The sequence below is a fragment of the Pseudomonas sp. SDO5215_S409 genome (assembly GCF_054071325.1).
Map to the genome: position 1 here is coordinate 1 of NZ_JBSVWN010000024.1, position 82,684 is coordinate 82,684.

The following is an 82,684-nucleotide window of genomic DNA, read 5'->3' on the forward strand; positions in this document are numbered from 1 at the left end:
CTATAAAAAGGCGACAGTCGAGCGGCCTGATATCCCGAATACCTTGAACCGAGAGTTCGATGTCGACGCGCCCAACCAGGTCTGGTGTGGCGACATCACCTACATCTGGGCGCAAGGAAAATGGCACTACCTAGCGGTTGTGTTGGATCTTTACGCTCGCCGAGTGGTGGGCTGGGCGTTATCCGAAAAGCCGGATGCAGACTTGGTGGTCAGAGCCTTGGACGTGGCTTACGAGCAACGTGACAAGCCTCAAGGGCTGCTGTTTCACTCGGATCAGGGATCCGCCCAATATGGCAGCCGCAATTTTCGGCAACGGCTGTGGCGTTACCGCATGCGCCAGAGCATGAGTCGCCGAGGAAACTGCTGGGATAATGCGCCGATGGAACGGGTATTTCGCAGCTTGAAAACAGAGTGGATACCGACCACGGGGTACATGACCGGCCAACAAGCTCAGAGAGACATCAGCCAGTACCTGATGCATCACTACAACTGGATTCGACCTCATCAATTTAACGATGGGTTGGCTCCGGCAAAAACCGAAGAAAACCTTAAAACCGTGTCCGGGATCAGTTGACCACTACACTACCTATCTTTAAAGGTCGGCGCACGCTTACCCACAAACGCCTCCATCCCCTCTTTCTGGTCTTCGGTAGCAAAGGCCGCATGAAACACACGGCGTTCGAAGCGCACGCCTTCGGACAGGCTCACTTCAAAGGCGCGGTTCACGCTTTCCTTGACCATCATGCTGATGGGCACGGATTTGCTGGCGATCAGGGTGGCAACTTTCAGGGCTTCTTCCAGCAGTTCTTCGGCGGGTACGATGCGGGCGACGATGCCGCAGCGCTCGGCTTCTACTGCGTCGATAAAGCGCCCGGTCAGGCACATTTCCATGGCTTTGGCCTTGCCCACCGCGCGGGTCAGGCGTTGGGTGCCGCCCATGCCCGGCAGTACGCCGAGGTTGATTTCCGGCTGGCCGAACTTGGCCTTGTCGCCGGCCAGGATAAAGTCGCACATCAGCGCCAGCTCACAGCCGCCGCCCAGGGCAAAGCCGTTGACGGCGGCGATGATCGGCTTGCGGCGGTTGGCCACGCGGTCGCTGTCGCTGAAGAGGTCGTCCAGGTAGATCTGGGGGTAGGTCAGCTCGGCCATTTCCTTGATGTCGGCACCGGCGGCAAAGGCTTTTTGCGAGCCGGTCAGTACGATGCAGCCGATCTTCGGGTTGGCTTCCAGCGCGTCCAGGGCGTGGTTCAGTTCGCTGACCAACTGGGCGTTGAGCGCGTTCAGCGCGTGCGGGCGGTTGAGGGTGATCAGCCCGACCCGGTCTTGAACGTCCAGCAAAATGGATTCGTAACTCATCGATTGGCTCCTTCAGAGGTTGCGTGAGATGACCATGCGTTGAATATCGCTGGTGCCTTCGTAAATCTGGCAGACCCGCACATCGCGATAGATCCGCTCCAGGGGAAAGTCGTTCAGGTAACCGTAACCGCCGAGGGTTTGCAAGGCGGACGAACAGACCTTTTCGGCCATTTCCGAGGCAAACAGCTTGGCCATGGACGCTTGCACCAGCGCAGGCTTGCCGCTGTCACGCAGGGCGGCGGCGTAATGCACCATTTGCCGGGCGACGGCAATTTGGGTGGCCATGTCGGCCAGGCGAAAGGCCACGGCCTGGTGTTCGATCAGCGGCTTGCCAAAGCTTTGCCGTTCGCGGGCGTAGTCGCGGGCCGCTTCAAAGGCAGCGCGGGCCATGCCCACTGCCTGCGCGGCAATGCCCACGCGGCCGCCTTCCAGGTTGGCCAGAGCGATCTTGTAGCCTTCGCCCTCTTCGCCCAACCGGTTGGCCACCGGCACTTTGACGTCGTCAAACAGGATCTGGCAGGTGTCCGAAGCATGTTGGCCGAGCTTGTCCTCGACCCGCGCCACGCTGTAGCCCGCCGAGTCGGTGGGTACGACGAACGCACTGATGCCGCGCTTGCCCGCGGTCGGGTCAGTCACCGCAAACACAATCACCACCCCGGCGTTCTGGCCGGAGGTGATGAACTGTTTGCAGCCGTTGAGCACGTAATGGTCGCCTTCGCGCCGGGCGCGGGTTTTCAGGCTGCTGGCATCGGAGCCCGCCTGGGGCTCGGTCAGGGCAAAGGCGCCCAGCATGGCGCCGCTGGCCAGGGGCTTGAGGAACTGCTCTTTTTGCGCCTCGGTGCCGAAGTTGAGGATCGGCACGCAGCCCACCGAGTTGTGCACGCTCATGATGGTGGAGCAGGCGCCATCACCGGCGGCGACTTCTTCCAGGGTCATGGCATAGGCCAGGTAACCGGTGTCGCAGCCCCCCCACTGTTCCGGCACCAGCATGCCGAAAAAGCCCAGCTCGGCCATCTCGCCGATGGCCTCCTTGGGGAACCGGTGCTCGCGATCCCAGTCGGCGGCAAACGGCTTGAGGCGCTCCTGGGCGAATTGCCGGGCGGCCTCGGCGATTTGCAGTTGTTCGTCATTGGGCAGCATGGTCAGTCCTTAATAGAGGCATTCAACGGCCATGGCCGTGGCTTCACCGCCGCCAATGCAAATGGCGGCGACACCGCGCTTGAGGCCGTTCTGGCGCAGCGCCGAGAGCAGCGTCACCAGAATCCGCGCGCCGGATGCGCCAATCGGGTGCCCCAGGGCGCAGGCGCCGCCATGGATGTTGACCTTGGTGTGCGGGATTTCCAGCTTGCTCATGGTCACCAGGCTGACCACCGCAAAGGCCTCGTTGATCTCAAACAAGTCGACGTCATCCAGCGTCCAGCCGGTCTTGCTCATCAGTGTGCGAATGGCGCCGACCGGGGCAATCGGGAACAGGCTGGGCTCATCGGCAAAGGCTGCGTGGCCGTGAATCACCGCCAGCGGCTTGAGCCCGCGCGCGTGCGCCTGCGACTGGCGCATCAACAGTAGCGCGGCGGCGCCGTCGGAGATCGAGCTGGCGTTGGCCGCCGTCACGGTGCCGCCGTCCCGGAAGGCCGGTTTGAGGCCGGCGATTTTGTCCAGCCGAGCCTTGGGCGGCTGTTCGTCATGAGCGATGGTTTTCTGCTCTTTGCCCACGGTGACCTGCACAGGCACGATCTCGGCGGCAAAGCTGCCGTCGCTGATCGCTTGCTGCGCACGGGTCAGCGAGGCGATGGCGAACGCGTCCTGGGCTTCGCGGCTAAAGCCGTTGTGCTCGGCGCAGTCCTCGGCAAAGGTGCCCATCAGGCGGCCTTTGTCGTAGGCGTCTTCGAGGCCGTCGAGGAACATATGGTCCAGCACCCGGCCATGGCCCATGCGGTAGCCGCCGCGGGCACGGTCCAGCAGGTACGGGGCGTTGGACATGCTTTCCATGCCGCCTGCGATCACCACGTCCACACTGCCTGCGCGCAGCGCGTCATGGGCGAGAATGGCCGCTTCCATGCCCGAGCCGCACATTTTATTGAGCGTGGTGCAGCGCGTGGCCTTGTCCAGCCCGGCGCCGAGGGCCGCCTGGCGCGCAGGGGCCTGGCCGAGCCCGGCGGGCAGCACACAGCCGAACAGCACTTGGTCGACGGCGTCGGGGGCGATACCGGCCCGCTCCACAGCCGCACGGATGGCCGCTGCGCCCAGTTGCGGCGCAGTCAGGCTTTTCAGGTCGCCCTGGAAGCCGCCCATGGCCGTGCGCACAGCACTGACGATAACAATTGGGTCGTTCATCACACGTTCCTTATTTGGCCGCCATGCGCAAGGCGCCGTCGAGCCGGATCACCTCGCCATTGAGCATGCTGTTTTCAATGATGTGCCGCGCCAGCGCGGCGTATTCGGACGGCTTGCCCAAGCGCGGCGGGAATGGCACGCCAGCGGCCAGGGAGTCGCGCACTTCGGGGGTCATGCCGGCCATCATCGGGGTTTCAAAAATGCCCGGCGCGATGGTCATCACGCGGATGCCGTAGCGCGCCAGTTCGCGGGCGGCGGGCAGGGTCAAGCTGGCGATGGCGCCTTTGGATGCGGCATAGGCCGCCTGGCCGATCTGACCGTCGAACGCCGCCACCGAGGCGGTGTTGATGATCACGCCGCGCTCGCCCTCGGCATCCGGCTCGCCTTCGGCCATCACGGCAGAGGCCAGGCGCAGCAGGTTGAAGCTGCCGATCAGGTTGACGTTGATCACCTGGGCAAAGCTGCCCAGGCCATGCGGGCCCTGCTTGCCCAGGATGCGTTCGCCACGCACCACGCCTGCGCAGTTGACCAGCCCGTGCAACGCACCAAACGCGCTGACGGTCGCCTGCACGGCCGCTTCGGCGGCGGCTTCCTGGCTGATGTCGGCCACCACGCTGCGCGCCCGCTCACCCAAACGCTGCGCCTGGGCGGCCACGGCGTCGGCGTTCAAATCCACCAGCATCACCTTGGCGCCTGCGGCCACCAGCATCTGCGCGGTGGCCGCGCCGAGGCCCGAGGCGCCGCCGCTGACCATAAATACCTTGTTTTCGATCTGCATCACGGTTTCCTTGAAAAGGGGATCACGCCGTGGCCGCCTGGGCCTTGGCGATTTCCTGATTACGCAAAATAAAACGTTGCAGCTTGCCGCTGGGGGTCTTGGGCAAGTCGCTGACAAATTCGATTTCTCGCGGGTAAGCGTGGGCCGCCAGGCGCTTGCGCACGTGCTGGCGCAGTTCTTCGGCCAGCGCGGGGTCGGCGCGGTACTGCTCGCTGAGCACCACAAAGGCCTTCACCAACTCGGTGCGCTCGGGGCAGGGTTTGCCGACCACCGCCGCTTCGATCACCGCCGGGTGTTCGATCAAGGCGCTTTCCACATCGAACGGGCCCACGCGGTAGCCAGAGGTGGTGATCACATCATCACTGCGCCCCACAAAGCTGATGCTGCCGTCGGGGTTCAATTCCACCGTGTCACCGCTCAGGTAATACGGGCCCACGAAGGCCTTGGTCTTGACGCCTTCGTAACCTGCGAACCAGCACATCGGCGATTGTTCGCGGTCGATGGCCAGGATGCCGGGCTGGCCAGCGGGCAGTTCCTGGTGCTGGTCGTCGAGCACCACGAGGCGGTGGCCCGGCGAGGCAAAGCCGGCCGAGCCGATGTGCACCGGGTGGTCCAGCCCGTGGTGGTTGCAGAGCACCATGCCCAGTTCGGTCTGGCCGTAGTGATCGTGGATCGTCACGCCCAGGTGCTCGGCAAACCAGCGGATCACCTCGGGGTTCAACGGTTCGCCCGCGCTGCTGACGACGCGTAACCGGCCCTTGATCGAGCGGGCGAACTGCTCGCCCCCGGCGATCAACAGGCGATAGGCGGTGGGTGACCCGGTGAGGTTGGTGATGCCGTATTTATTGATGACCCGGCAGGTGCTTTCGAGGGTGAACGGGCCGTCGTAGAACGTGATCGGGTGGCCCATGGACAACGGGCCGGTCACGCCGAAATAAATGCCGTAGGCCCAGCCCGGGTCGGCGACGTTCCAGAACGCGTCTACGGGGCGCAGGTCCACGGCATCGCGGGTGTAGCTCTGGAAGGCAACGATGGCCTTGAGCGGCACCGGCAAGGCTTTGGACGGGCCGGTGGTGCCCGAGGTGAACATCAGCAAAAAGGGCTCTTCGCCGCTCAACAGCACCGGTTCACAGGCATTGGACTGGTTGGGCAGCTCGGCCCAGAAGCTGAAGTCGCCGCGCACAATGCCTTCGCCCTTGGCCCCGGCCACGGTGACGATGGTCGGGCAGCCGTCCACTTCACTCAGCTTGGGGCGGTTGACGGCGTCAGTCACCACCAGGGCTGCGCCCGAGCTATTAAGACGGTGTTCGATGGCCTTGGGGCCAAACGCGGTGAAGAGCGGTTGATACACCGCCCCGATGCGCCAGGTGGCGAATGCCACCACCAGCAATTCGGCCGTGCGTGGCAGCAGGCCAGCGACCTTGTCTCCCCGTTTCACGCCCTGGCTGAGCAAAAAATTGGCGAAGCGTGCGGCCTGGTCCTGCAGGTCAACGAACGTCGACGTAGCGCTGCGCCCGTCCTTGCCCTCCCAGAACAGTGCAATACGCCCGGGCAACGCGTGCCGGTCGCAACATTCCACGCAGGCGTTAAGCCCTTGCAGGGTGCCCGCCAGGGCGGCGTCGACGGTGTGTTGGTAGTTGAACCGGGTGGTGGCAGCCAGGTAATCACGCATCGCTTCAAATCCTTGTGTGTTTTTATTGTTCAGGACGGCTAGGCAGACCCGGGAAATAGTCGCGCCAGAGCGCTCACCGGACAATGGTCAAAGCCTTCAACCTGCGTGACTGGTTTGGCCAATGCAGGTCTGGCCCCACGGCGGGTGGCCCAAGGCGCCCTTCGCAGCCGAGGGCAGCGCTGCTGGCCTGCACCCGGTTTGACACCCGCCCTGCGCTGACCGAAGCTGGCGGCTTTGTCATAGCTGCAAAGCTTTTGGACGCCCGCATGTCAAAGTCACGCCGTTACGCCCTCATCGGCCTGTGCGCCCTGCTGTTTGTTGTGTTGATCGCCTGGTATTTCACCCGCACGCCGCAGGTCAGCGTGCCGCCCGCGATCGCCCATGGTTATGCCAAGGCCTTGCAGCAAGCGCGCAACGGCGAGCCCGGCGCGGCGCGGGTGTTGTATCAACAGCTGGCACGCCCGGACCTGTCCGACATTCGCCGCGCCGCCCTGCACGCCGAACTGCCCAACTACCCAAGCCCCCAGGCGCTGAAACTGGCCGACAAAGACCTGACCGACCCGGAGCCGCTGGTGCGTGAGGCGGCGATTCACAGCGTGGTGGGCCTGGTGCCCAGCGGCCAACGCGTGTTGCTGCTGGGCCCGCTGCTCGACGACCCCGAGCAGCGCGTGCGTTTTGCCGCGGCCAATGCCTTGCTGGGCTTGTCTCCCGACACGCAGGGCCTGTATTTCGGCCCTTTGCAGCAAGTGCTGGATGAATACGTGAAGCTGCTCAAAAGCCAGCCCGAAACACCCCAGGGCTGGATTCAACTGGCGCGCCTGTACATCCACAGCGCGTTGCTGGCGCAGGCGCAAAACGCGCTGGAACAGGCCATGCGCCTGGAGCCGGACAACCTGCAGGCGGTGGTCGCGCAGATCGAATTACTCGACAAACAGGGCAAGGTTGATGAGTCCCGCCAGCTGCTTGCCAAACAATTGCAGGCTCACCCCGAGTCGGCCTACCTGCAACACGCCCTGGGCCTGTGGTTGCTGCACCATGGCGAGCGCCCGTTTGCGCTGCTGAGCCTGTCCAAGGCCGTGGAGCTGGACGCGAACAATCAGGATTACCGCTACGACCTGGCCACCACCCTGCACGCCCAGCAAGAACTGGACGCGGCGCAGCGCCAACTGGAAGAAATCGTCCAGCGCAACCCGGCCAACCGCAAGGCCCGGGTGCTGCTGGTGAACTACTGGAAGGAAACCGGCCAGTTGCAGAACGTGCAGGTGTTGCTGGCGCAGTTGGAGCAGCAAAACCCGGACGACCCGGCCTTGCAGCAGGGCCTGTAAACCTCCAATTAGTTGTAATCACACAAAGTGTGGAACCGCTACACGGCGCAATGGTCAAGTAAACAAAGGCGCCCCGCCAAGGGGTGCGCTCCCACATTTACGTGACCGAGGACACTTCTTGTCTACGTCTACAGCGCTACTCACATCAAAAGCGGCTACCGGCATCGAGGGGCTGGATAACATCCTGGCCGGCGGCCTCTCGCGCAGTCATTTGTTCCTGCTCGAGGGCGAGCCGGGCACCGGTAAAACCACGGTGGCCCTGCAGTTTTTGCAGGCCGGTGCCAAGGTGGGCGAACGCTCGCTCTACATCACTTTGTCCGAAACCGAACGTGAGTTACGCCAGGGCGCCAAATCCCATGGCTGGGACCTGGGCGACAGCATTGATATTTTTGAGCTGACCCCGCCCGAAAGCGTGCTCGACGCCCAACAACAGCAAAGCCTCTTGTACTCCTCCGACCTTGAGCTGGGCGAAGCCACCCGGCAGATTTTCGAGGCGGTGGAGCGCTTCAAGCCTACGCGCGTGGTGATCGACAGCCTCTCGGAAATCCGCTTGCTGGCGCAAAGCTCGCTGCGTTACCGCCGCCAGATCCTGGCGATCAAGCACTACTTCGTGCGGTACGAAGCCACCGTGCTGTTGCTGGATGACCTGACCACCGAATCCCTGGACAAAACCGTGCACAGCGTGGCCCACGGGGTGATTCGCCTGGAAGAACTGACACCCACCTACGGCGCCGAACGTCGCCGCGTGCGGGTAGTGAAATACCGTGGCCAGAAATACCGCGGCGGTTTCCACGACTTCACCATCATGCAAGACGGCGTGCACGTGTTCCCGCGCCTGGTGGCGGCCGAGCATCGCGGCGGTTTTGACCGGGTCACGTTGGCCAGTGGCATCCAGGGCCTCGACGCGCTGTTGGGCGGCGGCATCGAGAACGGTTCCAGCACGCTGATTCTGGGGCCTGCGGGCACGGGCAAATCGTTGATCTCGCTGATATTCGCGGTAGCGGCAGTGAACCGTGGCGAAAAAGCCGCGCTGTTTATCTTCGATGAAGAACTGGGGCTGTTATTTGAACGCATGAAAAAGCTGGGTATCGACCTGCGGGCACTGCAGGCCACCGGTAACCTGCTGATCGAACAACTGGACGCGGCCGAGCTGTCACCGGGCGAGTTTTCCCATCGGGTGCGCCGCTGCGTCGATGAGGGCGGGATCCAGACCGTGATCATCGACAGCCTCAACGGCTATCAGGCCGCCATGCCCGAAGAAAACTCGCTGATCCTGCACATGCACGAACTGCTGCTGTATCTCAACCGCCAGGGCGCCGCCACGTTCATGACCGTGGCGCAACACGGGCTGGTGGGCGACATGCAGGCGCCGGTGGACATTACCTACCTGGCCGACACGGTGATCCTGCTGCGGTATTTCGAAGCCATCGGCAAGGTTCGCCGGGCCATTTCGATCATCAAGAAACGCACGGGCAGCCATGAATCGACTATTCGTGAATACCGCATCGACGGGCGCGGCATGACCATCGGCGAACCGCTGGACGCGTTCCAGGGCGTGCTGCGGGGCATCCCCACTTACGTGGGGGCCGATGCGCCGTTGATGCAGGAACGAACGCCGTGATCGGTAAGCCTGACAGTGCTGAGCGCGCGATCATCCTTGCACCGGTGGGCCGCGATGGCGCCCTGGCATTGATGCTGCTCAACGAAGCGGGCTACGCCGGTGTGATCGTGACCGACCTGCCCACGCTGTGCCAAACGCTGGAACAAGGCGCCGGTCTGCTGATCGTGGCCGCCGAAGCCTTGCGCGGTGCAGACCTTGCGCCGCTGATGAGCTACCTGCACCAGCAACCGGCCTGGTCGGACATGCCTATCGTGCTGCTCACCCATCACGGCGGCAGCGAGCAGAACGGCTCGTCGCACCTCAGCGGCTTGCTGGGCAACGTCACGTTTCTGGAGCGCCCGTTCCACCCGGTCACGTTGATCAGCCAGGTCAGCACGTCCCTGAGGGGCCGAAGGCGCCAATACGATGCGCGGGACCGCCTGATCGACCTGAGCCAGAGCGAATTGCGCCTGCAACGCACACTCGAAACCCTGGAGCAGAAAGTCGAAGAGCGTACCGCCCAACTGCGCCATAACGAAGATGCATTACGCCAGTCGCAAAAAATGGAAGCCGTGGGGCAGTTGACCGGCGGCATCGCCCATGACTTCAACAACATGCTCACCGGCATCATCGGCAGCCTGGAGCTGATGCGCAGGCGCCTGGCACGCGGGCGCCTGGAAGACATCGAAGACTTGATCGACCTGGGCGTCACGTCCGCCAACCGGGCCGCCGGGCTGACACACCGGCTGCTAGCGTTTTCGCGACGCCAGTCGCTGGACGCCAAGCCCGTCAGCATCAACGCCCTGGCGACCGCGATGCGCGAGCTGCTCCAGCGCAGCCTCAACGAGAGCATCGACCTGGACATGCGCCTGGCCGAATCGTTGTGGACCGCCGAAGTCGACCCCAATCAGCTGGAAAGCGCCCTGCTCAACCTGGTACTCAATGCCCGCGACGCCATGCCCAACGGCGGGCGCCTGGTGGTGGAAACCGCCAACCGTACGCTGGACAGCGTGTTCAACGCCGCCTACGGTGCCCTCAGCCCCGGCGACTACGTGGAATTGAGCATCAGCGACAACGGCTGCGGCATTCCGGACAGTGTGATTAGCCGGGTGTTCGACCCCTTCTTCACCACCAAGCCGATTGGCCAGGGCACCGGCCTTGGCCTGTCGATGATTTATGGCTTCGCTCGCCAGTCCAAGGGCCACGTGACGATTCACAGCGAAGTGAACAAAGGCACCACGGTCAGCCTGTTTCTGCCGCGTTTTCTGGGCGAAGCGAAGACCGAAGAGGCGGTGAACCCCGCCCTGCTGCCGGTTGCCCTGGCGGGTGAAACCGTGCTGATCGTCGAGGACGACCCCGCCGTGCGCCTGCTGGTCAGCGCGGTGCTGGGAGAACTGGGCTACGGGTTTGTCGAGGCCAGCGACGCCAATGCCGCCGTGCCGATCATCGAGTCCGACCAGCGCATCGACCTGTTGATCAGTGACGTGGGCCTGCCTGGCATGAATGGTCGGCAACTGGCGGAAATCGGCCGGCAGATCCGCCCCGGCCTCAAAGTGCTGTTTATCACCGGCTACGCCGAACACGCCGCCTCGCGCGCAGGTTTCCTGGACCCCGGGATGCAAATGATCGCCAAACCGTTCACCTTTGACCTGCTCACCGCCACGGTGCGGGAGATGATCAGGAGCTAGCGGCTTGGGCTTGCCTATTCGGTCGTCGCTTTACCGTCAGGCCAGCAGGCGCTGGATATGCTCCTGCAGCGTATCCAGATCGAAAGGCTTGGCCAGGATCGGGGCATTGCGGGTGATGGGGCTGTCGCAGTCGAGAATCTCCTGCGGGTAGCCACTGATGAAAATCACCTTGAGTTCCGGGCGCAACTTGACCGCAGGTTCAGCGATTTGCACGCCGGAAATGCCACCGGGCAAACGGTAGTCGGTCACCATCAGGTCCAGGTGCGGCTTGGTCGCCAGGATTTCGAACGCCTGCTCGCCATCCACGGCCTTGAGCACTCGGTAGCCCAAGCCGGCCAGGTATTCCCCCAGCACGAACATAATCGATTCGTCATCTTCGACGATCAGTACAACATCTTGTGCATCTTCACTCATGGGAAGCCTTCGTCCGCTCAATTGCTGCTGATACGACCATGGGGTCACGCAGAGGTTGCGTCAATTTGACCTTTGATTTCACACCGGTTGCCCCAGTGGCAGGCACACCCGGAACAGCGCGCCCTCACCGATCCGGCTTTCTACTTCAATGGTGCCGCCATGGGCGGCCACGATCTGTTCGGAAATAAACAGCCCCAGGCCCAGACCTGCCACCACGTGGTTGGCCGACACGCGCTCGAACTGCTGGAAAATGCGGCGCTGGTTGTCCTCGCTGATGCCAATGCCGTGGTCACGCACCTCAATCCGCGCCTCGGCGTGCTGGGTGTACACCCGCACCTCGATCGGGCTTTTGGCGCCGTACCGCAAGGCGTTGGTCAGCAAGTTCGACACCACCTGTTCAATGCGAAACTCGTCCCACAAGCCTTCCACCGGCCCGTCGGCCAGCAAGCGCACCGAAGAGTCGGCCGCCGCGACCTGCGGGGCGAAATTCTCCAGCAAGTTACGCACCAATTGCGTCAAATCAAAGCGTGCCGGGCGAATCGAGAGTTTGCCGGTGCGAATGCGCGACACATCCAGCATGTCTTCGATCAGGCGGATCAAGCTCTGGATCTGGCGCTCGTCACGCTCGACCATGGCGTGCATCTTGTCCAGGGTGAACGCTGCCGCGTTGTCACGGGCCAGGTGCATCTTGCGCAGCTGGGTTTCCAGGATCAGCCCGTTGAGCGGCGTGCGCACTTCGTGGGCGACGATCGACATGAAGTCATCGCGCATCCGCACCGCCTGCTCCAGCTCGCCTTGCGTCGCCTGCAAGCGCGTCAGCAGCAACTCCTGCTCGCGGCGGCTGCGCTCCAGCGCCTCCAACTGCTGCTTGAGCGCCTTGCTCTGGCGATACAGGTCGACGAACACATTGACCTTGCTTTTGACCGCCTGGATATCCAGCGGCTTGTGCAAAAAGTCCACGGCGCCGCTTTCATAGCCCTTGAACGCGTAATTGAGCTCACGCCCGGCGGCGCTGACAAACACGATCGGGATGTTCTTGGTTTTTTCGGTGCCACGCATCAGTTCGGCCAGCTCAAAGCCGTTCATGCCGGGCATCTGCACATCGAGGATCGCCAGGGCGAACTCGTGCTCCAGCAGCAGCGACAGGGCCTCGTCGGCACTCAGCGCCTTGAATACCTGGCGGTCGTCACGTTTGATCAGCGCCTCAAGGGCCAGCAGGTTTTCCGGCAAATCGTCGACGATCAGCAGTTTGGCCTGGATAGAACTCAACATGGGGTAGATTCCAGCGAAGCCAGCAACGCAGCAATGCGGCTCAGGGTAAGGATATGGTCGGGGGTGTGCAGCGCCAGGGCCGCGCGGGGCATGATTGCCACGCGGGCCTCTTGCGGGTCCTGGACCACGGTAGTGCCGCCACACGCTTTGACGTGGGCAAGGCCGGTGGCGCCATCCTGATTGGCGCCGGTCAACAGTATTGCCAAAAGCGCCGGGCCGTAGGTGTCGGACGCGGATTCAAACAGGTAATCGATAGACGGCCTGGAATGGTGCACGCGGTCTTCCTGGCTCAACGACAGGCTGCGGTCATGCTCCACCGACAGGTGATAACCGGGCCCGGCGAAATACAAGGTGCCGGGCGCGATGACGGCCTTGTCCTGCGCCTCAAGCACCGGGATCGCCACCCGCCGGCCAAACACTTCGGCCAATTGGCTGCGGCGCTCGTCGGGCAGGTGCAACACGGTAATGATCGGCACTGCGAACCCTGCCGGAATCTGGCTGAACACACTCAGCAACGCCTCGACGCCGCCCGCGGACGCGCCGACGACAATCGCCTCGATTCCCGGGGTGGATACCGGGCCGGCCGCCGTTTCGCTCATGATTTTCGGTAGATCCGCTCTTGCTTGACCAACGGCTCGAACTGTTTGCTGTAGCCGGAAAAATCCAGGGTTTCCTTGCTGCCCAGCACCAGAAAACCGCGATGGCAGAGCGAGTCATGGAACAGTCCAAAGGCCCGATCTTGCAATTTTTTATTGAAATAAATCAATACGTTACGACACGAAATTAATTGAGTTTCAGAGAATACACTGTCGGTCGCCAGGCTGTGATCGGCAAAGGTCACATTCTCGCGCAGGGTCTTGTCGAAAATCGCGTAATCGTAAGCCGCCGTGTAGTAGTCGGCGAATGAACGCTGCCCACCGGCCTGCTGGTAGTTCTGGGTGTAGGCGCGGATGTTTTCCAGGGAAAAGATGCCTTGCTTGGCTTTTTCAAGCGACGCCGGGTTGATGTCGGTGGCGTAGATGATCGTGCGCTCCAGCAACCCTTCCTCACGCAGCAGGATGGCCATGGAGTACACCTCCTCGCCCGTGCTGCAACCGGCGATCCACACCTTGATCGACGGGTAGGTCTTGAGCAGCGGCACCACTTCCTGGCGGATCGCCAGAAAGTGCGAGGGGTCGCGAAACATCTCGCTGACCGGAATCGTCAGAAACTGCAGCAACTGCATGAACGCCGACGGGTCATGCAGCACGCGCTCCTGCAAGGCCGAGATGGTCGGGCACTCGAACTGGCGCAACGCGTGCGCCACCCGGCGCTTGACCGACGCGCCGGAGTAATCGCGAAAGTCATAGCTGTATTTGAGGTAAATCGCCTCAATCAACAGGCGCAACTCGATGTCCGCGCCTTTTTCCAAATAACTGCTTTCCAATTAAATCCTTTCCATCTTGGGTAACCACACACGTATCAACGAAAACAGCCGGTCCAGGTCGATGGGCTTGGCCAGGTAGTCGTTGGAACCTGCCGCGAGGCAGCGCTCCTGATCGTCCTTCATGGCCTTGGCCGTCACCGCAATGATTGGCAGCTTGCGCCAGCGCGGGTCCTGGCGGATCAGCGCGGTGGCTTCGTAGCCGTCCATCTCCGGCATCATCACGTCCATCAACACCAGGTCGATGTCGTCCACTTCGTTGAGCCTCTCGATCGCTTCACAGCCGTTACGACCAATGACCACGATCGCGCCTTTGTGTTCAAGGGCACTGGTGAGGGCAAAGATGTTGCGCACATCGTCGTCCACTAGCAGCACCTTGCGCCCCTCGAAGACCTTGTCGCGGCTGCGGGCGGTCTTGAGCATCTTCTGGCGTTCATGGGACAACTGCGCTTCGACTTTGTGCAGAAACAATGTCACTTCATCCAGCAGACGCTCGGGAGAACGCGCGCCCTTGATGATGATCGAGCGCGAATACTTGCGCAGCTCCGCTTCTTCATCGCGCGTGAGGTTGCGCCCGGTGTAGACAATGACCGGCGGGAACGAACAGATGTCCTCGGTGGACATGCGCTTGAGCAACTCGTTGCCAAGCATGTCCGGCAGCTTGAGGTCGATGATCATGCAGTCATAAATGTTGTCGCGCAGCAGGTCGAGGGCCTGCTGGGCGAAGCCAACGGCGGTGATTTCGATGTCATCGTCGCCGATCAGGCGGGCAATGCTGTCGCGTTGCAGGTCATCGTCCTCCACCAGCAGCACACGCTTGACCTTTTGCGTGAGCTTGGCTTCCAGGCGCGCGAAGACGTCCTTGAGTTCTTCGCGGGTGGTCGGTTTTACCGCATAACCGATGGCGCCCATGTGCATGGCGGCTTCGACCCGGTCTTCGACCGAGATCACGTGCACCGGAATGTGCCGGGTCTGGGCATGTTCCTTGAGGCGTTGCAGCACGGTCAGCCCGGAGTGGTCCGGCAGGCGCATGTCCAGCAGGATGGCGTCGGGCACGAACTGCTCGGCCAGGTTGTAGCCCTCGTCGGCGCCGTGGGCCACGAGGCAGTGGTAACCCAGCTCGTGGGCCAGGTCGAAGAGGATCCGTGCAAAGTTCGGCTCGTCCTCCACCACCAGGATGCAACGGCCGGTGAACGGCGCCTTGTCGCGGTCGTCGATAAAGCGCGGGATCAGTTCTTCATGGGCAATCGGCAGCGGCGATACCCTGACCGACGCCGGGGCCGCTGGCGGCGCCACCACGCGTGGCAACTCGATGAGTTCAGCGTCCTGGTCACGCTCCACGTACTGCTCGGGCAGGGTCAGGGTAAACACACTGCCCTGACCCGGCTGGCTTGTAACGGTGATATACCCACCCAGCAGGGCCGCCAGGTCCCGGGAGATCGACAACCCCAGCCCGGTGCCGCCGTAACGGCGGTTGGTGGTGCCGTCGGCCTGGCGGAAGGCTTCAAAAATGCTCTCTTGCTGGTCACGCGCAATCCCGATGCCCGAATCACGCACGATAAACGCAACGCCCTGCCCCGACGCCTGGGACACCGAGAGGCTGACCTGGCCACGCTCGGTGAACTTGATGGCGTTGGACAGCAGGTTTTTCAGGATTTGTTCCAGGCGCTGGCGGTCGGTGAACAACGACAGCGGCGCGCCGGCCTGCACGTCGACGCTAAAGCCCAGCTGGCGGTCGGCCGCCAGCGGCTCGAACATGCCGCGCAAGCCGTCCACCAGCCGCGCAATGCTGGTGGTTTCCGGACGCACTTCCAGCTTGCCGGCCTCGACCTTGGCGATGTCGAGGATGTCGTTGATCAGGTTCAGCAGGTCGTTACCGGCCGAATAGATCGACTCGGCAAACTTGACCTGCTCGCCGGTGAGGTTGTCTTCGGCGTTTTCGGCCAGCAGTTTGGCGAGGATCAACGAGCTGTTGAGCGGCGTGCGCAGCTCGTGGGACATGTTGGCGAGGAATTCGGATTTGTACTTGCTGGAGCGCTGCAGCTCGTCGGCACGGTCTTCCAGTTCGACCTGGATACGGTTGAGCTCGACGTTTTTACGGTCCATGGCGTCGCGCTGGTCGGCCAGTTGCTCGTTGGTCTGCTCAAGCTCGGCCTGCTGGGTTTCCAGGTGGGCCTGGGACTCCTTGAGGATGCGCGACTGTTCTTCCAACTCTTCGTTGGCGGTCTTGAGCTCTTCTTGCTGCACTTGCAACTCTTCGTTGAGCTGCTGGGTTTCGGCGAGCACTTCCTGTAAACGCTGGCGATAACGCGCCGCTTCGATAGAGGTGCCGATGTTGCCGGCGATCAGTTCCAGCAAGTCGGTGTCACGTTCCTCCAGCGGGCGCAGGAAACCCAGCTCGACCACGCCATTGACCCGGTCGTCGTCGCTGGTGGGCATCACCAGCACGCTACGGGTCACCCCCTCGCCCAGGCCGGAGCTGACCTTGAAGTAGTCCACCGGCACGTCGTCCAGGCGAATCAGGCCATCGCGCTGCACGGCTTGGCCGATAATGCCTTCGTCGGCGTAGATCGACTGCTCTTGCTGCTCCTGCTCGCGGGAAAAGCCATAGGTGGCCACCCGCTTGAGGTTGCCGTGGTCCTCGCGGATGTACAGCGCGCCCACGGCCGCGCCCATGTAGCGGGCAAAAAATTGCAGGGTGTTGCGGCCCAACAGGTTCAGCGTGGGTTGGCCAAGGACCTGCTCGGCCAGTTCGGTCTGGCCGCTGCGCAGCCAGGCTTGCTGGGCCAGGCGCTGGGCGATCTTCTGTTGTGACGCGAGGTTTGCGTTATAACTTGTTGAAAGTGTTATTAAATTCTTTCTTCCGATGTACGCCAAAAAGCCGCTGAGCCCGAGCACGAACGCCAGGTACAGGGTGACGCTGATGACGGTGGTGCGGGTGACGTCGTTATTGCGGGTGATGCGAAACTGCTGCTCCATGTCCACGGCGTCATCGTATTCGCGGCGGATCTCATCCGTCAGGCGCTTGCCCCGCCCCGCTTTTACCGCCGCACGGTAATCACCGCTCTGGCGCTGCAGGTCCACCATGGACTGGGCGTAGTTGTTCCATTCCTGTTGCAGCGATTCCAGGCGTTTGAGGCGGTCCACCTGCTCGGGGTTGTCGGCCACCAGCGCTTGCAAATTGCGCAAGTCACCAATGATGCGCGGCTTGGCCACCTCGTAAGGATCCAGGAAGTGCTCGTCGCCGGTGATCAGGAAGCCGCGCAAGCCGGTTTCCAGGTCCACGGTCAGCTTTGAGGTTTCATTGAGGTTGTTGATCACCCGGTCGGTGTGCTCCACCCACTGGATCACCGACAGCAGGTAGGTGATCAGGCACACGAAAAACACCGCGCTGAGCACACCTACACCCAACGGTAGCGCCACGTTACGGCTCAACAGGTTACGAAAGCTCTTTTCATCGACGGACGATGCGGGAGTCATGGGCATGCCTTGGCCAAATACGGAAAGCGGGGAGTTTGCCGCAAAGTCCGGCGTGTGGGCTATTTTTCTGCCGCACGGGGGCACAAACGGTCTACAGCGCCGAACGAAAAAGCACCCGACGCGCGAGGGCGTTTACACGCAGACATAGACTTTGTTTCTTACACAGCAGGGCCGCAACGCGCGGAACGCAGGAGGAGATACCCCTCACACAATGGAGCGCCTGGGAACAGGGAACCTCCCAACAACGGCGCGTATCTCTCCAAAATAGGTACCCACTTATGTTGAATCTCGTTTCGCAACAAGCCCCTGCTCCGCTGCTGGCAGGGCCGGTCACCCCGCGCCCCGTTGCATCGCCCGTCAAATCCGCACCAATGGTGCAACCCGCCCAGCCGGTAAACATACCGCCCACGTCAGGCTTTACCCTCACCGAGGCCCTGGCCCACAAGCAAAACCTCAAGACGCTGGGGCACAGGCTTGGCGAAATCGCTGCACGCCTGGGGGTCGACGCCAACCCGCAAACCGCGCAAGCCGCGATGGCGTCGACCCCGATGAGCCTGCACCCCGACTCGCCCTACCTTGGCAAAACCTCGGCCAGCACCACCGTCGAGGCGTTTATAAAAGGCCTGGGCCTGCCGCTGCCCAGCAACCATTTCCAACTCGACGGCCTGGCGGGTGCGATGACCGGCAACGCGCTGGAGCATCCGCTGGGCAACCTGGGCGGCGCGCTGTCCTGGCCATTGCCGCTGAGCCCGGACGAGCAGCGCCAGTTGCGCCTGATCACCATGAGCCACGCCCACCCACTGGGCGACAACCCGCTGGTGATGCAGCAAAAAGGCGTGCTGGAGTTCCTGAGCTATCAGTTGCAACTGCCCGCCGAAACGCTGGCCGACCCGGTCAAAACGCTGGAAGCGCTGGTGAGCACCCCGGCCGCCCAGTCAATGGGCAAGGCCCTGCAAGAACGCATGGGCGGCATTGCCACGCCCAGCAGCATCACCGACTACTTGCTGGCCGCGATCACGTTGCAGATGGACCCGGAGTCCATGACTACGCCTGAGCGCAACACCGTCGCCGGTTTTGACTTGGCCAGCCGGGCCCACTGGGGCCAACCCGCGTCTGGGGTGCTGGAGCGCTTGAGCGAACACTTGACCACCCAGAACAAGACCAGCCCCGTGATGGCCAAAGCCTCTGCTCACCTGTTGCTGGCGGGCCGGGCTCCGGAGTTTCTGGTCAAGGACATCCCCGCCAATGTCACCTACGGCAGCCCCGCCTGGGTCAGCCTGACGATTGCGGCGCGTACCCTCGAAGCACAGTCGCCGGGCAAAGTGCCGAACATGACCTTTGCCCAGGTCATGCTTGAGGCCAAGAGCGCCAGTGCGGCCAACCCGGCCCTCACCCAACACATACAGACCCACGCGGTACTGGACTGGGGGGTGGCCAACGGTGTGATTGAACCTAAACACCCCACTCGCTACACCGCCGACGAGCTGGCGACGCTGCAAACCACCTTCAACGCGCGTCAGCAGCAGATGATCAGCGCGTCGCGGGCCTACGCCACCGACCTGCCCACCCGCAAGGAACTTGCCCTGGCCGAGCTGAAACAGCGCTTTGGCGATTTGGGCGAGCTGTTTGAAGAAAAACTGATCTGGACCACCAGCGAGAAACGCGGCAAAAGCACCGACGCCGAAACCCGTCTCACGGGCTCTCACTCGATGCTGGACCTTGCCATGATGGACTTGCCCAACCCGGGCATGTTTCGGGCCACGGACAGCCGTATCCCCCTCGCAGACTTGAACGCCAACCCCAGGTTTGGCGTCACGCAGGCGTTCGATCAGCAATGGGGCAAGGCCATCGAAGACAAAAAGGCAGCGGTCAGCACCACCATCAAGCATTTGATCGCCCAACTGCCGCTGCAGGATCGCCAGCACTTCGAGTACGGCAAAATCAGCTTTTTCCAACAGGGCTCCCACACCCTGGGGATGGGGTTTACCGATAAGACCCCGCGCCCCACAGGCCAGGCGCTGCTGGTCAGCATCGAGCGGGACGGCGTCACGACCGCCTATGAAATCAACCTGAGCAAGAGTTCGATTGAACGCATCCAGACGTCTGAGGCGCGCGAGCAAACATCGCGTGAGGCCAACCGGGTGTCCACCACCCAGGCGTTCAACCCGCCCGGCATCGACGCGCACCTGCGCATGGAAAAGCGGCCGCCCAGCGACGCACCGCCCGACAGTTTCGGCTCAGCGCGCACCCAGGGCATCGCCGACACCTTCGTCCAGCATCTGGACCTGGACAACCCCACGATCAAGGAGCAAGCCCGCGGGCGCACCACGCTGGACGAACAGACAGGCCGGGCCAAAGGGGTGGAAGAGTTTTTGTTCAACCTGATCCCGTTTCGTTCGGCGATCGTCAACTTTCAGCGGGGTAACTATGGCGACGGCGCTGCGGACCTGGCGATGGACATCTTCGGGTTTCTGACCGCCGGCGCAGGCACGGCGGTCAAACTCGGCAAGGTGGGTCGTTCGGCCCTTTCGGTGAGCAGTAAAGCGCTGCTGGCCACCAAAATCATTGGTACGGCCACCGTCAGTGCCTTCAACCCTCTGGGCGGCCTGGGCGACCTGTCGGTGGGGGGCGTGCGGCTGATTGGCGGTGGCATCGACTTTCTGGCCAGCAAAGGCCTGGAGGCGGTCAACAGACTGCGCGGCGCCAGCGGCAGTTACGACCTGCTCAAGGCCGTGAGCCACCGCCATGAGGTTGCCGCCACCGGCACCTTCAAGGTCGCGGGCCGCGACATCGACACCGGCGCCGTGCTCAAGGACGGCCAGTGGTATGCGTTCTCGCCCGACACGGGGCAACCCTACGGCTCGGCGCTGAAGGACTTCACCCCGACCGTCGCGGCGGCAGGCGGTGAAATCAAGGCCGTGACCCAAGCCAATACCACTGAATGGCTGTTGAGCTGGTTTGCGACGCCGCCCAATCCCAATTTTCGCAAGGACTTTGAAACCGCCCGCCTCAGGGCGTTAAAGACCGATGCCGCAGGCTTCGACCTGGGTTACAGCGCTGCGCACCCGCCGCAGATACCGGGTTACTCCTCGGCGCTCAGTGCAGAGGACATTCAGAAACTGGCCCTGCAATCCAACCGCACTGCCACGGAGCTGGGCACGCTGGTCAGGCGCATCGAGTTTCTGGAAGAGTTGCCCAACACCTTCTATACACGGGTCGAAAACGTCAAGGCGCTCGATCTCAAGGGTTTTGAAAGCGGCTACGCGAGCGCCAACGCAGAGCTGATCGAGGGTTTTGGGCCGTCGATGAACACCACCGAACTTCAGGAACTGGCCTTGGTGCGAGGGCGCACCGCGCAGGAAGTCGGCGCGTTGTACCGGCAGATCGAAAAGCGCGCGATTGGGCACAACCTGTCGATCTCCAAAAAATTCAGTGATGACATCAAGGCCGCCGGGGGCACGGTGACGCCCATGCCCCAGGGTTTTTACCTGAGCCAGGTAAGCCCCATCTCCGGCGGGCAATGTGCCGCGTTGGCCAACACGATGGCTTACGCCGTTCAGGAGGGACGAGAAGCCACGCTGATTGAAAACTTCTTCACCGCAATGGCCTATCCCGACCATATCAACACGCAGAATTTCCGTAATAAGCTGCAGGGCTTCCAGTCCAGGCTCAGGCACGACTTTTTTGCAGGCGAACGGGCCCGGCGGCTGACCGCCACGGACATCATTGCCGAGCTGGCGAACGCCACCGCCTCCAAAAGCCTGCTGATCGGCAACGCCAAACATGGCATCAGCGCCGGGGTGACGGTGAACGGGGACACCAAACACTGGTTCTACTATGACCCGAACCTGGGGCTGGCCAAGTTCAGCAGCGAAGCGGCCATGCGTGAAGGCCTGACCCGGGCACTGAGCACGGGCTCGACCAGCCACCTGTTCCGGCCCGACCCCACCGACCTGACCTACGGCGTCGCCGACTTTAACGAGCTCCGCCTGCTGGCGGTGGTGGGCAGCATTCAGGACGCCGTCAGCCTGTTCAGGGCGCCGATTGTGATCCCAAGGCCTGCGTTGCAAAAGGTTTGACGCCATTGCCCGGCGCCGCGGGTCTGCGGCACCGGGCAATTCACAGGCCGCGCTGCGGGACATTCACCCCAGGTATCGGCACAATGCCACCTTGTTCGGGAACTTGCCGGGATGGCCATGACTCATTAGAGGATGGTCTTTGGACTGATAAATACCGGCACGTCCACCTCTAGGAATCGTCACTATGCCTGCTCCCACCCCTACCATCCTGGTCGTCGAAGACGACGCCATCGTGCGAATGCTCATCGTCGATGTGCTCGAGGAGCTGGAATTCCAGGTACTTGAAGCGGCGGACGCTGCCCAGGCCCTGGTTTTTATCGGCACTGCGGACACGCCCATCGACCTGATGATGACCGACGTCGGCCTGCCCGACATGGACGGCAAGCAACTGGCCGCCAAGGTCCGTGAGCTGCGCCCTGCCCTGCCTATTCTGTTTGCCAGCGGCTATGCGGAAAACATCGATGTGCCGCCAGGCATGCAGGTGATTGGCAAGCCGTTTTCCATCGATCAATTGCGCGACAAAGTGAGGTCCATGCTGCCTGTCGTCTAAGCGCCCCCCGCGCAGGCTTGCGGGCTGACCTCAATTCACAGAATTTACCGGGATTTACGTGACCTCAAGCCCAGAAAGCTGGAAACTCCTCGCTCTCATCCCGTCGTCAGTCAAAAGAGCTTAGGAAGGACGCAGCAACATGATCAGAAAACCGACACGCCTGCTGTTGGCGAGCCTCTCGATCTTCATGAGTTCTGGCGCCTGGGCCGACTTCACGGCCACGCCCGTCCAAGCCCGGGCCATCGCCAAGGAAGCCTACCTGTACGGCTTCCCGGTGGTGGAGATGTACAAGACCCTCTACAACCAGGCCATCGACAAGAACGGGCCGTCGTTCAAGGCCTCGTTGAACCATATCGGCAGCACCGCCCAGTCGTTCACCCCCAAAGACACCTCGATCTCCAACCCGGACACGCCCTTCTCGTTCGCCTGGCTGGACCTGCGGGCGGAACCGGTGGTGCTCACCCTGCCAAAAATCGACGACGACCGTTACGTCGGGGTGCAACTGGTCGACCTCTATACCCAGAACTTCGGCTACCTGGGCACCCGCAGCACCGGCAACAACGGCGGGCACTACATGATCGCAGGGCCGGGCTGGAAGGGTCAGCAGCCGACCAACATCGACCGCCTGGTGTACAGCGAGAGCAACATCGCCCTGGCGCTGTACCGCACGCAGCTGTTCGATGAAAAGGATCTGGGCAACGTCAAGAAGATCCAGAGCGGCTACAAGATCCAGCCCCTGAGCAGCTATGTCAACCAGCCCAAGCCGACCAAGCCGCCGAAAATCGCCTGGCCCAAGCCCATGCCCAACATGAGCGACAGCCCGCACTTGTTCCGCTACCTGAACTTCATGCTGGCCTACGCCGCGCCCCAGGACAGTGAAAAAGACCTGCTCGCGCGCTTCGCCACCATTGGCATCGAAGCGGGCAAGCCGTTTGACTTCAAGGCCCTGACCCCGGAGCAACGCAAGGCCCTGGAAGATGGGATCGCCGACGGCAAAGCCGAGTTCGCGACCTTCAAAAAGGACAAGCTGGACACCCGCCAAGTGTCCAGCGGCGACCTGTACGGCAGCCGCGACCGCCTGAAAAACAACTACCTGTACCGCTACGCCGGGGCCAGTGAACACCTCTTTGGCAACTCCGCCGACGAGACGGTCTACCTGACGTACACCCTGGACAGCGAAGGCAAACCGGCCAATGGCGCTCGGCACAGTTACCTGGTGCACTTCGCCAAGGACCAACTGCCGCCGACCGATGCGTTCTGGTCGCTGACCATGTACAACGCCAAGACCCACCTGCTGGTGCCGAGCCTGAAGAAGCGTTACCTGATCAACTCGCGGATGCTCGCCTCGCTCAAGCGCGACCCCGACGGCGGCATAACCCTGGCGCTGCAACACCACGAGCCGCCAAAGGCCGAGCAAAGCAACTGGCTGCCCGCCCCGCCCGGCCCGTTCTATGCGGTGCTGCGCATTTACCTGCCCAAGCCTGAAGTGGGCAACGGCGAGTGGAAACTGCCGCCCCTGACCCCCATCAAGTAAATCCCGCCTGCGCTCGGCAACCCCGTTAACGGGGTTGCCGAAAGTGCCATTCAATAGCCATTATTCAGACGACTTTCATTCGCCAAACAGGTAATGTGCGCCGGCCGCCCGTGTCGCGGCATCGTTGCCCAGGGAGCCCTACCGCGAATGAGTTGCTGGAATGTCCTCGGCCTGTCTGCGGATGCCGATAGCCGTACGATCAAACGTCAATACGCCCGCCTGCTGAAAAACACCCGCCCGGACGACGACCCCGAGGGGTTCCAGCGCCTTCGCGAAGCCTATGAACAGGCGCTGAACCAAAGCCTGCAAGCGCAGGAAATGCCCGCTCACCCTGTGCAGGCCCCCTTGGCGGCGGAGCCTGCGCCCATGCCCGCGCCTGCGGACACCCTGGAGCAACGCTACTCGATCGCACTGGCCGCGGGCACCGGCCTGGCGTTTGAAATAGCCCTGTTGCACCGCTGTGTCGAACAGGAGGACCTGCCGGTGGAGGACCGTCGATGGGCATTCCAGACCTTCAACTGGCTCACCGCCTGGCAGCGCCTGGAGCTGCCCGAAACGCTGATGCACGCCCTGCTCATGCAGTGCCAGACCCAATTGCAGGCCCCGTTGCGTTCAGCCCTGGAGCACGGCGATGACGAGGCGTTCCTGGCCGCCTACGCCGCACGGCACCAACAGCCCTGGCTGAGCAACCAGGCCCATGCCCAGTGGTTCAATAACGTGCTGGCCAAGCTCGTTACCAATGCCCATCGCTGGTCGCCGGCCATTTTCGATGCGGTGTGTGCAGGCCAGGGCTGGCACGGCGGCCACGGTCATACCTGCCCGCCCGATGAATGGGAGCAGATGCTCAAGCGCCAGCAAGCGCCGATGTTTCTCGCCCAGCAACGCCAGTTGGCGAGCGAGCCTGGCGCCACCGCGCAACAACGCGCCGCCCACTTGCTGTTCGCCCCCATGACGCTGCCCCAGCGGCGCGCCTATGCACAGCGCTTGAGCGCAGACGACTGGGTGGCTTGCCGGCTCTTGAGCAAAGAGATCTACACCCACCACACCGAGGTGGCCGAAGCAATGCCCGGTGGCACCGTGTATTTCTGGCAGGGTTGGGACACTGCGATAAACGCCTGGCCACTGCTGGTGGCCACCCTGGTGAGTGGCCTGGCGGGCGCCGTGATACAAGCCGATACCCTGGCGGGCAATCTGGTCCCGACGGTGGGCATGGGCCTGTTGTGGGCGCTGGGCTTTTTGATAGCAGGCAGAGTGGCCTTGCACGTCTGGAGGCCGCTGGCGCATCAATACCGTGTGCTCGATGAGCGTTTGAGCGCGCACCTGCCTCGGCAACTGAGCCCGACGCCTTTGCCCTTGCTGGTGCTGCATGACCTGATACCGGGCGGGGTAATGGCGGCCGCGCTGGGTTATCAATACGGGCCCGCGGCCAGTTTCACCCTGGCCGGTGTCCTTGCGGCGATCGGCCTGTTCAAACGCTGGGTGCCCAAAAAACCCAAGGCCTGGAAAGCACCGGCGCCTAATGCGGGCCTCGCGGCCATCTTCGTTGGCGTTGCTGCGTGCTCGCTCCTGTATGTGGGCCTAAACAGCGTCGACAGCCACTACCACGTCAATCGCAACCAAGGCTTGCAGCCATGGACCGAGCGCTTGTGCAGCCGCCTGCCACAGTCCGCCGAGGCCTGCCAGGCGCCCGCCACGCAGGCTCAATGGTATGCAAAGGAGGCCAAGCGATGAGTCCCAAATGGCTGTTGCCCATCGGGCTGGTCCTCGCCCTGGGGTTAATGGGCCTGGCAGGTGCCGCCAAACCCATCGACCAGCTGCAGTTGTGGTGGGACAAGCGCGACGGCCCCGAAACGGCCAGTGCCAACGCCCTGGCGCCCCTCATCAACTGCATGAACCGGGTCGACCGGGACTGGCGCCTGTTTTATTTCGGGTACACCCACGGGCAATGGTTCAGGCCGTCGCTGTTTGATGAACAGACCGACGAATCCCTCAAGGCCATGAGCAATGCACTGAAGGAGTTCGGTGACCGCGACGAATATGCCGGCCGCGAATTGCACGGTGATATTTGCACGCAACGCATCACCGACCGGCTGGCGCAACTGTCGCCCGGCAGCCCGTTGATCGACGCGGGCAGGCAGTACGTGAAAGCCCTGCAGGCCGTCACACCGCTGGTCGACAGCTTTGACTTCTACCAACGGATGGGCTCGAAGAACTTTAAGCCGCCCCGCACGGAAGACGCCCAGGCGTTGGCGGTCAGCGGCGCGGACTACATGCAGGCCTCCACCGACCTGCATCAGCGCCTGATGCTTGAAGACATACGCTTGCGCCCTGCCCAACTGGCGCGCTTGCAGATCCGCTTTGGTCAGGACCGGTATTGGCATTTGCTCAATTACATGATTGCCGCACGCACCGCCGTCGATGAAATCGAACAGGGTGTACGCCGCGCCGACCTGACCCCGAGCACCCTTGCCCCGCTGATCGAGGCCGTGCAAAGCGCCGCCCAAAACGGCAAGGCGTATGTAAACACGCACCCTGCCAGCGCCGCCGACGCGTTTGCCAGCCACCTCTGGCAAACCCTCGTCCCGCCCGCCGACGCCTACCTCGAGGCCCTGCAAACCCTGCAACAACACTGGGATAAACACGCAGCACCGCAACAACTGAGTGACGACTATTACCTCGTCACCCGCCGCTACGACATCCTGCTCAGCTATTACAACAAACTGGCCCGCAGTACGTACTGAGGGTCAGTGCTGCAACTTCACATACGACTGGTGCAAGTCTGACGCCCAGCCATCAATGACGCTTTTCACGTCATCAGGCTTCATCACCTGCGCATCGTTGGCCAGGGGCTTGCCCGTGCCCTTGCGCACCACCTGGGCGACGATCCGGCCAGTGGCACCGTCGATGAACTGCGCCTCGGTGGCCAGGGTGGTTTCCTGGTCTCGGATGCCCGCGCCCGTACTGACCGCCGCTGCGACCAGGGCCACCGGAATGTATTCATAGGGCTTGAGGCTTTGCGTGTGGCTGCTGACCGCCGTGATCGCCGCCCGCACCACAATCACCCCTGGGCCCGGCCCGTCAGACAGCGGCAGCGACTTGACCAGCTCGCGCTTGAGCGCCTCGTTGTAATAACGGTTGATGCCATTGAGGGTACTTTGGGGGATCTTGCCGGTGGCCTGCGGCTTGGGGAAAAACTGCGTCGGCTCGATATACACCGAGGTATAGCGCCGCACTTCAAGGTCGGGGCTCACCCAGCGCATCACATCGGCCCCGGAAGGTGACTTGGCGGGAGCCAATTTGCTGTAGTCCGCAAGAAAACCCGAGTATTCATCCGGCGGGGTCAAGGTGCTGGCACACCCCAATAGTGCCAGTGAGGCGATGCACAGCGTGCCGATCATTAATCCTGGTTTCATGGTGGCGCTCCTTGGCGGCTGTCCGGCGACAGCGGAACGGTAGGTATAGCCAATTTTGCGCAAGCCCGTGCGCCCGACGGCAACTGCACCGGTCATTTGTTGGCCAACTGCATAGGACGCACGCGCCGCCATTGGCTAAGGTAGGCGTTTGCCACATCCCTTCAGGAGCACCGCATGCGCACCATCGGCCTTATCGGCGGCATGAGCTGGGAGTCCAGCGCCGAGTACTACCGCCTCATCAACCAACAGGTACGCGACCGCCTCGGGCCGCTGCGCTCGGCGCAGTTGTTGATGTACAGCGTGGACTTCGGCCCGGTGGAACAAGCCCAGCACGCCGGGCGCTGGGACGACGCGGCACGGATCCTGGAAGACGCCGCCCGCCGTCTGCATGCCGGCGGCGCCGAGTGCATTGTGCTGTGCACCAACACCATGCATTTGGTGGCGCCGCGCATTGAAGCGGCGGTGCCGGTGCCGTTCCTGCACATTGGCGATGCCGCCGCCACCGCCGCCGTGGCGGCCGGCACCCTGACCGTCGGCCTGCTGGGCACCGCGTTTACCATGGAGCAGGACTTTCTCAAGGCTCGCCTGGCCAGCCATGGCCTGACCGTGCTGGTGCCCGAGGCCGACGAGCGCCAGGCAGTGCACCGGATCATTTATGACGAGTTGTGCGTGGGGGTGATCAACGACGCGTCACGCACGGTCTACCAGCGAGCGATCGCATCCCTCGCTGCACGCGGCGCCCAGGCGATTATCCTGGGCTGCACGGAAATCAGCCTGCTGGTCAAACCGCCGCACAGCGTGTTGCCGCTACTGGACACCACCGCGCTGCATGCACAGGCGGCGGTGGCCTTTGCGCTGGGGAGTTGATCAGCGCTGACGCAGGCGCGCCATGCTCAAGGTGTCGACGAAAACGCCGTCACGCACGGCGTAATCACGCAGCCGCCCCTCGACCTCAAACCCAAACGTGCGGTACAGGCCTTGGGCGGCTTCGTTGTCGGCATACACCGTCAACTCCACCCGGTGCAGGTTCATCCAGTTGTCGGCCACCTCCAGCGCGGCCGCCAACAACTGACGCCCCACACCTTTGCCCTGCCACCCCGTCGCCACAGCCATCCCGAGGCTGCCGACATGGCTTTGACGCACCCGCAGATATTGCTCCAAGCCGATATTGCCGATCACTTCACCGGCGTGCACCGCCACCAGTTGCAAGCGGCGCTCGTCGTTGGTCACCAGGCGCTTGCGCCACATTTCAACGGCCTGAAATGGCATTTGCAGCACCTGGCGGCACACGGCCGGGTCGTTGTAGAGCGCGGTGATGCCGTCCAGGTGGGCTTCGGTGAAGCGTTGGATAACGATTTGAGGGTCCGGAGTGTGCACGCGATCATCCTTGTTTATGCAGGGGGCAATGTCACCGCCAGAAAGGCACTTTCCGAAACAATGCCCTGCGGGTTGAAAGCCACGAGTCTAACTTGATACTCCTTGCCAGGTGTCAAGCCACCGAACTGATACCTCACCGGCAGTGGGCTGGTTTCATTGAGGACCACTTGAGCCCTCTCCATATCTTGATGGGCAATCTCCCATCCTGAAGCGCTCGACGTCCGGCTCCACAACACACGCAACCAGTCCGGGCCCAGGGTTTCGAGGCTCAAGTCTGTGGGTGGCCGAGGACGAAGCCCCCGATGAGTCACGACTTTCAGTTGAACCGGCTCTGAAGCCCCCGCCGTATTGGTCGCGGCGATATTGACGGTGTAGAGCAGGTTTGACGCAGGGCTGGGGAAGACCAGCAGGTATTCCAGCGCCTGTGTCTCGACGGTCTGCACATCTTCCGGGTTTTGGTCGTGGTAATAGCTGACCTGATAAACAAGGTTGCTGCCCCGCGCCGCTGGCCACTTGAACAGCACGTCGTGCACGAACTCGCCTTGGGCTGGCGGGTAATACACGTCCACATAGGGCACTTTGCCGGGCATCTGCGGAATCACCGGCGTGTCATCTTTGAGCGGAACCGCCGTGGTCCCGCCCTCGCGCCCGCCCCCCGACACCCTGAAGGTATACCGCACGCCGGTCGTCAGGCCCCCGACGGCCACTTCGACACCCTCCACCGTGTAGGTCACCGGATCGCCAAACGGAAACTCCCACCAGGTGAAACTGTAAGTAACCGAAGGGTCACCATCCCAGGCAAGCGTCAGGGCGGTGGGGGTATTTTTGATCACACGCACGTTTAAATTGGCATTGCGGGCATCGTTCATGAAGTGAACTCCCAAAACCGGCTGATGAGTCTCCGTTCACGGAGGGGCAGGCTTATTGAGTCGCCACGACGAACATCTGTCTACTGTCACAATTCACAGGTCGGGCGGTACTTCTGACCGGTGGTCTTCGACTGGTTAGGGTTTGGCCACGCGCCACACCCTGGCAATGTCCCTCGCCCGCTCGCGCAACAAGCGCGGGGCGTCTTGGCAGGCTTGCTCAAGGGTCATGGGGCCACTGGTCAAGGCAAACGCCGCGTCCACGCCGTGGGCGTACATCTGCTCGTAGCCGTCGCCCAAGGTGCCCGCGATGACGATCACCGGCACGCCCTGGCGACTGGCGATGCGCGCCACGCCGAACGGGGTTTTGCCGCGCAGGGTCTGGGCGTCGAAGCGGCCCTCCCCGGTGATGACCAGGTCGGCGCTGCGTACGGCGTGTTCCAGGCCCACCAGTTCGGCCACCACCTCTACGCCCGCTCGAAATTGCGCACCCAGAAAGGCTTTGGCGGCAAACCCCAAGCCACCGGCGGCGCCGCTGCCGGGTTCGTCACGCACATCCAGGGGCAAGACCTTGGTGCAGTGGTCGGCAAAGTGGCTAAGGGCGGCGTCCAGCTGTTCGACCTGCGCGGGCGTCGCGCCTTTTTGCGGGCCGAAGATGGCCGAGGCGCCGTGGGGGCCGCACAGTGGGTTGTTGACGTCGGCGGCGATGTCAAAGCGCACGTGGGCCAGGCGCGGGTCCAGTTGCTCAAGGCTGATGCGCGCCAGGTTCGCCAGGGCCAGCCCACCCGGGGGCAGGTGCGCGCCGGCCGCGTCGAACAACTGTGCGCCCAGGGCCTGCATCGCCCCGGCGCCTGCGTCGTTGGTGGCGCTGCCGCCAATCGCCAGGATGATGCGTTGCGCGCCAGCATCCAGCGCCGCGCGGATCAGTTCGCCGGTGCCGAAGGTGGTGCTGGTGCACGCATCTCGCTGGCCGGTGGGCACCAACTGCAAGCCGCTGGCCTCGGCCATTTCGATAATCGCGGTGTGGCTGTGCGCCAGCCAGCCCCAATGGGCCTCGACGGTGCCGCCCAGCGGGCCCTGCACGACGTGGCTGCGCAGCTCGCCATTGCACGCGGCCAGCACCGATTCCACAGTCCCTTCGCCCCCATCCGCCATCGGGCATTTGACCAACTCTGCCTCGGGCCACACCGTGGCCAGCCCTTCGGCGATGGCCTGGGCCACGTCTTCGGCACTCAGGCTGTCTTTGAATGAATCGGGGGCGATGATGATTTTCATGGGTTTTCTCCGTTTTTTATGACACCCATGCTGCCAGTTGACCGCGACGATGACGCCGGTCGCCTGCACAAGTACGTCGCCGGTTTATTGTTCATTACGACAAAGTCTGCGGCAGCAGCTGCACACCCAGATACAGCGACAGCATGCCATCGAGGGTCAGGGGGTCGACACCGCTCAATTCGGCGATGCGCTCCATGCGATAACGCAGGCTGTTGCGGTGGATCCCCAGTGCGTCGGCGCAGGGTTGGCTCTGGCCGTCGTGCTCGCACCAACTGCGCAGCGTGGCCAACAAATGGCCGTTGCTGTCTTTGGCCAACACCTGCCGCAAGGGGTTGAGCAACTCATCAAGGGCATCGTCGTTACGGTGGCGCCACAGCATCACCGGCAGGCGGTAACGGTTGAGAATCAACAGGCGCGTGTCGGGCAATATGTCCCGCCCGTAGGCCAGCAAATCCCCCACACGCCGGTAACTGCGACGCAGCCCTGCCAGCCCGTCAGCCTGCCCGCCCACGGCCATGCGCAGCACGCTCCAGCCCAGGCTGTCGAGTTTTTCCAACAGGCGCGGGTGATCGACCGCCAACGAGGTGGGCCGGCACCACAACAAGGAATACTGCGCGGAGCTGACACACCAGCTGTCCGGGTAGCGCGAACTCAGCCAGGTGCTCAACGCCTCGGCCGACTGGCCCGGGCCCAGCTCGAATAAATAAGGGGTGCGCGCCAATTGCGGCCTGAGTCCCAATTGCTGGGCTTCGTCCACCAGGCGCGGGGACTCGCCGGTTTCGGCCAGCAGCAAGGCCAGCAGATCATCGCAACGCTGGCGCCGCCAATGCTGTTCGGCCTGTTGGTGGCGCTGGCTGACGAGCATTTCTGCGGTCATGCGCACCAGTTGCGCGTAGGTACGCAACTGCTCCGGCTCGCCGGTGATGCCCAGCACGCCAATCAGCCGATGGTCATGTAACAGGGGTAGATTGATGCCCGGCTGCACACCTTTGAGGTGCTTGGCGGTCTGGCTGTCGATTTCCACCACCCGTCCGTTGGCGAGCACCAACTGCGCGCCTTCATGCCGCGTATTGATACGCTCCGGCTCGCCACTGCCCAGAATCAGGCCCTGGCTGTCCATGACGTTGACGTTATACGGCAGGATGGCCATGGTGCGGTTGACGATATCCTGCGCCAAGTCATGATCCAGCTCGAACATAGGGACATATTCCTGCAAAAGCGTGGGTTGTTCAGCAGCACAGCGCAAAACACGCTTCACTGTGCGCCAGCACAAAGACACTGACGTTGGGGTAACCGAGACTAACGGCGACTCACGTTACCCCTGCATCGCGAAAAATCATAATAAAGAGAGACTGCCATGTCACAGCGCCCCGCCACCTTCCAGGCCAACGATGACGATAAAAATGCCGTATACAAGCGCATCACCCTGCGCCTGATTCCCTTCATTTTCATTTGCTACCTGTTCAACTACCTCGACCGCGTGAACGTCGGTTTTGCCAAGTTGCAGATGCTCGATGCCCTCAAGTTCAGCGAAACCGTGTACGGCCTCGGCGCCGGGATCTTTTTCATCGGCTACGTGCTGTGCGGCGTCCCCAGCAACCTGGCGCTGACCAAATTCGGTCCACGGCGCTGGATTGCGCTGATGATGATTGTGTGGGGCACCTTGTCCACCTGCCTGCTGTTTGTGAGCACGCCCACGCATTTCTATACCCTGCGCCTGTTCACCGGCGCCGCTGAAGCGGGCTTTTTCCCGGGCGTGGTGCTGTACCTCTCGCAGTGGTTCCCGACGTTCCGTCGCGGGCGGATCATGGCGCTGTTCATGTCGGCGATCCCGGTGTCGGGCCTGCTGGGCAGCCCGTTCTCCGGCTGGATCCTCAACCACTTCGCCGCAGGCCAAGGCGGCCTTGCGGGTTGGCAGTGGATGTTTTTGCTGCAAGGTATTCCGACGGTGATTCTCGGGGTGCTGGCCTACTTTCTGCTCAGCGACAGCTTTGCCAATGCCCGCTGGCTTACCCCCCACGAACGCGCCGTGCTGGAAGCCGACCAGGCCACCGACCTCGCCAACAAGCCCAAGACTACCAGCGATTCCTTGCTGGAAGTTTTCAAAAACCCAGCCATTTGGGCGTTCGGCCTGATTTATTTCTGCATCCAGAGCGGCGTGTACGCGATCAACTTCTGGTTGCCGTCCATCATCAAGAACCTGGGGTTCAGCGATAACCTGGTGATCGGCTGGCTCAGCGCCATTCCCTACCTGCTGGCCGCCGTGTTCATGTTGCTGGTGGGCCGCTCTGCCGACTTGCGCAAGGAGCGCCGTTGGCATTTGGTGGTGCCCATGCTGATGGGCGCGGCCGGCCTGGTGATTGCCGTCAATTTTGCCACCACCCCGGCCATCGCCATCCTCGGCCTGACCCTGGCCACGATGGGCGCCCTCACCGGCTTGCCGATGTTCTGGCCAGTGCCCACCGCATTGCTCAGCGCGGGCGCGGCGGCGGGCGGCCTGGCGTTGATCAATTCCATGGGCCAGATGGCGGGGTTTCTGAGCCCTTACATCGTCGGTTTCGTGAAGGACGCCACCGGCTCAACCGACATCGCGCTGTACCTGCTGGCCGCCGTGATTGTGGCCGGTAGCCTGCTGGCCTTGCGGATGACCCGCACGCTGCGGGTCTGACCGTACTCGACCACCGGCCCTATTGTTCAGTAGACGATGGGCCGGTTTTGCAGTGGGCGTCCCGCCTCCACGTCCAACTGCCAGGGCTGCTTTTCTTTCGGGGCTTGCGGCGGCTTTCCTTCGGGCTGGTTCAGGGTGGCGAGGATCGAGTCAATGATCGCGTTGGTTCCTGGAAACGGTGTGAGCGGGTTGACGCTGGACATAGGCAGAACTCCTGACGTGAAGCCTGCCCGAAGTGGGCAGGCGACCGTTGCGTGGTCCGGGGCGCCGATTCAGTTCCTCACAACGGCACGCCGCCCTCACCCTGCGCGTCTCGAAAAGCCCTGGGCGATTGGCCCACGACCCGCTTGAAGGCATGGCTGAATGAGCTTTCGGACGCATAACCGAGCGCGTCGGCCAACTGGCCCACCGATTGGCGCGCCCCCCGTAGCGCTTGCATGGCCAGCAGCATGCGCCACTGCGTCAGGTACGCAATGGGCGCAACACCTGCCACCGCGCGGAAATACGCCGCAAAACCGGCCCGGGACATGGCCGACGCCTTCGCCAGCGCTTGCAGGCCCCAATCACGCCGGGGTTCGCTGTGCATCAGGCGCAGCGCCGGGGCCAGTCGCGGGTCGGCCACTGCCCTTAGCCAACTGGCCGACACCGGGGTGTGGGAGGCGAAATACGCACGCAAAATATGAATGAACATCAGGTGCGCCAGCTGCGCCGAGGCGGTTTTGGCGCCCGGCGAGGTGCCCTCGCATTCGCGCAACAGCTCGCTGAGCAGCCATTTGAGCGATTGTGCCTGCGCCGACTTGCCGTCGACGTGAATCAGCGGCGGCAACGTATCGAGCAGCAGCCGCCCATGGTCGGCGTTGAGGTCGACCTTACCGCCAATCATGAAAAAATCATCGCCGGTGCCATGCTCGACCATCAGGCCGGTGCGCTGCGCCAGCAACGTGTCCAAGGGCACCGGCTGCACGCCGGGAGCACTTGCCAGCACGTGGGAGCGTGGCGTGCACAACAGGAAAACATCGCCCTCTTCGACGCGGACCGGCGCGGCGGCACCTTGCATCTGTAACCAGCAACGGCCGCGCTGCACGCCCCAGAACTTGATCTGCGGCGAAGCGGGAAACGCAACAGCCCACTCGCCCCCGGTGGTCAGCCCGCCGGACACCACGCAACGGGCACTCAGTAGTTCCAGGTAATCGGAAAAAGCATCCACAGTTCTAGACTCTCGCGCATATAAGACAGATTCATGTGCATTCTTCGTCCAATCATCGCCGATTAAGCTGCAACCTCCAACCTTGTGAGGATGTGCACATGACTCAACGCAACTGGCTGATCACGGGCGTCAATTCAGGCTTTGGCCGCGAAATGACCGAGCAACTGCTGAGCCGGGGGGACCGCGTGGCTGGCACCACGCGGGACCTGGCCGCGCTGGATGACCTTAAGGCCCGGTACGGCGGCAGCCTGTGGTTGGCGACCCTGGACGTCAGCGACGGCCCGGCGATCCAGTCGGTGGTGCGCAGCGCCTTCGCGGCACTGGGCCGTGTCGATGTGGTGGTCAGCAACGCCGGTTATGGCCTGTTCGGCGCCGCCGAGGAGGTGACAGACGAACAGGTCGCCCATCAGTTAAAGACCAACCTGGCAGGCTCCATTCATCTGGTCCGGGCCGCACTGCCGTTGCTGCGGGCACAAGGCGGCGGGCGGATCCTGCAGCTTTCCAGCATGGGCGGCCAGGCCGTGTTTCCCGGCGGCTCGCTGTACCACGCAACCAAATGGGGCATCGAAGGGTTCATCGACTCAGTGAACCTGGAGGTCGGGGTGTTCGGTATCGCCTGCACGCTGGTCGAACCCGGTGCTGCGCGCACGCAATTTCGGTACGCCAGCTCAAGGCTGGGCCCGAGAAATGCCGCCTACGACCAGTCGCCCGCCAGCCATGCCAGACGGATGATCGAAGATGGCACCCGCCTGCCGTTGGGCGACCCGGCAAAAATGGTCAAGTTGATGATCGACAGCGTCAACCAAAACCCCGCGCCAAAACGACTGGTGCTGGGCAGTGACGCCTTTACGGTGATGCACAAGCAACTCCAGGAGCGCCTGGCGGAACTGGAAACGCAGAAGGCGCTCGCGTTTTCGACTGATTGCAAAGAGCAGCTGTAAAAACCTTGTGACGCCTTGAGGCCGGCAATGGCCATTCAAGCTTGTTCCGGGAGGCTGCTCTCTGGTATTGGATGGTCACTGTCACCCCCTCCAAGGAGTTCACCATGATTTACCGCACACTGGGCCAGTCCGGGCTGAAGGTCAGCGCACTGACCCTGGGCAGCATGATGTTTGGCGAACAGACCCACACCGAAGACGCCCTGCGCATCATCGACAAGGCGTGGGACCAGGGCATCAATTTCATCGACACCGCCGACGTTTATACCGGCGGGCGCTCGGAAGAAATCGTCGGTGAGGCCATCGCCCGTCACCGGCCGGACTGGATCCTGGCCTCCAAGGTTGGCATCGGCCCGGCGGACGGCCTGCCGAACCGCAACGGGCTGAGCCGCAAGCGCGTGTTCAATGCGCTGGAAGACAGCCTGCGTCGCCTCGACACCGACTACCTGGACATCTATTACCTGCACCGCGAAGACCTGGACACCCCGCTGCAAGTGACGGTGTCAGCCATCGGCGACCTGATCCGCCAGGGCAAGATCCGGTATTGGGGCCTGTCCAACTACCGCGGCTGGCGGATCGCCGAGGTGGTGCGCCTCGCCGATCAACTGGGCGTGGACCGCCCGGTGATCAGCCAGCCGCTGTACAACATCGTCAACCGCCAGGCCGAGGCGGAACAAATCACCGCCGCCGCCGCGTACGGCCTGGGCGTGGTGCCGTACAGCCCGCTGGCACGCGGGGTGCTCAGCGGCAAATACGCCCCCAACGTCACCCCCGAAGCTGGCAGCCGCGCCGGGCGCCAGGACAAGCGCATCCTGGAAACCGAATGGCGGATGGAGTCGTTGCACATTGCCCAGCAGATCCAGCAATACACCCAAGGGCGCGGGGTGGGGATCGTGGAGTTCGCGATTGCCTGGGTCCTGAACAACGCGGCGGTGAGTTCAGCGATTGTGGGCCCGCGCACCGAGGCGCAATGGGATGCGTACACCGGTGCGTTGGCCGTGCAGATCACCGCCGAGGACGAGGCGTTCATCGACTCGCTGGTCACCCCGGGGCACGCGTCCACACCCGGCTTCAACGACGTGAGTCACTTTGTGTCCGGGCGGGCTGCGCGGGGTTGAATCGCGCCTGACAGCCAACAGTGAGTGGTGTGCCCGACGCTCACTGGCAGGGCCATGGTCAGTCCAGGGGAACATCCAGGCTGACCTTGACCCGGTCCATCACCACGATGCTGCGAAACCATTTGATATTGCGGTTCTCATAGAACAGCTTGCGCGCCAGGGTTTCGTAGGCCTTCATGGTTTCCACCACGATCACCAGCATGAAATCCGCATCGCCGGTGACGTAGTAGCACTGCTGCACCTGGGGTATCGACATCTGCGCCTTGAGCGCGTCCAGGTCTTCGATGTGCGTTCGCTCGGCGTGCACCTCCACCAGAATCGTGATGGGTTTGCCCACCGCGTCCCGATTGACCACCGCCGTATTGGCCGTGATCGCCCCGCTCTGCTCCATGCGCTTGATGCGCCGCTGCACGGCGGCGGTCGACAGGTTGACCTGCTCGCCGATCACCCGTAAGGCGGTGGTGTTGTCGTGCTGCAAGCGCTTGAGAATCGCAAGGTCGAAATCATCAAGCAGCGGCTGGGGGCTGACGGGCATGCAAAGGGTCCTGGGCGGTGAGAAAATTTCCCATAAGATGCCGTAAAACAGAGCAAACGTCTCACCTCAAAAGCAATATATTCCCACCGTGAAATCCCCCTCTTCCCCCTGAATCGGTTTACGCGAGGACAGCGTGTCTAAAGGTGTTGCTTTATCGGTATCGGCCTCGGTGTTGTTTGCCGTGATGTATTACTTCACTTCGTTGCTCACGCCGTTGAGCGGCCTGGAGATTTTTGGCTGGCGCATGCTGCTGACGGTGCCGTGCATGACCGTGTTCATGGTGCTCAGCGGTGAATGGCGGCGGGTGTGGGAGTTGGCGCGGCGTCTTTGGGCCCGGCCCCGGCTGATGGGCGGCGTGCTGGCCTCGTCGGCCTTGCTGGGGGTGCAGTTGTGGCTGTTCATGTGGGCGCCGCTCAACGGGCGCAGCCTGGACGTGTCGATCGGTTATTTCCTGCTGCCGCTGACCATGGTGCTGACCGGGCGCCTGGTGTACGGCGAACGGCTGTCGCGGCTGCAACAAATCGCGGTATTTTTTGCCGCCATCGGCGTGTTGAACGAGCTGATCCAGGTGGGTGGCTTTTCTTGGGCCACCCTGGTGGTGATCATCGGCTACCCGATCTACTTTGTGCTGCGCAAACGCCTGGGCACCGATCACTTGGGCGGGCTGTGGCTGGACATGGCGCTCATGCTGCCGGTGGCCTGGTGGTTTGTGCAAAGCGGTGAACAAGGCTTTGCCGTGCTCGACGCCCACCAGAAACTCTATGCGCTGATTCCGCTGCTGGGCCTGATCAGTGCCTCGGCGCTGGTGGCCTATATCATTGCCAGTCGCCTGCTGGCGTTCAGCTTCTTCGGCCTGCTCAGTTATGTGGAGCCGGTATTGTTGCTGGGCGTGGCGTTATTGCTGGGCGAAAGCATCAAGGCGGGGCAATGGCTGACCTACATTCCCATCTGGCTGGCGGTGATGGTGCTGGTGTTCGAGGGGTTCAAGCACCTGGTGCGGCACCGCAAGGCGTGAGGTCGTGGGGTGTCCATACCCCGGCGGGCCCGTTTAGCCCGCGGTGTCGTCCTGAGGCGGCACTACCCGCTCGAGCACCCCGGCCACGCCCCCCAGCGCCTCGCGGGCCATGCCGTAGTTCGGGATGACGCTTTGCAACTCGTCGCCAATCACTTGCAGCGCGGTGTCCATGGTTTTTTGATCGATACCAAAGAGATCGCCGATCCGGTTGCCCTGATTCAACGCCAGCAAGGTGCCGGTCAGCGGGTTCTTGGCGATGGCTTCGATGGACATCGCGATGTCAGCTGGAATGCCCAAGGCCTCCAGCGCCTCTGCCAAGCCGTGACCCGGGTTACGCAACTGGTCGAGAAACGCCTCGTAAAGCCCGCGAAGGTTGTTGGCGCCCACGTTATCGAGGGCGGCACTGGCCACCGTTGCACGGTATTCACTCATCGACATCAAGATGAGCGGGGCCTGATTGTTCAACCCGTTTTTTACGAAATAGAAGCCATCCTTGCTGCCGCCGTGCAGGTTGCCGTGGGCGTCGTATTTGTACAGCACCGCTTTGCCGTCCGCCCGGGTGCCGATGTAGGTTGCGTTGCCGTCGGGCTCGATCTTGTGCAGGCGTGTGTTGCTCAAGCCGTTCACGTGAACCGGCGGCACCGTGACGTCTTTGTGCAGCCGGGTAAAAATATCGTCCCGCTCATAGCCATAAGGACCGACCACTGCGTTGGTATCATCGTCGGCGAACCGCGCCAGCGTGGCGTTGACACGCGCCACCTGCGTGGGCGCTGCCGGATAGGAAAAATGCTCGGCAAAGTTGGCCCGCTGCTCTGGGTCCGCGGCCACCGCTTTAAGCCAGGCGGTCAGGTCTGCCTCGGTGTCGAACTCGAAAAACGTGCCCCCCTCTGCACCCGCCATGTACAGCAGGATATTCGGCCCCGCCTCAGTCGCGGGCACGCGCTTGACCATCACGATATCCGTCGACTGGGCGCCATCCACCGCAAAGGTCGACACCTGCGTGCCGGGTGCTCCCCGTTTGAACGGGTGCACAGCGGCCTCGGCCAGCACCCGCCCGCTGCGGCTGAGCGTGGTGTCCAGGTAAGCGTGTTGAGCGCTGTCCAGGTAGGTCTTGCGCGCCTCGCCCGTGGTACGCCATTCGTTGATCAGCGCGGTCGGAAGCACCCGGGGCGGCGGTTCGTTGGCCACCGTCGGAGCGCGGGTAGCAAAGGGGTTGGAAGCAATACTGGTCATAGGAACCTCTCATCGAAACACGCGGCATCGTTACCGCAAGGGGCGAGATGCTTCCCGCCGTCCTGTCGGCTGTGTGGGCGACAGGTTTCGATGTGTTCCGGACACACTGATTGCCAGGTATGAAAAAGCCCAGCAAAGGCACACCTTTACCGGGCTTGGTGGGTGGCGCAGGAATCAGTCGGCGGTCAGCACGCCCCGGCGCAACTGGTCACGCTCGATGGACTCAAACAGCGCCTTGAAGTTGCCTTCGCCAAAACCGTCATCGCCCTTGCGCTGGATGAACTCGAAAAATACCGGCCCCATCAGGGTTTCCGAGAAAATCTGCAGCAACAGGCGCTTGTCACCGGCTACCGACGAGCCGTCCAGCAAGATGCCACGGGCTTGCAGTTGGTCCACGGGCTCACCGTGGCCAGGCAGGCGGCCCTCGAGCATTTCGTAGTAAGTGTCGGGGGGCGCGGTCATGAAGCGCATGCCGATCTTCTTCAACGCATCCCAGGTCTTGACCAGGTCGTCCGTGAGAAACGCCACATGCTGGATGCCCTCGCCGTTGAACTGCATCAAAAACTCTTCGATCTGCCCGGCGCCCTTGGACGACTCTTCGTTCAAGGGGATGCGAATCATGCCGTCCGGAGCACTCATGGCCTTGGACGTCAGGCCGGTGTATTCGCCCTTGATATCGAAGTAGCGCGCTTCGCGGAAATTAAACAGTTTTTCGTAGAAGTTGGCCCAGTACACCATGCGCCCGCGGTACACGTTGTGGGTCAGGTGATCGATGACCTTAAGGCCTGCGCCCGGCGGGTTGCGGTCTACGCCGTCGATGAAGACGAAGTCGATGTCGTAGATCGAGCTGCCTTCACCGAACCGGTCGATCAGGTACAACGGCGCGCCGCCAATGCCCTTGATGGCTGGCAGGTTCAGCTCCATCGGGCCGGTTTCGATGTGAATCGGCTGCGCACCGAGTTCCAGCGCCCGCTTGTAGGCCTGCTGCGAGTCCTTGACCCGGAACGCCATGCCACACACCGACGGGCCGTGCTCGGTCGCAAAGTAGGAGGCGATGCTGTGGGGTTCGTTGTTGAGGATCAGGTTGATCCCGCCCTGGCGATACAGGTGCACGTTTTTCGAACGGTGGGTGGCCACCTTGGTAAAGCCCATGATCTCGAAGATGGGTTCCAGGGTGCCGGGCACAGGGGACGCGAATTCGATGAATTCAAAGCCCATCAGGCCCATCGGGTTTTCGTATAAATCTGCCATGGTCGGCGCCTCATCATGCTTGTCGTAAATAAAAGGTTATTGGCGGGCAAGGATGGAAGCGGCAGGCGGCGCACAGGAAATACCCCGCACGCTGCGGGCGAGGAAGTCACCGTAAAGGAGTTGGAACCCGAGTTGCTTCATGGCTGGTTCAGTCTCTTTCGCGCGAGGCTTGCGTGAGCGCAGGCGTTTATTCTTTTATGCGTAAATCGATTCTACACAGCGTAACGGCATTTGTCCGTACTCCTATCAAATCCCTCTGACCGGGTCGGTGCAAGGGGTTTGTTGGCTAAGGCCCTACAACGGTGGCGTGTTGGCGGGTCAGGCCATCGTCATCAAGGGTGGTGAACCTAAGCGGCCCGGTGCCGGTGCCCGGCAGCCCCGGCATAAACACCGTGGCCGTGGACTGCGGCGTGATCATCGGCGGGCGATCGCTGTGGTATTCGCTGCCCGACACCGTCAGCGCCACACGGGACAAGGTCACGTGGTAGGCCGTGGGGTTGCGCACCTGCAGCCCGTCACCTGTCAGTCGCCACACCAGCGCGCCGGGTGCGTCATCGGCGCGGCCAGGCAAACCGGCCGGTCGCAGGAACACTTTGATGCGGGTGCGAAAGGCAAATTGCAGGTGACCCGCCGCCGCATCGCCGTTCGCTGTCGGCCGGATGGCCAGCACGTTGAGCCAATAGACCGATTCGCCCTCAACCGCGCCGCCCGCGGTTGGCGTACCGTGGTAGCGCACCCGCAACGCCCTGCCCTTGCCCGCTTCCAGGCGCAGGATCGGCGGCGTGACAGTGAACGGCACCTCACTGTGTTCCGGCGACACCTGCGGGTCACCCCGGTCGAGCCATACCTGGACCAGCCGTGCGTCCGGCGCTTCGCTGGTCAGGTTGACTGTCACTTCGCGCACGCTCGCCGGGTAAATCACACGGGTCCGGTCGATCACCACCTCGGCCTGGGCGACCCCGGCACACATCAGCAACACCGCCCACCCGCCGGGCCTCACCGGTAGCTCATGGTGAAGGTGGCCAGGCCGTTGGCCGTGCCGGGCTGGATCAGCGGCTCGGTCTGGATGTAGCGCGCAGTCAAGGGGATTTGCACCGGGCCGTTATCGGTGCTCGCGGCCAGCCATTGGTTGGGGTTGCCGATGGCTGCCGAGTCCGGCCCGTAGCGAATCAGCGTGTTGCCGTGCAGCAGTTGCACGGCCACGCCTCGCGCACTGGAAGCCGCCGTGAGCGACAGGCGGTCGGTGCGGTTGGCCGGGTTGACCTGGTCGGTGAGCGTGACCCATACCTCCACACGGGCGCCGGTGCCGCCCGCACAGTCGAGTTCGAGCGTGCGCGTGGCGGCGCCTGCCACACTGCCGACCCCCTTGAAGTCCTTGGCCGCGACAGCCCCCAGGTTCAGCGGGATAGACGGCGTGGTCACCGAGCACGTCGGCGGGCGCGGCGGGCCCACCAGGGTGTTGCCCAGTTGCACGAACTGAAAACCCGCCGAAGGGGCATTGAGCGAAAACACCCCCACGGTGCGCGAAGGCATCACACCGCCCAGCACACGCCCGGTGGCAAAAAAGAACAGCCGCCCCCGGTAGCCCCATGACGGGATGCCCGGGTACACAGGGCCGCGCAAGGTGGTGGTGCCGGTGGTGACGGCGCTGAACGCACCGCCATCACGGTCCTGGGCCATCATGCCGAACCCCACGCCCATCACACCCGTGCGGTAAACCGGCATGCTCACGCCTTGGTAAAACACCGATTGGCCGGAAAAATCAGTGTCAGCGGGCATTTTCATGTAGGACCAGTACTCAACAAATGTCGGGTTATAGGTACACACCAACGCGTTCGGGATCTCAAAGGCGTAGCCATTGGGGTCGCCCAGTACCTGGCCTACGCTCGGGTTGGCGGGAATGTTGAGTGGCGCCGGGTTGAGCACCACCGTTGCGGCCGCCTTGCAATCGGCTGTCGCGTTCGCATCGCAGGCCGTCAATACACACACCGCGGCCAACCCGCCGAGCAGGATCCGCTTGAACACTGTGGGGCTCTTCATTGGGCACTCACCTCATCATTGGCGATGCATTGGCCCGCCAGCAGGTCGGCGTCCCGTTGACGCAGGCCGGGCGGCTGCGGCGGTAACCGATAGAAAATGTTGCAACTGCCAGTGGCGGCCTCGCTCCACTTGACGGTCAGCACGCCCCGCTCGGCAATGCCGCGCACAAAGGCTTTGCTGGCCTGGCCGACCACGCCCACTTCGCGCCCCTGCTCATCGAACACCTGCGCCGCGAACGGCAAGGGCTGGCCGTTGCGCCGCGTCGCCTTGACCACCACCGCGCGCCCGCTGGAGGTGGCAAACGTCACCTGCGACACCGCGCCCAGCGTCGGCACCACGCTATGACTGGCGTCCAGCAACTCCACATCCATCGACATGCCTTGCGGGTCGATGCTCACCGCGTTGCGCTGATAGGCGCGCAAAGACGGCACCACGGCGTAGCCATCGGCGTCGATGCGCGCCAGGCCGCCGACCAGCGCGCCCTGCGCGTCAGGGGCCTGCACCAGCGCCGACGCTTCGCCCAGGCTCTGGGAAAAGGTCAGGCCGCCACGGTGAGCAAGCAGCGCCCCGTCGGCACTCATCGACACCTGCGCGCTGTTTAGGCCTTGGCCGTAACCGGCGCGCAGGTTGGCCGCGTGGCCACGGTAGCCGCCGTAGGCATTAAAGCTGGACGCATCGGTGCCGCGACTGCCGTAGAAACCATAATTGCCCTGGTTGTCGTCACCGAGCAAACCGGTGATGCCCAGCTGTTGCTGGCTGGCGTTGCGCTCGCCGCTATCACGTGACACGGCGCTGGTCAGGCTGGGCGAACGGATGCCGCTGCCCAAAGGCATCGACAAGGTCAGCACCAGGCGGTTGTCCAGGCGCCCCTGTTGCGCCGCCTGCCCAAAAAACACCGCGTCGCTGCGCTCAGCGTGACTGGATGGCCGCGCGTCGTGGGTTCTTGAGCGTTGCGCCGACAGGTTCCAACTGAGCTGTTTCCACGTTGAGCCGTAGCTGACCGTGAATGAGGTCTGACGGCCCTGCCGGCGCCCCCAATAGGCGATGGAACTGGCGTAGAGGCTCAGGGTGCCTTTGGGTACTTTCTGGCTGACGGACAGGTCCAGACGACTTTTCTGGCGGGCGTAGCGCCCTATGTCATCGCCGCGACGGCCCAGTTCCCGCACGTTCAGCGCGTCATACAGGCTTAAATAGCCCTCAGTGGAAAACCGGTACGCCGCCAACACAAAATGGGTGCCCGCGGTCGGCAGGTTTTTGTTGTACGCCAGCCCCCAACTGCGCCCGCCCAGCATGCCCTGGCCGGGCACCCGGGTGCGCGAGCCCGTGCTGTCGAGGGCAAAGGCGCCGAAGACGGTGCTCATGGCCAGGCCCGTTTTGGCCTGGGCATAGCCCTCGGTCAAGGTGCCGCCGCCATACAGGGTCAACTGATCGGCAAGGCCGTGTTGAAAGGTGCCCTGCACCAGCGCCGGGCTGTCACCGCTGAGGCCGAGTTGGCGCACGCGCCCCAGTGTGGCGCTGTATTTCGTCGCCTGGTAGCGCAACAACTGCGGGGCGACCGAGTACGGCACCACGAAGTCGGTGCGCCGCCCACCTACTTCGGTGACGCTGACCTGCAGATCGCCGCCGTAGCCGGTGGGGTACAGGTCATCAATCACAAAAGGGCCCGGCGCCACGGTTGTTTCGTAGAGGGTGTAGCCGTTCTGGCGCACCGTGACCGTGGCGTTGCTGTCGGCGATACCCCGCACCTGCGGCGCGTAGCCTTGCCTGGATGGCGCGAGCATGCGGTCGTCGGTGGCCAGGGTGAGGCCGCGTATACGCACGCCCTCCAGGATCTGCCCGGTACTGAAGCTGTCGCCCAGGGTCAACAGTGACTGCCAGGACGGCAAGCCGCGTTGCAAGTACGTGGCGGTGTGCTGATAGCGCTGCACGCCGCCGCGCGAGTCCCAGTTTTGCGCCCCCTGATGCCGCAGGCGCCAGTGGCCCAGGTTGACGCCTCCGTTGAGGCCCAAATAGCCTCGGTCGGCTTCGTCGCCGCGCACGGCCGTCGAGGCGCTGAAGGTGTAATTGAGCAGGCCGGCATCGATGCCCGGGTCCCAATCGACCGGATCGACGAAACCACGGGCTGAACGCTTGAGGTAGGCCTGCGGGATGCTGAGCGACAGCACCAACGCGCCCGCGTCGAAATGGCGCGTGGCCAGGGGGACCCATTGGGCAACGTCGCGGCAGGCGGTGTCGCCAGGCTCGGCCGGTGTGTCCAGCGCAACGCCCAGTTGCTCGAGCAGGGCTCGGGTGACGCAGGGCTCGGCGCCCGCCTCATTGCCAACGCTGACAAAGCGGATGTCCCGGCGACCCATGGGCTGGTCGTTGAGCAGCACGTCCACACGGTAGTTTCCGGGCGCCATCAGGTTGCGGGTGTCGAAGCGCGAGACATCGGCAGCGGTGCCGGGGCCCTGGGTGAAGGCGTCAAGATCAAAGGTTGAGGCGCCGACGTCGATACAAATCAGCACGGCCCCCGACAGACCGACCATTCCCTGCGCGCGCAGCGGCATGTCAGAACGTCAGCGGCGCACGCTGAGGTGCCGAAAACGCGCCGAAGTCATTGATGTACTTAAAGTGCACCCCGGCATCGGAAGGCACCTTGCCCACCGCGCGACGGATGGCCAGCTTGAGGTGACCCCCGGGGGCGACCATGCCCTCCTCGGCGGGCACCCGGGCGGCATCGGCCTGTGAACCGAGGGCCAGGGCCACTTCGTTGAAGGTCACATGGAAGGCCGACGGGTTATGCACCTCCAGCACTGAGGTGCCCGTGTCGCGGCGCAAGGTCCAGCGCAACAGGGCGGGCGCCTCGTCCGGCGTGCCCGGCAAGTCGGGCGGGCGGAAAAACACCTTGGTGCGGATACGAAAGGCAAATTGCAGGTAATTGAACGGCTCCCCCTGCGGGACCAGCGTCTCGACCCGGGGCGGCACTTCAAGCACGTTCAGCCAGAACACCGACTCCCTGTCCGCTGGCAGGGGTTCCCGGGTGTAGACCACGCGCATCGCCTGGCTTTTACCCGGGTCCAGGCGAAACACCGGGGGCGAGAGGCTAAAGGGCACATCGCTCGATGACGGGTTGGCCGCACGCTCGCCCCGGTCAATCCAGGCCTGCACCAAACGCGGGGCCAGGCGGTCGTCGTTGGTCAGGCGCACGGTGATCTCACGTTTGTGTTGCGGGTAGACCTGGCGCGTGCCGTCGATAACCACCCCCGCCTCGGCGAGCGACGACAGCCCACAGAGCATCAGCATCGTGACCGGCAGGCAGCGCGACAGCGCCTTGTGAGTCATCACCTCATCCTTCAGGGCCAGGGCCTTGATCAAGGGAACGTCACGGAATACAGCACGCTGGTGCTCACCGGCCCCGCAGTGGCGACGCCCGTGGCGATGTAGTGCGCAGAAAACGGCAGGGTCGCCGTGCCGCCGGTGACGGTCGCGGAGCTGGAATTGACGCCAGCGCGCAGGTCGATGCGCTGATGGGTGACGCCGTCGGCGATCTCCACCTCCACATTTTCAGCCGGGGCTGGCGTGGCCGGGGCCCGGTTGACCAAATTCCCGGTGGCCGGGTTGATGGCCGGGCTGTTGCTCTCGTACAGCACCGCCACTACGGTGCCATCCGGACAGGTGCCGGCCGCGCCGCCCACGTGGATAAAAAACGGCGTGGAGCCCGCGGTCTGGCCTGCCGACTTGAGGGCGCTGGCCTGGACCGTGGCGAGCAACACCGGGAAATTGGCGTCTGCGCCAGGCCCGGGGCCCGGGCCCGTGCCGCCACTGATGCTGCACGTGGTGCCGTTGATGGCGCCCGTTACGGTAATTTCGCCGTCTGCAGCGCGCGCGGCGGGCACGATCATCAACAGCATGGCCAAGGCCGATATGGGTCGCTTCACTTGCAACACTCCTGGATGACGGCGCAAGGCATACGTGGCTGACTTGCGCGCAAATGGACGGGATAAATCATATAAAAGCGTGGATTTTCGTACTACTGACCGTTCGGCCAGGTACGTCACGCCCCGCCCACGCGCGCAGGCGAGCACAGATGCTCGCGGCCATCTATCATGGCCACTATCCGCACTCTTTTTTGATCGGCCTTGCAGTGTTGCCCGCATTTGAGAGCCCAATGATCTTCCCAGTGACAGGCCGCAAAAATGCCCCTGACCGTCAACGGCCCGCGCAAGCGCACAACCCGCTTTATGATCACCGCCCTCAGCGGAGCACTCCCGGTGCTGCTGGGCGTGGTGATTCTGCATTGGCAGGCAGAACGCACCCTGCAACAAAGTTCGGCCCACACCGCCCGGGAGGCCGTGCGCCAATTTGATTTCATGCTCGACAACGCCGCCTCTGCCGCTCAAACGCTGCTGCCACTGGCGGGCCAGAACTGCGACAGCGGCGCGCAACTGGCGCTGCGCGAGCAAGTCACACGCCGTCCGTTTGTGCGGGCCACCACACTGTCCTGGCAAAAGACGATCTATTGCAGTTCATTGTTTGGCGGCAACTATGTCTCGCCCGTCAACCCCGACGACTATGTCGAGGGGCAACTGTGGCTGATGAACGGCAACCCGGTGACGCCAGACACGGCGCTGCTGGTGTACCGGCTGACCGACGGCGACAAAGCCGCCTTTGCGTCTATCGACGGCTTTCACCTGGCCAACGTGCTGAGCCTGATCAGCAACTATGCGCAGTTGAACTTGCAGGTCGGGCCCCATTGGCTGTCAGCGGACGGCAAGGTGCACACGTCGACACCGCCGCTGTTTGCCGTGGCCCATCAGCACCTGGCGTCTGAGCGTTACGTTTATAGCGTCAACGTGGGCATGCCCCAAGGTGAGATCTGGCGTTACATGGAGGCGCGTTATCCCGCCGTGTTTGCCTTGGTGATTTTTTTTGGCGTGCTGGCCGCCCTGCTCGCCCACGGGCTGCAAAAACGCATCACCGCGCCCACCCAAGAACTGCGACGGGCGTTGGAAGCCAACGAGTTCGTCGCATATTTTCAGCCAGTGGTGCGCGGTGACTCCCGGCAATGGGCGGGCTGCGAAGTGTTGATGCGCTGGCAGCACCCCAAGGACGGCCTGGTACGCCCCGACCTGTTTATCCCGCTGGCAGAGCATTCGGGGCTGATCGTGCCCATGACCCGCGCGCTGATGCGCCAGACCGCTGCAACGCTGGCCCCGCACGCCGGGCGCCTGACCCCGGGGTTTCATATCGGCATCAACATCACCGCCCGTCACTGCCAGGACCTTGACCTGGTGCAGGACTGCCGTGAATTCCTGGCGGCGTTCGCACCCGGCCAGGTCACGCTGGTGCTGGAGCTGACCGAACGCGAACTGATCGTTCCCACGGACATCACCCATCAATTATTTCAGGCGTTGCATGAACTGGGGGTGATGATTGCCATTGATGATTTCGGAACCGGCCACTCCAGCCTGGGTTATTTGCGTAACTTCAATGTCGATTACTTGAAGATTGATCAAAGCTTTGTCGCCATGATCGGTGTAGATGCATTATCGCGGCATATACTCGACAGCATCATTGAACTGTCGGGCAAGCTGGATCTTGGCATCGTCGCCGAGGGCGTCGAAACAATCGAACAATGCGACTACCTCGCCGCCCAGGGCGTGGATTTTTTACAAGGTTACCTGTTTGGCAAGCCGGTCCCGAGTGAGGCGTTCATTAACTCGCTGAACAGCCACTGAATAGCCACCTCGCCTCTTCATGAAAGAGTGTTATTTCGTTGAAAGAGATGATTTACTCTCGGCAGCTTAACTACTACAATTTTTCCTGCCTGTGCGTAACGGGCAGGTAGGTCACTTTCACCGGGTCACCTTAAAGCCCTTGGCTTATTGCTTTATTTGCAGTAGTTCTCAGCCAACTACACTATCGGAGTACATATTTTGTCCAAACTCGCCGAATTTCGCGCAGCAGAAAAAGCCCTTCAAGAGCAGCTCGCCCAGCTGGAATCCCTGAAGAAAGACGCAGGCCTGAAAAAAGAAATCGAATTCGAAGAAAAGCTCAAGTCGTTGATGGACACCTACGGTAAAAACCTGCGTGAAATCATCCTGATCCTTGACCCAAGCAAAAGCATCTCCGCCGCACCGGCCGCAGCTGCACCTAAAACACGCCGCGCACGCGTGATCAAGGTGTATCAGAACCCGCACACCGGCGAGCTGATCGAAACCAAAGGCGGCAACCACCGCGGCCTGAAAGCCTGGAAAGAACAGCACGGCGCTGCCACTGTAGATTCCTGGTTGCGTGACCAGTAAGACGCACTAATAAAGAGCCCTGCATTTGCAGGGCTTTTTAGTTAAGTTCGAAGACCTGGCGCGGCCTTCAAAGTTTTAAGCTGTTTCGTACTGCGCTCACTTCATCCTTGCTCGCCTCATACGCTTCGGCTTGCCCTGCGTACGAAAATACATAGGCTTTTTCGCTGTCCACTACCCCTACCAATGTTTGTGACAGTACATGTCGACCGTTTTCGGTGATCACACAGGTAGTTTCCAGTGCGTCAAGACCGCTCAATGTTGTCGGGTGCATTTTGTTGCACACACTTTGATAACCGCCCTGGGCGAAATCTTTCTGGATAGACTTGCGCATTTCCAGCAATACGCCTTGCAGGTTTACCTTATGGCCCGCCTCGACCGGAGTACCGGTGAGCTCCATGACCATCAGGGTATTGCCATTTTCATCATTCTTTATTGCCCGCTGACGGGAAACCGCCGATGACTTGGCCGGCGCGTCGGTATCGGACGTTACTTCCTCTACCTGCCAGCCGCTGGGCCAATGAATTTCCGGGTCGGCCGCCCATACAGCGACACTGCCCAGTACCAGGCCCAGGCCCAGGCCCAGGCCAATCAACAGCGGTGCGTGAAATCGGTTCATTGCAAAAAAACACTCGAGGTCTAAGCGACAAAGTTTGAGCCAAGCGTGCGAAGCCTCGCAAGGGCAGCGTGGTGTTTTTCATTTGGCGCTGCCGCCAGGCCTTGCGTATCATGGCCCGGCTGCTGGGATGCTTGTCAGCCGCACGCCAGGGACCGCTCAAATTGTAGAGCAGCGTTTGCCCCATTTTTTTCTGGAGGGCCCATGAGCCTGCACGAACTGAACACTTTCCCGGGCGTGACTGCCCAACCCGACACCGCCACCTCGAACTTCGTGTTCAACCACACCATGCTTCGCGTCAAGGACGCCACCCAGTCCCTGGACTTTTACACCCGCGTCCTCGGCTTTTCCCTGGTTGAAAAGCGCGATTTCCCGGAAGCAGAGTTCAGCCTGTACTTCCTGGCCCTCGTGGACAAGGCGCAGATCCCGGCCGATGCCGCCGCGCGCAACGAGTGGATGAAGTCGATTCCCGGCGTACTGGAACTGACCCACAACCACGGCACCGAAAACGACCCGGACTTTGCCTACCACAACGGCAACACCGACCCGCGTGGTTTTGGCCATATCTGCATCTCGGTGCCGGATGTGGTGGCCGCGTGCGAGCGCTTTGAAGCGCTGGGTTGCGACTTCCAGAAGCGCCTGAGCGACGGTCGCATGAAAAGCCTGGCCTTTATCAAGGACCCGGATGGGTACTGGGTCGAAATCATCCAGCCCACCGCGCTGTAAGCAAAAAACCCCATGATCGCTCATGGGGTTTTCAGTTTCAGGCCTTGGCGTTATGCCGGCGCCGACGTGCGGATCAGGTGATCAAAAGCACTCAGCGACGCCTTGGCGCCCTCGCCCACCGCAATCACGATCTGCTTGTACGGCACGGTGGTCACGTCACCGGCGGCGAAGATGCCTGGCAATGACGTCTCGCCACGCGCATCCACAATGATCTCGCCACGCGGTGACAGCTCGATGGTGCCCTTGAGCCAGTCGGTGTTGGGCAACAGGCCGATCTGCACAAAGATCCCTTCCAGGTCGATCGTCTTGAACTCGCCGCTGTCGCGGTCTTTGTAGGCAAGACCGGTGACTTTCTGGCCATCCCCTTTGACTTCACTGGTCAGCGCGCTGGTGATCACGTCAACGTTGGGCAAGCTGTAGAGCTTGCGCTGCAACACAGCGTCGGCGCGCAGTTTGCTGTCGAACTCCAGCAAGGTCACGTGGCTGACGATACCGGCCAGGTCGATCGCCGCTTCAACGCCGGAGTTACCGCCGCCGATCACCGCCACGCGCTTGCCCTTGAACAGCGGGCCATCGCAGTGCGGGCAGAAGCACACGCCCTTGGCCTTGTACTCTTTCTCGCCCGGCACGCCCATTTCGCGCCAGCGGGCGCCGGTGGCCAGGATCAGCGTCTTGGACTTGAGGCTGGCACCGCTTTCAAAGCGGATTTCGTGCAGGTCGCCGGCATTTTTCGCCGGGATCAGGCTACTGGCGCGCTGCAGGTTCATGATGTCCACGTCGTATTGCTTGACGTGCTCTTCCAGCGCCGCGGCGAGTTTTGGCCCTTCGGTTTCCTGCACCGAGATGAAGTTCTCGATGGCCATGGTATCCAGCACCTGGCCGCCAAAACGCTCGGCAGCCACACCGGTACGGATGCCTTTACGGGCGGCGTAGATCGCGGCCGATGCACCGGCCGGGCCACCGCCCACCACCAGCACGTCAAAGGCGTCTTTGGCGCTGATTTTCTCGGCGGCCTTTTCGCTGCCGCCGGTGTCGATCTTGGCGAGGATTTCTTCAAGGCCCATGCGGCCCTGACCGAAGTTCACACCGTTCAGGTAAAGGCTGGGCACCGCCATGATCTGGCGTTCATCGACTTCAGCCTGGAACAGCGCACCGTCAATCGCCACGTGGCGGATGTTGGGGTTCAGCACAGCCATCAGGTTCAGCGCCTGGACCACGTCCGGGCAGTTCTGGCATGACAGCGAAAAATAAGTCTCGAAGTTGAACTCGCCCTTGAGGGCGCGGATTTGTTCGATTACTTCGACACTGGCCTTCGAAGGGTGGCCGCCGACTTGCAGCAGGGCCAGCACCAGCGAAGTGAATTCGTGCCCCATGGGGATACCGGCAAAACGCAGGCTGATATCGGCACCCGGGCGGTTGATGGAGAACGATGGCTTGCGTGCATCGTCACCGTCGGTCTTGAGGGTAATCAGCGTGGTCAGGCTGACGACGTCCTGCAACAAGGCCAGCATTTCCTGGGATTTCGCGCCGTCGTCAAGGGAGGCGACGATCTCGATCGGCTGGGTGACCCGTTCCAGGTATGACTTCAACTGAGCTTTAAGATTGGCGTCCAACATACGGGCGATTTCCTGTTCATTCATTTTTTACAGTCGAAAAAAAACGCCCGAGCGAATCTCGCCCGGGCGTCTTTATGGGCGGTGCAGCTTACTTAAGTGCGGTAACCCGCCCTTGATACGTCACAGACTTAGATCTTGCCGACCAGGTCCAGGGACGGTGCCAGAGTGGCCTCGCCTTCCTGCCACTTGGCTGGGCACACTTCGCCTGGGTGAGCAGCAACGTACTGAGCAGCCTTGATTTTGCGCAGCAGCTCGGAAGCGTCACGGCCTACGCCGCCATCGTTCAGTTCAACGATTTTGATCTGGCCTTCAGGGTTGATCACGAAGGTGCCACGGTCTGCCAGGCCAGCTTCTTCGATCAGCACGTCGAAGTTGCGGGAGATGGTCAGGGTTGGGTCACCGATCATGGTGTACTGGATTTTGCCGATGGCTGGCGAGGTGTTGTGCCAGGCAGCGTGAGCAAAGTGGGTGTCGGTGGAAACGCTGTAGATCTCGACGCCCAGCTTCTGGAACGCGTCGTAGTTGTCAGCCAGGTCTTCCAGTTCAGTCGGGCAAACAAAGGTGAAGTCGGCTGGGTAGAAGAACACCACGGACCATTTGCCTTTCAGGTCAGCGTCCGACACGTCTACGAAGTTGCCGTTTTTGTAAGCGGTGGCTTTGAACGGTTTTACTTGGCTGTTGATGATAGGCATCGTTGACTCTCCGTCAGGGTTAAGAAGTTGATGAGGTGAATCCTACCCACTCTTTCGGCTGATGGCTCATTGGCAAACCTGATGCTGATGATTGGTTTTCGCTATTAGGGAACTGTATTAATAGAAGAAAACTTCATTTACTCGAGGCTCGCACGGGTCATGCCGAGAAAGGGCGTCGCTTCAACATAGCGCATGGCCGATTTCATGTCCTTCCAGCCGACGTAACTCATCAACGATTTCAAGTCCCAGCCACTGCTGTGCGCCCAGGTCGCAAAGCCTCGGCGCAACGAATGACTGGTGTAATGCTCGGCGGGCAACCCGGCACGCGCCAGGGCCTGGCGCAGCAGCGGGATCACGCTATTGGGGTGCAACCCGGCTTCGCTGAGGTGGCCCCAGCGGTCAACCCCGCGAAACACCGGGCCGCGCACCAAACCCGAGGCGCTCAGCCATTCGCTGTAAGCCTGCACCGGGCACAGCCGCAACAAGGCAGGCGTCTGATAGGTGTGCCCGAGGTTTTCGCGATCACCCTTGCTGCGCGGCAAATACAGGCTGATCCCCGCCCCCGCCACCGCTTGCACATGCTCGATCGCCACACGGCACAACTCATCGCTGCGAAAGCCACGCCAGAAACCCAGCAGTATCAGCGCGGCATCGCGCTTGGCACGCAGCCATCCGGCCCTATCGTCAGCCGCCCGCGCCTGCGCACCTTCGCGTTCCAGGTATTCGATCACCTGCTCCAGGTGCTGCAACTGCAAGGGCTCGGCCTGTTTCTCGCGGGCCGGGTGCAGCGCACGGATGCCCTTGAGCACTTTGCGCACCACAGGCGCCTTGGTCGGGTCGGGAAAGCCCTGGCTGGTATGCCACTGCGCCAACGCTGACAGCCGCAACTTCAACGTATTGACCGCAAGCACCCCCGCGTGTGCCACCAGATAACGCGCAACGCTGTCGCTGGTGGCGGGCAAAAAGCCGCCCCAGCTCACTTCAAAGTGCTCGATCGCCGCCCGGTAACTGCGCCGGGTGTTATCGCGGGTGGCGGCGTTGAGGTAACGATCCAACTCGCTCATGGCCGCTCCTGATGTACTGCCATTGGGCTAAAACCGCTTGAAAAGGCTGATGACACGGGATAATACGCCAATATCCCACCTGTTAAATATCAAATTTCAATCAAATAATATAAGTGATATAGTACGTATATACATACTACGTACCACAGTACTAAATCGACGGAGACACCATGGCGCGCGGCGGCATTAATAAAGCGGTAGTTCAAACGGCACGCCTGGCGATCCTCGCTCGCGGCGAAAACCCCAGCATCGACGCCGTACGCATTGAAATGGGCAATACCGGCTCGAAAACCACGATTCATCGTTATTTGAAGGAGTTGGACGAGAGCGAAAGCCGGCAGGCCATTACCCAAGCGCCGATAGACGACGAGCTTGCCGAACTGGTCGGCAAGCTTGCGCAACGCCTGAAAGACAAGGCCCAGGAGCCGATTGACCTGGCACGGGCGCAGTTCGAGCAGCAAGAAGCCGCCCTGCTCGCCCAGGTGCAAGCCCTGGAAACGGCCCAGCAGCAACTCAAGCAACAATTGGATATCCAGGCCGCCGCCCTGGCCGAAGAAAGCGCCGCCCTGCAAACGGCCAGCACCAGCCTGCAAACCGAGCAGACCCGCAACGCCGGCCTGAGCCAGGCGTGCAGTGATTACGAATTGCGCATCAAAGATAAGGACGAGCAGATTCGCTCACTGGAAGAGAAACACGTGCACGCGCGCGATGCACTGGAGCACTACCGCAACGCAGTCAAGGAACAGCGCGAGCAGGAACACCGGCGCCACGAAGGCCAAGTGCAGCAAGTGCAGGCAGAACTACGTCAGGCGCAACAGAGCGCAATGGTGCGCCAGGACGAAATCACCCAGTTGCATCGCGACAACGAGCGACTGCTGATTGAACACCGCGTCACGGCAAAAGAGCTTGGCGCCTTGCAGGAACAACTGCGCAAGGAACAACAGCAACGCGATCAACTGGCCCAGCACACCGCCCTGATCGACAGCGAGCGCACCCTGCTTCAGGAACGCTTGCGCGTCGCAGCGCTGGAGAGCCAGGCCCACCAGCAGGCCCTGGCCGAACACCAGCAGACCAACAAAACCCTTGAACTAGAGCTGGTCAAGGCGCAGGCCCATATCGACGCGCTGCACCTGGCGACCGCCGTTGCAGCGGCGCCAGAGGCAACAACTAAAGGCTGATCAGCGCGTCGGCGTACGCATCGTGACGAATTCTTCCGCCGCCGTAGGGTGCACGCCGATGGTTTCGTCGAAATGGCGCTTAGTGGCGCCCGCCTTGAGCGCAATCGCCAAGCCCTGGACGATCTCACCGGCATCCGGGCCTACCATGTGCGCGCCCAGGACCTTGTCGGTGTCGGCGTCGACCACCAGTTTCATCAGCGTGCGTTCCTGGCACTCGGTCAGGGTCAGCTTCATCGGCCGGAAGCGGCTTTCAAACACCTGCACATTATGGCCGTCGGCCTTGGCTTGCTCTTCGGTCAGGCCCACGGTGCCGATATTCGGCTGACTGAACACCGCCGTCGGGATCATGGCGTAGTCCACCGGGCGGTACTGCTCAGGCTTGAACAACCGGCGGGCAACAGCCATGCCTTCGGCCAATGCCACCGGGGTCAGTTGCACACGCCCAATCACATCGCCAATCGCCAGAATCGACGACTCGGCAGTTTGGTACAGCTCGTCCACCTCGACGAAGCCGCGCGCGCCCAGCTTGACGCCGGTGTTTTCCAGCCCCAGGTTATCGAGCATCGGGCGACGGCCCGTGGCGTAGAACACACAATCGGTTTCCAGCACGCGACCGTCTTTCAAGGTGGCCTTGAGGCTCCCATCGGCCTGTTTGTCGATGCGCTCGATGTCGGCATTGAACTGCAGGTCCAGGCCGCGCTTGGTCAGCTCTTCCTGCAAGTGCGTACGCACCGCACCATCAAAGCCGCGCAGGAACAAGTCGCCGCGATACAGCAAGGTGGTCTGGGCGCCCAGGCCCTGGAAAATCCCGGCGAATTCGACCGCGATATACCCCCCGCCTACCACCAGCACGCGCTTGGGCAATGCCTTGAGGAAGAACGCTTCATTGGAACCAATGGCGTGCTCATGCCCGGGAATGTCCGGGATCTGCGGCCAGCCGCCCGTGGCGATCAAAATGTGCTTGGCCGTGAAGCGCTCGCCGTTGATTTCGACCTGATGCGGGTCGACCAGCCGGGCGTGCCCTTCATGCAGCGTGACGCCGCTGTTGACCAGCAGGTTGCGGTAAATGCCGTTGAGGCGATTGATTTCGCGGTCTTTGTTGGCGATCAACGTCGCCCAGTCAAAGTTCGCCTCGTCCAGGGACCAGCCAAAGCCGCTGGCCTGCTCAAACTCTTCGGCAAAGTGCGAACCGTAGACCAGCAGTTTTTTCGGCACGCACCCAACGTTAACGCACGTACCGCCCAGGTAACGGCTTTCAGCAACCGCCACCTTGGCCCCAAAGCCAGCAGCAAACCGCGCCGCCCGAACACCGCCGGAACCGGCGCCAATCACATACAAATCAAAGTCGTAGGCCATTTCACTCTCCTCAGCAGGACAACAGCATACCCGCTTACATAAGGCCGAAAAACGAGAAAGCCACCCGAAGGTGGCTTTCTTTTACGCAGCAGGCAAACGTGGATCAGTAAGCCTTGCCCGTCTTGTAGAAGTGCTCGTAGCAGAAGTTGGTGGCTTCGATGTAGCCTTCGGCGCCGCCGCAGTCAAAGCGCTGGCCTTTGAACTTGTAGGCAATCACGCAACCGTCTTTGGCTTGCTTGAGCAGTGCGTCGGTGATCTGGATCTCGCCGCCCTTGCCTGGCTCGGTTTCTTCGATCAGCTTGAAGATGTCCGGGGTCAGGATGTAGCGACCGATGATCGCCAGGTTCGACGGCGCATCTTCTGGCGCTGGCTTTTCAACCATGTCGCGCACGCGGATCAGGCCATCGCCGATCTCGTCGCCGGCGATCACGCCGTACTTGTTGGTTTCCTGCGGGTCCACTTCCTGGACCGCAACGATGGTGCAACGGTACTTTTTGTACAGATTGACCATTTGGGTCAGCACGCCGTCGCCGTCCAGGTTCACGCACAGGTCGTCCGCCAGTACCACGGCGAACGCTTCGTCACCGATCAGCGGGCGGCCGGTCAGAATGGCGTGGCCCAGGCCCTTCATTTGGGTCTGGCGGGTGTAGGAGAACGAGCACTCGTCCAGCAGCTTGCGGATACCGACCAGGTATTTTTCCTTGTCGGTGCCCTTGATCTGGTTTTCCAGCTCGTAGCTGATGTCGAAGTGGTCTTCCAGCGCGCGCTTGCCGCGGCCGGTCACGATAGAGATTTCGTTCAGGCCGGCGGCCAGTGCTTCTTCGACGCCGTACTGAATCAGTGGCTTGTTCACCACTGGCAGCATCTCTTTGGGCATGGCCTTAGTCGCTGGCAGGAAGCGAGTACCGTAACCGGCTGCAGGGAACAAGCATTTCTTGATCATATAAGTCCTTACAAAGGGCTGTGCGTGCGAAATTCGGCGCAGTCTAATCAGGCCGCAGTCACCTTACAATGGGTCCTGCTGGCGTTGCGATGTCAACATAGAGAAAAAATCTCGGCGATAGTTCCGCCCGCCTTGAGACAACAGGCTGGACGGCGTTAATAATTGTCCGCAATTGCCTGCTGTTTAAAGGGTTGCGACCTTTTTATCACGCTTTTCCGAGCCTGGCACTGACCGGCAACAACGTGCGCTACCGGCAGGCGTTTGGCGCTATCATTGCGCCCTTGAACCTGATCACGAGACAGATAAATGTCGGACGCAAAAAAAGTAAACGGTTACCTGATCGAAAAGCACGACGGCCAATGGTGGATGGTAGGCTTTGAAAACGAACGCGTCGCCGGCCCGTTTGCCAAGGAAAGCGACGCCGTAGACGTGGCCAACGTGTTTGAAGACCTGGCGCCTCGCGCCAGCCAAAAGACCAAACGCTGAACCAGCGTTCCCCTCCCGACTGCGCGGCGTCCCGAACATGAACAAAATCATGGCATTGATTGCGGTACTGGCGCTGGGCGGTTGCACCACGGCGTCGGACACCGTCTTGAACAACGGTGAGCAAGGCTTGACCATCGACTGCTCGGGCGAGGCCAACACCTGGGCCAGTTGCTATGAAAAGGCCGACGCCTCCTGTGCAGGCACCGGCTACCGCATCGTTGGCACCCAGGGCACACCGTCACTGAATGAAAGCGACAAAACCCTGGGCAAAGACGTGGGCAACTTCAAGGAGCGCAGCGTGGTGGTGGTCTGCAAATAGTGAAACCTGCAAAAAAACCGACGCTGCCCGGGCAGGTCGGTTTTTTTGATCGGAGTCAAACGTGCAGCGCCGGGGGGCCCCGAACTTAGCCGGAAATACACGCCTCTGCGGCGCCCTTCACGTCGCCCGGACGGATCGGCACATTGGACATGCTCTCGTAGAGCTTGATACTGCTACCGCTGGAGCGATCCTCGATTTCGAAAATCGCCGACGGGTCCGCCGAGAATTTCTGCGGAACGATCACTTGGATACCGCCCTTGTGCGGCTCGATTTGCGAAGGCCTGCGGGTTGTAGACAGTTTCTGGACCACACAGGCCGCGTATTCCTGCGGTTTTTTCCCGGAGATGACCGCCAGCGTCGGCGGGGTCTGCTTGATGTCCGCCACCGACGCACACCCACCCAACGCCAAGGCCAGAACCCATATACTCCACTTCATACAAAACCTCCGATAAAAATCCTACGACAGCAGGGAAAGTATTTTTCTCCCAAGCCCATTGGATTTATCCCTCATAACTCGCTAAATAACTGGTTTAAATTGTCGAAGACGTCAACGACGGCCCGATAATAAACGTGCTGGGGCTGATAAACTCCATCTTAACCTACGTATCGTTCTGATTTTTCAGAAAAAGCTATTCTGGAGACACCCCATGAAATTCATCCACCAGCGCGAACACCTCAACGAGGGCGACATTGTTGTCATCGAGTGCTCGCAGACCTGCAACATTCGCCTGATGAGCGACGCCAACTTTCGCAGCTTCAAGAACGGCGGCCGCCACACCTACCATGGCGGCGCGTTCGACAAGTTCCCCGCCAAAATCACCGCGCCCAGCACCGGTTTCTGGAACATCACCCTGGACACCGTCAGCCGCCGCGCCATCAGTGTGACGCGCAAACCGACCTTGTCCCACAAGATCCGTATCGTTCGTCGTACCCACTCCAAACTGAGCTGACAGGAATGCCCGTGACCTCCACTACCAAATACGTGATCAAGTACAAGCTCAACGGCGAGCGCCGCTTCGAATTTGCCCAACTGCAGACCGGCAGCCTTGAAGAAGCCCGGCAAGCCCTGGCAAAAATGCACGACTCCAGCGATGAAATCACCGACATCAACGTCAGCAAGGCCCTGTAACCCCATGCAAGGCCCCACGTCGGACCTGTTTGCCGAAGAGGCGTTGCAGCAGCCGTCGGGGCGCGAACAGATAGGCCAGCAATCCTGCGTGCTCAGGGGTTATGCATTGCCTTGGGTCGAGCGCCTGCTAACAGACCTGCGCCAAGTGCTGGCCCGCTCACCCTTTCGGCAGATGGTCACCCCGGGCGGCCATACCATGTCGGCCGCCCTGAGCAGTTGCGGCGACCTGGGCTGGACCACCGACCCAACGGGTTATCGCTACAGCCCCATTGATCCGCGCAGCGGCCAGCCCTGGCCACACATGCCACCTACCCTGCGCGAACTGGCGGCACTGGCCGCCAAAGAAGCCGGATTCGACGCATTTGCACCCGACGCCTGCCTGATCAACCGCTACGTGCCAGGCGCCAAAATGTCCTTGCACCAGGACAAAAACGAGCGCGACCTGAGGGCGCCGGTGGTGTCCGTTTCCCTTGGCCTGCCCGCGATATTCCTGTTTGGCGGCCATCAGCGCAGCGACCGGCCGCAGAAAATCTCGCTGTTCCACGGCGACGTCGTGGTGTGGGGCGGCGTTGACCGCCTGCGGTTTCATGGCGTGATGCCGATCAAAGAAGGCGTTCACGTACAGATGGGACCACAGCGAATCAACCTGACCTTTCGCACGGCCGGCTGAATTTGACCGCAAGCATCGGGGTGTGGCGAGCGAGCAACGCGCTTAAACTGGCCTGCCTCTGCCAAGAGTAAAACCGCCATGACTGCACCCCACCCCACCGAACAGGACCCCCGCTGGGCCGCCATCGTCGCCCGCGACGCCAGCGCCGCGCCAGGCTTTGTGTATGGCGTCAAAACCACCGGTGTCTACTGCAAGCCCGGCAGCAGCGCGCGTTTGCCGCGCCCGGAAAACGTCGAGTTCTTCGACACCCCGCAACAAGCCGAGGCCGCGGGCTACCGCCCCAACAAACGCGCTTCGGCAGACCCAACCCAAGTGGCCGCCCGCCATGCGCAACAGGTGGCCGCCGCCTGCCGGCAGATCGAACACGCCGACACGCCGCCCACTCTTGAAGCGCTGGCCACCGTCGCAGGCTTGAGCCCGTTTCATTTTCATCGTGTGTTCAAATCGGTGACCGGCCTGACACCCAAGGGCTACGCCAGCGCCCATCGCTCACGCAAAGTGCGCGATCGCCTGCAAGAACAGCACTCGGTGACCGACGCCCTCTACGACGCAGGCTTTAACTCCAACAGCCGGTTTTATGCGTCCGCCCCGCAACTGCTCGGCATGACCCCCAGCGATTACAAGGCGGGCGGGCGCAACAACGACATCCACTTTGCCGTCGGCGAATGCTCACTGGGCGCCATCCTGGTGGCGCAGAGCAACCGTGGCGTGTGCGCCATTTTGCTGGGGGACGACCCGGACACGCTGGTGCGCGACCTGCAAGACCAATTTCCCCGCGCCAACCTGCTGGGCGCCGATGCGCGCTTTGAACAACTGATCGCCCAGGTCGTGGGGCTGATCGAAGCACCGGCATTGGGCCTGGACCTGCCACTGGACCTGCGCGGCACCGCGTTTCAGCAGCGGGTCTGGCAAGCCCTGCGCGACATTCCAGTGGGCAGCACCGCCAGCTATGCCGAGATCGCCCAGCGTATCGGCGCGCCGAGTGCGTTTCGTGCCGTGGCCCAGGCGTGTGGCGCCAACCGCCTGGCCGTGGCAATTCCCTGCCACCGGGTGGTGCGCAGCGACGGCAACCTTTCGGGCTACCGCTGGGGCGTAGAGCGCAAGCGCCGGTTGCTTGCGCGCGAAGTACCGCCTGAACCCTAGTGAGGCTTCGCGCCTTAACGCATCATTTTGCGTTTACGAAACTCGGCGACCTTATGCCGGTTGCCACACAGCGCCATGCTGCACCAGCGGCGCTTATGCGCCTTGGTTCGGTCGTAGAACCACAGCACGCAGTCTGGATGCTCGCACGTACGGATCAGGCTGAAATCCCCGTCTACCAACAGGCGGGCGGCCGCTTCGGCGATGGGTGACAGAAACTGCTCCGGCGTCTGCTGCTTGCGCTGTCGCTCCACGCGCAACTCGCCGGGCGCACTCCAGTGCAGGTGCGGGTGGCTCACCGCCTTGCGCAAAAACCCATTCAACACAGCCGGATCACCTTGCAACCCGGCCTTGCGCCGCTCCAGCAAGCCACGAATCACTTCCCGCAACGCGCGCGCGGTATCGAGCAAGGCCCCCGCCTCAAACCTGGGCAACGCGCCCTCCTCGCACCACCCCAGGCGCACCAGCCAGCGCCCGACGTCGGCGTCGTCCTGCCAGAACTCGACAGGCGCTCCTTCGACATTGGCGCGCGTATTGAGCATGTCCAGCACGGGGTCATCAGCCAGGACATAGGGCTCAAGGGGCTGCGAAGTAACGTCGGTCATGGCAAGTCCTCTCTAGATTCGCGCCATAGTAACCGCTTAAATTGAATTTGGACAGTTACAAAATACAGTTATGTAACCCAACAAAATAATTTGACAGGTTACATTTACAGGCGCAGCCTGCTCGCCAAGTAACCCGAAACAACCAATTAACCAGTTACCAAAAGGACCTTTTTCATGACACTTTCGACCCCCGTTGTCCGCTACCAACATGTCGATGCCGATGGCGTACGCGTGTTCTACCGTGAAGCCGGCGACCCCTCGGCCCCGGTGATGTTGCTGCTGCACGGCTTCCCCAGCTCTTCCCACATGTACCGCGACCTGATCCCGTTGCTCGCCACCCGCTACCGCGTCATCGCACCGGACCTGCCGGGGTTTGGCTTTACTGAAGTACCGGCCGAACGCAACTACCTCTACACCTTCGACAACCTGGCAATTACCGTCGGCCACTTTGTCGACGCGCTGAAACTCGACCGCTACGCGCTCTACGTGTTCGACTACGGTGCACCGGTCGGCCTGCGCCTGGCGGTGGCGCACCCGGAACGGGTCAGCGCACTGGTGTCGCAAAACGGCAACGCCTACCTCGAAGGCCTGGGCGATGCATGGGCGCCCATCCGTGCCTACTGGGCCGAGCCGAGCCAGGCCAACCGTGAAGTCATCCGCAACGCGGTCATCAGCCTGGAAGGCACCCGCTATCAGTACTTGCATGGTGTCAAACAGCCCGACTTGATCGCCCCTGAGTCCTACATGCTTGACGTCCTGCTGATGCAGCGCCCGGGCAACGACGAAATCCAACTCGACCTGTTTCTGGACTACCGCAACAACCTGACCCTGTACCCCGCGTTCCAGGCGTTTTTCAAGGCGCGCCAGGTGCCGACGCTGGTGATCTGGGGCGAGCACGACCCGTTCTTTATTCCGCCAGGGGCCCACGCCTATAAAAACCACAACCCCAACGCCGTGGTAGAGCTTTTGGACACCGGCCACTTCGCCCTGGAAACCCACGCCGCGCACATCGCGCAGCGCATTCACGAGGTGCTCGGCGACACCACCGCTTAAAACGACCCACGATGCAGGGGCATTGTCCAGTGAATAAAACAGACTGGCCGGGTGCCAGATGCCCCTGTTAAAACAACGGTGAGCCCTTCCATCGCTGGAGAAGCGAACCATGAGCACCTGGCCAGACACCCGAATACTTGACCTGCTGGAGATCGAGCTGCCGATCATCCAGGGCCCCTTGGCCAACGCCACAAGCCCGGCGATGGTCATCGCCGTCTGTGAGGCCGGTGGCATGGGCTCGCTGCCCGCCGCCGCGCTGAGCCTGGCGCAATTGCGCGAGGCACTGACCCTCATTCGCCAGGGCACGCGCCGCCCGTTCAACGTCAATTTCTTCTGCCATCAACCGCCCGTGCCGGATGCCGAGCGCGAGCGGGCCTGGAAAAACCTGCTGGAGCCCTACTACCGCGAACTGGGCGCCGATTTCGAGGCGCCCACGCCGGTGTCCAGCCGTGCGCCGTTCGACAATGCGGCCTGTGAAGTCGTGGAAGAGTTCCGCCCGCCGGTGGTCAGCTTTCACTTTGGCCTGCCGGAAAAGTCTTTGCTGGACCGGGTCAAAGCCACCGGGGCCAAGGTGATGTCGTCGGCCACCACCGTGGAGGAAGCGGTGTGGCTTGAACAGCACGGCTGCGATGCGATCATCGCCATGGGCGCTGAGGCCGGTGGCCATCGCGGGATGTTTCTGAGTGACGACCTGAACACCCAGATCGGCCTTTTCGCCCTGCTGCCCCAAGTGGTCGATGCCGTCAGCGTGCCCGTGATCGCCGCCGGCGGGATCGCGGATGCACGCGGGATCGTTGCCGCCCTGGCACTGGGCGCCTCGGCCGTGCAATTGGGCACGGCCTACCTGTTCACCCCCGAAGCCACCGTGTCGAAATCCCATCATGCGGCGTTGCGCCAGGCGCAGGCCAGCGAAACGGCGCTGACCAACCTGTTTACCGGCCGCCCGGCACGCGGGATTGTTAACCGTGTGATGCGCGAACTCGGCGCCATCCACCCCGTTGCGCCCGCGTTTCCGTTGTCGGGCGGCGCGTTGATACCGCTCAAGGCCAAAGACGAGGCCGGGTTCAGCAACCTGTGGTCAGGCCAGGCGCTGCGCCTGTGTCAGGAGCTGTCCAGCGGCGAACTCACCCGCACCCTCGCCCGCCAGGCCCTGGAAAAACTTCACCGGCACTGACTCGCAAGCGCTCCGGGCAACTTTGCACTGTACCGGCAGTGGCCAACCGCTATATATTCCCGTACATAGCGGTAGACCCCTCTGCCTATAACAAGCCGTACAGTCGCTAAACCCCGGAGCTCTTCTCATGATGATTCGCGCCTCACGCCTGGCCCCTTTCGCCCTCCTCGGTGCACTGGCTTTTACCTCGGCCCATGCCGATGAAGTCCAGGTGGCCGTCGCGGCCAACTTCACCGCACCGATCCAGGCGATTGCCGCCGATTTCGAAAAAGACACCGGCCACAAGCTGGTCGCGTCCTACGGCGCCACCGGCCAGTTCTACACCCAGATCAAGAACGGGGCGCCCTTTGAAGTGTTCCTGAGTGCCGACGACACCACGCCGAAAAAACTCGACGACGAAGGCGCCACCGTCAAAGGCTCGCGCTTCACCTACGCCGTCGGCACCCTGGCGCTGTGGTCGGCCAAAGACGGCTATGTGGACGCCAAAGGCGACGTGCTGAAGAAAAACGCCTTCAAACACTTGTCCATCGCCGACCCCAAAACCGCGCCTTACGGCCTGGCCGCCACCCAAGTGCTGGCCAAAGAAGGCCTGAGCGAACAGGTGCAAGACAAGCTGGTCACCGGCCAGAACATCACCCAGGCGTTCCAGTTCGTGTCCACCGGCAACGCCGAACTGGGCTTCGTGGCCCTGTCGCAGATCTACAAGGACGGCAAAGTCACCAGCGGTTCCGCCTGGATCGTGCCCGCCGCACTGCACGACCCGATCAAGCAGGACGCCGTGATCCTCAACAAAGGCAAAGACAACGCCGCCGCCAAGGCACTGGTGGAATACCTCAAGGGCCCCAAGGCCGCCGCCGTGATCAAATCCTACGGCTACACGCTGTAAATGCCGCTGTCGAGTGCCGATTTTTCGGCGATCTGGCTGACCCTCAAACTGGCGTCACTGACCACCGCCCTGCTGTTGGTCATCGGCACTCCGATCGCTTTGTGGCTGTCGCGCACCCGTTCGTGGTGGCGCGGCCCCATCGGCGCAGTGGTCGCACTGCCGCTGGTGCTGCCCCCGACGGTCATTGGTTTTTACTTGCTGCTGGCCATGGGCCCTAACGGTGCCGTTGGCCAGTTCACCCAATGGCTGGGCCTGGGCACCCTCACCTTCAGCTTTGCCGGGCTGGTGATCGGTTCGGTGATCTATTCCCTGCCGTTTGTGGTGCAGCCGCTGCAAAACGCCTTCACCGCCATCGGCACCCGCCCGCTGGAAGTGGCCGCGACATTGCGCGCCAACCCGTGGGACACGTTTTTCTGCGTAATCCTGCCCCTGGCCCGCCCGGGGTTTATCACCGCATCGATCCTGGGTTTTGCCCATACGGTCGGGGAGTTCGGCGTGGTGCTGATGATCGGCGGCAATATTCCCGACAAGACCCGGGTGGTGTCGGTGCAGATCTACGACCATGTCGAAGCCATGGAGTACGCCCAGGCCCATTGGTTGGCCGGGGCGATGGTGGTGTTTTCTTTTCTGGTGCTGCTGGCGCTGTACTCCAGCCGTAAATCCAGCGCGAGCTGGGGTTGATGCCGATGATCGAAGTTCGCCTGCAACTGAGCTACCCGGGGTTTGCCCTGGACGTTGACCTGCAATTGCCCGGCCGTGGCGTGACAGCCCTGTACGGGCACTCCGGTTCCGGCAAGACCACCTGCCTGCGCTGTATCGCGGGCCTTGAGCGGGCCGCACACGCGTGGGTGAAAATCAACGACGACGTGTGGCAGGACAGCCGTCGGCAGCTGTTCGTACCGCCTCACAAACGCGCGTTGGGCTATGTGTTCCAGGAAGCCAGCCTGTTCCCCCATTTGTCGGTACTGGCCAACCTGGAGTTCGGCCTCAAACGCATCCCGCGGGCGCAGCGCCGGGTCGATATGGCCCACGCCACCGAGTTGCTGGGCATCCGCCATTTGCTGGAGCGCCATCCGCAGCACTTGTCCGGCGGCGAGCGCCAGCGCATCGGCATCGCCCGCGCCTTGCTCACCAGCCCGCGCCTGCTGCTGATGGATGAGCCCCTGGCTGCGCTCGACAGCAAACGCAAAAGCGAGATCCTGCCGTACCTGGAGCGCCTGCACGACGAACTGGACATCCCGGTGCTCTACGTCAGCCACGCACAGGATGAAGTGGCGCGGCTGGCCGATCACATTGTGTTGCTCAGCGACGGCAAGGCCTTGGCCAGCGGCCCGGTGGAAGAAACACTGGCACGGCTGGACCTGCCGCTGGCGCTGGGCGATGACGCAGGCGTGGTCATCAATGGCACGGTGACGGACTACAACGAGCCCTACCAGCTGCTTACGCTGCAGTTGCCCGACAGCCCACTGGAAATGCGCGTGGCCCATGCGCCGCTCGCTGTCGGCAAACACCTGCGGATCAAAGTGCAGGCGCGGGACGTCAGTTTGAGCCTGCACGCCGGGGAACAGAGCAGCATCCTCAACCGCGTGCCGGTGACGGTCACCCAGCAAATCCCCGCCGACAACAGCGCCCATGTGCTGGTGCGCCTGGACGCGGGTGGTACAGCGCTGCTGGCGCGCATCACCCGCTATTCATGCGATCAGTTGCAGCTGCACACCGGCCAAGCGCTGTGGGCGCAAATCAAGGCGGTGGCGGTGCTGGCGTAAATCTATTGGCACGACCGCGACGCCCTGCGGTCAACCTCACATACCTGCCAAGGACCTCTCGCCATGCCCGATCCCGCACTGCTCGCCGACCTGCCCCACGATCTGCATTACGTTGACGACACCCAACCGGGTATCCGCCGAAAAAAACAGCGGGGCGCGTTCCAGTATTTCGACGCGCTGGGCGCACGCATTACCGACGCCGCCGAGGTAAAACGCATCAACGCCCTGGCCGTGCCACCGGCCTACACCGACGTGTGGATCTGCGCCGACCCGCAAGGCCATTTGCAGGCCACGGGGCGTGATGCGCGGGGGCGCAAGCAATATCGCTACCACCCGCGCTGGCGTGAGGTGCGCGACAGCGACAAGTATTCCCGGCTGCACGCGTTTGGCAGCGCACTGCCCAAGTTGCGCCAACAGTTGGAGGCACAGGTGGCGGCGCCTGGGTTCAATCGCGAAAAGGTGTTGGCCACCGTGGTGCTGTTGCTCGATGCCACGCTGATTCGTGTCGGCAATGCCCAGTATGCACGGGACAACCGCTCCTACGGCCTGACCACGTTGCGCACCCGCCATGTGGACGTCAAAGGCAGCGAGATTCTGTTCCAGTTTCGCGGCAAAAGCGGCATAGAACACCAGATCACCGTGAAGGACCGGCGGCTGGCAACCGTGATCAAACGCTGCCTGGAATTACCGGGGCAGAACCTCTTCCAGTACCTGGACGAAAACGGCGAGCGCCACACCGTGAGCTCCACCGACGTCAACGCTTACCTGCACACCCTTACCGGCGCCGACTTTACCGCCAAGGACTACCGCACTTGGGCAGGCAGCGCTCTGGCCCTGGCCGTGCTGCGCGAGCTGGCGTGGCAACCGGAGTCCGACGCCAAAAAGCATGTGGTGGAGATGGTCAAACAGGTCGCCAAACAACTGGGCAACACCCCGGCCGTGTGCCGCAAGTGCTACATCCACCCCGCGGTGCTGGAGCATTACAGCCTGGGCGAATTGGCCAAGCTACCCAAACCCCGGGTGCGCAAGGGGCTTAGAGCCGAAGAGGTCGGGTTGGCGATGCTGCTGGAGCGGCTGTCTGAAGCCTTGTAAGGAGAGGCCTGCCCGATGTAGCAGCCTCGACGTCCGTGTGCTGGTAAAGAGCTATGACATCGGGCAGGCAGGCCAATGGTAAGGCAATGCCCCCGAGGCTGTCCGCAGGGCATTTCTGAAAAATTCTAACGTAACGCCTTACAGACACGTCGCCAGGGCAGCCAGTCGGCGCTTGGCCGGGTAGTTGTCTTGGGCGGCGTAGTACTTGAGCGTGGAGCCCGCACCGGCGTTGATCACATCCACAAAATAGTCGCCCGCGGTGGTGTAGACCGTGAAGCCACCCGCTGGAGCAGGCTCCATGAAACCACCAGCGTCCACGCCAAACACCTTCTCGTCCTGCCAGCCGAACTGCACGCACTGGGCAACCAGCAACGCAGCCTTGTCCGAGTCCAGGGTTTTGTAGGGCGTGCCGGCACGCGCCTCTTTCATTTTGGAACCTGCACAACCGGCCAGCGAGGCCAGTATCAATGCGCCAATGAGCACTTTTTGCATGCCGTCGCTTCCTTGAAAAAGACGCGACTTTATCACTCCCGGCCGCCCTCGCCGACTGCCTTTTAGGTGGCTACATGAACTTTGTTTCACAGTGATGTCAGGCAGTGGCGCTTATAGTGGCAACGCTCATTTTTTTGAAGTCTCCCTTCGGCCCGCCCTCCCGCGGGCTTTTTTTCGCCTGCGCCTCAGAACCACCAACGGAACAGGTAGAACAGCGCCATGCTCGACAGCACGGTGATCAGCACGCTGCGGGTCCAGAACATCAACGCCACCGCACACACGCCCGCCAGCAGGTGCGGGTTGCTCGGGCTCAGGTTCAGCCTGTGGTCGGCCAGAAAAATGATCGGCCCGCAAATGGCGGTCAACATGCCCGGCACGGCAAACCCGAGGAACTCGCGCGCGCCCCGGCTCAACTTGACCGGCAAGCGTGGCTCCAGAAACAGGTAACGGTTGAAAAACACGATCAGGCCCATCGCAACAATCATCACAAACATCATGACTGCCCCACTCCCAACCGCTTGCAGGCAAACCCTGCGCTCATCCCCAGCACACCGGACACCACCACCGCCGACTCCCAGTGCAAGTAGCTGAGCCACACCGAACACAACAACGCCACGGCCACGCACACCACCGTGGGCACATCGCGCACCACGGGGGTGATCAAGGCAATAAAGGTGGCGGCGATGGAAAACTCCAGGCCCAGTTGATCCAGCCCCGGAATGCTCTTGCCGAGCACGATGCCGGCCAGGGTGAACACGTTCCAGGCGATATAAAACGTCAGGCCCACGCCCAGCGCGTACCAGCGGTTGAAGGTCTGGCGGTCAAAGTGGTTGACCAGGGCGAAGAATTCGTCGGTGAGCAAAAAGCCCAGGCTCATGCGCCAGCGCGATTGCAGCGGCGACAACGTAGGGCGCAGGTGCATGCCGTAGAGCAAGTGCTGGGAGGTCAGCAGTAACGTGGTCAACAAAATGGAGAGCAGGCTGGCACCGCTCTTGACCATGCCAATGGCAACCAACTGCGCCGCACCGGCAAATACGATGGCCGACAGCCCCTGCGCTTGCAGCGGGGTGAACTGCGCATCGATGGCGGTCGAGCCCGCGAGCAGGCCCCAGGGCGCACACGCGAGTGACAGCGGAATAATCGCGATCGCGCCACGGGCGAAGGCGTTCAGGGGCAAGGCATCAGGCATACACGACAGGCTCGGCGACAGGAGGCCGACCAGCATGCCTGCGCCGTCAGGCGTTGTCTTGAATGATCGTGCTCAGGCCAGCTTTACCGACACCCGCTCCACCGCATCACGGGCCTCGCGCAGTTCGTGGGCGTCCTGATTGAGGCGGTGGATGGTGTTGAGCAAACGCTGACGCAGCACTTCATCGCCGAGTTTTTCGACGGCGCGCATCAAGTCGAACGCGGCGGTTTCGTTGTTTTGGGCGACGGAATCCAGGGTCTTGCGCAGGTTGCGAGTGGCACGGGTCACGCGGGCGTCTTCCTTCATTACCAATGGGCAGGCACTTTAGGACATGAGTGTTTCACTTTAATTTCAACCACTTGTCAAAGATTGACGAGGTATTGATATGAATCAATGCTGCGCGACGGCGAACTTTGCGTTTACCCGTTGATCCATGCTCTGGACAATACCCCGCCCTTGATGATGACCCCGACGGGTCAGTGACCGTTAATGCCGCCTCGGAGACCCTGTGCATGCTTGTCGCCATTGCCATCTTTGTGTTCACCATCACCCTGGTCATCTGGCAACCCAAGGGCCTCGGCGTTGGCTGGAGCGCCAGCCTCGGGGCCCTGCTGGCGCTGGCGTGCGGCGTTATCAGCCTGGCTGACATTCCGGTGGTGTGGCACATCATCTGGAATGCCACGGCCACCTTTGTCGCCCTGATCATCATCAGCCTGTTGCTCGACGAAGCCGGTTTTTTTGCCTGGACCGCCCTGCACGTGGCGCGCTGGGGCCAGGGCCGCGGCCGTCGACTGTTTGCCTATATGGTGCTGCTGGGCGCCCTGGTGTCTGCGCTGTTTGCCAACGATGGCGCGGCATTGATCCTCACGCCCATCGTCATGTCGATGTTGCTGGCGCTGCGTTTTTCCACGGCGGCCACCCTGGCCTTTGTGATGGGCGCGGGGTTTATCGCCGACACCGCCAGCTTGCCGCTGGTGGTCTCGAACCTGGTAAACATCGTGTCGGCGGACTATTTCAAGATCGGCTTCAACGCCTACGCCGCCGTGATGGTGCCGGTCAACCTGGTCAGCGTGGCGGCCACGTTGGCCATCCTGCTGTGGTTTTTTCGCCGTGACATCCCGGCGACCTACAACCCGTCCGACCTCGACCCACCCGCCAGCGCCATCCATGACCGTGCGACCTTTCGTGCCGGTTGGTGGGTGCTGGGTATCTTGCTGGTCGGCTGTTTCGCCCTTGAACCGCTGGGCATTCCCATCAGCGCCATCTCCGGCGTCTGCGCGGTATTGCTACTGGCCATCGCTGCCAGGGGCCACCGGATTTCCACGCGCAAGGTCTTGAAGGAAGCGCCCTGGCAGATCGTGATTTTCTCCCTGGGCATGTACCTGGTGGTATACGGCCTGCGCAATGCCGGGCTGACCGGCTACCTGGCGACCTGGCTCGACACCTTCGCAGGCTATGGCGTGTGGGGCGCGGCGCTGGGCACCGGGGTGTTGACCGCCCTGCTGTCGTCGGCCATGAACAACCTGCCGACCGTGCTCGTCGGCGCGCTGTCCATCGAAGCCAGCCACGCCGTGGGCGTGGTCAAGGACGCAATGATCTACGCCAACGTGATCGGCAGCGACCTGGGCCCCAAAATCACCCCCATCGGCAGCCTGGCCACCCTGCTCTGGCTGCACATTCTGGCGCGCAAGGGCATCACGATCACGTGGGGCTACTACTTTCGCGTGGGCATCGTACTGACCCTGCCGGTGTTGTTGATCACCCTGGCGGCGCTGGCGTTGCGCTTGAGTGTCTGACCCCAGGCACGCCTAAATGGCGGCACTCCTTACGCCGGGCGTTGGCCGTGCCGTTTCTTCCATGTCGTCGCGCCCCAGGCACACCTGGTCCTGGTGCACGGCGGCATAGACCCCGCCACGGGCGTGACGCCCTTCGTACCAGTCGGCCGTCACGTTGAGCTCGCGCAAGGCCGACCGCAGCGGAAAGTCCACGTCGTCGCAGGCTTCCGAACCACACACCACGGCAACTTTGCAATGCTGGAGGTCCTGCTCGCGGATCCCCAACCCCTGCGCCGCCGTCTTTAACATCTGCAGCATGGACGTCGCGGTGTGCGCCTTGGCCTCGCGCGGCGACTCAAAAAGGTGGGCCAGGTAATTGGCAGAGCCTGTGAAGATGGCCACCGCCCGACACGTGATCAGTTCGGAGGTGACCAACGGCACGTGCTTGGGGCTCACACACGCCATGTTTTCCGTGACGATACTGCCCACTTCAGTGCCTGAAAGGCGCGGCAGCACCCGGATGTCCGCCATCCCGCCGGGCGTGTTGTGGGGTGTTGCCTCGGCCGCTGGCGAGTGAGCGTGAGTACGATGAAGGCCCTGGATATTCATAGTGTGTTCCGCAAGTTTAAACCTGGCGCGTATTGCACTGCATCGCCGACCTTATTCCAAGTGATTTTTACAACCTGCTTAATTGATCCTGACCTTTTATCTGAACACACTCTGAACAATCACTTATTCAAGTTATTAATCGTTGACATCCGACAGTGGCCTGAGTAGATTGCCCGGGCCTGCCACGCGGGCCTTTTTTAAACCTCACAAAAGAAGCCAATGGACACAGTATCTAGTCGCTGTCCGGATCTCGCGAATGCGGTGAATCGGGCGCCAAACCCAGAACATGACGGGACTCGCCTTTCGGGCCGGGTAAGCTGCGCTAGAGCTTGATGCTCCACCGTAACTGCCTCGCCGGTCGCGTGTCCGGTCCCGAGGTGTGTTATGACCTTCCAACTCCTTGTTTTACCTGATATCCGTGCGCTGGCTGCGGCCCTGCGCGCCATGCTGTGCCGCACGCCCGTGGGCTTTTCGCCTACCCGCGCGGCCTTGACCTGCCCTTCCCCTCGTGTGCGCCCTACCCCCCGGGCCCACTGGCGTATCTGCCCCAGCACCGGCCAACGCGTGCAGCACTGGGTTCACGCCGACCCTCAAGACCCCCAGAGACGGAGTGCCTGGCGCCTGCTTGCCCAAGCCAGCCTGGCCCTGAGCGTCTACGTGGATACTCGCGCCGCCTGAGGCGGCCGCAGCCCCTGTTTCGTTCACCCTTAGTTATTGCACAACTGGAGTTCTCTATGGACGAAGCCAGTAGTAGCCCGCTGCGCGCCTATTAACTAACGCGCACTTCGCGGGCCCCTAGAAAGTTACCGACACCTTATTTAAACCGATCGCGAAGTGAGCGACTCGGCATGCTGTCGCTCGCCTGTCATCAGGTAAGTAACGGGTATGTTTTGTCGAAAAATTGGCGACAGGAGTACACACCATGAGCGCCGTAAAAAATCCGCAAGTGCATCACAAAACCGGCACCGACAGCGACACCAAACTGTCGATGCGTGCCGCCCGCGAAGCCCAGAACGGCCTGTCGGCCACCCTCGCCAACGTGCGCGCCACCAAAGAAGGCCTGACCGAACTGGACGCCAGCGCCCGCCTGCAACGCGAAGGCTATAACGAGGTGGCCCACGACAAGCCGCCTCACGCGCTCGTGCAGTTCTTGCAGGCACTGAACAACCCGTTCATCTACGTGCTGCTGACCCTGGGCGCCATCAGTTTTGTCACCGATTGCTGGCTGCCCCTGCAAGCCGGTGAAGAGGCCGACCCGACCAAAGTCGTCATCATCATGACCATGGTGATGCTCAGCAGCCTGCTGCGGTTCTGGCAGGAACACCGTTCGGCCAAGTCCGCCGAAGCGCTCAAGGCCATGGTGCGCACCACGGCTACCGTGCTGCGCCGTGAACAGGTCGGCTCCAAACCCACCCTGCGCGAGGTGCCGATGCGTGAGCTGGTGGCCGGTGACATCGTGCAACTGTCGGCGGGCGACATGATTCCGGCGGACATCCGCCTGATCGAGTCCCGCGACCTGTTCATCAGCCAGGCCGTACTGACCGGCGAAGCCTTGCCCGTGGAAAAGTACGACACCCTGGGCGACGTCACGCAAAAGTCCGCCCACGCAGCGGTAGCCGACCCGGGCAACCTGCTGGACCTGCCCAACATCTGCTTTATGGGCACCAACGTGGTCAGCGGCCGTGCGCAAGCGGTGGTGGTCGCTACCGGCCCGCGCACCTACTTTGGCTCGCTGGCCAAGGCGATTGTGGGGTCGCGGGTGCAAACCGCCTTTGACCGGGGCGTGAACAGTGTCAGCTGGTTGCTGATCCGCTTCATGCTGGTGATGGTGCCGATCGTGTTCCTGCTCAACGGCTTCTCCAAGGGCGATTGGGGCGATGCGTTTCTGTTCGCCCTGGCCGTTGCCGTAGGCCTGACCCCGGAAATGCTGCCGATGATCGTCAGCGCCAACCTGGCCAAGGGCGCCACCGCCATGGCCAAGCGCAAAGTGGTGGTCAAGCGCCTCAACGCCATCCAGAACTTCGGTTCGATGGACGTGCTGTGCACCGACAAGACCGGCACCCTGACCCAGGACAAGATCATCCTCGAACACCACGTAAATGCGTTTGGCACCCGTGATGACGCGGTGCTGTCCCTGGCCTGGCTCAACAGCCACCACCAGAGCGGCATGAAAAACCTGATGGACCAGGCCGTGGTGCAGTTCTCGCAGCAGAACCCCGCGTTCCAGGTGCCGTTTGCCTATAGCAAGGTGGATGAGCTGCCGTTTGACTTCGTGCGCCGTCGCCTGTCGATTGTGGTCAAGGACAGCCACAACGACCACCTGCTGGTGTGCAAAGGGGCGGTGGAAGAGATGCTGAGCATTTCCACCCACGTGATGGAGGGCGACAAGGCGGTAGAGATCGACGACCGGCGTCGCCTGCAATTGCTGGCCATCGCCAACGACTACAACGAAGACGGTTTCCGGGTACTGGTGGTGGCCACTCGCAACATCCCCGCCGCCCTGGCGCGCAACCAGTACACCCCCGCCGATGAACGCAACCTGGTGATCCGAGGGTTCCTGACCTTTCTGGACCCGCCCAAGGAAACCGCGGGCCCGGCCATTGCCGCACTGCGCGAAATCGGCGTGGCGGTCAAGGTGCTCACCGGCGACAACGCCGTGGTCACCAGCAAGATCTGCCGTCAGGTGGGCCTGGAGCCCGGCGAGCCGCTGCTGGGGGTAGAAATCGAAGCCATGGACGACGCCACCCTCAAGCGGCGCGTCGAGGAGCGCACCGTTTTCGCCAAACTGACGCCGCTGCAAAAATCCCGGGTGCTCAAGACCCTGCAGTCCAACGGCCACACCGTGGGTTTCCTGGGGGACGGCATCAACGACGCCCCGGCCCTGCGCGACGCCGACGTGGGGATCTCGGTGGACAGCGCCACCGACATCGCCAAGGAATCGGCCGACATCATCCTGCTGGAAAAAAGCCTGATGGTGCTGGAAGAAGGCGTGCTCAAAGGCCGCGAAACCTTCGGCAACATCATGAAGTACCTGAACATGACCGCCAGCTCCAACTTCGGCAACGTGTTCTCGGTGCTGGTGGCGAGTGCGTTCATCCCGTTCTTGCCCATGCTGTCGATCCACCTGCTGTTGCAGAACCTGATGTACGACATCTCCCAGCTGGCCTTGCCGTGGGACAAGATGGACAAGGAATACCTGGCCAAACCGCGCAAGTGGGATGCCAAAAACATTGGCCGCTTCATGGTCTGGATCGGGCCCACCTCGTCGATCTTCGACATCACCACCTTTGCCCTGATGTGGTACGTGTTCGCCGCCAACAGCGTAGAAATGCAGACCCTGTTCCAGTCCGGCTGGTTCATCGAGGGCCTGCTCTCGCAAACCCTGGTGGTGCACATGCTGCGCACCCGCAAGGTCCCGTTCTTCCAGAGCACCGCCGCCTGGCCGGTGTTGCTGATGACCTCGATCGTGATCGGGCTGGGGATCTACGTACCGTTCTCGCCGCTGGGCACGCTGGTGGGCCTGCAACCGCTGCCGATGGCGTACTTCCCGTGGCTGGTGGCCACCCTGCTGTCCTACTGCTGCGTGGCACAACTGATGAAGACGATCTACATCCGCCGCTTCAAGCAGTGGTACTGATCAACCGCCCCTGAACACGCTGGCGGCTCACCGGCCGCCAGCAACAGTGAGATGCCCCCATGAACACACTGTTGAATGCTCTGGAAAACGGCCTGCGCGCAACGCTGGTGTCTGGCCTGGCGCACGCGGCCCGGCTGGTGATGAGGCTGGGCGTGCGGCTCTATGCCCGCAACCTGCTCAGCGCCATGGAAATGCGCCTGATGCTGGGGTTTTCCAGCACGCTGCACAGCGCCTCGATCCGACTGCTACGCGCCCCACGGCGGTAATTCGCACTACAAGGAAACCTCTGCATGCGCGTCTTGATCTGTGCAGGTCGTCATTACGCCGATACCAAAAAGTCCCGCCAGGTGCTGGACGCCTATCACCGCCTGCACCCCGTGCAGGTTTTGATCCACGGCGGCAGCCAGTTCCTGGGCAGCGACGTGGAAGACTGGGCCCGGGAAACCGGGGTGGACGTGGTGCGTTACCCGCCCAACTGGCAACGCCACGGCAAGCAGGCCGAGCGCCATCGCAACCGGTTCATGCTGGCTGACAGCCAACCGGACGTGGTGATCGCGCTGCCCGGTGGCGACGACACCTCGGAGCTGGTCAACCAGGCAAAAACCTGCGGCATCCCTGTGCTGACCGTAGAAAACTGAATACCCCCTCATTGGAGCATCACCATGCAAGAAGACCCCAGTTGTCGCCCCACCCGCTTGCCCGACCCTTTTGTGAATCACGGCGCGTCCCTGCCAAATCCCCAGGGGCGCAGCCTTTGGCTGTTGATCGAGGTTGACCATGTACAAAAAACACACCCCGCAGCGTCCTGACGGTTTTGCCAAATACCGCAACCGGCAACACGCCACACCCCGCCCGACCTTTCACCCGCTGCCCCCTGCCAAACTCAGAGCACTGCGCCGCAACGTCTTTTTTGTGGGCATGACCCTGGGCCTCGTGATTGTTATCGGCCTGCTGTCCAAGGCCTACGCGGCCGGCGGCGCCTATGTGGTCGACGATGGCGCCATCAATGACCCGGGCCAGTGCAACGTCGATGCCTGGTACACCGCCAACCGTCACGACGGCTCGACCCACAGCCAAACCCTGTCTCCGGCCTGCACCCCGGCGGGCCTGCCCTGGCTGCAAGCGGGCGTCGCTGTGTCACGGGCCAACGCCGACGGGCACGGCGAAACCCAACTCAGCCCGCAGTTCAAGGCACAGGTGTGGTCACGCGAAGACGCGGGCTTAGCGCTGGCCGCGTCGGTCACGGCCCATTACGCGCTCAATCGCCCCCATGCCTACGACGGCACCGACTGGAACCTGCCGCTCACCTGGCAACCGGCGCAGGCGCTGCGGCTGAGCGTCAACGCGGGCTGGAGCCACGCCTACAACGGCGGCGACCCGCAACAGCGAGCCACGTGGGGCACCGGCCTGGAATACCGCCTCGTCGATACGGTGACGCTGATCGCCGAGCGCTATGGCCAACAAGGCGGCGACCAGGCATGGCAAGCGGGGCCACGGCTGCAGGTGAGCAAGGATGTCGATGTGGACCTGGTGCTGGGACGCAGCCTGATCGGGGCGCGTAGCCAGTGGTTGACCACCGGGGCGACGTTCAGGTTCTAGGACGCGGTCGGCACACGGCGATAGGCCGCCAGCAGCACGCCCATCGCCATCAACAGCCCCCCTGCCCCGCGATTGAACTGCTGCAAGTGCGCGGGCCGCAAACGCGCCAGCAAGCGGGCCCCGCACACGGCGTAAAACAGCATGGTGCCCACGTTCAACACACACAGCACCAGCAACAGGCAGACGTATTGGGGGAATTGGGGTTGGCTGCCGTCGACGAACTGCGGCAAAAAGGCCGACATGAACAGCAGGGCCTTGGGGTTGGAAATTGCCACCAGAAAGCTGCGAGTGAACAGGCTGGCCGAGCGCACACTGCCCGTCTCGGCCTCACCGACCGTCGGCAATGCGGTGAGTGGCGAGCGCAGCATCTGCCAGCCGATCCAGACCAAATAGGCCGAGCCGATCCACTTCAGCGCCTGGAACAAGCCCTCGCTCGCCGCCAGCAACAAGCCCAAGCCACACGCCACGGCCGTGACCAGCAACGCATCGGCAAGCACCGCCCCGGCCATGCCCCAGGACGCGGCCCGCACGCCATGGCGCGAACCGTTCTGCAGCGCGAGCAAGACCGTGGGGCCGGGAACAGCGATGATCGCCGCACTCATCATCACGAACAAAAACAAGGTGGCCAGGGACATGAAAAATACCGTTGGAGCAAAGGATGGCGAATGATCGACCAAATACCTTGCGCCGCCTAGCCCCAAAGGCCATGGCTCCTGCTATGCCATGGCCCGTTGGTCGCTATTTGACCTTGCTGCTCAAGGTATCGACGCTGCGCTTGAGGTCATCCAGGCTGCGTTTCTGATCGTCCAAGCTGCGTTTCTGATCCTCCAGGCTGCGCTTCTGGTTGCTCACATCGCCTTTGAGGCCCGAAAGCTCGCTGGAACTGCTGCTCGAACTGGAGCTGGAGTTGCGCTTGAGGTCTTCCACCTGACTCCTGAGCTTGTCGAGGCTGCTGTTCTGGTCGGCCACGGTACGTTTGAGCCCCGACACGTCGCCCGAGCTGGAACTGCTGCTGGAACTGGTGTTGCGCTTGAGCTCGTCCAGCTCGCTCTTGAGCTTGTCGATCAGGCTTTTTTGATCGGCCAGGGTGCGCTTGAGGTCCGACAACTGGCTGTCGCTGGTGCTGGAGCGCGACCCTGTGTGCTTGCTGAGGTCTTCAAGGGCGCGTGCCTGCTCTTGCATCTTGTTTTTGAGGCTTTGCAATTCGGCGCTGTCACGCTTTTGCGCATCGCGCATTTGCTCCAGCTCACCAATAGTGAACGCGGAGGAATGCAGCTCGTAACGGTTGGCGCCTGCCCAACTGCTGGCGGTGATCCGGTCATTGCTCGAGGCGTCGAAGGTGCCCCATTGCACGGGGTTATCGGCGTGTGCCGTTGAGGCCGTGGCCACCCACAGTAATGAGGCGGCAGCAACGAATGTGAACGAGGGCTTGGCAATGCTGAACATCAACGATTCCTTTCTGATCTGCCAAGATGGCACATCGCTATGACTGCGAATATCAGAACAGGTTCCCGGTGGTCACCACGACGACAAGCGGCTGCGTTTTTCCAGTTGTTTAGACACGATAAACACCGCCGAGGCCAACACCACATAAAACACGGCCGTCAGTGCATAGGTCTTGAAAAACTCGAAATTCCCGCCCGCCAGCTCTTGCATGCGCGCGAACAACTCCGGGTATTGCACCAGAAACGCAATGGAGCTGTCCTTGAGGTTGTAAATAACCTGGTTGGTCAGGGCCGGCACCGACGTGCGCAGCACTTGGGGAAGGATGATGCTGGTGTAGATCTGCACATCGCTGAACCCCTGCGCGGTGGCCGCTTCCAGCTGGCTTTTGTCCAGGCCGTTATAGGCGGTCAACAAATAGGCCGCGTTGTAGGCGCCCACGTTCGCGGTAAAACCAATCACCATGACTTCAAACGGGCTCAGGCGAATGCCCAGGGCCGGTAGGCCGTAGTAAAGGATGTAAATGATGCAGATCAGCGGCGTGCCGATGAAAAACGACTTGTAGGCTTCGATACTTTTAGCCACCCACTTGCGCGGGCTCAAACTTAGGTAAAAGACCGCAACGCCCAGCAAAAAACCGCTGAGCGATGCCGTCAGCGTCAACTTGACCGTGGCCCAGATACCCGACGAGATCAACGGCCATTGTTCGAGAAAGTCCTGGTAAAAACCCAGCCACGCATCACTCATAACGGTTTTTCCCGAAAAACCAGGCGACTTCGGGAATCTCGGCGTGCTGCGCCAGTTCGGCGACCGGGCCTTGGGCCACGATTTTACCCGCGTACATGAACACCACGTTCTGGCTGATCTGGTTGGCAAAAGCGATATCGTGGGTCACACACACCGTGGTGATTTTTCGGGCTTCCAGCTTTTTGATCAATAACGCCACTTCCTGGCTCATCAACGGATCCAGCGCCGAGGTGGGCTCGTCCAAGATGACGATTTCCGGCTTCATCACCAGCGTTCTCGCCAGTGCGACACGTTGCTTCTGCCCGCCAGACAATTGCACCGGGAATTTTTTCGCGTGCGAGGCCATCTCGAAATAGGCCAGCTCTTCCAACGCCAACAACCGCGCTTCTTCGCGGGTTCGACCCTGGAGTTTGATCAGCCCCAGCGTGATGTTATCCAGCACACTCAAGTGTCGGTACAAGGCAAAGTTCTGAAACACGAAGCCGATTTGCCGACGCAACTTGCGCACGTCCACCTGCGGGCTCAACAGGTCTTCACCGTGAAAATGCAGCGTGCCCTGATCGGGCCGCTCCAACAGGTTCATGCAACGAATCAGCGTGGTCTTCCCGCAGCCCGAAGGGCCCATGATCACCCGCGTCTCGCCAGCATTAATGGTCAAGTTGATGCCATTGAGCACCACGTGATTATCGAACGACTTGACCAGGTTACTGATTTGCAACATCGACATTCATCACTCCTGGCTATCACTGATCCGCATAGCGGCGCTTGATGCCCGCCATCACCAGGGAGAACACTTTATAAATGCAAAAATACATGAGGCCGGCGACTAGGTAGATATTGACCCCAAGCATCGTGGACGCGGTGAGCGCTTTGGCTTGCCCCAGTATTTCGGTGAACCCTACGGTGTATGCAAACGGCGTATTTTTGAGGATGGCCGTCAGTTCGTTCATCACACCGGGAATAGAGAACCGCAACATCTGCGGGATTTCGATGTAGCGCACCACTTGAAACGCGCTGAAGCCCATTGACTGGGCGGCCACGATTTCACTGTGCTCGACCGAATCGAGCGCGCCACGGAAGACTTCGGAAAGATACGCGCCTCCAATCACCCCAAGGCTGAGGTTCATGGCAATGATCGGCGAGGGGCGAATGCCAAGGCTTGGCAACCCGAAATACACCAGAAAGAGCAGCACCAGAACCGGGATCGAGCGAACGACAAACACCCCCAGGCTCAAGGCCATACGCACACGCGGGCCCGAGAGCCGCCGTAACACGGCGACCCCCAACCCCAACGCAAAGGCGGTGATGAAGCACGACAACGTGATGAAAACAGTCGCCACGACACCGTGCAACAACAGCCCTATGACATCGAAGAACTCGTGTTCAAACATCAATCATGACTTCAGCCATTTGTCCATGATGGCGGCCAACTTCTGCGGGCCCAACTCTTTCAAGTACGCATCAAAGTCAGCACGGATCGGCGAACCTTGTTGGAACGCGAAACCCAGGTGGTCAACGCCTTTGAACGAGTAGCTGACGTCGATCGGCAACTTCTGGTGGTATTTGTAGTTGGCGTACACCGGCTCTTCGATAAAGGCCAGGTCGAGGTTGCCGTTCTGCAAGTCGGTGATCACTTCGTTGTAAGACGGGTACAACTTGGCATCGGCTACTTTGAAGTAACCTTTTGGCTCCAGGTCTGTTTTGATCAGGTCCGCATAGGCCATGCCGCGTGGGTAGCCAATGCTGTACTTCTTCAACTGCGCCAGGTCGGTCAGGGTCAGTTTCTTGGAACTCAGGCTGACCAGGTTAAAGGAGTTCTCGTAATAAGGGGTCGAGAAGTCCATGACTTTCTTGCGCTTGTCAGTAATCGAGATACCCGAGAACGCCAAGTCCGCTTGTTTGCTGGCGACCGCGCCCAGCATACCGTCCCAGTCGTATTCCTTGGTCTTGAACGTGCAGCCACGGGACTGGCAGTACCCGGTGAAAATCTCCAGGTCGACGCCTTGCAGCTTGCCGCTCTGGTCTTTGAACAACATCGGCGGCGAGTTAGGCGACACCGCGATTTCAAGGGTTTTACCCTTCACCAGGTCGTTGGCGGAGGCGCTGACGGCCACCAGGCTCAACAAGGATGCAAAGATTATTTTTTTGAGATTTTGCATAGCACATGCTCATTTAAAGTGGAGGAATAACACAGTGGTTTTTCAAACCAATACAGGCCTTACGCCATCATTCGCCCACGAAAAAATCTCCCGGGCTGATGGGTGAAAATCCGTTTTCAAATGCACTTTTTTAGAGCGTCGAGAGCGTGAGTGGCATAAAACCCTCATCGGTTCCCAATACGAAAAAAAAGCAGAACCCACTTATCGGATCCAATCCTGGAAACTTAGCCAACAGACTGTTTGGATCCAATACTAACTATCAAACAAGGCTTCAACGCACTACTTGATACGCTTAATGCGATCACACTGGCGCGCTGACGGTAGCTCATCGTTTAAGCACATACAAACGAATTTAACCACGATAGACTTTAGGCATCCTCTTGATTGCTTGAGCGACTTAACCGTCTAAAAACAGAATGTACCGAGAAACTAACCGTGTTGTTACACACACGCCTACAGTCTGTTTTTATAATGCCTGCCTGAACTAACGTGGGGGCGACTGCATAAGCGGCCGAGACTGTAAAGCCTTATAAAGCATCTGACTATAGCGATTGACTTCATCTGGTATGAAGTCCCGCTAAATAATCAACCTGCGCCACAGGCCCGCAGTTGTTCCAGCGCCGCATAGGGCGCAGCGGCCCACTGCGACACCCGCTCCTTGAGCAACCCGCACGCTTCGCGCTGTTTGTCGGCACTGTCGGGTACAAACACCCGCCCCGGTTGCTTGGCGTGCCGGCTGACGGCATCGAACGCCCGCGCCCGCTGCCCGTTGTCCAGGCCAAAAACGTCTGCCAGGTGCCCGTCCATCGCGCCCGGCAACTCGGTGTAATTGACCGGTAAACCGCCGAACGCCTGGCAATGCTCAAGCCCCTGCTGCAACGTGCGGCCCAGCCGCCGGGCAATATAGTCTTCGCGCACGACGCCCTGGCCCGGTGTATCCAGCGAGCTGTCGCCGATCATGCCCGGCACCATGTGCATACCCGCCCGGCGCCAATGGGACACGGCGATTTCCAGCGGGTCGCGGTACAGGAACAGCCAGGGCGTGGTCGGAAAACACGCGTGCAGCAACGGCAATTCACCGATGTTCCAGGCGTCCAGCTTGATCACCAGTTTTTGTTCGTCGCCGCGCCGCAACTGCCCGTAGGCGGCCAGCAGGCCACGCAACGCGGCCTGCCGCTGCGGCGCCTCAAACGCGCCGCGCAACAGGGTATCCAGCGGCGGTGGTTCGCTGACCACAATAACGTCGTCTAACTGCGCCAACATCTGGCAGAGCAACGTCGAGCCACACCGTGACGCGTGGTAGATGAACGCCGTCGGCGCGACCGCCGGCAAGCACCACTCTGTGAGCGCGGCCAGCGGTGTCTGTTGACCGAACGCCTGGTTGAACGGCAGCCGCAGCGCCGCGTCCACCGCGTCACGGAAAAACGGCGGGTCGAGCCTGCGCTCACCAAACCAGCACCAGTCCACCTGCCACGCGCTCGCCTGTTGCCACAGGCGTATCGGCAACCAGCCCTTCAAGCCCACCATTGTTGGCTCCAGCGGGACCGCCCCAGGCGCATGGCCGAGCGCACATCGTCACGCCCGAACAACAACCCCCGTTGCGCCGCCAGCGCCAGCGTGCGGGTGATAAACGCCTCGCTGTCTTCCAGGCCCTGCAAGGCCTGGCACAGCCCAGGCTCGCTGTGAGCAAAAAAGGGGACAGATTTATTTTTTCTGAAAATAAATCTGTCCCCTTTTTTCTCGCATACCCCCCAATCATGCTGCCGGTCGCGGCATCTCCTCCCGCCAGCGAAGACGA

General features: G+C 61.9%; 82 protein-coding genes. 36 read left to right on the forward strand and 46 right to left on the reverse strand.

Translation table 11 applies throughout. From position 1 onward, the window contains the following. The coding region (locus ACW9H9_RS14185; RefSeq protein WP_457343909.1) for an IS3 family transposase at positions 1-574 on the forward strand (574 nt) is incomplete at its 5' end. Between the two features lie 8 nt (positions 575-582). Here ACW9H9_RS14185 and ACW9H9_RS14190 read toward each other — a convergent pair. Genes ACW9H9_RS14190 through ACW9H9_RS14210 form a run of 5 tightly spaced genes read right to left on the reverse strand, consistent with a single transcriptional unit; the run spans position 583 to position 6,140 of the window. Then, the gene (locus ACW9H9_RS14190; protein WP_457343907.1) at positions 583-1,356 is read right to left on the reverse strand and encodes an enoyl-CoA hydratase; all 774 of its coding nucleotides are present in this window, start codon (positions 1,354-1,356) and stop codon (positions 583-585) included. A gap of 12 nt (positions 1,357-1,368) precedes the next feature. Beyond that, positions 1,369-2,496 carry an acyl-CoA dehydrogenase gene (locus ACW9H9_RS14195; RefSeq protein WP_457343906.1) on the reverse strand — a complete coding sequence of 376 codons (1,128 nt, stop codon included), beginning with the start codon at positions 2,494-2,496 and terminating at the stop codon, positions 1,369-1,371. Between the two features lie 9 nt (positions 2,497-2,505). Beyond that, positions 2,506-3,690: an acetyl-CoA C-acyltransferase gene (locus ACW9H9_RS14200; protein WP_457343905.1), complete on the reverse strand. Its 1,185-nt coding sequence runs from the start codon at positions 3,688-3,690 to the stop codon at positions 2,506-2,508. A gap of 10 nt (positions 3,691-3,700) precedes the next feature. Next, complete coding sequence (locus tag ACW9H9_RS14205) at positions 3,701-4,468, reverse strand: SDR family NAD(P)-dependent oxidoreductase (protein WP_457343904.1); 768 nt, start codon at positions 4,466-4,468, stop codon at positions 3,701-3,703. Between the two features lie 22 nt (positions 4,469-4,490). Further along, positions 4,491-6,140 carry an AMP-binding protein gene (locus ACW9H9_RS14210; RefSeq protein ID WP_457343903.1) on the reverse strand — a complete coding sequence of 550 codons (1,650 nt, stop codon included), beginning with the start codon at positions 6,138-6,140 and terminating at the stop codon, positions 4,491-4,493. A gap of 266 nt (positions 6,141-6,406) precedes the next feature. Between ACW9H9_RS14210 and ACW9H9_RS14215 the strand changes: the two genes are divergently transcribed. The 3 genes from ACW9H9_RS14215 to ACW9H9_RS14225 all read left to right on the forward strand — a co-directional run bounded on the left by ACW9H9_RS14215 (position 6,407) and on the right by ACW9H9_RS14225 (position 10,753). Continuing rightward, positions 6,407-7,465 (forward strand): tetratricopeptide repeat protein, encoded by a 1,059-nt coding sequence (locus tag ACW9H9_RS14215; protein WP_457343901.1) that lies wholly within the window; start codon positions 6,407-6,409, stop codon positions 7,463-7,465. A gap of 118 nt (positions 7,466-7,583) precedes the next feature. Next, complete coding sequence (locus ACW9H9_RS14220) at positions 7,584-9,086, forward strand: ATPase domain-containing protein (RefSeq protein WP_457343900.1); 1,503 nt, start codon at positions 7,584-7,586, stop codon at positions 9,084-9,086. A gap of 71 nt (positions 9,087-9,157) precedes the next feature. Next, positions 9,158-10,753, forward strand: a complete 1,596-nt coding sequence (locus tag ACW9H9_RS14225) for an ATP-binding protein (RefSeq protein WP_457343912.1) — start codon at positions 9,158-9,160, stop codon at positions 10,751-10,753. Between the two features lie 36 nt (positions 10,754-10,789). On the opposite strand, the gene ACW9H9_RS14230 is transcribed toward ACW9H9_RS14225, so the two are convergent. From ACW9H9_RS14230 to ACW9H9_RS14250, 5 genes are all read right to left on the reverse strand, one after another. Further along, positions 10,790-11,167, reverse strand: coding sequence for a response regulator (locus ACW9H9_RS14230; RefSeq protein WP_457343899.1), 378 nt, complete (start codon positions 11,165-11,167; stop codon positions 10,790-10,792). 78 nt (positions 11,168-11,245) lie between these two features. Continuing rightward, on the reverse strand, positions 11,246-12,439 hold the full coding sequence (locus tag ACW9H9_RS14235; RefSeq protein ID WP_457343897.1) for a hybrid sensor histidine kinase/response regulator: 1,194 nt from the start codon (positions 12,437-12,439) through the stop codon (positions 11,246-11,248). After that, positions 12,433-13,038 (reverse strand): chemotaxis protein CheB, encoded by a 606-nt coding sequence (locus ACW9H9_RS14240; protein ID WP_457343896.1) that lies wholly within the window; start codon positions 13,036-13,038, stop codon positions 12,433-12,435. The genes ACW9H9_RS14235 and ACW9H9_RS14240 overlap by 7 nt, the downstream gene beginning before the upstream one ends. After that, the gene (locus ACW9H9_RS14245; RefSeq protein ID WP_457343895.1) at positions 13,035-13,865 is read right to left on the reverse strand and encodes a CheR family methyltransferase; all 831 of its coding nucleotides are present in this window, start codon (positions 13,863-13,865) and stop codon (positions 13,035-13,037) included. Before ACW9H9_RS14245 ends, ACW9H9_RS14240 begins: the two co-directional genes overlap by 4 nt. After that, the gene (locus ACW9H9_RS14250) at positions 13,866-17,342 is read right to left on the reverse strand and encodes a response regulator (protein WP_457343894.1); all 3,477 of its coding nucleotides are present in this window, start codon (positions 17,340-17,342) and stop codon (positions 13,866-13,868) included. 278 nt (positions 17,343-17,620) lie between these two features. Between ACW9H9_RS14250 and ACW9H9_RS14255 the strand changes: the two genes are divergently transcribed. From ACW9H9_RS14255 to ACW9H9_RS14275, 5 genes are all read left to right on the forward strand, one after another. Then, complete coding sequence (locus ACW9H9_RS14255; protein ID WP_457343893.1) at positions 17,621-21,421, forward strand: hypothetical protein; 3,801 nt, start codon at positions 17,621-17,623, stop codon at positions 21,419-21,421. Positions 21,422-21,605: 184 nt separating this feature from the next. Then, on the forward strand, positions 21,606-21,971 hold the full coding sequence (locus ACW9H9_RS14260; protein ID WP_457343892.1) for a response regulator: 366 nt from the start codon (positions 21,606-21,608) through the stop codon (positions 21,969-21,971). A gap of 139 nt (positions 21,972-22,110) precedes the next feature. Beyond that, the gene (locus ACW9H9_RS14265; protein WP_457343891.1) at positions 22,111-23,505 is read left to right on the forward strand and encodes a DUF1254 domain-containing protein; all 1,395 of its coding nucleotides are present in this window, start codon (positions 22,111-22,113) and stop codon (positions 23,503-23,505) included. Between the two features lie 147 nt (positions 23,506-23,652). Continuing rightward, positions 23,653-25,236 carry a J domain-containing protein gene (locus ACW9H9_RS14270; RefSeq protein ID WP_457343890.1) on the forward strand — a complete coding sequence of 528 codons (1,584 nt, stop codon included), beginning with the start codon at positions 23,653-23,655 and terminating at the stop codon, positions 25,234-25,236. Next, positions 25,233-26,246, forward strand: a complete 1,014-nt coding sequence (locus tag ACW9H9_RS14275; protein ID WP_457343889.1) for a DUF3829 domain-containing protein — start codon at positions 25,233-25,235, stop codon at positions 26,244-26,246. Before ACW9H9_RS14270 ends, ACW9H9_RS14275 begins: the two co-directional genes overlap by 4 nt. 3 nt (positions 26,247-26,249) lie before the next feature. Here the strand turns inward: ACW9H9_RS14275 and ACW9H9_RS14280 are convergent, their stop codons facing one another. Further along, positions 26,250-26,918, reverse strand: a complete 669-nt coding sequence (locus ACW9H9_RS14280) for a DUF3313 domain-containing protein (RefSeq protein WP_457343888.1) — start codon at positions 26,916-26,918, stop codon at positions 26,250-26,252. A 174-nt stretch (positions 26,919-27,092) separates the two neighbouring features. On the opposite strand from ACW9H9_RS14280, the gene ACW9H9_RS14285 reads away from it, so the two are divergent. Beyond that, the gene (locus tag ACW9H9_RS14285) at positions 27,093-27,785 is read left to right on the forward strand and encodes an aspartate/glutamate racemase family protein (RefSeq protein ID WP_457343887.1); all 693 of its coding nucleotides are present in this window, start codon (positions 27,093-27,095) and stop codon (positions 27,783-27,785) included. On the opposite strand, the gene ACW9H9_RS14290 is transcribed toward ACW9H9_RS14285, so the two are convergent. The 4 genes from ACW9H9_RS14290 to ACW9H9_RS14305 all read right to left on the reverse strand — a co-directional run bounded on the left by ACW9H9_RS14290 (position 27,786) and on the right by ACW9H9_RS14305 (position 31,634). Then, positions 27,786-28,295 (reverse strand): GNAT family N-acetyltransferase, encoded by a 510-nt coding sequence (locus ACW9H9_RS14290; RefSeq protein WP_457343886.1) that lies wholly within the window; start codon positions 28,293-28,295, stop codon positions 27,786-27,788. 14 nt (positions 28,296-28,309) lie between these two features. Then, complete coding sequence (locus ACW9H9_RS14295) at positions 28,310-29,164, reverse strand: fibronectin type III domain-containing protein (protein ID WP_457343885.1); 855 nt, start codon at positions 29,162-29,164, stop codon at positions 28,310-28,312. A 135-nt stretch (positions 29,165-29,299) separates the two neighbouring features. After that, complete coding sequence (locus tag ACW9H9_RS14300; protein WP_457343884.1) at positions 29,300-30,436, reverse strand: glycerate kinase; 1,137 nt, start codon at positions 30,434-30,436, stop codon at positions 29,300-29,302. Positions 30,437-30,530: 94 nt separating this feature from the next. Next, the gene (locus ACW9H9_RS14305; protein WP_457343883.1) at positions 30,531-31,634 is read right to left on the reverse strand and encodes a sugar diacid recognition domain-containing protein; all 1,104 of its coding nucleotides are present in this window, start codon (positions 31,632-31,634) and stop codon (positions 30,531-30,533) included. A 159-nt stretch (positions 31,635-31,793) separates the two neighbouring features. Here ACW9H9_RS14305 and ACW9H9_RS14310 point away from each other — a divergent pair, with 159 nt between their 5' ends. Continuing rightward, positions 31,794-33,104, forward strand: a complete 1,311-nt coding sequence (locus tag ACW9H9_RS14310; RefSeq protein ID WP_457343882.1) for an MFS transporter — start codon at positions 31,794-31,796, stop codon at positions 33,102-33,104. 26 nt (positions 33,105-33,130) lie between these two features. Here the strand turns inward: ACW9H9_RS14310 and ACW9H9_RS14315 are convergent, their stop codons facing one another. Together ACW9H9_RS14315 and ACW9H9_RS14320 are read right to left on the reverse strand one after the other, a co-directional pair. After that, positions 33,131-33,307 carry a hypothetical protein gene (locus ACW9H9_RS14315; RefSeq protein WP_457343881.1) on the reverse strand — a complete coding sequence of 59 codons (177 nt, stop codon included), beginning with the start codon at positions 33,305-33,307 and terminating at the stop codon, positions 33,131-33,133. Positions 33,308-33,384: 77 nt separating this feature from the next. Next, a complete protein-coding gene (locus ACW9H9_RS14320) occupies positions 33,385-34,311 on the reverse strand; it encodes an AraC family transcriptional regulator (protein WP_457343880.1) in 927 nt (308 codons plus the stop codon). Positions 34,312-34,409: 98 nt separating this feature from the next. On the opposite strand from ACW9H9_RS14320, the gene ACW9H9_RS14325 reads away from it, so the two are divergent. Next, positions 34,410-35,252, forward strand: a complete 843-nt coding sequence (locus ACW9H9_RS14325) for an SDR family oxidoreductase (protein ID WP_457343879.1) — start codon at positions 34,410-34,412, stop codon at positions 35,250-35,252. Between the two features lie 104 nt (positions 35,253-35,356). Then, complete coding sequence (locus tag ACW9H9_RS14330) at positions 35,357-36,367, forward strand: aldo/keto reductase (RefSeq protein WP_457343878.1); 1,011 nt, start codon at positions 35,357-35,359, stop codon at positions 36,365-36,367. A gap of 58 nt (positions 36,368-36,425) precedes the next feature. On the opposite strand, the gene ACW9H9_RS14335 is transcribed toward ACW9H9_RS14330, so the two are convergent. Next, a complete protein-coding gene (locus ACW9H9_RS14335) occupies positions 36,426-36,902 on the reverse strand; it encodes an Lrp/AsnC family transcriptional regulator (RefSeq protein ID WP_457343877.1) in 477 nt (158 codons plus the stop codon). A gap of 133 nt (positions 36,903-37,035) precedes the next feature. Here ACW9H9_RS14335 and rarD point away from each other — a divergent pair, with 133 nt between their 5' ends. Continuing rightward, positions 37,036-37,917, forward strand: coding sequence for an EamA family transporter RarD (gene rarD, locus ACW9H9_RS14340; RefSeq protein WP_457343876.1), 882 nt, complete (start codon positions 37,036-37,038; stop codon positions 37,915-37,917). 33 nt (positions 37,918-37,950) lie between these two features. On the opposite strand, the gene ACW9H9_RS14345 is transcribed toward rarD, so the two are convergent. The 7 genes from ACW9H9_RS14345 to ACW9H9_RS14375 all read right to left on the reverse strand — a co-directional run bounded on the left by ACW9H9_RS14345 (position 37,951) and on the right by ACW9H9_RS14375 (position 46,361). Then, a complete protein-coding gene (locus ACW9H9_RS14345; RefSeq protein ID WP_457343875.1) occupies positions 37,951-39,150 on the reverse strand; it encodes a dermonecrotic toxin domain-containing protein in 1,200 nt (399 codons plus the stop codon). A 174-nt stretch (positions 39,151-39,324) separates the two neighbouring features. After that, the gene (gene hppD, locus ACW9H9_RS14350; protein WP_457343874.1) at positions 39,325-40,401 is read right to left on the reverse strand and encodes a 4-hydroxyphenylpyruvate dioxygenase; all 1,077 of its coding nucleotides are present in this window, start codon (positions 40,399-40,401) and stop codon (positions 39,325-39,327) included. 286 nt (positions 40,402-40,687) lie between these two features. Next, the gene (locus tag ACW9H9_RS14355) at positions 40,688-41,371 is read right to left on the reverse strand and encodes a fimbrial biogenesis chaperone (protein ID WP_457343873.1); all 684 of its coding nucleotides are present in this window, start codon (positions 41,369-41,371) and stop codon (positions 40,688-40,690) included. 26 nt (positions 41,372-41,397) lie between these two features. Further along, positions 41,398-42,441, reverse strand: coding sequence for a fimbrial protein (locus ACW9H9_RS14360; RefSeq protein ID WP_457343872.1), 1,044 nt, complete (start codon positions 42,439-42,441; stop codon positions 41,398-41,400). After that, positions 42,438-44,990, reverse strand: coding sequence for a fimbria/pilus outer membrane usher protein (locus ACW9H9_RS14365; protein ID WP_457343871.1), 2,553 nt, complete (start codon positions 44,988-44,990; stop codon positions 42,438-42,440). Before ACW9H9_RS14365 ends, ACW9H9_RS14360 begins: the two co-directional genes overlap by 4 nt. Before the next feature lies 1 nt (position 44,991). After that, positions 44,992-45,765 (reverse strand): fimbrial biogenesis chaperone, encoded by a 774-nt coding sequence (locus tag ACW9H9_RS14370; RefSeq protein ID WP_457343870.1) that lies wholly within the window; start codon positions 45,763-45,765, stop codon positions 44,992-44,994. A 29-nt stretch (positions 45,766-45,794) separates the two neighbouring features. Beyond that, the gene (locus ACW9H9_RS14375; RefSeq protein ID WP_457343869.1) at positions 45,795-46,361 is read right to left on the reverse strand and encodes a fimbrial protein; all 567 of its coding nucleotides are present in this window, start codon (positions 46,359-46,361) and stop codon (positions 45,795-45,797) included. 258 nt (positions 46,362-46,619) lie between these two features. Between ACW9H9_RS14375 and ACW9H9_RS14380 the strand changes: the two genes are divergently transcribed. Continuing rightward, complete coding sequence (locus tag ACW9H9_RS14380; RefSeq protein WP_457343868.1) at positions 46,620-48,161, forward strand: EAL domain-containing protein; 1,542 nt, start codon at positions 46,620-46,622, stop codon at positions 48,159-48,161. Between the two features lie 198 nt (positions 48,162-48,359). Beyond that, on the forward strand, positions 48,360-48,728 hold the full coding sequence (locus ACW9H9_RS14385; protein WP_457343867.1) for a histone-like nucleoid-structuring protein, MvaT/MvaU family: 369 nt from the start codon (positions 48,360-48,362) through the stop codon (positions 48,726-48,728). 67 nt (positions 48,729-48,795) lie between these two features. Here ACW9H9_RS14385 and ACW9H9_RS14390 read toward each other — a convergent pair whose 3' ends face one another. After that, complete coding sequence (locus ACW9H9_RS14390) at positions 48,796-49,344, reverse strand: DUF4946 domain-containing protein (protein ID WP_457343866.1); 549 nt, start codon at positions 49,342-49,344, stop codon at positions 48,796-48,798. 201 nt (positions 49,345-49,545) lie between these two features. Here ACW9H9_RS14390 and gloA point away from each other — a divergent pair, with 201 nt between their 5' ends. Then, positions 49,546-50,067, forward strand: a complete 522-nt coding sequence (gene gloA, locus ACW9H9_RS14395; protein WP_457343865.1) for a lactoylglutathione lyase — start codon at positions 49,546-49,548, stop codon at positions 50,065-50,067. Between the two features lie 50 nt (positions 50,068-50,117). Here gloA and ahpF read toward each other — a convergent pair whose 3' ends face one another. The 3 genes from ahpF to ACW9H9_RS14410 form a co-directional block, all read right to left on the reverse strand. After that, on the reverse strand, positions 50,118-51,683 hold the full coding sequence (ahpF, locus tag ACW9H9_RS14400) for an alkyl hydroperoxide reductase subunit F (protein WP_457343864.1): 1,566 nt from the start codon (positions 51,681-51,683) through the stop codon (positions 50,118-50,120). Positions 51,684-51,811: 128 nt separating this feature from the next. Next, a complete protein-coding gene (gene ahpC / locus ACW9H9_RS14405; RefSeq protein ID WP_457343863.1) occupies positions 51,812-52,375 on the reverse strand; it encodes an alkyl hydroperoxide reductase subunit C in 564 nt (187 codons plus the stop codon). Between the two features lie 137 nt (positions 52,376-52,512). Continuing rightward, positions 52,513-53,439, reverse strand: a complete 927-nt coding sequence (locus tag ACW9H9_RS14410) for a site-specific integrase (RefSeq protein WP_457343862.1) — start codon at positions 53,437-53,439, stop codon at positions 52,513-52,515. Between the two features lie 170 nt (positions 53,440-53,609). Between ACW9H9_RS14410 and ACW9H9_RS14415 the strand changes: the two genes are divergently transcribed. Continuing rightward, positions 53,610-54,617, forward strand: coding sequence for a DNA-binding protein (locus ACW9H9_RS14415; protein ID WP_457343861.1), 1,008 nt, complete (start codon positions 53,610-53,612; stop codon positions 54,615-54,617). On the opposite strand, the gene gorA is transcribed toward ACW9H9_RS14415, so the two are convergent. Together gorA and galU are read right to left on the reverse strand one after the other, a co-directional pair. Beyond that, positions 54,618-55,973, reverse strand: coding sequence for a glutathione-disulfide reductase (gene gorA / locus ACW9H9_RS14420; protein WP_457343860.1), 1,356 nt, complete (start codon positions 55,971-55,973; stop codon positions 54,618-54,620). It abuts the gene before it with no gap. 103 nt (positions 55,974-56,076) lie between these two features. Further along, positions 56,077-56,916 (reverse strand): UTP--glucose-1-phosphate uridylyltransferase GalU, encoded by an 840-nt coding sequence (galU, locus tag ACW9H9_RS14425; protein ID WP_457343859.1) that lies wholly within the window; start codon positions 56,914-56,916, stop codon positions 56,077-56,079. Positions 56,917-57,222: 306 nt separating this feature from the next. Here galU and ACW9H9_RS14430 point away from each other — a divergent pair, with 306 nt between their 5' ends. Together ACW9H9_RS14430 and ACW9H9_RS14435 are read left to right on the forward strand one after the other, a co-directional pair. Further along, on the forward strand, positions 57,223-57,402 hold the full coding sequence (locus tag ACW9H9_RS14430; RefSeq protein WP_457343858.1) for a hypothetical protein: 180 nt from the start codon (positions 57,223-57,225) through the stop codon (positions 57,400-57,402). 37 nt (positions 57,403-57,439) lie between these two features. Further along, complete coding sequence (locus ACW9H9_RS14435; protein ID WP_457343857.1) at positions 57,440-57,721, forward strand: hypothetical protein; 282 nt, start codon at positions 57,440-57,442, stop codon at positions 57,719-57,721. Positions 57,722-57,806: 85 nt separating this feature from the next. On the opposite strand, the gene ACW9H9_RS14440 is transcribed toward ACW9H9_RS14435, so the two are convergent. After that, positions 57,807-58,157, reverse strand: a complete 351-nt coding sequence (locus ACW9H9_RS14440; protein WP_457343856.1) for a hypothetical protein — start codon at positions 58,155-58,157, stop codon at positions 57,807-57,809. Positions 58,158-58,368: 211 nt separating this feature from the next. Here ACW9H9_RS14440 and ACW9H9_RS14445 point away from each other — a divergent pair, with 211 nt between their 5' ends. The 4 genes from ACW9H9_RS14445 (at position 58,369) to ada (ending at position 60,663) form a co-directional block, all read left to right on the forward strand. Continuing rightward, positions 58,369-58,671: a DUF1883 domain-containing protein gene (locus ACW9H9_RS14445; protein WP_457343855.1), complete on the forward strand. Its 303-nt coding sequence runs from the start codon at positions 58,369-58,371 to the stop codon at positions 58,669-58,671. 11 nt (positions 58,672-58,682) lie between these two features. Further along, entirely contained in the window at positions 58,683-58,850 is a 168-nt protein-coding gene (locus ACW9H9_RS14450; protein ID WP_457343913.1) for a hypothetical protein, read from the forward strand. A gap of 4 nt (positions 58,851-58,854) precedes the next feature. Then, entirely contained in the window at positions 58,855-59,520 is a 666-nt protein-coding gene (gene alkB, locus ACW9H9_RS14455) for a DNA oxidative demethylase AlkB (protein WP_457343854.1), read from the forward strand. 78 nt (positions 59,521-59,598) lie between these two features. Continuing rightward, a complete protein-coding gene (ada, locus tag ACW9H9_RS14460) occupies positions 59,599-60,663 on the forward strand; it encodes a bifunctional DNA-binding transcriptional regulator/O6-methylguanine-DNA methyltransferase Ada (RefSeq protein ID WP_457343853.1) in 1,065 nt (354 codons plus the stop codon). Between the two features lie 14 nt (positions 60,664-60,677). On the opposite strand, the gene ACW9H9_RS14465 is transcribed toward ada, so the two are convergent. Continuing rightward, a complete protein-coding gene (locus ACW9H9_RS14465) occupies positions 60,678-61,265 on the reverse strand; it encodes a CGNR zinc finger domain-containing protein (protein ID WP_457343852.1) in 588 nt (195 codons plus the stop codon). 174 nt (positions 61,266-61,439) lie between these two features. Here ACW9H9_RS14465 and ACW9H9_RS14470 point away from each other — a divergent pair, with 174 nt between their 5' ends. From ACW9H9_RS14470 to ACW9H9_RS14495, 6 genes are all read left to right on the forward strand, one after another. Continuing rightward, positions 61,440-62,318, forward strand: coding sequence for an alpha/beta fold hydrolase (locus ACW9H9_RS14470; protein WP_457343851.1), 879 nt, complete (start codon positions 61,440-61,442; stop codon positions 62,316-62,318). 109 nt (positions 62,319-62,427) lie between these two features. Continuing rightward, on the forward strand, positions 62,428-63,492 hold the full coding sequence (locus tag ACW9H9_RS14475; RefSeq protein WP_457343850.1) for an NAD(P)H-dependent flavin oxidoreductase: 1,065 nt from the start codon (positions 62,428-62,430) through the stop codon (positions 63,490-63,492). Between the two features lie 130 nt (positions 63,493-63,622). Continuing rightward, positions 63,623-64,378 carry a molybdate ABC transporter substrate-binding protein gene (gene modA / locus ACW9H9_RS14480; RefSeq protein ID WP_457343911.1) on the forward strand — a complete coding sequence of 252 codons (756 nt, stop codon included), beginning with the start codon at positions 63,623-63,625 and terminating at the stop codon, positions 64,376-64,378. Beyond that, complete coding sequence (gene modB, locus ACW9H9_RS14485; protein ID WP_457343849.1) at positions 64,379-65,059, forward strand: molybdate ABC transporter permease subunit; 681 nt, start codon at positions 64,379-64,381, stop codon at positions 65,057-65,059. Further along, positions 65,059-66,144 carry a molybdenum ABC transporter ATP-binding protein gene (gene modC, locus ACW9H9_RS14490; protein WP_457343848.1) on the forward strand — a complete coding sequence of 362 codons (1,086 nt, stop codon included), beginning with the start codon at positions 65,059-65,061 and terminating at the stop codon, positions 66,142-66,144. The genes modB and modC overlap by 1 nt, the downstream gene beginning before the upstream one ends. Before the next feature lie 63 nt (positions 66,145-66,207). Further along, a complete protein-coding gene (locus tag ACW9H9_RS14495) occupies positions 66,208-67,236 on the forward strand; it encodes a DNA topoisomerase IB (protein ID WP_457343847.1) in 1,029 nt (342 codons plus the stop codon). A gap of 138 nt (positions 67,237-67,374) precedes the next feature. Here the strand turns inward: ACW9H9_RS14495 and ACW9H9_RS14500 are convergent, their stop codons facing one another. From ACW9H9_RS14500 to ACW9H9_RS14515, 4 genes are all read right to left on the reverse strand, one after another. Next, positions 67,375-67,728: a hypothetical protein gene (locus tag ACW9H9_RS14500; protein WP_457343846.1), complete on the reverse strand. Its 354-nt coding sequence runs from the start codon at positions 67,726-67,728 to the stop codon at positions 67,375-67,377. 185 nt (positions 67,729-67,913) lie between these two features. After that, on the reverse strand, positions 67,914-68,225 hold the full coding sequence (locus ACW9H9_RS14505) for an AzlD domain-containing protein (RefSeq protein WP_457343845.1): 312 nt from the start codon (positions 68,223-68,225) through the stop codon (positions 67,914-67,916). Then, the gene (locus ACW9H9_RS14510) at positions 68,222-68,917 is read right to left on the reverse strand and encodes an AzlC family ABC transporter permease (RefSeq protein ID WP_457343910.1); all 696 of its coding nucleotides are present in this window, start codon (positions 68,915-68,917) and stop codon (positions 68,222-68,224) included. The genes ACW9H9_RS14505 and ACW9H9_RS14510 overlap by 4 nt, the downstream gene beginning before the upstream one ends. A 72-nt stretch (positions 68,918-68,989) precedes the next feature. Then, positions 68,990-69,205, reverse strand: coding sequence for a hypothetical protein (locus tag ACW9H9_RS14515; protein ID WP_457343844.1), 216 nt, complete (start codon positions 69,203-69,205; stop codon positions 68,990-68,992). 224 nt (positions 69,206-69,429) lie between these two features. Between ACW9H9_RS14515 and ACW9H9_RS14520 the strand changes: the two genes are divergently transcribed. Continuing rightward, on the forward strand, positions 69,430-70,713 hold the full coding sequence (locus ACW9H9_RS14520; protein WP_457343843.1) for an arsenic transporter: 1,284 nt from the start codon (positions 69,430-69,432) through the stop codon (positions 70,711-70,713). A 12-nt stretch (positions 70,714-70,725) separates the two neighbouring features. Here the strand turns inward: ACW9H9_RS14520 and ACW9H9_RS14525 are convergent, their stop codons facing one another. Then, complete coding sequence (locus ACW9H9_RS14525; RefSeq protein ID WP_457343842.1) at positions 70,726-71,301, reverse strand: hypothetical protein; 576 nt, start codon at positions 71,299-71,301, stop codon at positions 70,726-70,728. Positions 71,302-71,685: 384 nt separating this feature from the next. Between ACW9H9_RS14525 and ACW9H9_RS14530 the strand changes: the two genes are divergently transcribed. The 5 genes from ACW9H9_RS14530 to ACW9H9_RS14550 all read left to right on the forward strand — a co-directional run bounded on the left by ACW9H9_RS14530 (position 71,686) and on the right by ACW9H9_RS14550 (position 76,537). Further along, positions 71,686-71,979, forward strand: a complete 294-nt coding sequence (locus ACW9H9_RS14530) for a hypothetical protein (protein WP_457343841.1) — start codon at positions 71,686-71,688, stop codon at positions 71,977-71,979. A gap of 244 nt (positions 71,980-72,223) precedes the next feature. Further along, entirely contained in the window at positions 72,224-74,938 is a 2,715-nt protein-coding gene (gene mgtA, locus ACW9H9_RS14535) for a magnesium-translocating P-type ATPase (protein WP_457343840.1), read from the forward strand. Positions 74,939-74,997: 59 nt separating this feature from the next. After that, positions 74,998-75,204 (forward strand): hypothetical protein, encoded by a 207-nt coding sequence (locus ACW9H9_RS14540; protein WP_457343839.1) that lies wholly within the window; start codon positions 74,998-75,000, stop codon positions 75,202-75,204. A gap of 24 nt (positions 75,205-75,228) precedes the next feature. Next, positions 75,229-75,576: an SLOG family protein gene (locus tag ACW9H9_RS14545; RefSeq protein WP_457343838.1), complete on the forward strand. Its 348-nt coding sequence runs from the start codon at positions 75,229-75,231 to the stop codon at positions 75,574-75,576. 139 nt (positions 75,577-75,715) lie between these two features. Next, positions 75,716-76,537: a hypothetical protein gene (locus ACW9H9_RS14550; protein ID WP_457343837.1), complete on the forward strand. Its 822-nt coding sequence runs from the start codon at positions 75,716-75,718 to the stop codon at positions 76,535-76,537. On the opposite strand, the gene ACW9H9_RS14555 is transcribed toward ACW9H9_RS14550, so the two are convergent. The 8 genes from ACW9H9_RS14555 to ACW9H9_RS14590 all read right to left on the reverse strand — a co-directional run bounded on the left by ACW9H9_RS14555 (position 76,534) and on the right by ACW9H9_RS14590 (position 82,544). Continuing rightward, positions 76,534-77,172, reverse strand: coding sequence for a LysE family translocator (locus ACW9H9_RS14555; protein ID WP_457343836.1), 639 nt, complete (start codon positions 77,170-77,172; stop codon positions 76,534-76,536). The genes ACW9H9_RS14550 and ACW9H9_RS14555 overlap by 4 nt on opposite strands. 103 nt (positions 77,173-77,275) lie before the next feature. Further along, complete coding sequence (locus ACW9H9_RS14560; RefSeq protein ID WP_457343835.1) at positions 77,276-77,983, reverse strand: hypothetical protein; 708 nt, start codon at positions 77,981-77,983, stop codon at positions 77,276-77,278. A gap of 72 nt (positions 77,984-78,055) precedes the next feature. Continuing rightward, entirely contained in the window at positions 78,056-78,727 is a 672-nt protein-coding gene (locus ACW9H9_RS14565; protein WP_457343834.1) for an amino acid ABC transporter permease, read from the reverse strand. After that, on the reverse strand, positions 78,720-79,454 hold the full coding sequence (locus ACW9H9_RS14570) for an amino acid ABC transporter ATP-binding protein (protein WP_457343833.1): 735 nt from the start codon (positions 79,452-79,454) through the stop codon (positions 78,720-78,722). The genes ACW9H9_RS14565 and ACW9H9_RS14570 overlap by 8 nt, the downstream gene beginning before the upstream one ends. 16 nt (positions 79,455-79,470) lie before the next feature. Beyond that, entirely contained in the window at positions 79,471-80,118 is a 648-nt protein-coding gene (locus ACW9H9_RS14575) for an amino acid ABC transporter permease (RefSeq protein ID WP_457343832.1), read from the reverse strand. A gap of 3 nt (positions 80,119-80,121) precedes the next feature. Continuing rightward, complete coding sequence (locus tag ACW9H9_RS14580; RefSeq protein ID WP_457343831.1) at positions 80,122-80,886, reverse strand: transporter substrate-binding domain-containing protein; 765 nt, start codon at positions 80,884-80,886, stop codon at positions 80,122-80,124. 585 nt (positions 80,887-81,471) lie between these two features. Then, on the reverse strand, positions 81,472-82,413 hold the full coding sequence (locus ACW9H9_RS14585) for a sulfotransferase family protein (protein WP_457343830.1): 942 nt from the start codon (positions 82,411-82,413) through the stop codon (positions 81,472-81,474). Beyond that, the gene (locus ACW9H9_RS14590; RefSeq protein WP_457343829.1) at positions 82,401-82,544 is read right to left on the reverse strand and encodes a hypothetical protein; all 144 of its coding nucleotides are present in this window, start codon (positions 82,542-82,544) and stop codon (positions 82,401-82,403) included. The genes ACW9H9_RS14585 and ACW9H9_RS14590 overlap by 13 nt, the downstream gene beginning before the upstream one ends. Positions 82,545-82,684: the final 140 nt, after the last annotated feature.

Excerpts from the sequence above, each read along its gene's own strand:
- ACW9H9_RS14190 (WP_457343907.1), bottom strand. The coding sequence starts at position 1,356 with ATGAGTTACGAATCCATTTTGCTGGACGTTCAAGACCGGGTCGGGCTG.
- ACW9H9_RS14195 (WP_457343906.1), bottom strand. The coding sequence starts at position 2,496 with ATGCTGCCCAATGACGAACAACTGCAAATCGCCGAGGCCGCCCGGCAA.
- ACW9H9_RS14200 (WP_457343905.1), bottom strand. The coding sequence starts at position 3,690 with ATGAACGACCCAATTGTTATCGTCAGTGCTGTGCGCACGGCCATGGGC.
- ACW9H9_RS14205 (WP_457343904.1), bottom strand. The coding sequence starts at position 4,468 with ATGCAGATCGAAAACAAGGTATTTATGGTCAGCGGCGGCGCCTCGGGC.
- ACW9H9_RS14210 (WP_457343903.1), bottom strand. The coding sequence starts at position 6,140 with ATGCGTGATTACCTGGCTGCCACCACCCGGTTCAACTACCAACACACC.
- ACW9H9_RS14215 (WP_457343901.1), top strand. The coding sequence starts at position 6,407 with ATGTCAAAGTCACGCCGTTACGCCCTCATCGGCCTGTGCGCCCTGCTG.
- ACW9H9_RS14225 (WP_457343912.1), top strand. The coding sequence starts at position 9,158 with ATGCTGCTCAACGAAGCGGGCTACGCCGGTGTGATCGTGACCGACCTG.
- ACW9H9_RS14230 (WP_457343899.1), bottom strand. The coding sequence starts at position 11,167 with ATGAGTGAAGATGCACAAGATGTTGTACTGATCGTCGAAGATGACGAA.
- ACW9H9_RS14235 (WP_457343897.1), bottom strand. The coding sequence starts at position 12,439 with ATGTTGAGTTCTATCCAGGCCAAACTGCTGATCGTCGACGATTTGCCG.
- ACW9H9_RS14240 (WP_457343896.1), bottom strand. The coding sequence starts at position 13,038 with ATGAGCGAAACGGCGGCCGGCCCGGTATCCACCCCGGGAATCGAGGCG.
- ACW9H9_RS14250 (WP_457343894.1), bottom strand. The coding sequence starts at position 17,342 with ATGACTCCCGCATCGTCCGTCGATGAAAAGAGCTTTCGTAACCTGTTG.
- ACW9H9_RS14255 (WP_457343893.1), top strand. The coding sequence starts at position 17,621 with ATGTTGAATCTCGTTTCGCAACAAGCCCCTGCTCCGCTGCTGGCAGGG.
- ACW9H9_RS14260 (WP_457343892.1), top strand. The coding sequence starts at position 21,606 with ATGCCTGCTCCCACCCCTACCATCCTGGTCGTCGAAGACGACGCCATC.
- ACW9H9_RS14265 (WP_457343891.1), top strand. The coding sequence starts at position 22,111 with ATGATCAGAAAACCGACACGCCTGCTGTTGGCGAGCCTCTCGATCTTC.
- ACW9H9_RS14270 (WP_457343890.1), top strand. The coding sequence starts at position 23,653 with ATGAGTTGCTGGAATGTCCTCGGCCTGTCTGCGGATGCCGATAGCCGT.
- ACW9H9_RS14275 (WP_457343889.1), top strand. The coding sequence starts at position 25,233 with ATGAGTCCCAAATGGCTGTTGCCCATCGGGCTGGTCCTCGCCCTGGGG.
- ACW9H9_RS14280 (WP_457343888.1), bottom strand. The coding sequence starts at position 26,918 with ATGAAACCAGGATTAATGATCGGCACGCTGTGCATCGCCTCACTGGCA.
- ACW9H9_RS14285 (WP_457343887.1), top strand. The coding sequence starts at position 27,093 with ATGCGCACCATCGGCCTTATCGGCGGCATGAGCTGGGAGTCCAGCGCC.
- ACW9H9_RS14295 (WP_457343885.1), bottom strand. The coding sequence starts at position 29,164 with ATGAACGATGCCCGCAATGCCAATTTAAACGTGCGTGTGATCAAAAAT.
- ACW9H9_RS14300 (WP_457343884.1), bottom strand. The coding sequence starts at position 30,436 with ATGAAAATCATCATCGCCCCCGATTCATTCAAAGACAGCCTGAGTGCC.
- ACW9H9_RS14305 (WP_457343883.1), bottom strand. The coding sequence starts at position 31,634 with ATGTTCGAGCTGGATCATGACTTGGCGCAGGATATCGTCAACCGCACC.
- ACW9H9_RS14310 (WP_457343882.1), top strand. The coding sequence starts at position 31,794 with ATGTCACAGCGCCCCGCCACCTTCCAGGCCAACGATGACGATAAAAAT.
- ACW9H9_RS14315 (WP_457343881.1), bottom strand. The coding sequence starts at position 33,307 with ATGTCCAGCGTCAACCCGCTCACACCGTTTCCAGGAACCAACGCGATC.
- ACW9H9_RS14325 (WP_457343879.1), top strand. The coding sequence starts at position 34,410 with ATGACTCAACGCAACTGGCTGATCACGGGCGTCAATTCAGGCTTTGGC.
- ACW9H9_RS14330 (WP_457343878.1), top strand. The coding sequence starts at position 35,357 with ATGATTTACCGCACACTGGGCCAGTCCGGGCTGAAGGTCAGCGCACTG.
- ACW9H9_RS14335 (WP_457343877.1), bottom strand. The coding sequence starts at position 36,902 with ATGCCCGTCAGCCCCCAGCCGCTGCTTGATGATTTCGACCTTGCGATT.
- ACW9H9_RS14345 (WP_457343875.1), bottom strand. The coding sequence starts at position 39,150 with ATGACCAGTATTGCTTCCAACCCCTTTGCTACCCGCGCTCCGACGGTG.
- hppD (WP_457343874.1), bottom strand. The coding sequence starts at position 40,401 with ATGGCAGATTTATACGAAAACCCGATGGGCCTGATGGGCTTTGAATTC.
- ACW9H9_RS14355 (WP_457343873.1), bottom strand. The coding sequence starts at position 41,371 with ATGTGTGCCGGGGTCGCCCAGGCCGAGGTGGTGATCGACCGGACCCGT.
- ACW9H9_RS14360 (WP_457343872.1), bottom strand. The coding sequence starts at position 42,441 with ATGAAGAGCCCCACAGTGTTCAAGCGGATCCTGCTCGGCGGGTTGGCC.
- ACW9H9_RS14365 (WP_457343871.1), bottom strand. The coding sequence starts at position 44,990 with ATGCCGCTGCGCGCGCAGGGAATGGTCGGTCTGTCGGGGGCCGTGCTG.
- ACW9H9_RS14370 (WP_457343870.1), bottom strand. The coding sequence starts at position 45,765 with ATGACTCACAAGGCGCTGTCGCGCTGCCTGCCGGTCACGATGCTGATG.
- ACW9H9_RS14380 (WP_457343868.1), top strand. The coding sequence starts at position 46,620 with ATGCCCCTGACCGTCAACGGCCCGCGCAAGCGCACAACCCGCTTTATG.
- ACW9H9_RS14390 (WP_457343866.1), bottom strand. The coding sequence starts at position 49,344 with ATGAACCGATTTCACGCACCGCTGTTGATTGGCCTGGGCCTGGGCCTG.
- gloA (WP_457343865.1), top strand. The coding sequence starts at position 49,546 with ATGAGCCTGCACGAACTGAACACTTTCCCGGGCGTGACTGCCCAACCC.
- ahpF (WP_457343864.1), bottom strand. The coding sequence starts at position 51,683 with ATGTTGGACGCCAATCTTAAAGCTCAGTTGAAGTCATACCTGGAACGG.
- ahpC (WP_457343863.1), bottom strand. The coding sequence starts at position 52,375 with ATGCCTATCATCAACAGCCAAGTAAAACCGTTCAAAGCCACCGCTTAC.
- ACW9H9_RS14410 (WP_457343862.1), bottom strand. The coding sequence starts at position 53,439 with ATGAGCGAGTTGGATCGTTACCTCAACGCCGCCACCCGCGATAACACC.
- ACW9H9_RS14415 (WP_457343861.1), top strand. The coding sequence starts at position 53,610 with ATGGCGCGCGGCGGCATTAATAAAGCGGTAGTTCAAACGGCACGCCTG.
- gorA (WP_457343860.1), bottom strand. The coding sequence starts at position 55,973 with ATGGCCTACGACTTTGATTTGTATGTGATTGGCGCCGGTTCCGGCGGT.
- galU (WP_457343859.1), bottom strand. The coding sequence starts at position 56,916 with ATGATCAAGAAATGCTTGTTCCCTGCAGCCGGTTACGGTACTCGCTTC.
- ACW9H9_RS14430 (WP_457343858.1), top strand. The coding sequence starts at position 57,223 with ATGTCGGACGCAAAAAAAGTAAACGGTTACCTGATCGAAAAGCACGAC.
- ACW9H9_RS14435 (WP_457343857.1), top strand. The coding sequence starts at position 57,440 with ATGAACAAAATCATGGCATTGATTGCGGTACTGGCGCTGGGCGGTTGC.
- ACW9H9_RS14440 (WP_457343856.1), bottom strand. The coding sequence starts at position 58,157 with ATGAAGTGGAGTATATGGGTTCTGGCCTTGGCGTTGGGTGGGTGTGCG.
- ACW9H9_RS14445 (WP_457343855.1), top strand. The coding sequence starts at position 58,369 with ATGAAATTCATCCACCAGCGCGAACACCTCAACGAGGGCGACATTGTT.
- alkB (WP_457343854.1), top strand. The coding sequence starts at position 58,855 with ATGCAAGGCCCCACGTCGGACCTGTTTGCCGAAGAGGCGTTGCAGCAG.
- ada (WP_457343853.1), top strand. The coding sequence starts at position 59,599 with ATGACTGCACCCCACCCCACCGAACAGGACCCCCGCTGGGCCGCCATC.
- ACW9H9_RS14465 (WP_457343852.1), bottom strand. The coding sequence starts at position 61,265 with ATGACCGACGTTACTTCGCAGCCCCTTGAGCCCTATGTCCTGGCTGAT.
- ACW9H9_RS14470 (WP_457343851.1), top strand. The coding sequence starts at position 61,440 with ATGACACTTTCGACCCCCGTTGTCCGCTACCAACATGTCGATGCCGAT.
- ACW9H9_RS14475 (WP_457343850.1), top strand. The coding sequence starts at position 62,428 with ATGAGCACCTGGCCAGACACCCGAATACTTGACCTGCTGGAGATCGAG.
- modA (WP_457343911.1), top strand. The coding sequence starts at position 63,623 with ATGATTCGCGCCTCACGCCTGGCCCCTTTCGCCCTCCTCGGTGCACTG.
- modB (WP_457343849.1), top strand. The coding sequence starts at position 64,379 with ATGCCGCTGTCGAGTGCCGATTTTTCGGCGATCTGGCTGACCCTCAAA.
- modC (WP_457343848.1), top strand. The coding sequence starts at position 65,059 with ATGCCGATGATCGAAGTTCGCCTGCAACTGAGCTACCCGGGGTTTGCC.
- ACW9H9_RS14495 (WP_457343847.1), top strand. The coding sequence starts at position 66,208 with ATGCCCGATCCCGCACTGCTCGCCGACCTGCCCCACGATCTGCATTAC.
- ACW9H9_RS14500 (WP_457343846.1), bottom strand. The coding sequence starts at position 67,728 with ATGCAAAAAGTGCTCATTGGCGCATTGATACTGGCCTCGCTGGCCGGT.
- ACW9H9_RS14505 (WP_457343845.1), bottom strand. The coding sequence starts at position 68,225 with ATGATGTTTGTGATGATTGTTGCGATGGGCCTGATCGTGTTTTTCAAC.
- ACW9H9_RS14510 (WP_457343910.1), bottom strand. The coding sequence starts at position 68,917 with ATGCCTGATGCCTTGCCCCTGAACGCCTTCGCCCGTGGCGCGATCGCG.
- ACW9H9_RS14520 (WP_457343843.1), top strand. The coding sequence starts at position 69,430 with ATGCTTGTCGCCATTGCCATCTTTGTGTTCACCATCACCCTGGTCATC.
- ACW9H9_RS14525 (WP_457343842.1), bottom strand. The coding sequence starts at position 71,301 with ATGAATATCCAGGGCCTTCATCGTACTCACGCTCACTCGCCAGCGGCC.
- ACW9H9_RS14530 (WP_457343841.1), top strand. The coding sequence starts at position 71,686 with ATGACCTTCCAACTCCTTGTTTTACCTGATATCCGTGCGCTGGCTGCG.
- mgtA (WP_457343840.1), top strand. The coding sequence starts at position 72,224 with ATGAGCGCCGTAAAAAATCCGCAAGTGCATCACAAAACCGGCACCGAC.
- ACW9H9_RS14540 (WP_457343839.1), top strand. The coding sequence starts at position 74,998 with ATGAACACACTGTTGAATGCTCTGGAAAACGGCCTGCGCGCAACGCTG.
- ACW9H9_RS14545 (WP_457343838.1), top strand. The coding sequence starts at position 75,229 with ATGCGCGTCTTGATCTGTGCAGGTCGTCATTACGCCGATACCAAAAAG.
- ACW9H9_RS14550 (WP_457343837.1), top strand. The coding sequence starts at position 75,716 with ATGTACAAAAAACACACCCCGCAGCGTCCTGACGGTTTTGCCAAATAC.
- ACW9H9_RS14555 (WP_457343836.1), bottom strand. The coding sequence starts at position 77,172 with ATGTCCCTGGCCACCTTGTTTTTGTTCGTGATGATGAGTGCGGCGATC.
- ACW9H9_RS14560 (WP_457343835.1), bottom strand. The coding sequence starts at position 77,983 with ATGTTCAGCATTGCCAAGCCCTCGTTCACATTCGTTGCTGCCGCCTCA.
- ACW9H9_RS14565 (WP_457343834.1), bottom strand. The coding sequence starts at position 78,727 with ATGAGTGATGCGTGGCTGGGTTTTTACCAGGACTTTCTCGAACAATGG.
- ACW9H9_RS14570 (WP_457343833.1), bottom strand. The coding sequence starts at position 79,454 with ATGTCGATGTTGCAAATCAGTAACCTGGTCAAGTCGTTCGATAATCAC.
- ACW9H9_RS14575 (WP_457343832.1), bottom strand. The coding sequence starts at position 80,118 with ATGTTTGAACACGAGTTCTTCGATGTCATAGGGCTGTTGTTGCACGGT.
- ACW9H9_RS14580 (WP_457343831.1), bottom strand. The coding sequence starts at position 80,886 with ATGCAAAATCTCAAAAAAATAATCTTTGCATCCTTGTTGAGCCTGGTG.
- ACW9H9_RS14585 (WP_457343830.1), bottom strand. The coding sequence starts at position 82,413 with ATGGTGGGCTTGAAGGGCTGGTTGCCGATACGCCTGTGGCAACAGGCG.